General features: G+C 36.1%; 121 protein-coding genes and 1 other annotated feature (1 of these 122 running past the window's edge). Of the genes, 107 read left to right on the plus strand and 14 right to left on the minus strand.

Annotated features, from left to right (window positions below; all coding sequences use genetic code 11):
* The first annotated feature begins 477 nt into the window (after window positions 1-477).
* A complete protein-coding gene (locus BMY85_RS06600; RefSeq protein WP_092477485.1) occupies window positions 478-2991 on the plus strand; it encodes an RICIN domain-containing protein in 2514 nt (837 codons plus the stop codon).
* 57 nt (window positions 2992-3048) lie between these two features.
* On the opposite strand, the gene BMY85_RS06605 is transcribed toward BMY85_RS06600, so the two are convergent.
* The 4 genes from BMY85_RS06605 to BMY85_RS06620 all read right to left on the minus strand — a co-directional run bounded on the left by BMY85_RS06605 (window position 3049) and on the right by BMY85_RS06620 (window position 7228).
* The gene (locus BMY85_RS06605) at window positions 3049-3552 is read right to left on the minus strand and encodes a hypothetical protein (protein WP_092477609.1); all 504 of its coding nucleotides are present in this window, start codon (window positions 3550-3552) and stop codon (window positions 3049-3051) included.
* Between the two features lie 82 nt (window positions 3553-3634).
* Window positions 3635-4375: a lysophospholipid acyltransferase family protein gene (locus BMY85_RS06610; protein WP_092477486.1), complete on the minus strand. Its 741-nt coding sequence runs from the start codon at window positions 4373-4375 to the stop codon at window positions 3635-3637.
* Between the two features lie 53 nt (window positions 4376-4428).
* Window positions 4429-5604, minus strand: coding sequence for a M15 family metallopeptidase (locus tag BMY85_RS06615; RefSeq protein WP_177180671.1), 1176 nt, complete (start codon window positions 5602-5604; stop codon window positions 4429-4431).
* 169 nt (window positions 5605-5773) lie between these two features.
* Window positions 5774-7228: a nicotinate phosphoribosyltransferase gene (locus BMY85_RS06620; protein WP_330387228.1), complete on the minus strand. Its 1455-nt coding sequence runs from the start codon at window positions 7226-7228 to the stop codon at window positions 5774-5776.
* A gap of 188 nt (window positions 7229-7416) precedes the next feature.
* Here BMY85_RS06620 and BMY85_RS06625 point away from each other — a divergent pair, with 188 nt between their 5' ends.
* The 4 genes from BMY85_RS06625 to BMY85_RS06640 all read left to right on the plus strand — a co-directional run bounded on the left by BMY85_RS06625 (window position 7417) and on the right by BMY85_RS06640 (window position 10520).
* Window positions 7417-9324: a S8 family serine peptidase gene (locus BMY85_RS06625; protein WP_092477488.1), complete on the plus strand. Its 1908-nt coding sequence runs from the start codon at window positions 7417-7419 to the stop codon at window positions 9322-9324.
* A gap of 173 nt (window positions 9325-9497) precedes the next feature.
* Complete coding sequence (locus BMY85_RS06630) at window positions 9498-9977, plus strand: transcriptional repressor (protein WP_242939688.1); 480 nt, start codon at window positions 9498-9500, stop codon at window positions 9975-9977.
* On the plus strand, window positions 9970-10125 hold the full coding sequence (locus BMY85_RS06635; protein WP_278280381.1) for a FeoB-associated Cys-rich membrane protein: 156 nt from the start codon (window positions 9970-9972) through the stop codon (window positions 10123-10125). Before BMY85_RS06630 ends, BMY85_RS06635 begins: the two co-directional genes overlap by 8 nt.
* Window positions 10126-10151: 26 nt before the next feature.
* Entirely contained in the window at window positions 10152-10520 is a 369-nt protein-coding gene (locus BMY85_RS06640; protein WP_092477489.1) for a metal-dependent transcriptional regulator, read from the plus strand.
* A 52-nt stretch (window positions 10521-10572) separates the two neighbouring features.
* Here the strand turns inward: BMY85_RS06640 and BMY85_RS06645 are convergent, their stop codons facing one another.
* The gene (locus tag BMY85_RS06645; RefSeq protein WP_092477490.1) at window positions 10573-11922 is read right to left on the minus strand and encodes an MATE family efflux transporter; all 1350 of its coding nucleotides are present in this window, start codon (window positions 11920-11922) and stop codon (window positions 10573-10575) included.
* Between the two features lie 96 nt (window positions 11923-12018).
* Between BMY85_RS06645 and BMY85_RS06650 the strand changes: the two genes are divergently transcribed.
* The 10 genes from BMY85_RS06650 to BMY85_RS06695 all read left to right on the plus strand — a co-directional run bounded on the left by BMY85_RS06650 (window position 12019) and on the right by BMY85_RS06695 (window position 28490).
* A complete protein-coding gene (locus BMY85_RS06650; protein ID WP_092477491.1) occupies window positions 12019-13638 on the plus strand; it encodes a hypothetical protein in 1620 nt (539 codons plus the stop codon).
* A 26-nt stretch (window positions 13639-13664) separates the two neighbouring features.
* Window positions 13665-14684: a hypothetical protein gene (locus BMY85_RS06655; protein ID WP_092477492.1), complete on the plus strand. Its 1020-nt coding sequence runs from the start codon at window positions 13665-13667 to the stop codon at window positions 14682-14684.
* A 576-nt stretch (window positions 14685-15260) separates the two neighbouring features.
* Window positions 15261-18476 (plus strand): isoleucine--tRNA ligase, encoded by a 3216-nt coding sequence (ileS, locus tag BMY85_RS06660; protein WP_092477493.1) that lies wholly within the window; start codon window positions 15261-15263, stop codon window positions 18474-18476.
* A gap of 234 nt (window positions 18477-18710) precedes the next feature.
* Window positions 18711-21164, plus strand: a complete 2454-nt coding sequence (locus tag BMY85_RS06665) for a glycogen/starch/alpha-glucan phosphorylase (protein WP_092477494.1) — start codon at window positions 18711-18713, stop codon at window positions 21162-21164.
* 365 nt (window positions 21165-21529) lie between these two features.
* Window positions 21530-22318 (plus strand): M23 family metallopeptidase, encoded by a 789-nt coding sequence (locus tag BMY85_RS06670; RefSeq protein ID WP_092477495.1) that lies wholly within the window; start codon window positions 21530-21532, stop codon window positions 22316-22318.
* A 402-nt stretch (window positions 22319-22720) separates the two neighbouring features.
* On the plus strand, window positions 22721-24022 hold the full coding sequence (locus BMY85_RS06675; RefSeq protein ID WP_092477496.1) for a hypothetical protein: 1302 nt from the start codon (window positions 22721-22723) through the stop codon (window positions 24020-24022).
* 291 nt (window positions 24023-24313) lie between these two features.
* The gene (locus BMY85_RS06680; RefSeq protein ID WP_177180672.1) at window positions 24314-25408 is read left to right on the plus strand and encodes a transglutaminase-like domain-containing protein; all 1095 of its coding nucleotides are present in this window, start codon (window positions 24314-24316) and stop codon (window positions 25406-25408) included.
* A 16-nt stretch (window positions 25409-25424) separates the two neighbouring features.
* Entirely contained in the window at window positions 25425-25931 is a 507-nt protein-coding gene (locus BMY85_RS06685) for a DUF4358 domain-containing protein (protein WP_092477498.1), read from the plus strand.
* An 18-nt stretch (window positions 25932-25949) separates the two neighbouring features.
* Complete coding sequence (locus BMY85_RS06690; RefSeq protein WP_092477499.1) at window positions 25950-27350, plus strand: MBOAT family O-acyltransferase; 1401 nt, start codon at window positions 25950-25952, stop codon at window positions 27348-27350.
* Window positions 27351-27371: 21 nt separating this feature from the next.
* Window positions 27372-28490: a DHHW family protein gene (locus tag BMY85_RS06695; RefSeq protein ID WP_092477500.1), complete on the plus strand. Its 1119-nt coding sequence runs from the start codon at window positions 27372-27374 to the stop codon at window positions 28488-28490.
* A 116-nt stretch (window positions 28491-28606) separates the two neighbouring features.
* On the opposite strand, the gene BMY85_RS06700 is transcribed toward BMY85_RS06695, so the two are convergent.
* Window positions 28607-29038, minus strand: coding sequence for a helix-turn-helix domain-containing protein (locus BMY85_RS06700; RefSeq protein ID WP_177180673.1), 432 nt, complete (start codon window positions 29036-29038; stop codon window positions 28607-28609).
* 216 nt (window positions 29039-29254) lie between these two features.
* Here BMY85_RS06700 and BMY85_RS06705 point away from each other — a divergent pair, with 216 nt between their 5' ends.
* The 4 genes from BMY85_RS06705 (at window position 29255) to BMY85_RS06720 (ending at window position 31953) form a co-directional block, all read left to right on the plus strand.
* The gene (locus BMY85_RS06705) at window positions 29255-30544 is read left to right on the plus strand and encodes a sensor histidine kinase (protein WP_092477502.1); all 1290 of its coding nucleotides are present in this window, start codon (window positions 29255-29257) and stop codon (window positions 30542-30544) included.
* Window positions 30545-30565: 21 nt separating this feature from the next.
* Complete coding sequence (locus BMY85_RS06710; protein WP_092477503.1) at window positions 30566-31300, plus strand: LytR/AlgR family response regulator transcription factor; 735 nt, start codon at window positions 30566-30568, stop codon at window positions 31298-31300.
* A 4-nt stretch (window positions 31301-31304) separates the two neighbouring features.
* On the plus strand, window positions 31305-31448 hold the full coding sequence (locus BMY85_RS06715; protein WP_177180674.1) for a cyclic lactone autoinducer peptide: 144 nt from the start codon (window positions 31305-31307) through the stop codon (window positions 31446-31448).
* Window positions 31449-31764: 316 nt separating this feature from the next.
* Window positions 31765-31953, plus strand: coding sequence for a helix-turn-helix domain-containing protein (locus tag BMY85_RS06720; RefSeq protein WP_092477505.1), 189 nt, complete (start codon window positions 31765-31767; stop codon window positions 31951-31953).
* A 5-nt stretch (window positions 31954-31958) separates the two neighbouring features.
* Here BMY85_RS06720 and trhA read toward each other — a convergent pair whose 3' ends face one another.
* Window positions 31959-32627, minus strand: coding sequence for a PAQR family membrane homeostasis protein TrhA (gene trhA, locus BMY85_RS06725; protein WP_092477506.1), 669 nt, complete (start codon window positions 32625-32627; stop codon window positions 31959-31961).
* Window positions 32628-33203: 576 nt separating this feature from the next.
* Between trhA and BMY85_RS06730 the strand changes: the two genes are divergently transcribed.
* From BMY85_RS06730 to BMY85_RS06790, 13 genes are all read left to right on the plus strand, one after another.
* Window positions 33204-33389 carry a DUF951 domain-containing protein gene (locus tag BMY85_RS06730; RefSeq protein ID WP_092477507.1) on the plus strand — a complete coding sequence of 62 codons (186 nt, stop codon included), beginning with the start codon at window positions 33204-33206 and terminating at the stop codon, window positions 33387-33389.
* A gap of 170 nt (window positions 33390-33559) precedes the next feature.
* Window positions 33560-33847, plus strand: coding sequence for a 30S ribosomal protein S6 (gene rpsF / locus BMY85_RS06735; protein WP_092477508.1), 288 nt, complete (start codon window positions 33560-33562; stop codon window positions 33845-33847).
* A 19-nt stretch (window positions 33848-33866) separates the two neighbouring features.
* Entirely contained in the window at window positions 33867-34313 is a 447-nt protein-coding gene (locus BMY85_RS06740) for a single-stranded DNA-binding protein (RefSeq protein ID WP_092477509.1), read from the plus strand.
* A gap of 55 nt (window positions 34314-34368) precedes the next feature.
* Window positions 34369-34635 carry a 30S ribosomal protein S18 gene (gene rpsR, locus BMY85_RS06745; protein WP_092477510.1) on the plus strand — a complete coding sequence of 89 codons (267 nt, stop codon included), beginning with the start codon at window positions 34369-34371 and terminating at the stop codon, window positions 34633-34635.
* Between the two features lie 182 nt (window positions 34636-34817).
* Entirely contained in the window at window positions 34818-36869 is a 2052-nt protein-coding gene (locus tag BMY85_RS06750; RefSeq protein ID WP_092477511.1) for a DHH family phosphoesterase, read from the plus strand.
* Window positions 36869-37315: a 50S ribosomal protein L9 gene (rplI, locus tag BMY85_RS06755; protein ID WP_092477512.1), complete on the plus strand. Its 447-nt coding sequence runs from the start codon at window positions 36869-36871 to the stop codon at window positions 37313-37315. The genes BMY85_RS06750 and rplI overlap by 1 nt, the downstream gene beginning before the upstream one ends.
* An 18-nt stretch (window positions 37316-37333) precedes the next feature.
* Complete coding sequence (gene dnaB / locus BMY85_RS06760; protein WP_092477513.1) at window positions 37334-38671, plus strand: replicative DNA helicase; 1338 nt, start codon at window positions 37334-37336, stop codon at window positions 38669-38671.
* Window positions 38672-38938: 267 nt separating this feature from the next.
* The gene (locus BMY85_RS16335) at window positions 38939-39346 is read left to right on the plus strand and encodes a CPBP family intramembrane glutamic endopeptidase (protein WP_092477514.1); all 408 of its coding nucleotides are present in this window, start codon (window positions 38939-38941) and stop codon (window positions 39344-39346) included.
* Between the two features lie 247 nt (window positions 39347-39593).
* Window positions 39594-39893 carry a hypothetical protein gene (locus BMY85_RS06770; RefSeq protein ID WP_092477515.1) on the plus strand — a complete coding sequence of 100 codons (300 nt, stop codon included), beginning with the start codon at window positions 39594-39596 and terminating at the stop codon, window positions 39891-39893.
* Between the two features lie 40 nt (window positions 39894-39933).
* Complete coding sequence (locus tag BMY85_RS06775; RefSeq protein WP_143066337.1) at window positions 39934-40377, plus strand: hypothetical protein; 444 nt, start codon at window positions 39934-39936, stop codon at window positions 40375-40377.
* A 282-nt stretch (window positions 40378-40659) separates the two neighbouring features.
* Window positions 40660-40962, plus strand: coding sequence for a DUF2089 family protein (locus BMY85_RS06780; RefSeq protein ID WP_092477517.1), 303 nt, complete (start codon window positions 40660-40662; stop codon window positions 40960-40962).
* Window positions 40963-41391 carry a hypothetical protein gene (locus BMY85_RS06785; protein ID WP_092477518.1) on the plus strand — a complete coding sequence of 143 codons (429 nt, stop codon included), beginning with the start codon at window positions 40963-40965 and terminating at the stop codon, window positions 41389-41391. It begins immediately after the preceding gene.
* A gap of 272 nt (window positions 41392-41663) precedes the next feature.
* On the plus strand, window positions 41664-42368 hold the full coding sequence (locus BMY85_RS06790) for a MerR family transcriptional regulator (protein WP_092477519.1): 705 nt from the start codon (window positions 41664-41666) through the stop codon (window positions 42366-42368).
* A gap of 64 nt (window positions 42369-42432) precedes the next feature.
* On the opposite strand, the gene BMY85_RS06795 is transcribed toward BMY85_RS06790, so the two are convergent.
* The gene (locus tag BMY85_RS06795) at window positions 42433-42633 is read right to left on the minus strand and encodes a DUF1858 domain-containing protein (protein WP_092477520.1); all 201 of its coding nucleotides are present in this window, start codon (window positions 42631-42633) and stop codon (window positions 42433-42435) included.
* Window positions 42634-42796: 163 nt separating this feature from the next.
* Between BMY85_RS06795 and BMY85_RS06800 the strand changes: the two genes are divergently transcribed.
* Window positions 42797-42967: a DUF362 domain-containing protein gene (locus tag BMY85_RS06800; protein ID WP_092477521.1), complete on the plus strand. Its 171-nt coding sequence runs from the start codon at window positions 42797-42799 to the stop codon at window positions 42965-42967.
* A 118-nt stretch (window positions 42968-43085) separates the two neighbouring features.
* Here BMY85_RS06800 and BMY85_RS06805 read toward each other — a convergent pair whose 3' ends face one another.
* Window positions 43086-43862 carry an adaptor protein MecA gene (locus BMY85_RS06805; RefSeq protein WP_092477522.1) on the minus strand — a complete coding sequence of 259 codons (777 nt, stop codon included), beginning with the start codon at window positions 43860-43862 and terminating at the stop codon, window positions 43086-43088.
* A 271-nt stretch (window positions 43863-44133) separates the two neighbouring features.
* Between BMY85_RS06805 and BMY85_RS06810 the strand changes: the two genes are divergently transcribed.
* The 23 genes from BMY85_RS06810 (at window position 44134) to BMY85_RS06920 (ending at window position 62556) form a co-directional block, all read left to right on the plus strand.
* Window positions 44134-45498, plus strand: a complete 1365-nt coding sequence (locus tag BMY85_RS06810) for a serine/threonine-protein kinase (protein ID WP_278280384.1) — start codon at window positions 44134-44136, stop codon at window positions 45496-45498.
* Window positions 45499-45707: 209 nt separating this feature from the next.
* A complete protein-coding gene (locus tag BMY85_RS06815; RefSeq protein WP_143066338.1) occupies window positions 45708-46100 on the plus strand; it encodes a hypothetical protein in 393 nt (130 codons plus the stop codon).
* A gap of 14 nt (window positions 46101-46114) precedes the next feature.
* Window positions 46115-46927 carry a hypothetical protein gene (locus BMY85_RS06820; protein WP_092477525.1) on the plus strand — a complete coding sequence of 271 codons (813 nt, stop codon included), beginning with the start codon at window positions 46115-46117 and terminating at the stop codon, window positions 46925-46927.
* A gap of 122 nt (window positions 46928-47049) precedes the next feature.
* Window positions 47050-47259, plus strand: coding sequence for a hypothetical protein (locus BMY85_RS06825; RefSeq protein WP_092477526.1), 210 nt, complete (start codon window positions 47050-47052; stop codon window positions 47257-47259).
* Between the two features lie 199 nt (window positions 47260-47458).
* Window positions 47459-48091: a hypothetical protein gene (locus tag BMY85_RS06830; RefSeq protein ID WP_092477527.1), complete on the plus strand. Its 633-nt coding sequence runs from the start codon at window positions 47459-47461 to the stop codon at window positions 48089-48091.
* Window positions 48069-49769, plus strand: a complete 1701-nt coding sequence (locus tag BMY85_RS06835) for a glycosyl hydrolase family 18 protein (RefSeq protein WP_092477528.1) — start codon at window positions 48069-48071, stop codon at window positions 49767-49769. Before BMY85_RS06830 ends, BMY85_RS06835 begins: the two co-directional genes overlap by 23 nt.
* A 65-nt stretch (window positions 49770-49834) precedes the next feature.
* On the plus strand, window positions 49835-50545 hold the full coding sequence (locus tag BMY85_RS06840) for an N-acetylmuramoyl-L-alanine amidase (RefSeq protein WP_092477529.1): 711 nt from the start codon (window positions 49835-49837) through the stop codon (window positions 50543-50545).
* Window positions 50546-50559: 14 nt separating this feature from the next.
* Window positions 50560-51648, plus strand: a complete 1089-nt coding sequence (locus BMY85_RS06845) for an L-threonylcarbamoyladenylate synthase (RefSeq protein ID WP_092477530.1) — start codon at window positions 50560-50562, stop codon at window positions 51646-51648.
* Window positions 51638-52093, plus strand: coding sequence for an arsenate reductase/protein-tyrosine-phosphatase family protein (locus BMY85_RS06850; protein WP_177180675.1), 456 nt, complete (start codon window positions 51638-51640; stop codon window positions 52091-52093). Before BMY85_RS06845 ends, BMY85_RS06850 begins: the two co-directional genes overlap by 11 nt.
* The gene (rpiB, locus tag BMY85_RS06855; RefSeq protein ID WP_092477532.1) at window positions 52090-52518 is read left to right on the plus strand and encodes a ribose 5-phosphate isomerase B; all 429 of its coding nucleotides are present in this window, start codon (window positions 52090-52092) and stop codon (window positions 52516-52518) included. The genes BMY85_RS06850 and rpiB overlap by 4 nt, the downstream gene beginning before the upstream one ends.
* Window positions 52519-52764: 246 nt before the next feature.
* Window positions 52765-53085 (plus strand): AtpZ/AtpI family protein, encoded by a 321-nt coding sequence (locus BMY85_RS06860; RefSeq protein WP_092477533.1) that lies wholly within the window; start codon window positions 52765-52767, stop codon window positions 53083-53085.
* Between the two features lie 4 nt (window positions 53086-53089).
* Window positions 53090-53509: an ATP synthase subunit I gene (locus BMY85_RS06865; protein ID WP_092477534.1), complete on the plus strand. Its 420-nt coding sequence runs from the start codon at window positions 53090-53092 to the stop codon at window positions 53507-53509.
* A 16-nt stretch (window positions 53510-53525) separates the two neighbouring features.
* Complete coding sequence (gene atpB, locus BMY85_RS06870; protein ID WP_092477613.1) at window positions 53526-54281, plus strand: F0F1 ATP synthase subunit A; 756 nt, start codon at window positions 53526-53528, stop codon at window positions 54279-54281.
* A 33-nt stretch (window positions 54282-54314) separates the two neighbouring features.
* On the plus strand, window positions 54315-54578 hold the full coding sequence (atpE, locus tag BMY85_RS06875; RefSeq protein ID WP_092477535.1) for an ATP synthase F0 subunit C: 264 nt from the start codon (window positions 54315-54317) through the stop codon (window positions 54576-54578).
* Window positions 54579-54620: 42 nt separating this feature from the next.
* Entirely contained in the window at window positions 54621-55169 is a 549-nt protein-coding gene (atpF, locus tag BMY85_RS06880) for a F0F1 ATP synthase subunit B (RefSeq protein WP_242939690.1), read from the plus strand.
* On the plus strand, window positions 55157-55705 hold the full coding sequence (atpH, locus tag BMY85_RS06885) for an ATP synthase F1 subunit delta (protein WP_092477536.1): 549 nt from the start codon (window positions 55157-55159) through the stop codon (window positions 55703-55705). Before atpF ends, atpH begins: the two co-directional genes overlap by 13 nt.
* A gap of 33 nt (window positions 55706-55738) precedes the next feature.
* Window positions 55739-57244, plus strand: a complete 1506-nt coding sequence (gene atpA, locus BMY85_RS06890) for a F0F1 ATP synthase subunit alpha (RefSeq protein ID WP_092477537.1) — start codon at window positions 55739-55741, stop codon at window positions 57242-57244.
* 14 nt (window positions 57245-57258) lie between these two features.
* On the plus strand, window positions 57259-58137 hold the full coding sequence (gene atpG / locus BMY85_RS06895) for an ATP synthase F1 subunit gamma (protein WP_092477538.1): 879 nt from the start codon (window positions 57259-57261) through the stop codon (window positions 58135-58137).
* 21 nt (window positions 58138-58158) lie between these two features.
* Window positions 58159-59547, plus strand: coding sequence for a F0F1 ATP synthase subunit beta (atpD, locus tag BMY85_RS06900; RefSeq protein ID WP_092477539.1), 1389 nt, complete (start codon window positions 58159-58161; stop codon window positions 59545-59547).
* Between the two features lie 15 nt (window positions 59548-59562).
* Window positions 59563-59979: an ATP synthase F1 subunit epsilon gene (gene atpC / locus BMY85_RS06905; protein WP_092477540.1), complete on the plus strand. Its 417-nt coding sequence runs from the start codon at window positions 59563-59565 to the stop codon at window positions 59977-59979.
* Between the two features lie 74 nt (window positions 59980-60053).
* Window positions 60054-60812: a YwmB family TATA-box binding protein gene (locus BMY85_RS06910; protein ID WP_092477541.1), complete on the plus strand. Its 759-nt coding sequence runs from the start codon at window positions 60054-60056 to the stop codon at window positions 60810-60812.
* Between the two features lie 157 nt (window positions 60813-60969).
* Window positions 60970-62145 carry an AAA family ATPase gene (locus BMY85_RS06915; protein ID WP_092477542.1) on the plus strand — a complete coding sequence of 392 codons (1176 nt, stop codon included), beginning with the start codon at window positions 60970-60972 and terminating at the stop codon, window positions 62143-62145.
* A 198-nt stretch (window positions 62146-62343) separates the two neighbouring features.
* Entirely contained in the window at window positions 62344-62556 is a 213-nt protein-coding gene (locus BMY85_RS06920) for a hypothetical protein (protein WP_143066340.1), read from the plus strand.
* Between the two features lie 54 nt (window positions 62557-62610).
* On the opposite strand, the gene BMY85_RS06925 is transcribed toward BMY85_RS06920, so the two are convergent.
* On the minus strand, window positions 62611-63267 hold the full coding sequence (locus BMY85_RS06925) for a hypothetical protein (RefSeq protein WP_092477544.1): 657 nt from the start codon (window positions 63265-63267) through the stop codon (window positions 62611-62613).
* Between the two features lie 120 nt (window positions 63268-63387).
* Here BMY85_RS06925 and BMY85_RS06930 point away from each other — a divergent pair, with 120 nt between their 5' ends.
* From BMY85_RS06930 to BMY85_RS06985, 12 genes are all read left to right on the plus strand, one after another.
* Window positions 63388-64623, plus strand: coding sequence for a class I SAM-dependent methyltransferase (locus tag BMY85_RS06930; RefSeq protein ID WP_177180676.1), 1236 nt, complete (start codon window positions 63388-63390; stop codon window positions 64621-64623).
* Window positions 64607-67147, plus strand: a complete 2541-nt coding sequence (locus tag BMY85_RS06935; RefSeq protein WP_092477545.1) for a hypothetical protein — start codon at window positions 64607-64609, stop codon at window positions 67145-67147. Before BMY85_RS06930 ends, BMY85_RS06935 begins: the two co-directional genes overlap by 17 nt.
* A 28-nt stretch (window positions 67148-67175) precedes the next feature.
* The gene (locus BMY85_RS06940) at window positions 67176-68291 is read left to right on the plus strand and encodes an aminopeptidase (protein ID WP_092477546.1); all 1116 of its coding nucleotides are present in this window, start codon (window positions 67176-67178) and stop codon (window positions 68289-68291) included.
* Between the two features lie 28 nt (window positions 68292-68319).
* Window positions 68320-69504, plus strand: a complete 1185-nt coding sequence (locus BMY85_RS06945; protein WP_092477547.1) for a phosphopentomutase — start codon at window positions 68320-68322, stop codon at window positions 69502-69504.
* 18 nt (window positions 69505-69522) lie between these two features.
* Window positions 69523-70224 (plus strand): purine-nucleoside phosphorylase, encoded by a 702-nt coding sequence (gene deoD, locus BMY85_RS06950; protein ID WP_092477548.1) that lies wholly within the window; start codon window positions 69523-69525, stop codon window positions 70222-70224.
* A gap of 185 nt (window positions 70225-70409) precedes the next feature.
* The gene (locus BMY85_RS06955) at window positions 70410-71477 is read left to right on the plus strand and encodes a BMP family lipoprotein (protein WP_092477549.1); all 1068 of its coding nucleotides are present in this window, start codon (window positions 70410-70412) and stop codon (window positions 71475-71477) included.
* A 283-nt stretch (window positions 71478-71760) separates the two neighbouring features.
* Window positions 71761-73272 (plus strand): ABC transporter ATP-binding protein, encoded by a 1512-nt coding sequence (locus BMY85_RS06960; protein WP_177180682.1) that lies wholly within the window; start codon window positions 71761-71763, stop codon window positions 73270-73272.
* Window positions 73256-74377, plus strand: coding sequence for an ABC transporter permease (locus BMY85_RS06965; protein WP_092477551.1), 1122 nt, complete (start codon window positions 73256-73258; stop codon window positions 74375-74377). The genes BMY85_RS06960 and BMY85_RS06965 overlap by 17 nt, the downstream gene beginning before the upstream one ends.
* The gene (locus BMY85_RS06970; protein ID WP_092477552.1) at window positions 74370-75287 is read left to right on the plus strand and encodes an ABC transporter permease; all 918 of its coding nucleotides are present in this window, start codon (window positions 74370-74372) and stop codon (window positions 75285-75287) included. Before BMY85_RS06965 ends, BMY85_RS06970 begins: the two co-directional genes overlap by 8 nt.
* A gap of 23 nt (window positions 75288-75310) precedes the next feature.
* Entirely contained in the window at window positions 75311-75976 is a 666-nt protein-coding gene (gene deoC, locus BMY85_RS06975; protein ID WP_092477553.1) for a deoxyribose-phosphate aldolase, read from the plus strand.
* Window positions 75977-75990: 14 nt separating this feature from the next.
* The gene (locus BMY85_RS06980) at window positions 75991-76410 is read left to right on the plus strand and encodes a cytidine deaminase (RefSeq protein WP_092477554.1); all 420 of its coding nucleotides are present in this window, start codon (window positions 75991-75993) and stop codon (window positions 76408-76410) included.
* Between the two features lie 33 nt (window positions 76411-76443).
* Window positions 76444-77769, plus strand: coding sequence for a pyrimidine-nucleoside phosphorylase (locus BMY85_RS06985; protein WP_092477555.1), 1326 nt, complete (start codon window positions 76444-76446; stop codon window positions 77767-77769).
* Window positions 77770-78065: 296 nt separating this feature from the next.
* Here the strand turns inward: BMY85_RS06985 and BMY85_RS06990 are convergent, their stop codons facing one another.
* Window positions 78066-78794 carry a LytR/AlgR family response regulator transcription factor gene (locus BMY85_RS06990; protein ID WP_092477556.1) on the minus strand — a complete coding sequence of 243 codons (729 nt, stop codon included), beginning with the start codon at window positions 78792-78794 and terminating at the stop codon, window positions 78066-78068.
* 266 nt (window positions 78795-79060) lie between these two features.
* On the opposite strand from BMY85_RS06990, the gene BMY85_RS06995 reads away from it, so the two are divergent.
* The 6 genes from BMY85_RS06995 (at window position 79061) to tig (ending at window position 83384) form a co-directional block, all read left to right on the plus strand.
* Entirely contained in the window at window positions 79061-80077 is a 1017-nt protein-coding gene (locus BMY85_RS06995; RefSeq protein WP_092477557.1) for a glycosyltransferase family 2 protein, read from the plus strand.
* A 1044-nt stretch (window positions 80078-81121) separates the two neighbouring features.
* Entirely contained in the window at window positions 81122-81583 is a 462-nt protein-coding gene (locus BMY85_RS07005) for an Lrp/AsnC family transcriptional regulator (protein ID WP_092477559.1), read from the plus strand.
* A 74-nt stretch (window positions 81584-81657) separates the two neighbouring features.
* Window positions 81658-81795, plus strand: a complete 138-nt coding sequence (locus BMY85_RS15560) for a hypothetical protein (RefSeq protein ID WP_177180677.1) — start codon at window positions 81658-81660, stop codon at window positions 81793-81795.
* A gap of 21 nt (window positions 81796-81816) precedes the next feature.
* Complete coding sequence (locus BMY85_RS07010) at window positions 81817-82053, plus strand: hypothetical protein (protein ID WP_143066341.1); 237 nt, start codon at window positions 81817-81819, stop codon at window positions 82051-82053.
* On the plus strand, window positions 82022-82261 hold the full coding sequence (locus tag BMY85_RS07015; protein ID WP_092477561.1) for a diguanylate cyclase domain-containing protein: 240 nt from the start codon (window positions 82022-82024) through the stop codon (window positions 82259-82261). Before BMY85_RS07010 ends, BMY85_RS07015 begins: the two co-directional genes overlap by 32 nt.
* Before the next feature lie 7 nt (window positions 82262-82268).
* The gene (gene tig, locus BMY85_RS07020) at window positions 82269-83384 is read left to right on the plus strand and encodes a trigger factor (RefSeq protein WP_092477562.1); all 1116 of its coding nucleotides are present in this window, start codon (window positions 82269-82271) and stop codon (window positions 83382-83384) included.
* A gap of 74 nt (window positions 83385-83458) precedes the next feature.
* Here the strand turns inward: tig and BMY85_RS07025 are convergent, their stop codons facing one another.
* Window positions 83459-84097, minus strand: a complete 639-nt coding sequence (locus tag BMY85_RS07025; protein ID WP_242939691.1) for a superoxide dismutase — start codon at window positions 84095-84097, stop codon at window positions 83459-83461.
* 133 nt (window positions 84098-84230) lie between these two features.
* Between BMY85_RS07025 and BMY85_RS07030 the strand changes: the two genes are divergently transcribed.
* The 8 genes from BMY85_RS07030 (at window position 84231) to BMY85_RS07065 (ending at window position 90157) form a co-directional block, all read left to right on the plus strand.
* Window positions 84231-84410, plus strand: coding sequence for a hypothetical protein (locus BMY85_RS07030; RefSeq protein WP_092477563.1), 180 nt, complete (start codon window positions 84231-84233; stop codon window positions 84408-84410).
* Window positions 84411-84582: 172 nt separating this feature from the next.
* Window positions 84583-84855, plus strand: a complete 273-nt coding sequence (spoIIID, locus tag BMY85_RS07035) for a sporulation transcriptional regulator SpoIIID (RefSeq protein WP_092477564.1) — start codon at window positions 84583-84585, stop codon at window positions 84853-84855.
* A 185-nt stretch (window positions 84856-85040) separates the two neighbouring features.
* The gene (gene rsxC / locus BMY85_RS07040; RefSeq protein WP_092477565.1) at window positions 85041-86363 is read left to right on the plus strand and encodes an electron transport complex subunit RsxC; all 1323 of its coding nucleotides are present in this window, start codon (window positions 85041-85043) and stop codon (window positions 86361-86363) included.
* Between the two features lie 27 nt (window positions 86364-86390).
* On the plus strand, window positions 86391-87365 hold the full coding sequence (locus tag BMY85_RS07045) for an RnfABCDGE type electron transport complex subunit D (protein WP_092477566.1): 975 nt from the start codon (window positions 86391-86393) through the stop codon (window positions 87363-87365).
* The gene (locus tag BMY85_RS07050; RefSeq protein WP_092477567.1) at window positions 87355-87975 is read left to right on the plus strand and encodes an RnfABCDGE type electron transport complex subunit G; all 621 of its coding nucleotides are present in this window, start codon (window positions 87355-87357) and stop codon (window positions 87973-87975) included. The genes BMY85_RS07045 and BMY85_RS07050 overlap by 11 nt, the downstream gene beginning before the upstream one ends.
* A 19-nt stretch (window positions 87976-87994) precedes the next feature.
* Entirely contained in the window at window positions 87995-88774 is a 780-nt protein-coding gene (gene rsxE, locus BMY85_RS07055; RefSeq protein WP_092477568.1) for an electron transport complex subunit RsxE, read from the plus strand.
* Entirely contained in the window at window positions 88775-89350 is a 576-nt protein-coding gene (rsxA, locus tag BMY85_RS07060) for an electron transport complex subunit RsxA (RefSeq protein WP_092477569.1), read from the plus strand.
* 15 nt (window positions 89351-89365) lie between these two features.
* Window positions 89366-90157 carry an RnfABCDGE type electron transport complex subunit B gene (locus BMY85_RS07065; RefSeq protein WP_092477570.1) on the plus strand — a complete coding sequence of 264 codons (792 nt, stop codon included), beginning with the start codon at window positions 89366-89368 and terminating at the stop codon, window positions 90155-90157.
* Window positions 90158-90260: 103 nt separating this feature from the next.
* Here BMY85_RS07065 and BMY85_RS07070 read toward each other — a convergent pair whose 3' ends face one another.
* The gene (locus BMY85_RS07070) at window positions 90261-91283 is read right to left on the minus strand and encodes an FAD:protein FMN transferase (RefSeq protein ID WP_092477571.1); all 1023 of its coding nucleotides are present in this window, start codon (window positions 91281-91283) and stop codon (window positions 90261-90263) included.
* Window positions 91284-91428: 145 nt separating this feature from the next.
* On the opposite strand from BMY85_RS07070, the gene BMY85_RS07075 reads away from it, so the two are divergent.
* From BMY85_RS07075 to BMY85_RS07105, 7 genes are all read left to right on the plus strand, one after another.
* The gene (locus BMY85_RS07075; RefSeq protein WP_092477572.1) at window positions 91429-91794 is read left to right on the plus strand and encodes a NusG domain II-containing protein; all 366 of its coding nucleotides are present in this window, start codon (window positions 91429-91431) and stop codon (window positions 91792-91794) included.
* Window positions 91784-92272: a Gx transporter family protein gene (locus BMY85_RS07080; protein WP_092477573.1), complete on the plus strand. Its 489-nt coding sequence runs from the start codon at window positions 91784-91786 to the stop codon at window positions 92270-92272. The genes BMY85_RS07075 and BMY85_RS07080 overlap by 11 nt, the downstream gene beginning before the upstream one ends.
* Before the next feature lie 238 nt (window positions 92273-92510).
* Entirely contained in the window at window positions 92511-93521 is a 1011-nt protein-coding gene (locus tag BMY85_RS07085; protein ID WP_092477574.1) for a LacI family DNA-binding transcriptional regulator, read from the plus strand.
* A 69-nt stretch (window positions 93522-93590) separates the two neighbouring features.
* A complete protein-coding gene (locus tag BMY85_RS07090; RefSeq protein WP_092477575.1) occupies window positions 93591-94955 on the plus strand; it encodes an ABC transporter substrate-binding protein in 1365 nt (454 codons plus the stop codon).
* A gap of 214 nt (window positions 94956-95169) precedes the next feature.
* Window positions 95170-96180, plus strand: a complete 1011-nt coding sequence (locus BMY85_RS07095) for a carbohydrate ABC transporter permease (protein WP_092477576.1) — start codon at window positions 95170-95172, stop codon at window positions 96178-96180.
* Entirely contained in the window at window positions 96177-97058 is an 882-nt protein-coding gene (locus BMY85_RS07100; RefSeq protein ID WP_207646534.1) for a carbohydrate ABC transporter permease, read from the plus strand. Before BMY85_RS07095 ends, BMY85_RS07100 begins: the two co-directional genes overlap by 4 nt.
* Before the next feature lie 263 nt (window positions 97059-97321).
* The gene (locus BMY85_RS07105; protein ID WP_092477577.1) at window positions 97322-98908 is read left to right on the plus strand and encodes a response regulator transcription factor; all 1587 of its coding nucleotides are present in this window, start codon (window positions 97322-97324) and stop codon (window positions 98906-98908) included.
* Here BMY85_RS07105 and BMY85_RS07110 read toward each other — a convergent pair.
* A complete protein-coding gene (locus tag BMY85_RS07110; RefSeq protein ID WP_092477578.1) occupies window positions 98895-100136 on the minus strand; it encodes a hypothetical protein in 1242 nt (413 codons plus the stop codon). The genes BMY85_RS07105 and BMY85_RS07110 overlap by 14 nt on opposite strands.
* Window positions 100137-100417: 281 nt before the next feature.
* On the opposite strand from BMY85_RS07110, the gene rpmG reads away from it, so the two are divergent.
* From rpmG to BMY85_RS07205, 18 genes are all read left to right on the plus strand, one after another.
* Window positions 100418-100567, plus strand: coding sequence for a 50S ribosomal protein L33 (gene rpmG, locus BMY85_RS07120; RefSeq protein ID WP_143066342.1), 150 nt, complete (start codon window positions 100418-100420; stop codon window positions 100565-100567).
* Between the two features lie 104 nt (window positions 100568-100671).
* Window positions 100672-100890 (plus strand): preprotein translocase subunit SecE, encoded by a 219-nt coding sequence (gene secE / locus BMY85_RS07125; RefSeq protein WP_092477581.1) that lies wholly within the window; start codon window positions 100672-100674, stop codon window positions 100888-100890.
* 8 nt (window positions 100891-100898) lie between these two features.
* Window positions 100899-101417 (plus strand): transcription termination/antitermination protein NusG, encoded by a 519-nt coding sequence (gene nusG / locus BMY85_RS07130; protein ID WP_092477582.1) that lies wholly within the window; start codon window positions 100899-100901, stop codon window positions 101415-101417.
* Between the two features lie 95 nt (window positions 101418-101512).
* On the plus strand, window positions 101513-101938 hold the full coding sequence (gene rplK / locus BMY85_RS07135) for a 50S ribosomal protein L11 (protein ID WP_092477583.1): 426 nt from the start codon (window positions 101513-101515) through the stop codon (window positions 101936-101938).
* A gap of 140 nt (window positions 101939-102078) precedes the next feature.
* Window positions 102079-102771 carry a 50S ribosomal protein L1 gene (gene rplA / locus BMY85_RS07140; protein WP_092477584.1) on the plus strand — a complete coding sequence of 231 codons (693 nt, stop codon included), beginning with the start codon at window positions 102079-102081 and terminating at the stop codon, window positions 102769-102771.
* Between the two features lie 91 nt (window positions 102772-102862).
* Window positions 102863-103348 (plus strand): hypothetical protein, encoded by a 486-nt coding sequence (locus BMY85_RS07145; RefSeq protein WP_092477585.1) that lies wholly within the window; start codon window positions 102863-102865, stop codon window positions 103346-103348.
* Between the two features lie 183 nt (window positions 103349-103531).
* On the plus strand, window positions 103532-103987 hold the full coding sequence (locus BMY85_RS07150) for a hypothetical protein (protein WP_092477586.1): 456 nt from the start codon (window positions 103532-103534) through the stop codon (window positions 103985-103987).
* 9 nt (window positions 103988-103996) lie between these two features.
* A complete protein-coding gene (locus BMY85_RS07155) occupies window positions 103997-104197 on the plus strand; it encodes a hypothetical protein (RefSeq protein WP_092477587.1) in 201 nt (66 codons plus the stop codon).
* A gap of 149 nt (window positions 104198-104346) precedes the next feature.
* Window positions 104347-104479: a sequence feature (ribosomal protein L10 leader region), on the plus strand.
* A 77-nt stretch (window positions 104480-104556) separates the two neighbouring features.
* Window positions 104557-105045, plus strand: a complete 489-nt coding sequence (rplJ, locus tag BMY85_RS07160) for a 50S ribosomal protein L10 (RefSeq protein ID WP_092477588.1) — start codon at window positions 104557-104559, stop codon at window positions 105043-105045.
* An 81-nt stretch (window positions 105046-105126) separates the two neighbouring features.
* Window positions 105127-105492, plus strand: a complete 366-nt coding sequence (gene rplL / locus BMY85_RS07165) for a 50S ribosomal protein L7/L12 (protein WP_092477589.1) — start codon at window positions 105127-105129, stop codon at window positions 105490-105492.
* Between the two features lie 408 nt (window positions 105493-105900).
* Window positions 105901-107502, plus strand: coding sequence for a nitrogenase component 1 (locus BMY85_RS07170; RefSeq protein WP_092477590.1), 1602 nt, complete (start codon window positions 105901-105903; stop codon window positions 107500-107502).
* The gene (locus BMY85_RS07175; protein WP_207646535.1) at window positions 107468-108829 is read left to right on the plus strand and encodes a nitrogenase component 1; all 1362 of its coding nucleotides are present in this window, start codon (window positions 107468-107470) and stop codon (window positions 108827-108829) included. Before BMY85_RS07170 ends, BMY85_RS07175 begins: the two co-directional genes overlap by 35 nt.
* A gap of 145 nt (window positions 108830-108974) precedes the next feature.
* Complete coding sequence (locus BMY85_RS07180) at window positions 108975-109895, plus strand: LysR family transcriptional regulator (protein WP_092477591.1); 921 nt, start codon at window positions 108975-108977, stop codon at window positions 109893-109895.
* Window positions 109896-110120: 225 nt separating this feature from the next.
* Window positions 110121-111473, plus strand: coding sequence for a nitrogenase component 1 (locus BMY85_RS07185; protein ID WP_092477592.1), 1353 nt, complete (start codon window positions 110121-110123; stop codon window positions 111471-111473).
* Complete coding sequence (locus BMY85_RS07190) at window positions 111460-112977, plus strand: nitrogenase component 1 (RefSeq protein WP_242939692.1); 1518 nt, start codon at window positions 111460-111462, stop codon at window positions 112975-112977. The genes BMY85_RS07185 and BMY85_RS07190 overlap by 14 nt, the downstream gene beginning before the upstream one ends.
* 17 nt (window positions 112978-112994) lie before the next feature.
* Window positions 112995-114086 (plus strand): ABC transporter substrate-binding protein, encoded by a 1092-nt coding sequence (locus BMY85_RS07195; protein ID WP_092477593.1) that lies wholly within the window; start codon window positions 112995-112997, stop codon window positions 114084-114086.
* Window positions 114087-114123: 37 nt separating this feature from the next.
* The gene (locus BMY85_RS07200) at window positions 114124-114918 is read left to right on the plus strand and encodes an ABC transporter ATP-binding protein (protein ID WP_092477594.1); all 795 of its coding nucleotides are present in this window, start codon (window positions 114124-114126) and stop codon (window positions 114916-114918) included.
* Window positions 114915-115343: the beginning of an ABC transporter permease gene (locus BMY85_RS07205; RefSeq protein ID WP_092477595.1), read on the plus strand. The gene runs 519 nt beyond the window's last position; 429 of the gene's 948 nt are visible here — the first part of the coding sequence; it begins with the start codon at window positions 114915-114917; its stop codon lies off the right edge, out of view. Before BMY85_RS07200 ends, BMY85_RS07205 begins: the two co-directional genes overlap by 4 nt.

Below are 115343 nucleotides of genomic sequence, written 5' to 3' on the forward strand. Positions count from 1 at the left end.
AATTGCTGGTTTGGAAGTGCAATAGACATCCAGGAGAAGTCAGCACCAACATCAATACCAACAGAGATAAATAATTCATCAAGATTAAAAATAACATTATTTGACATGAGCAAGAGCTCCTTTCTGACAGGAATCCATTTCCAATCTGGCAGGTACACAACCTAGCGCGTTATTCGGGTATTGCCTTTTGGCTCCCAACCAGCTAAAACATAAAACCCTGTCGAATGGACTAATTGACTTAATTGTAGGTATCCGCTGATATTTCAGCATCCCAAGGAGGAAAACATTATTTGTCCTATCCTAAGAGATAATACCTTATGTTTTATCTGGTGTCTATCAGGAACCGTCAGACATGATAATTATTTATGATAACATCTGATGAAGGGAGAACACCTTCTTCCGTTATCAGATTTATAGAAACTTATTAACTAAGTAGTCTTAATTGACTACATCATTATTATACTAGGAGGTATGCATATGATACCAAAAATGAGGGGCAAGGTTAAAAAGGTGGCAGTTTCTTTATTAGCCTGCAGCATGATTGCCACATGGAGTCCAGTGGCATTTACCAAAAGTGCTAATGAAGTAAAGGCAGCAGCAATGAGTACATCCAGAGTTTCGGTACATGATCCGTCAATTGTCAAGGCAAATGGACAATATTATCTATTTGGCTCGCATATGGCCGATGCGGTTTCTTCGAATCTGACTTCCTGGAATACCATTACTACTAACATTAACTATGACTATGCAAATGTGTTCCGAAAGGCAGGAACATGGTCTGCTCACGGAAGCAGTTCCTACAATATCAGCGGAAACCTGTGGGCTCCGGATGTCATTTACAACCGTTCTATGAGAAAATGGTGTATGTACATGAGTGTAAATGGAGACAGACAGTATTCGTCTATTGCCATGGCAACGGCAGACAATGTTACAGGTCCTTATACCTATGCAGGTACAGTTGTATATTCTGGTTTTGTCAATCTGGCTCAGGCAAGAGAAACGGATTATGCAAGAGTAACTGGAACCAATAATGTTGATGGAAGGTATCTTAGAAATGGAGCTTGGAATACTTCATACGGAACAAATGCAATTGATCCATGTGTTACATATGATAAAGACGGTAACCTTTGGATGGCATATGGTTCCTGGTTTGGAGGAATCTTTCTTCTGAAACTGGATGCCAATACTGGATTACGTGATTATTCCTATACTTATCAAACCATTACAAATGAGTCTGACCAGTATTTAGGAAAGCGAATTTCAGGGGGATACGGAACTAGTGGAGAAGGGGCTTATATTGTCTGGGATCCAGCCACACAATATTACTATCTATATGAATCTTACTGTGGTCTTAATGCCACAGACAGTTTCAGTGGATACCATATCCGCTTATTCCGCTCACGAAACATTACAGGCCCTTATACGGACGCAAGTGGCAATAATGCAGTCTGTACCAGTGCTTCTAATGACAAGAGCAGAAAGGGAATCAAGTTATTTGGTAACTATAGTTTTAGTTCTTTTTCATCTGCTGGAGGAAGAGAGTTAAATGAAAGAGGTTACATGTCTGGTGGGCATAACTCTGCGCTGATTGATGACGATGGCCAGAGATACCTGATTTACCATACTAGGTTCAATAGAGGTACAGAGGAACATCAGGTTCGTGTACATCAGCAGTTTATGAATGAAGATGGATGGCCAGTGACAGCAGTATATGAGTATTTAGGAAGCAGAATTTCACAGAGTGGGTATTCCAGCGAGGATATTGTAGGAACTTACGAGGTCGTAAATCACCAGCTTGCAGCAAAAGCAGAATATACAGGAATGCTTCCAACTCAAAAAATTGCATTAAAAGCAGATGGAACTATTGCAGGTTCTTATCAGGGGAACTGGACAGAACGTCAAGGAAGTTATTATTGTACCATGACAATAAGTGGTGTTACCTATAAAGGCGTGTTCTTTAAACAGTACGATGAATCCAGTGCCCACAAAGAAACCATGACATTTACCTTGATTGGAAACGATAATAAAGCAATATGGGGTTCTAAGATATCCAATGATTGCAATGTCTCTAATTCTGACAGTAGTACATCTGCAAAAAAACTAGACGGAGTGTATTATATTAAAAATGGAAGTAGCAAACTGTATTTAGATGTATACAATGGCCAGACTTCAGATGGAACAAACATAAGACAATGGAGTTATAACGGATGTGAAGCACAGAAGTTTAAGTTAGTATCTGATGGTTCAGGAAACTATTATGTTTTAACGGGGGCAAGCGGTTATAAAAGCTGTCTAGATGTAGATAGTGGAAGTAGTTCAGATGGAGCAAATATTATGCAGTGGAACTGCTGGGGTGGAGAAATGCAGAAGTTTAAGGTAGAAGACTTAGGAAATGGAAAGTTTGCATTTTACACAAAGGCGTCAAATTATAGAAGCTGTTTAGATTTGTATGAAGTAAGTCCAAATGCAGGAGCGAATATTTGCCAGTGGAATTATTGGGGTGGAGAAGGACAACAATGGATACTAGAACCTGCTACTTCAGGAGATTCTATTGAAGGAACCTATTTTTTCAAGAACTGTAGTAGCGGTCTGTATTTAGATGTGTACAATGGCCAGACTTCAGATGGAACAAACATAAGACAATGGCATTTTAATGGCTGTGATGCACAAAAATTTAAAATAGTATCAGATGGCAATGGTTATTATTCTATTTTAACTGGAGCTAGTGGTTATAAAAGCTGTCTGGATGTAGACAGTGGAAGTGCGGCAGATGGAGCAAATATTATGCAATGGAACAGCTGGGGTGGAGAAATGCAGAAGTTTAAAATTCATGAGGTGGAGAATGGAAATTATGTATTCTTAACCAAAGCTTCAAATTTAAATGGCTGCCTAGATTTATATGAAGTAAGTCCAAATGCAGGAGCAAATATCTGCCAGTGGAGTTATTGGGGTGGTTTGGGCCAGCAGTGGAAATTAGAAAGAACTTACTAAGAAATAAAAAAGAAGGTAACTTTTTAAGGTTGCCTTCTTTTTGCTACAGGTATGGACTTATTTCTTTTTCTTTTTTCCGTTATTTTCTTGTGCATTTAGTTCATTTACTTTAGACTGTGCTTTTTCAGACATTCTTCTGAAGAAGCCTTTCTTTTTAGCAGGAGCAGAATCTAATCCGCCACGAATACCTTTTACATCCATAATGTAAATACCACTTATAGTAGCCTTTACTTCTTTTTTCACAGGCACTAGATCAAAGATTTTTTCATCACAGATCATAGACATAATCTTTGGGCCGATTTTTACTTTGACAATAGGTAATTTAGAACGGCGTGCAAGTTTTGGAGTCTGTTCCATAACAATCTTTGGTAAACCGGATTCGGCTAGTTTCAGACGTTTTTTATCAATGACAAGCATAGTAACTACTTGTGAGTTTGCTTGCATTTGAGACTGTGCATCTTCTTGGCGTTTTTGTAATTTGGTACCGAAACGGTAAAGTACGACAAGAACGGCAATAACAGCCACTAAAGCGATTAGTAAACCGATACCCCAGCCACTCATCATCATTGCTAACATAGGAAATGTATTATAATACATAAGACTATGTACCTCCTTATTGATATTATACATTCGTATAGTTTATTTATTTTATCATACCAGAATTAATCTTATCAAGATTTTCTTGTATGATTTTTTGAGTGTAAGAACCAACAAACTTCTTATCTTCTTTTGATAGCTGATCTAGGTAAATCGGTTCTCCAAACATAATCGTAACATTTGCCTTACCAACAAAAGGCAAGTGGTTTTCAAAGGCTTTATCCGTATTGGTTAATGCAACAGGGATAATTGGGCAGCCTGTCTTCTGGGCAAATTTAAAACTTCCTTCATGGAAAGGCAATAATTTGTCAGTGTGGTTTCTTGTACCTTCAGGCATGATAAAAATAGAGTAACCTTTTTTTATCTGTTCAATACCAGTCAGGATGGTTTTCATACCTTCTTTGATATTGTCCCGATTTAAGAAAAGACATTTCATACATTGCATCCATTGTCTGATAAATGGTACTTTTTCAATTTCTTTCTTAGAAACAAAACTTGTTAAGTTAGGAACCACTGAATAAGACACGATAATATCGAAAAATCCTCTATGGTTTGCTACATAAAGTACTGGCGTACCAGTAGGAATGTTTTCTAGTCCGACAACAGTTCTTTTTACTCCACTAAGGAAGCAGATTACACCAAAAGCCCATGCAACGTGTGCCTGTGCAATTCTAAAAACCAGCCTGTCATTTTTGGTTATTTTTCCAATAAGCCATATGATAAAGAGGCTAGGAATGCTATAAATAAAATATAATATTAAAAATATTAAAACAAATAAAGTTCTCACATATTCCTCCTAAGTAATAGTATTTCTATAGTATATCTGTAGTTTATATAAAATTATTCACCAGATTCCTCAGAATCGTTACTGGTATCATCATCCTTATCAGGTGCTTGTGAAGGCGATGGAGCTTCTGGACTAGCTGCAGGAACTTCAGGACTTGGAACAGGTGCCTTACTTGGTTTTACTACAGGTTTTTTACTATCCGCAGGTTTTTCTGAAGCCACAGGTTCTTCCGAAGCCACAGGTTCTTTGGATGGTTCCAGGCTAGGCTGTGGTGTAACTGCAGCAGGTTTTTGAGAGGCAGCTACAGGAGCCTTGCTTACGGTTACAGGTTTTGCACTAGGAGCTGCAGCACTAGGAGCGACAGATACAACAGGAGCTATACTGCTTGGCTGGCTCGTGCTTGGCATATAAGGAGTATCATTTATATAATCTGATTCATCAGTAATAAAATCATAACTTGGCTTATAATGATAATACTCGTCCAATGTTAAATTATTCTGATACAGATAAGTAGCCATAGGAATGCCAACAAAGCGAAGATGCCAAGGTTCATAAGCATATCCGGTTATTTTGCATTTATCTTCTGGATAACGTACAATAAAACCATATAAATGAGCATTTTCTGCAACCCAGATGCCTTCAGGTGTTTCTCCAAAGGATTCCTGTAAATCAAAGTTTACTGATTTACAGGAAATATCCATTACAAGACCAGTCTGGTGTTCACTGTAACCAGGTTTTGCGGAATACTGGCTGGTATGAGTTGTTCCGCGTGTTTTCAGGTTCTTTTCATAGATCTCTTTTTGACGTTTATAAGAACGGTATCCGGAAACTGCAACAAGTTCTAAATCATTTTCCTTTGCTGCTTCAAACATCTTTTCTAAAGAAGCACTGGCAGCTTTGCGTAATTGTTTTTTTTCGGACTCATAATCTATACTAAAAGTTACATTTGGTTCAACAAGATCACTAGGTACGTAGTCGGATGGCAATGAATACTCCTTATTTACAAGGCAGTAAATACTATCAGGTGCGGTTATTACTTCATTACGTGAAGGTAATGTATCTCCTTTGGAATCCGTTTTGCCAGCTGCATAGGCATCCTCGTTATTGTAATATTTACCACCACTGGAAGCTTGGGTAGCTTTATGTTGGGAGACTGCCACTTGTCTTGCCCCTAAGCCGCCAGCCAACACAATTAGAACGGCACCTGCAATGATTATCTTTTTTTTCATGTACATAACTTCCTATCTTTATATTCTGCTTAAATAATTAGTCTAAAAATAAAATCTATCTTATTATAGCATATAAAGTAAAAAAATCTAGTTTAAAGTTGTTTTGTTTTTATTATGGCTGCATCGCAAAAACAGAACCGTTTTTTGAAACGGTTCTGCCGGTTAATCGTTATTTTGGGTTTCTTGTATTCATAGAATCCAGAATGGAATACTTTAAATCATATAGTTCCTGGGATAAATCTACATAGACATCATGAGGATTTACAAGACGTCTTGTTTCATCCCATAAAGTATTTAATTCATTTGCACAGTAATCCTTAATTTCACGGACACTTGGTGATTCATACACGCAAGTGCCATTTTTGAAGATAGGAACTAGAAGCTCACGTACTGTATAAGTACCTGGATCCAAATAAGTTTTTTTCCAAGTTGAGATTGGATCAAAAATCATAAGTGTTTCATTTTCATCAAATTTTTCATATTCCAATGCAATGATATCTGCTTTAATTTTACCACTCTCTTTATCATAAATGCGGTAAACGGTTTTGTTTCCAGGATTGGTAATTTTCCATTGGTTTTCAGATAATTTAATCTTAGGAATGAATTTTCCGTCTTTTTCTATTGCAGCGAGCTTGTAAACACCTCCAAATGCTGGACAGTCCTTTGAAGTTATCAGGTTGGTACCAACACCCCAGGAATCAATGGCTGCTTTCTGTGTTTTTAAAGAATCAATTAAGTATTCGTCTAAGTCACTGGAAGCACAGATTCCCGCATCAGGAAAACCAGCATCATCTAGCATCTTACGTGCTTTTTTGGACAAGTAAGCTAAGTCACCACTATCCAGGCGGATACCATATTTAACGGGCATTTTGCCTGCATCTCTTAACTCCTGAAACACCTGGATTGCATGAGGGACACCGGAACGTAAAGTATCATAAGTATCTACTAAAAGTGTAGTGTTATTTGGATAAAGGTCAGCATAAATGCGGAAAGCAGTTAATTCATCAGGGAAACTCATAATCCAGCTGTGGGCATGAGTACCAAGGGCTGGTATATCAAATTTCTGTGCACAAAGCACATTACTGGTTCCGGCACAGCCGCCAATAACAGCAGCACGGGCACCAAGTGTTCCAGCGTCAGGTCCCTGGGCACGGCGAAGGCCAAATTCCATAACCGCATCCCCTTGTGCAGCGTAGCAGACACGAGAAGCTTTTGTAGCAATTAAACTCTGATGATTGATAATATTAAGGAGAGCTGTTTCTACAAGCTGAGCTTCCATAATAGGTGCAATTACTTTTACTAAAGGTTCCATTGGAAATACAACAGTTCCTTCTGGAATCCCATAAATATCTCCAGAGAAATGGAATCCCGCAAGATAATGTAAAAAGTCTTCATCAAATATATTTAAACTACGTAAATAGGAAATATCATCATAATTAAAATTCAGTTCTTTAATATACTGAATGGCCTGTTCAAGACCAGCACATATAGCGTAACCACTGCCAGAAGGATTGGTACGGTAAAAAACATCAAAAATAACACGCTCATTGGTATTGTTCTTGTAGTAGCCCTGCATCATAGTCAATTCATAAAAATCTGTTAATAGTGTTAAGTTTTCGTGCAAGTCGATCACTCCTTTTTTGGGAAATATAAATGTATTATATGTACCTTATCATATTCAATACAAGAAAGCAAGCGACAAAGAAACAAAGAAAATGATATAAAGGGAGCAAAAACAATAAAAGAGTATAATTGCACTGTGGTATGTTATAAGCTATAATAAAACTAGTTTTTTATTAGTGGAGGTGTGGGATGAATAAAAAGAGCTGGAATATGCTTTTATGTATATTGCTTATCATTTCCTGTGTAATGGGACAGATAAATGTTATACAGGCTAAGGAGGAAACTAAACATTCAGGACAGTATGAACTTAGCCAGTTTAGAAACAATGAAATGCTCATTAAGTTTACATCAGACTGTAAAGAAGAATGGAAAGATAAAATGACAGGAAAATGCCATTTAACAATTTTGAAATCTGAAAAGGGCTATGTTTTGGCAAAGGCAGACAATAAGAAAGAGTTACAGGATGCACAAATTTCCTTAAATAAGGATACATATGTGCAATGGGTGCAGCCAAACTTTCAATATGAACTAGCTAGCATAACACATAGTGGAACCTATAAAAATGGCAATATAACATTTTCCAAAAATCAGTGGGGATTAATGAATGATGGAACCCTGCAGTTTACGGAAGAAAGTTCTTATAGGGAGTCTTTGATTCAGGCAAAGCAAGGAATAGACGGAAATGTAATTCCTTTATGGGAAGCGGTAAGTGGCAAGGAAGGTAAAAGTGTGACAGTTGCCGTAGTTGATACAGGAGTAGATATAAAGCACCCTGGCCTGCAGGGAAGGTTATGGAAAAATAAAAAAGAAATTCCTGATGATGGAATTGATAATGACAAGAATGGCTATAAAGATGATTATGATGGATGGAATGCTTATAATCATGATTCAGATGTAACAGATGAGTCTGACCATGGAACACATTGTGCTGGAATTATCGCAGCAAACGGGAATCAGGATGTATGGGGCGTGACAGGAAAAAGCAAGGTAAAGATAATGCCTGTTAAGGTGTTCAGTGATAGTAAAAAGGGAGATCCGGATACTTGTATCGCTACGAGTTATAGCATATTGTGGGGGCTGGAATACGCACAGGCTAATGGGGCAGATATCTGTAACATAAGTTTAGGAATGGAAGACTTGGATACTGGATTAAGGGATTTTATGTTAGAATCTAAAATGCTGTTTGTCTGTGCAGCTGGAAACGACGGAGAAGAAATAGAATATATGCCAAACTATCCAGCTTATTATAACTTCTCAAATATTATTTCAGTAGCAAATATAAGGTGTGATGGAAGGCTTCATAAATCTTCTACTTATAGTAAAAAGAGAGTGGGTGTAGCGGCACCTGGCAGTGAAATTTATAGTACACTTCCGAATAAAGAATATGGCTATTTGACAGGAACCAGTATGGCTGCACCTTATGTAACAGGAGTAGCTGCCCTTCTTTATTCTTATACAAATAGGATGAATGCAGCATCAGCTAAAAAACAGATTATCCAAAATGCGACAAAGCTGGAATCTATTGAAAAAAAAGTTTCAGGTGGTCTGGTCAATGCGTATGCAGCCTATGTAAAAGACGTTTCTGCACCATCTATTCAATATAGGACAAACGTATATAAATCCAAAGGATATGCTACTGTTGATTTAAGTGTAAGAGATTATGGAAATGCAGGAGTAAAAAATGTTCGCTGGTTAAAAGGGGAACGTACAATACGATCCTTTAAAAAAGGAAGAAATGGGACAAGAGTCAGTGACTCAGGAAAAATTAGGGTAAATAAAACAGGAGTATATACTATTTACACCATGGATAAGAGTGGAAATGAAACTGTAAGAAAGGTTACAGTGAAGATACCTGTTCCTGCAAGAGTAGACATAAAAAAGACAACAGTCCTGTTAAAAAGAGGAACTCATTATGTATTGAAGCCAGTGGCAGTTCCAAGTGGCGTATATGCAAAATATACATTTATGTCTTCTGATAAGAGAATTGCAGCAGTAGATGCAAAAGGTAACGTAACTGGAAAAAGGGCTGGTGCGGCTACAATAACAATAAAAACACAAAATGGCAAAAAACGAACTTGTAAAATAAAGGTATTATAAACTTTGCTTTTCATTAAAAAGCCCAGACAGTTTTAAATTGTTTGGGCTTTACATATTAGCAAAGGACTGCTATAATAAATGTAAATGATAATCAATATCACAGGAGAAGACTATATTTTTTTGCATAGGAGTTAGCTTTGGCTAACTATATGCAACACAAGGAGGAATTGCATATGTCTGCAAATGAAAAGGGAGATAGCGAAACATTAATGAAGAAGCAGTTTATTATAGAGGAATTAAAAAAAAGAAAGTGCAGAATGACATCTCAAAGGAGCTTGATTATAGATATTATTTTGCAAAACCAGTGTTCTTGCTGCAAGGAAATTTATTATCAGGCAGTAGAAAAGGATTCTTCTATAGGAATAGCAACTGTTTATCGCATGCTGGCATTGTTAGAAGAAGCAGGTGTTATTGATCGTAAGAATATGTATGCCATTCAGGGAAAAGTCCAGCAGGAACAGGAAGTTTTGCCCAATGCAGAGGAAAAAGTTGTATTTATCGGGGAAAGCAATCAGGTTGAATTGCTAGAAACAAATTGGTACAATGAGGTAAAAGAACATCTGAAGAAAAGAGGAATGATAAAGAATCAGGATATTTCAATTGTAATTCGAGTGAAGAACTCATGTAAGGAAGGGATGGATTGCTGTGACTGATTTTATTGTAATTGGAATCATTGGGATTCTTATGGCATTAATCATTAGAAAACGTGTAAAGGCATGTAAATCAGGAGAAAGCGGCTGTGGATGTGGATGCAGTAACTGTTCAAGTGCAAGGTACTGCAGTGGAGAACACAAGCAGTAGTTTCTCTGGAGAGGTGGAGGTACGGAATGTATGAATCTAGAGAAAATTATCTGGAAACTATTTTAATATTGAGCCAGAAGAATGGTTCTGTCCGTTCTATTGATATTGCGAGAGAATTAAATTTTAGCAAGCCAAGTGTCAGCAGGGCTATGAGGCTTCTAAGGGAGTCAGGGCATATTATTACAGATGAAAACGGAGGAATTGTTCTTACGGAGCTAGGACTAAAGAAGGCAAAGAGCGTGCTGGAAAGACATCAGATTCTTACGGAATTTTTAATGAAAACTACTGGAGTATCAGAAGGAATTGTGGAGAAGGATGCCTGCAGAATGGAGCATATTGTCAGTGAAGAGGTATTTGAAGGAATTAAGAAGTTTGTAAAAAACAAGTCACAATAGCAATAAAAGGAGAGCATCATTGATTTTTAATGAAGCTCTCCTTTGGATAATTTTATAGTTTTATTTTAGAAAGAGTCTTGGAATAATAAGTAAACATTAACAATCCTCCTGCACCAAACCAGGCGATGACATCAGCAAAAAGCACACCTTGTTTTCCAATCAGTATTGGGAGCAAGGAGGCAGCAGCCAGACGGATAAGCAGTTCTGCTATACCTGATACCATAGGAATAAAAGTCTGTCCACTTCCAAGTAGTGCGGCACGGTAGGTGTAAAGCATATATACAACAAACAGGAAAATGCATTGGATAACCAGGTAATAATAAGCTGTATGTATGATTTTGGGATTTAAGGAGGCAGCTTGTCCTTTAGAATTTAAGAAGAGCCTTAGTACAGGCTTTCCAATCAGTATAAACAAGAGACCTGATGTAACAGCAAATAAAATATTCATTTTTAGGCAGACATTTACACCTTGCTTAAGCCGTTGGGTTTTGTTTGCCCCAAGATTCTGGGCAACATATGTTCCAAGTGCAACTGAGAAGGAAACACCTGTCTGCTGAATCAGATTGATTAATTTGCCAGTTAATGAGACAGCAGTAGTAAAAACGTATCCATAAGAATTAATAATACCCTGCATAATAAGCCCGCCAATTGATATTACAATATTCTGAGTTGCCAGAGGAATGCCAACCTTAAACAGTTTCCATGAAGTTTGAAGATGAAATCTCCAGTCTTCCGAGTTTAAGTGAAATATCTCTAATCTCTTTATTTTGGCAAAACATATAATGCAGGAGATTATCTGGGAAATCAAAGTAGCTGCTGCAACACCAGCAACACCCAAGTTAAGCTTAACTACAAATATAGCATCTAATACAATGTTAAAAACAGATGAGATAATTAACGCTATAAAAGAGGTTGTAGTATCTCCAATGGCTCTCAAAAAGGAAGAAAGCAGGTTGTAAAGCATGGTAATAAAAACACCAGAAGTAACGATATACAGATATAAGGCGGACATGCTGATTACATTATCCGGTGTTCTTAAAAGAACCAGAAGTTTTTTTATGCATAGTAGGGCTGCCGTAGTAATGATAACGGTTAATAAAATAGATAAGACACTGGACATTGCAATGCTTTTTTTCATTTTTTTATTTTCTCCTGCACCGTACTGCTGAGATATAATGATGGAAAAGCCTTGTGTAAATCCTGTAAAAATGTTAATAATAAGCCAGTAAATCCAGCTAGTACAGCTGACAGCAGTCAGAGCTTCCGTATTTACAAATTTGCCCAATACAAAGGAATCAACAAGTGTATATGCCTGTTGAACCAGGCTTCCTGCAAGAATTGGCAGGGCAAAAGCAGTCAGCAGTTTTGCAGGAGTGCCCTGTGTCATGTTATTTGTTTGCATTTTTGGTTAATCACCTCTAGAAAAAAATATATTTAATTATATAATAATATATGTAGAGATGTTTGAGAAGCATTTTTGAAGGATGGAGGAAAAAAGATGGAGTATGTTGCGAAGTATGACGGGATTGACAAGTACTGGAGAGATGATTATTTTTTTTGTGAAGACAAAATATTAGCAAATGTTGCAGAAATGTTTGGATGCAGGTATAATCTTATGTTTGCAGGAGCCTTTAATTTTGGGTATAACAAAGGAAGAAATCCAGGAGTTGGAAAAAATATTGTTGTCAGGTATTTTGAACAGGATAAGTTATTGGAAAAGTACTATGGAATACAATTAAAAAAGTATGATAAGGCTTATGGAGCTGAAAACTTTTTAGAACGCTGCAAGGAAGAATTACGGAAGGGAAAGCCAGCGTCAGTTGGATTAACAAAAGAAGGCATATGGGAGGAAAAACCTGGAGAAGGTGTACTGGAGCATTTAGCATTTTTTTTGATCCAGATAAGTGATGATGTTATTACGGTAATTGATCCACATGAACTTGGAATCCGAAGGAAAATTTCTAAAGAAACATTTGTCAACAGCTATTTATGGGGAGTAACATTTGAATATGACCAGACGAAGACGGTTCAGGAGATTGATATAAAAGAATTTGTTGCGTATGTGCTGGATAACTATCATAATGCAGTATTATCAGAAGCGGGGTGCGTGGATGAAGGAATTGTTTTCCCGGCACTTGGAAGCGGAATAGATTTTTTTGCTCATCGCAGAGTAGAGAGCCCATATGAAGAACTGCTTCAATTGGCAGAAGAAGTCAAATCAATGGATTTGCAAAAAGAAGTAGAGGGACTGGAAAGCGTGCTGTTTGTTCCTTTTTACTATGGTCTGCTTTACACTTATCGATCACGTCTTGTATTTACCAAGGCACTTCGGGAAGTTCAGGAAATTATGGATACAGAAATTTTTGAATCCGTGATTCAGCGGTTAATTGTGGTGTCATCCAAATGGAATTATTTAAGGATGGTGTTTACTAGTGCTTATCATAATGAGCAAATGACGCAACAGGTAAAGGACAATGTAAGCTCCGTTATTAAAGAAATTGCAGAACATGAAAAAAAAGTGCTGGAAGAGTTTCAATACATATATGATACATGGAATGAACAAAAGAAAGAGGCAGGACTTGAACCATATTTTAATACCTATTTATTTGAATATGAAAATGCAAAAAAAGAAAGCAATGCTGTTTACGAATGGTACTATTATAAACAGAAAACAGAAGAAAAAATGCTTCCAAAGGGAAACTTTACTTTGCCAAAACCTAATGAAAAAGGGGATAGTATTGTTTGTTTAGGGCAGGTAATTCAGTTTGAAGATGAGATAGCAGAAACAGGTTATAAAGAGTTTTGCATTTATGGAACCGTTTTGTATAATGAAATGGTGTATGACTATATGGATATTTTGTATACAGATGGAAGCAAAGAAACCGTATTAATTGGATTCGATGGATTAATTAAAAATGAATATAGTTTGTGTTCACCAGGAAGGACTGTGTGGAAAGGAAATGTAGTAAAACGGAATGGAGAAGAAGATCCGGATACCAGAAAGAAAGCAGTTATTTATGAAAAACGATATCTGGTTCATGAAGGAAAAAAAGTTCAGGGATTTAAGTTGCCTAATAATCCATTTATTAATATAGTAAAGGTCTTATTTGCCAAATAGGAAATACATGGAAGGAGAAGAGGCTTATGAAGAAGGGAATTTGTACAATTGTATCATTAAATTATTTTGCACAGGCAATAAGTCTGATGAAAAATGTAAGGAAGTATCATGAAGAAGCACAGCTGCATGTTTTGTTAGTGGATAAGGTACAGAATGGCCAGGTCGCAGACAAGATAAAGGAATATGAAGATGTGGCTGACTTTCATTATGTAGAAGAGATAGGCATTAAAGATATTAAAAGCATGGCATTTAAGTATGATGTTGTGGAATTAAATACTGCTGTTAAGCCATATTTTATGGAGTTTTTGTTAGAAAAGTTTGAATATGATAATCTTATGTATATTGATGCGGACATTTTGCTGTTCCACAGACTAGATCGTGTTTATGAAGAACTGGAACAGCACTCAGTAATTCTGACTCCTCATTTGTTATCTGTGGAGGAAGATAGGGATACTTGTATTTCAAAAACACAGGATTTCTTAAGATATGGAATTTATAATCTTGGATTTATTGCAGTTCGCAATAATGAGGCAGGAAGAGAGGCAATCCGATGGTGGAAACAGAAGCTTCATGATAAGTGTTATTTAAGTGAAAAGGAATTTTTAGCATGGGATCAGAAGTGGATGGATTTTGCACCAGCATTATTAGATGATGTATACATATTAAGGGATCCAGGACATAATGTGGCATTCTGGAATATACAGGGACGATTTATATCCCGAAAAAATGAAGAATATTATGTAAATGAAAAATTCCCTCTGGTATTTTATCACTTTAGTCATTATCGTTTATCCAGAAAGGACACAATAGTGGATTTAGAGCCAAAAACCCGTAAGATGCCATTGACGGAAAGAGAGGATTTAAAGCAGCTATTTGAAATTTATTATCAGAGTGTAATGGAAAATGATTATGAATTTTTTAGTAAAATTTCTTACGGATATGGGTATTATGAGGATGGTAATGCAATTAGTAAGGAAGATCGAGATGTATATAAGGAGATGCTGGAAAGAGGGAAAGTGGAGAAAGAAAATCCATTTTCCATATAGATGTGAAGTCTTTTGGAAACAGCGTTGACAATCCTGCTAATTTATACTATCATAAACCTATTGAACAAAACAAAAAACGAAGACGGAGACAGTAAGGACTTATCCAAAGCCAAAGCGAGCCAGAGCCAGTGAGAGTCTGGTGCAAGTAGTCAGTTCTGAATATCACTCCCAAGTTGCAAGCTGAACGGCAAAAGCCTATTAAGTGATGCCGGTGTCCACCGTTATAGGGAAAGCATATGATTGTATGTAAATAGGTGGTTGAAATGACGGTTATGCCCTCATCCTGTTTCGGATGAGGTTTTTTTTATTTGATAGGAAAGTCCTCTGCAAGTCCTTCCCTATCAAATAAAAAGTGCCCTAAAAAAGAAGGGCACAGGATGCACACAGATGGGTAAGGAAGATAATCGCTAAAAAACAGCGACAGCTAAAAAACAGCGACACCCATCCATCTGGCACGGCAAAATCTGAGTTCCTGCGAGTACACTCCAGTCGCGAGAGTATGAGGAACTCAGACTTTGTTCCAACGATAAGCCTAAAGCATACTAGATAAAACATTTAAAATTTAGGAGGGAAATCATGTACGAAAAAGTATCAACTAGTCTGAATTTCGTAGAACGTGAGAAAAAAGTAGAAAGCTTTTGGAAAGAAAATAACATTTTTGAAAAAAGTATTGATTCCAGAAAAAAAGGAGAAACGTATACCTTTTATGATGGACCACCAACAGCCAATGGAAAACCACATATTGGACATGTATTGACTCGTGTTATTAAAGATATGATTCCAAGATATAAAACAATGAAAGGCTATAAAGTACCTCGTAAAGCAGGCTGGGATACACATGGTCTTCCAGTTGAGCTAGAAGTAGAAAAATTATTAGGCTTAGATGGAAAAGAACAAATCGAAGAATATGGGTTAGAGCCATTTATCCATAAATGTAAAGAATCTGTATGGAAATACAAAGGCATGTGGGAAGATTTTTCCGCAACAGTTGGTTTCTGGGCGGATATGGATGATCCATATGTAACCTATGACAACAACTTTATTGAGTCCGAGTGGTGGGCATTAAAACAGATCTGGGACAAGAAGTTATTATACAAAGGTTATAAAATCGTACCTTACTGCCCTCGTTGTGGAACTCCACTTTCTTCACACGAAGTAGCACAGGGATATAAAGATGTAAAAGAAAAATCCGCAATCGCAAAATTCCAGGTAGCAGGTGCAGAAAAGGAATACATCCTTGCCTGGACCACAACCCCTTGGACTTTGCCATCCAACGTTGCTCTTTGCGTAAACCCAGATGAAACTTATGTAAAAGTAAAAGTTCAGGTAAATGAGAAAAACGATGTAGTGAAAGAAGGGGAAGAAGATACAGCAGTAGCAACAGAATACTACATTTTAGCAGAAGCTTTACTTAGTGTAATCGACGGTGTTTATGAAATCGTAGAAAAATACGTTGGAAAAGATTTAGAATATAAACAATATATCCCTTTGTTTGATTATGCATTTAACAAAGCAGACGGAACAGTTGGCGATCCGGGCGACAGAACTTCAGTAAATGGGAAGAAAGCATTTTACGTAACATGTGATAATTACGTTACCTTAACAGACGGTACTGGTGTCGTTCATATCGCTCCTGCATTTGGTGAAGACGATGCCAAAGTCGGCAGAAACTATGACCTTCCATTTGTACAGCTAGTAGATGAAAAAGGACAGATGAAACCAGAAGTAACAGATTTTGCAGGCATGTTCTGCAAAAAAGCAGACGAAGGCGTATTAAAAGCTCTTGGTGCTAAGAAATTATTATTCAAAGCATTAAAATTCGAGCATAGCTATCCATTCTGCTGGAGATGTGATACACCACTTCTTTACTATGCAAGAGAATCTTGGTTCATTAAAATGACAGCAGTGAAAGAAGATTTAATCCGCAATAACAATACTATTAACTGGATTCCTAAGACAATTGGGAAAGGGCGTTTTGGTGACTGGTTAGAAAACGTTCAGGACTGGGGCGTAAGCCGTAACCGTTACTGGGGAACTCCACTTAACGTATGGGAATGTTCTTGTGGACATCAGCATGCAATTGGAAGCATTGAAGAATTAAAATCCATGTCTGATAACTGCCCAGATGATATTGAATTACACCGTCCATTTATTGATGCGGTAACAATCAAGTGTCCAGAATGTGGAAAACAGATGCATAGAGTTCCAGAAGTGATTGACTGCTGGTTTGACTCAGGTTCCATGCCATTTGCACAGCACCACTACCCATTTGAAAATGAAGACTTATTTAAAGAGCAGTTCCCTGCAAACTTCATTTCCGAAGCCGTTGACCAAACAAGAGGATGGTTCTACTCTTTGCTTGCTATTTCAACACTTATTTTTAACGAAGCACCTTATAAAAATGTTATCGTGTTAGGCCATGTACAAGATGAAAATGGACAGAAGATGTCCAAATCCAAAGGAAATGCAGTAGATCCATTTGATGCATTAGAACAATACGGTGCAGATGCTATCCGCTGGTATTTCTATATCAACAGTGCTCCTTGGCTGCCAAACCGTTTCCACGGAAAAGCCGTTCAGGAAGGTCAGCGTAAATTCATGGGTACGTTATGGAACACCTATGCGTTCTTTGTATTATACGCAAATATTGATGAATTTGATGCAACCAAATACACATTAGATTATGACAAGCTTGGCGTAATGGATAAATGGCTATTGTCCCGTTTGAATACGGTAATCAAAACCGTTGATGAAAATCTTGCCGCTTATAAGATTCCGGAAACAGCAAAAGCATTACAGCAGTTTGTAGATGAAATGAGTAACTGGTATGTAAGACGTGGACGGGAACGTTTCTGGGCTAAGGGAATGGAACAGGATAAGATTAATGCTTACATGACACTTCATACAGCATTAGTTACCCTTTGTAAGATTGCAGCACCAATGATTCCATTTATGACAGAAGATATTTATCAGAATTTAGTAAGAAGCATTGATAAGACTGCTCCGGAAAGCATTCATTTATGTGACTTCCCAGCTGCCAATGAAGCTTATATCAATGCTCAGTTAGAAAAAGATATGGAAGAAGTTCTGGATATCGTGGTACTTGGCCGTGCCTGCCGTAATACAGCTAATATTAAGAATAGACAGCCAATCGGAACCATGTATGTAAAAGCAGAAACTGTTTTATCCGATTACTACAAAGAAATTATTGCAGATGAGTTAAATGTAAAAGAAGTGAAATTCACAGATGATGTAAGAGACTTTACATCTTACACCTTTAAACCACAGCTTCGCACCTTAGGACGTCGTTTTGGCAAACAGATCAATGCATTCAAAGAGTTCTTGACAACGCTTGATGGAAATGCAGCTATGGACGAATTAAACGAAAAAGGTACTTTAACGGTTACATTTGATGGTAAGGAAGAAGTAATTGAAAAAGACGACTTGTTAATTGAAGCGGCTCAGAAGGAAGGCTATGTATCCGATTCTGATTATGGGATTACAACGGTACTGGATACAAACTTATCCGAAGAATTAATCGAAGAAGGCTTTGTATTAGAAGTTATCAGTAAGATCCAGACTATGCGTAAAGATGCTGGTTTTGAAGTAACAGACAGGATTAACGTATATGTTAAGGGAAATGACAAGATTGCGGGTATCATGGATAGAAATAAAGAAATAATCCAGGGCAAGGTACTTGCAGACAGCATTGTTTCAGGTGATGTGAAAGGATTCGAGAAAGAATGGAACATCAATGGGGAAGATGTTGTGATGGCAGTTGAAAAGAGATAAGCGTAATAGAAAATAACGAAAAAGGCATGTGGAAATTTTAAAGAGTTTTTGCATGCCTTTTTTGTGATATTGCAAAAGAAGTAAAAAAGAGGATGTTTCATTATAGTCAGTATGATCAGCCCAAGATATTTATTATCAAATATTTCACAATCCATCTATCACATATTTAAAATTTGTAGTATAATGTTTTCTAGCTAGACTTGGATTGCAGAATATTTAATAAGGAGGAAGTTTATGGACAAAATAACCAAATCGGAATTCAAAGAAAATGTTACGGATTATCTGAAAGTTTTGTACCGCAGGGAAGTATCAGAAGCTACACAGCAGCAGTTATTTCAGGCAGTATCTTACGCTGTAAAAGATATTGTAGTTGACCAGTGGATGGCTACACATAAAGCTTATGAAAAACAAGATGTTAAGACTGTGTATTATTTGTCAATGGAATTCTTAATGGGCAGGGCATTAGGAAATATGATTATCAACTTAAGTGCAAACAAAATGATAAAAGAAGCAATTGCTGAATTAGGACTTGATTTAAACAGCATTGAAGATCAGGAACCAGATCCTGCTCTTGGCAATGGTGGTCTTGGCAGGTTAGCAGCTTGTTTCTTAGACTCTCTTTCTACATTGGGGTATCCAGCTTATGGCTGCGGAATCCGCTACAAATATGGTATGTTCAAACAGAGAATTAAAGATGGTTATCAGTTAGAAGTGCCAGATGACTGGTTAAAAGACGGATATCCATTTGAAATCAAACGTTCCGAATATGCTGTAGAAGTTAAGTTTGGGGGGTATGTTGCAATCCGTAAAGATGCCAACGGCAAAGACCGTTTCATTCAGGAAAACTACCAGTCAGTAATGGCAGTTCCTTATGATTTGCCAATTGTAGGATATAATAACAACATTGTCAATACCTTGCGTATCTGGGATGCCGAAGCTATTGATACCTTTAACTTGGATTCCTTTGATAAGGGAGATTACCAGAAAGCAGTTGAACAGCAGAATCTGGCACGTACTATTTGTGAAGTGCTTTATCCAAATGATAATCACTATGCAGGAAAGGAACTGCGTTTGAAACAGCAGTATTTCTTTGTATCTGCAAGTGTGCAGCGTGCTGTATCCAAGTATATGGAAAAACATAATGATATTCGCAAACTGCATGAGAAAGTAGCATTCCAGTTAAATGACACTCATCCAACAGTTGCAGTTGCAGAATTAATGAGAATCCTAATGGATTGTTATGATTTAGAATGGAATGAAGCATGGGAAGTTACAACAAAGACTTGTGCATATACAAACCACACAATCATGTCCGAGGCACTTGAAAAATGGCCAATTGAGTTATTTTCAAGACTATTACCAAGAATTTATCAAATCATTGAAGAAATTAACCGCCGTTTCATTATAGAAATTCAAAACACATATCCAGGCGATTATCACAAAATTGAAAAGATGGCAATTATTTATGACGGACAGGTAAAAATGGCACACTTAGCAATTGTAGGTGGCTATTCCGTAAATGGTGTTGCTAGGTTACATACAGAAATCTTAAAGAAACAGGAGTTAAAAGACTTCTATCAGCACTTCCCAACTAAGTTTAACAACAAGACAAATGGTATTACACAAAGACGTTTCTTATTACATGGCAATCCTTTATTAGCTGATTGGGTTACAAGCAAGATTGGAAATGAGTGGATTACAGATTTATCTCATATTAATGAACTTGCTATTTATGCAGATGATGAGAAGTGCCAGAAAGAATTTATGAACATTAAGTATCAGAATAAAGTGCGTCTGGCACAGTACATTCAGGAACATAATGGCGTAACCATTAATCCTAGATCTATTTTTGATGTACAGGTAAAACGTTTGCATGAATATAAGAGACAGTTATTAAATATTTTACATGTTATGCATCTGTATAATCAGTTAAAACGCAATCCAGGAATGGAGTTCTATCCAAGGACTTTCATATTTGGTGCAAAGGCATCTGCAGGATACCGCCGTGCAAAAGCCATTATTAAGTTAATTAATAGTGTAGCAAATGTGATTAACAATGATACATCTATCCAGAATAAAATTAAGGTTGTATTTATTGAAGATTACAAAGTATCTAATGCAGAACTTATTTTCTCTGCAGCAGATGTATCTGAACAGATTTCAACTGCTAGTAAGGAAGCATCTGGTACAGGTAACATGAAGTTTATGTTAAACGGTGCATTAACAATTGGTACAATGGATGGTGCCAATGTGGAAATCGTGGAGGAAGTTGGAGAAGAGAATGCGTTCATATTTGGTTTATCTTCTGATGAAGTAATCCAGTTTGAGCAAAATGGCGGATATAATCCAAAAGAGATTTTTAATATTGATCAGGATATACGTGCCGTATTGACTCAGCTTATTAATGGTTTCTATTCACCAGAAAATCCAGAATTATTCCGTGAGCTGTATAACTCTTTATTAGAAAATAATGGAGGAGAACGTGCAGATCAGTACTTTATCTTAAAAGATTTCCGTTCCTATGAAGAAGCACAGAAGAAGGTTGGTGCTTATTATCAGGATGAAAAAGCTTGGGCAAAATCAGCAATTCTGAATACGGCTAAGTCAGGTAAATTTAGTTCTGACAGAACGATTGAAGAATATGCTACTGAACTTTGGAATTTAAATAAGGTTAAGGTTGAGCTGTAATCTAAATTAAGAAAAGCATCTTGTCAGAAAGTAAAAATATACTTTCTGTCAGGATGTTTTTTTATTTGATAGAAAAGTCCTCTGCGAGTCCTTCCCTATCAAATAAAAAGTGCCCTAAAAAAGAAGGGCACAGGATGCGCACAGATGGGTAAGGAAGATAATCGCTAAAAAACAGCGACAGCTAAAAGACAGCGACACCCATCTGGCGCGGCAAAGTCTGAGTTCCTTCGAGTACATTCCAGTCGCGAGAGTCTGAGGAACTCAGACTTTGTTATTTTCTTTCCTAATAAAGAAAATATTTTATAAAACACTATTTTTGTGTATAACGTCATCTTTATTGGTAAGAATATCAACAGAGGTGATAAATGGTGAAAGGACAAAATGAAAAAACAACGAATAAATCCTTCTACATCTGGATGCTTGCTGGTGCATTGGCGATTATATGCATATGTGCAGTCTGTTTAAACATAAGAAATCTCAATGATAAGGAAAAGGATAAGAGTATTCATAATTCCATAGCAGAACACGAAGTTGAGACCCCAGCCCCTGCAAAAGATGTTGCAAGTATTGGAGATGCACAGATTTCAAGCAGAAAAGTTACAGACGAAGTAAATCTTCTGGAAAACGACATTGTGGATGATGGAGCAAAAAATACTGTGAAAGAGACTGCAAAACCAAGTAAGAAACCAGAAGCAGTATCCGTTATGAGTAATGGAAATGCAGTACTAAACAGTTTAAAATTCGATGAAGAAGCTGGTTTAGCTTGGCCTGTAAGTGGTAATGTGATACTGAATTACAGTGATTCAAATACCATTTACTTCCCAACTTTAGCATGTTACAAATGTAACCCAGCTATTATAATTTCTGCAGATGAGGGAGCAAAAGTTAAGAGTGCTGCTAAAGGTGTTGTGACAAATATCTTTGAAAATGAAGAGACAGGCAAAACAATTCAGATGTCCATCGGTGGAGATTATACATTAACCTATGGACAGCTTAAGGATTTAACTGTTAAAAAAGGTGATGCTGTAAAGGAAGGCCAAGTGATTGCTTCTATCGCAAAACCATCCAAATACTATGTAGAAGAAGGAGATAATTTATACTTCAAAGTTGAGCAGAAAGACAAGACTGTCAATCCTATGTATTTATTAAAGTAAGAGAAAACCTTTAGGTCTACCTGTTAGGCTTAAAGGTTTTTATAATAGTAAACATTTTTAGCCAGATGCGTATAATAAAGTATAAAATCGTTATTCAGAGAGGCAATATTACATAAGAAAATCAGCAGCCGAAATTTTCACCAGTCTCTCTCTCGATTTTGAATAATGTACCTGCTAATCGGTTGCTTTATATAGATAACGTGGTGTAAGGTTTTGGTTTACTTTATGCCACGTTTTTTGTGTTCTTTTTTCTGTACTCGGCAAAATTTGCTGACATATACAAAAAATAATTGATTTATTGTGTTGTGAATTATCAATATTACAGTTAGTTCGATGAAAATATGATGTTGTGCTGTTCTTGCCAAAGTGCTAAAATAGTTAGGCATAGAGGAGGAAAATAAAATGGATTTGAAAAAAAAGATAATAGCAGCAGTTTTAAGTTTGTCATTATTAGCTACACCATTTACAAATGTACAGGCTAAAGGAGCTGATACAGCGAAAGAAAATCAGGTAACAGTCCAGAAAACTGTAAAAGCAGAAGCGATTCAGGCTGCAGAAAAATGCAAAACGGTTATAACACTTGATTTTGATGTACAGCCATCACCAGTGCCATCACCATCACAAAAGCCAGTGGAAGAACAGAAAGTGGTATTAGTTTCAGAAAAAGGAAAGACTGTAGATTATGTAACACCATATACATATACTAAGAAATCACAGATAGCCGAGGAGAAGTATAGTGTTAATTTTGCTACTATACCATCAGGGTATAATAAAGATGTAATCATTCCAATTAAAGTGAGCGCCAAGGGCGCACTAGTTGTTGCAGCAGCTAGCAGTGAAGGAAAAGAAGCAGATATATATTCTGTATATCAAGATAAGGCTTGTCAAAAAGGTATTTCCATTGGTACGGACAAATTTGCTTATGTACCCAAAGCAGGAACTTATTATATGAGAATTAGAAAAAATGATTTTGAGAAAAATAGTGAAAATGTTTACGCTATTGTATCTGCATTTATAAGTGGAAATAATGCGGAACTTAAAAATAATTCTAACGTAGTAAGTGCTTCTATGGGAACTGCTAGTCCGATATACTATAAGATGGCAGTGTCAAAAACATCCAAGCTTACCATTAAATTAAGTTCAGACTGGAGTTTCTACGCAACACTATGTAACAGCAGAAAGTCTGCTATCACTCATGAAGAGTATATTTATTCTGGAGTAGGAAAAGTTGTTTATGTTGTACCAAAGGGAACATATTATCTAAAAATAAAGGCACAGAAAGAAACATTCTATGCTTCTGCAGTCTTTACACCAGTAAGCAATGCTGGAATGACAAGTAAGTCCAAGGCTGGAACTTTAAAAATAAACGGCAGTACAAGAAATGTCCTTGTATGTCCTGGGGATTCAACTTCCAGGGGATATTATATGAAGTTTACCAATCCTAAGAGACAAAAGGTTGCCATTCAGATTACAACAAGTTATACATCTGGAAAAATGCAGTTTGATTTTTATGATTCGGGTAAAGACAGCTGGGGTAAGAGAACCTTGAATTCAGGTTTAAATAAGAAATATGAGTATCATGTTTATTCAACAACATATAACTCTAATTCTAAGACATTGCCAAAAGGAACTTATTACTTGAGATTTAGGAAGTTAGATAAGAAGACATCTGGTATCATTGGGGTAAGTATAAAACGAAAATAAAAGTTAATTAAAATATTTTACACAAAGTTGTGAAGAAGTCTGAGTTTTCATCATAGAATTCCTTGTGGGAAAGATGAAAACTTGGGCTTTTTTCTATTTTTAAATGAAATGTAACTAAGATTTAAATAAATATTAAAAAGATTGTACTAGTTTTTTAATAACTATTAGTTATAATACTGGCATTGAGTCTGAGAGGAGGAGTAAAAGTGCGAAAAAAGTGATATAATAGGGAAAAATATGAAATGTGATTATGAAAAGAAAGAAAATTATAAGCAAGGGATGGGAAAAAAGATGAAAAAAGTGATAAAGGGTATTTTAGCGGTAGTGCTATCAGGATGTTTAATAGGCAGTTTGAGTATTAATATGTTATCATTTCGTGATAATCAGACTCAAAATGATAAAGTGAATCGCTACATAAGTGATCAGCTTGCAAAACAGGCCGAAGAGGCTAAAAAAGAGAAAACCTATGAGGAAGATGGATTTAAAGTTGGCGATGAATACGAAATTCGAAGTACAAAAGCAATATCCGATGCCTATATTAATAATGATGAATCAAAGCTGACTGATGAAGAAAAAAAGACACTTAATATGGCAAAAGCAATCATGAAAAAAGTCTTAAAAGATAATATGACGGTATATCAGAAGGAAGAAGCTATCTATAACTGGATGTTTAAAAATATTAAATGTGGTTCTGGTTCTGTTGTTTCCATGCCTAGTTCTTTAGGCAACAACTATACACCATTTGGAGTTTTAACAGGCAAAAATGCGGTATGTGTTGGTTATGCAACTACATTCCGTATGTTTATGCACATGTTAGGGTTAGAATGCCACGTAGTTCACAATGAATATCATTCATGGGACTTAGTAAAACTTGATGATGGTGAGTGGTATCATACTGACATTTATACAGACGTTTCAAGTAATAGCCAGTATCGTAACTTTAATATGACAGATGCTATGGCAAGAGATGGCCATGAATGGGATGCTTCTTGCCTGCCAGTAGCAGAGGGCTTAAATTATAGCTATCCGGTTCAACATAATGAAAAGCTAAAAACCGTTTATGACGTACCTCAAAAGATTAAGAAAATGCTGGATAAGAAAAAGAAAAGCGGATACTATTCCTTTAAGAGTTTAACGAAGAAAGAATTACAGGCTGCAGATATTATTGTAAGGCAGGTGAAACAGGCATTAGAAATGCTTGGTGGTTTTGATTCTTATGATGTTAGTGGAAGCTGGTATGATGGTAAAGATGGTACGTATATCTTAGGAATTTATATTTCTAACTATGATGAGGAAGAAGAAACGAATTTCGATCCAAAGATGAATAAGAAGGTAACAGAAGAAATCAATAAGGCATTTGATGTAAAACTGGATCCATTAAATTAAGAAAAGGTGAAATATTATGAAGAAAAATAGAATAAAAAGAGTTGCGTTATTATGTTGTACACTGTTTTTGCTTGGTGGCTGTGGAAATACCTCACAGCCAGCTAGTAGTGGAAAGGCAAGAGATTTAAAAACAATGGAAAAAGAAATGCTAGAGGCGGATAAGACATTGCCTGAGATGGAAGTGGTCCGTGGAAGTGATAAAGACGCAGAAGATAATTTTACAGTTCTTTCGGATTTTGATTATGACAGAGTAGAAGATTATTTTTATGCATATTCGAAAACAGGAACTGCAGAAGAAATAGCGGTAATCCGCCTGAAGGATAAAGATGATGTTGCCCCTATGATGGATGCGATTCATGCCCATTTAGAAGACAGAAAAGGAACAATGGAGGAGTATTCGCCAGAACAGGTAGATCGAGTGGATAAGGCGGTTGTTACTTATGAAGGAAATGATGTGGCAATGATCGTAAGCGAAAAGAATGGACTGGTACAAGAGAAATTTAAACTAGGTAAAGAAAAATAAAAGAATAGGAGAAAAACAATGGTTTTTAGCAGTACGATTTTCCTGTGTGGATTTCTCCCTCTTGTTGTATTTCTGTATTATGGAATTCCAGCAAAATTCCGGAACGGATTTCTTCTCCTTGCAAGCTTATTTTTCTATGGCTGGGGAGAGCCTGTTTATCTTTCTATCATGGCATTCTCAACGGTGTTTGACTATGTAAATGGACGGTTAATTGAACATTATAAAGAAAAGCAAAGAAGAGGTGCTGCGAAAGGAATTCTTGTTCTGTCAATAGTGGGAAACATAGGTATCCTATGCTTTTTCAAATACACAGATTTCTTAATAGCTTCTATTAACAGGTTTACGGGGGGAGATGTTTCCCTCCTTAATCTTGCTTTGCCCATTGGAATATCTTTTTATACATTTCAAACTATGTCTTATACCATTGATGTTTATCGTGGAAATGTAAAAGCACAGCATAATATCATTTCTTTTGGAATGTACGTAACGTTATTCCCACAATTAATTGCTGGACCAATTGTGCGTTATACACAAATAAGCAAGGAAGTAGAGAAAAGGGGTACCTCTTTTGACATATGTGCCCAAGGGATACAGCGTTTTATTATTGGCCTTGCCAAAAAGGTACTTCTTGCTAATCAGATTGGTGTGTTATGGGCACAGATACAAACAGTACAGGAAAATGAAATGTCAGTAGCATTAGCCTGGCTAGGAGCAGCTTCTTATACCTTGCAGATTTATTTTGACTTTTCAGGGTATTCAGATATGGCCATTGGATTGGGGAAGATTTTTGGATTTCACTTTCCTGAAAACTTTTCTTATCCTTATGAATCTCAGAGTATTACTGAGTTTTGGAGAAGATGGCATATGACGTTAGGAACCTGGTTTCGTGAATACCTGTATATTCCTTTGGGTGGGAATAGAAAAGGAAGAGTGCGGCATATTATAAATTTATTTGTGGTTTGGTTTTTGACAGGACTTTGGCATGGAGCGGGGTGGAATTTTATCCTCTGGGGACTGTATTATTTTATTTTCTTAGTAGCAGAAAAGCTGTTTTTACTTAAGTTTTTAGATAAAACACATCCAATAGTACGACATGTATATACTATGTTTGTAGTGATTTCAGGCTGGGTTATTTTCTCAAACGAAAAAATGCAGGAAATTTTTAAGTTCTGGAAAGGCATGTTTGGAGCAGGCGTTCCCCTAATAAATGATTTAGCCATCTACGAGCTGTTAAGCTATGGTATATTGCTGGCTGTATTAATAATAGGGACAACAAGTATTCCAAAACGGCTAGGTGAAAAATTGAGAAATCAGTTAGGAGACTGGGTAATTGCAGTATATACAGTAGTTCTGCTGTTATTATGTATGGCATTTTTAATTAGTGGCACATACAACCCATTCTTATATTTTCGGTTTTAACAGACAGGAAGGGATAAGGGAATGAAGAGATTATCAAAAATTTATGTACTTATAGTTTTTGGCATGCTTGCTCTTGGAGGCTGTCTTTGGATTGGGATGCCTCAAAAAAAATTTTCCCAGATGGAAAACAGGTATTTAACCACGTGGCCTTCTTTAAATGTGAAAGATATTATGCAGGGGAATGTGCAAAAACAGATGGCCAATGCTGCCAATGACCAGTTTGTGCTTCGAGATGTCTGGATGCAGTCGGCTACTCAAATACAGAAAGGCCTTGGCATTAAGGACTTAAACGGTGTATATTTTGGAAGAGACGGGGCTTATTATGAAAAAGTCTTAGAATCTGAGGCGACTTGGAAGAGGTACAAAAGAAATATTGGATTTGTTGAGAATTTTGCCAAGAAAACAAAATCAGATGTAGCAGTTATGTTAGTACCTACAGCAGGAACCATTTTAAAAGAGGAATTACCTGACCATGCTGCGTTTTATGATGCGGATAAACGGTATGAAGAAGGTGGGAAAAGACTGAAAAATGCCAGCTGGATACAGATACAGGAACGTTTGAATAAGAAAAAGGTTAAGGAACAGGTTTATTTCCATACAGATCATCACTGGACAACGCAAGGTGCTTATGAAGGCTACTGTGCCTATCTGGGACAAGTAGGAAAGAAAGCATTCCCATACGAGTATTTTAAGCCGGAATGCGTAAGTGAGACCTTTTACGGAACGTTATATTCCAAAGCACCAGTAAATACAGAGCCAGATCAGCTGGTAGTGCCAGTAAATATTCCAGCTTGCCATGTAACTTGGGATGGAAAGCAGAGGGAAGGAATCTACGTAAAATCAAAACTTAAAGAAAAAGATCAGTATGGAGTTTATTTTGGTGGCAATTATGGAATGGTAGAGATTGTGAATGAAGAAAACGTAGAGAATGAAACGTTAGTGATTATTAAAGACTCTTATGCGAATAGCTTAGTGCCTTATCTATTGCCACATTATAAAAAAATAGTAATGCTGGATCTTAGATATTACAATGAGTCTGTTAAGAGTACCGTGGAGCAGTTAGAACCAGAAGAAATTCTGATTCTCTATGAAATGAGCCGGTTTTCACAGGATTCAAACTTAGTAAAATTAATGAGATAATGCAATATAGGATAATAGAGATACCACAGAAATAAGCTCTATAGGTGTTAAGGATAAAACTTAATACTTATAGGGCTTGTTTTATAAATGGTATCTTTTTTTGTAATACAGCATTCTTATAAAAGGTCTTTATACAGTTTGCTGATTTCCTTAGAACAGGATTCCAGGCAGCTTTGCAGTTTTTCTTTTGATTCAGTGCTAAGAGCTTTGCCGTTTACAAGAATGGTTTCGTTATCTTTTAATAAATCTATAGCATACTGTATTATATCAGGAAGGTTCTGCATGGTGTCAGCAGATAAGTTCAAGCTGCTGTTTCTGCCATTCAGTTCAGCAGTTGAGTTATGTGGAGTTCTAGGAACATCATAACCTAACAGCCATTCTGCAGATACCTTAAAATAGGATGCAATTCTTTGGATTTTCTCCATCTTTGGAGTGTAATTTCCCTGTTTCCAGTTTGTTAAAGTAGAGCGGGCCACATTGGTCTCTTTTGCTACTTTGTAAGCTGTTACATGAAATTCTTCTAATAATAGTTCAAATCTCTCGTACATTAACATACCTCTTTCTTGCAATATTCATAAGAAATCTTAACTATCGCTTGACTAATTAAGAAAAGTATGCTAATGTAAAATTAGCTAAGATATCATAACTAGCAGCGATATGTAAGATTGAATTGACAACTATATTCTAACATATTTTAGGCTTAGGTTCAAATATCTTAGCTATATTTTCTAAAATATTTTTCTGTTCTCTAAGGAGTGAATCAGGTGCTACGTTTACATATCTTTCTGTTAATGCTCATTTATGCAATAGAGCCATATCTATGGGTAAAATCTGTGTCCGTATCAGGAACCGGATTTCAAAACAGTTACAATCGATATTGGGGAATGCTTGGGTACTATTTAATATCCTTTTTGAAACAGTATTTAACATTTTTGCATGTACATAATATTTGGATAGTAATTATAAGCCTGTTTTTAATGTGTTATATGTTTGTCTTTACTATTGTTTGTACATCTGGGGAATTGCATATTAAGGTAATGAACTGCAGTGTGTTTTGTCTGCTTACGTGTATTTCGGAAATGGCTACAATATTTTTTTGTGCAATTTATCTGCATACATCAGCAGAGAAGCTTTTAAGATTTGGAAAAATGAATTTGATTTGTACATTAATTGCAAAAGTTTTTTTGTATGGATTATGTAAGGCACTGTTTTTTAGCAGAAAAAATAAGATTATGTCAATTCTATATGAGAAATATGAGTTTCTTGTCTTAATTGTTTTAAATTTCATTTTAGAAATTTTGACTGCTTCTGTTCTGCGAAATAAGGCTATGAAAATAGCTGTTCCAATGGATGTGCTGTTTCTTTCAGTGCAGGTAATGCTTCTTGGCAACTTTATATATATATTATGTATTTTGCATAGAAAGGACAGGAAGCTGGCAGAGGCTAATAAAGAGCTGGAAAGACTAGATCATGTAGTAAGGGTAACAGAAAAATTAAAGGAAGTCCAGCATGATGTAAAGGTACATGCTATTGTGCTTGCAAGTTTACTGGAAGATGAGAACTACTGTGAAGCGAAACGGTATTTATCAAATATAGCCTGGGATCTAAAGCAGGTAAAAAAGGTGTCTAGTGTTTCGGATCTGGCACTTGCATCTGTTTTAAGCCAGTTTGTAGAAGAATCTGAAGGAAAAGGAATTCAGTTTTACCGTCACATACTGGTACAGGATTTTTATATTAGCAGCAGGGATTTATGCCTTATGGTATCCAATATGCTGCAAAATGCAAAAGAGGCAACGGAGAGACTGATTCAGGAAAGACGTTATATTTCATTGGATATTTTTCCGGTAGAAGGTGGGTATCGCATAACATGTATGAACCCGTATGGAGAAAAGAATGTGTGTTACAGGACGACAAAACAGGACCGGAAAAATCATGGATTAGGCTTAAAGATAATCAAGGCGGCAGCAGAACGAAATGGTGGTGCTATGGAAATTATACCAAATCAGATACATTGGTTTGAGATAACTTGTTTTATTCCGGTTCCTAAACTTTAGGTGGAGGGAGATTAGAACTGGATGAAAAGAGAAGCAGTCAGGATCCTTATTTGTGATGATGATGAATTGAATTTGGGAATTAATAAAAGGTGCGTTGAAATTATTAGTAAAAGGGAAGAAAAAGAAGTTGAAATCTATTCGTTTCAAGAACCTGCAGAAGAAATGTGCTTTTTAATAGAAAGTGATCAGATAGAAATCGCAATACTGGATATAGAACTTGAAGGAAATAGTGGAATCGAAATTGCCAGAAAAATTATGCTGAAAAATCCGAAGGTGCCTATTATTTTTGTTACAGCCTATGAAGAATACAAAGGGGATGCTTTTGATGTACTGGCTTTGGGATATATAGAAAAACCTCTTAATCTTGAAAAATTTAATCTCCTATTTACGAGAGCGTTGTGCATAGCAGAAAGTGAAAAACGGAAGAAATTTTTAGAACTGCTAGATGTAGTTGTTAACAAGAAGCATATGCAATTGCGGCTGTCTTCAATTGTAAGTGTAGAGAAAGTGCTTCGTAAGGTAGAACTGCATACCATAAAAGGAAAATATACTGTCAACGGCACATTAAGTGAAATAGAGAGGCGTTTGGGAAGTGGATTTATAAAGATAAGTCAAAGTGTGGTTGTCAACAGAAATAAGATTTTGTCAGTGGATAACACCAGTGTTTATTTAGCAAATGGTGAACAACATACGATTGGCAGAACTTATATAAAGCAAGTAAAAAATGCTTGCAAAAAACATTTACAAGGGAGGTGAAAACATGAGTTCTAAAAAGTTTGGCAAGGTTTTATCAGCAGCTGCAAAAGGTGTTGCAAAAAGAGGCGTAAATGAAGCATGCATACTTTATTTTTACCAGCCTGTAATATCTCAGAGCATGAAGGAAAAGCTAAGGAAAGATAAGTAGAATCAAAAAGGAAGTGTTATTGAAAAATAGGACACTTCCTTTTTGATTTAATAAGAAGATTAAGCGTATTTGTAAATTTTGGATGGAAATTAGCCTGAAATGAAGGTAGATTTGGCAGGAAAACAGAATTTGCTATGCTAGTTTAGCGTTTTTAGTAACATACATCATTTGCGTATCTACATAGACAGGATGTATTGTAATGCAATATTGATAGTTTATAATGGGAATTGTACATAGAAAAAAAGACAGTAGAGGTTCATATGGGGGAATTAAAGCAGAAATAAATGGAGCTTAATGAGAAGAAAGGATTGAGAGTATGGCTAGAAAGCGTGAATTAACCGCTTATGGAAAAAAAGTCAAACATAGACTGATTGAACTTAATATGACGCAGGTGGAACTGGCAGAACAGGTTGGCACATCAAAACAGTATCTGGGGAAAATTCTTTTCGGTGAACGTTCTGGAACCATGTACCTTGAGAAAATTCAGCAGATACTGAATATATAGGATATTTACAATGGCATGCTAGATACGAATTGATACATTAAAATGAAGTGGCATACACTTCCCCCCATTACAAATAAATGAAATATCTCATGCAATCCAAAGTTTTTGTGTTTTAAGTCAAAGGCAGGAAGCTTTATAGCGTATATAATGCCTCCGATAGTGTAGATGATACCACCTGTAATAAGCCAGCCAAGTCCTTGGGCTGTGAGGTTATTTATGATAGGCGTAAAGCAAAGGACACAAGCCCAGCCCATTGCAATATAGATACAGGAGGAAAAACATTTTGGGCAGTTAATCCAGAACATCTTTATAATAATGCCTGACAATGCAAGGCTCCATATTAGAATTAAGAAGCGAAGACCAAGGTTTCCACGGACTACGATTAAACAGATGGGAGTATATGAGCCAGCTATTAATATAAAGATCATAAGATGGTCCATTTTTTTTAAAAGTTTGTTAATACGAGGATTGATATCAAAAGAGTGATAAATGGTACTAGCTGCGTAAAGCAGAATCATGCTTGCAATAAAAATACTCAGGGTCACTATATGAATTCTGTCAGGCTGCCTGCTGGCTTTCATAAGCAGTGGTGTTGCAGCGAAAATTGCCATGAGCATTCCAATGAAATGAGTAATTGCACTACCAGGATCTTTTAACTTTCTTGTTTCTTTCATAATGATTCACCTCTTAAATTATATTTCATAGACAACCAAAACTTATTATGTAGTTTTTGATACTATATTGTAATATATTCATACTACAACTTAAGTTTTTAAAAATCAATAGAAAAATAATAGAATTTACTATTCATGCAAAATATGCTTTATTTGCTGGATTGTTCTATTGCAGAAATTAAAAAAGACATGTTATAATGAAGCTTATGTAAAAACGGAAGTATAAGAGGTGTAGAAAGAGAAGCAACATGTGTATTTTTACCAATATCAATACCTAAATAAAACATGAATATCACCTGAAATCAAAGTATTTTAGATAGATTCCGCTGACTGATAAACGTTACAGCCTTATTGTATATACGAGGTACCCGTATGGGGCAACATCCAACTTATACGTAAACTTGTTTGCCAGACAGAGGCATCACTCTTTCAAGTACGAGGTTACAGCCTCAAGGAGAACTCGATGTCACTCTATCTAATAGAACAATTATACAGGATAAACCTGAATAATTATACAAGTAATAAAGGGTTATAGGTTACCTTTATCAACCTAAATACATTATATAAGGAGAATCTATGGATATCAACCTTGGAGATATTATAAAATTAAAGAAGCCACATCCTTGTGGCAGTCAGGAATGGAAAGTGTTAAGAGTAGGAATGGATTTTCGCCTTCAATGCATGGGGTGTGATCATCAGGTTATGCTTTCGAGAAAACTTGTTGAAAAAAATATCCGGGGTATTCGTCAGAATAGTGAATAGCTTTTATGGAAAAAGGATATTGAAGAAATGCCATTTAGAAATAAAAAAAGTCTTGAAATATAAGATGGGCTATGTTAAAATAATTCACTGTGAAACATTTTATATTAAATTCCTTGTTCTCTAACAGTAACATTTAGAGAGCCAGAGACCAGAAGGAGGTGCACATAGCTATGAACAAATATGAATTAGCTTTAGTTGTAAGTGCAAAAATCGAAGACGATGCTAGAGTAGCAACTGTAGAAAAGGTAAAAGAGGCTATCACTAAATTTGGTGGTACTATTACAAACGTTGATGAATGGGGTAAGAAGAGATTAGCTTACGAAATTCAAAAAATGAAAGACGGATTCTACTATTTCATCTCATTCGAATCTGCTAGCGAAGTTCCAGGCGAATTAGAGCAGTCTGTACGTATTATGGAAAACGTTATCAGATATTTATGCGTTAGACAAGAAGCATAAATAAAGGAGGGATGTCCTCATGAATAAGGTTATTTTAATGGGACGTTTGACAAGAGAACCTGAGATTAGATATTCCCAAGGAGAGAGTTCAAGTGCAGTAGCACGTTATACATTGGCTGTTGACAGAAGATTCAGACGCCAAGGTGATGAACAAACTGCTGATTTTATCGGTTGTGTTTCTTTTGGAAAGACAGCTGAATTTATAGAGAAATATTTACATCAAGGAACAAAGGTTGTTGTTTGTGGAAGAATTCAGACAGGCAGCTATACAAACAAAGACGGCCAAAGAGTCTATACAACAGATGTTGTAGCTGAAGAGGTTGAATTTGCTGAAAGTAAAGCAGCAAGTGCTGAACATTCCGGCGGTGGTTATCAGTCCGTATCCAGACCAGAACCTAGTCAAGCAGTCGGAGACGGCTTTATGAATATTCCAGACGGAATTGATGAAGAGTTACCATTTAATTAGTAGAAATTTTTGAACGGTTTATATAGAATGCCAGTTTAGGTAAGGAGGTCATGTTATGCCAGCTAATAGAAATGAAAAAGGCGATTCTCCAATGAAGAGAAGAGGCGGACGTAGAAGAAAGAAAGTTTGTGTATTCTGCGCAGATAAAGAAAACAAAGGTATTGATTACAAAGATGTGAATAAGTTAAAGAGATATGTATCTGAAAGAGGTAAAATTCTTCCTAGAAGAATTACAGGAAACTGTGCAAAACATCAGAGAGCTCTTACTGTTGCGGTTAAGAGAGCAAGACACATCGCTTTAATGCCATACACAGTAGAATAGTTTGAACGTGAATGAGGGCTTGCTGCTTCCAATGGAGGTGGCAGGCTTTTTTCATTTGATAGGAAATAATGCTGTGCTTTGTTCAATGCTAGTAAATTGGCCCTACATAAAAATAGCTTTCATTATATTGAAAATAATGTTATAATAAAAGTTACTGTTAGATTCAAATAAGGAGTAGGAGAATGAAAACAAAGGGAAAGCTAAGGGGTTCATTGAAGTCGTATCTTAGATTGCCATTAATGTTATCTGTTTTATTGATTATTATGGACCTTAGCATATTTTGTGTAGATAGAGAAGCGGGGTTATTAATGACAGGATATGTAATTGTATATTTAGTAATCTCGGTATCCATATTCTTTTATAAAAATGCAAAGATAAACAGTGATCTGGTTGATTTTGCATTAAGTTATGGACAAGTGCAAAAGCAGCTTGTAAAGGAGATGGCACTTCCATATGCCATCTTAGATAGCGAAGGCCGTTTGCTTTGGGGGAATGATGAATTTATGTCTATTATTGAACATGAATCATCTGCAAGAAGAAATATTGCTAATGTACTTCCAGGGATTCATCAGGAAGCATTTCCAAGAGATGCACAGGATGAGGAAGTGAATATAACCTATCAGGATGCAGACTACCGTGTGATTATGCGCAGAATTATTGTTGGTGATTTTGAGGAAAGTGAAGATTATCTTGTTGATAATATTTCGGAAGGCCAGAATATCCTGATTGCCATGTACATGTTTGACGAGACGGAAAAGAATGCTTATATGAAAGAAAATAAAGACCAGCGAATGATTGCAGGTCTTGTATATATTGATAATTATGAAGAAGCATTGGAAAGTATTGATGAGGTTCGCCGTTCTCTTTTAATTGCTTTAATTGATCGAAAAATTAATAAGTATTTTCAGAATATAGATGCCTTAGTTAAAAAGCTAGAAAAAGACAAATACTTATTGATTTTCAAACAGAAATATTTAAATGAATTGCAGGCTTCCAGGTTTTCGTTACTGGATGAAGTAAAAGCTGTGAATATTGGAAATGATATGGCTGTAACAATAAGCATTGGATTAGGTGTAAATGGTGAGAATTATGCAAGAAGTTATGAATTCGCAAGAGCAGCAATTGATCTGGCGCTAGGCAGAGGCGGAGATCAGGCAGTAGTAAAAGAAGGCGAAAAAATCGTATACTATGGAGGAAAGAGCGTACAGATGCAAAAAACGACTCGTGTAAAAGCAAGGGTTAAGGCACATGCGCTTAAAGAACTTGTGGAAGCCAAGGATAAGGTGGTTATCATGGGGCATAGTATAGGAGACGTAGATTCTTTTGGAGCCGCAATTGGTATTTACCGGATTGCAAAGACATTAGGTAAGAAAGCGAATATTGTTATAAATGATGTTACGAAAACGGTACGTCCCATTCTTAAGAGATTTACAGAGGTTGCGGATTACGAAAGTGACATGTTTGTAAATGGTTTACAGGCAAAAGAAATTGTGGATGCCAATACATTATTAGTTGTAGTGGATGTTAATCGGCCAAGCTATACAGAGTGTCCAGAGCTTTTGGGCTTAACAAAAACAATTGTAGTTTTTGATCATCATAGACAGACTGGAGAAAGCATTGAAAATGCAGTGCTTTCCTATATTGAACCATATGCATCTTCTACATGTGAGATGGTTGCAGAGATGCTTCAGTATATAGGAGACGGTTTGAGACTGCGTTCAATAGAATCGGATGCCTTATATTCCGGCATTATAATAGATACAGATAATTTCCAGACGAAAACAGGAGTAAGAACATTTGAAGCGGCAGCATTTTTAAGAAGAAATGGTGCTGATATCACGAAGATACGTAAATCGTTACGTTCGGATGTGGACGAGTATCAGGTCCGGGCAGCTGCTGTTCGTGATGTTGAAGTTTATCTGGATGTATTTGCTATAACAGGATGTAATGCTCAGAATACGGAGAGCCCAACGGTAGTCGGGGCCCAGGTAGCTAATGAGTTATTGAATATTAATAATATAAAAGCTTCCTTTGTCCTGACGGAGTTTGCAGGAAAAGTCTATATCAGTGCAAGATCTATTGATGAAGTTAATGTCCAGATTATCATGGAACAATTAGGTGGCGGTGGACATATGAGTGTTGCCGGTGCCCAGCTTGTAAATGTATCCGTAGAAGAAGCTAGAGATATTTTAAAAGAGACTTTAGATAAGATGAAAAAGGAAGGAGAATTATAATGCAGGTAATTTTATTGCAAGATGTGAAATCATTAGGGAAAAAAGGGGAAACAGTTAAGGTAAATGACGGATATGCAAGAAACTTTATTCTTCCTAAAAAGCTAGGAGTAGAAGCGAATGCAAAGAATTTGAATGATTTAAAGCTTCAGAAAGCCAATGAAGAAAAGAAAGCTTTGGAAATTTTAGAAGAAGCAAAAGCATTTGCAGAAGCGTTAAAAGATAAAGAAGTAATTGTAAAATTGAAATCAGGAAATGACGGAAAAACTTTCGGTTCCATTTCTACAAAGGAGATTGCACATGCTGCAAAGGAACAGCTAGGTTATGATATTGATAAAAAGAAAATGCATTTAGCAGACCAGATTCGTTCTTTAGGTGTTTACAATGTGCCTATTAAGCTGCATCCAAAAGTAACTGGCGAATTGAAGGTAAAAGTTCAAGAATTATAAGATATAAGGGTGGCGTACATGGAAGAGGCAATTATAAAGCGAATACTACCTCATAGTGTGGAAGCTGAACAGTCTGTTGTGGGTTCTATGATCATGGACAGAGATGCTATCGTTGTTGCTTCGGAAATATTAACCGATGAGGATTTTTATCAAAAACAATATGGTGTTTTATTTGAAACTATGACAGAACTCAATAATGAGGGGAAACCCGTTGATTTGGTTACGTTGCAAGATAAGCTAAAGGAAAAAAATGTTCCGCCGGAACTTTGCAGTATTGAATTTATTGGTGGACTGGTTTCATCAGTACCAACGTCAGCAAATGTGAAACATTATGCTACAATTGTAAAAGAAAAGTCAGTGCTTCGTAATCTGATTCGTGTAACAGAAAGTATAACAAACGACTGTTATTTAGGAAACGAATCTGTTGAGGAACTGCTTGAAATAACGGAAAAGAAAGTATTTGATATTGTGCAGAATCGTGGCTCAACGGATTTTGTCAGCATACAGGATATTGTTATCAACGCCATTGAGAGTATTGAGGCCGCATCGAAGAGTAAGGGAACGGTTACTGGTATTGCCACTGGGTTTTATGATCTGGATTATAAGATGGCAGGGTTACAGCCTTCCGATTTGATTCTGGTTGCTGCCAGGCCATCTATGGGAAAAACAGCGTTTGTATTGAATATTGCGGAGTATGTAGCGGTTAAATCGGGGATTACTACAGCGATATTTAGTCTGGAAATGTCGAAGGAGCAGCTAGTAAAGCGTATTCTTGCTATGAATTCTAAAGTAGATTCTCAGAAAATCCGTAGTGGTGAGCTTCAGGATGATGACTGGGTAAAGCTTGTGGAAAGTGCAAATTTCATTGGCAATTCTAATCTGATTATCGATGATACACCAGGTATCTCTATTAGTGAATTACGTTCTAAGTGCCGTAAATTTAAGCTAGAGAAGAATTTAGGACTTATTATAATTGATTACTTGCAGCTTATGTCAGGTGGTAAGAAAATAGAGTCTAGACAGCAGGAAATTTCAGATATTTCCCGTTCATTAAAGGCACTAGCGAGAGAGATTAATGCTCCAGTTATTGCACTTTCACAGTTGAGCCGTGCTGTTGAGCAAAGACCAGATAAACGGCCGATACTTTCGGATCTTCGTGAATCTGGAGCGATTGAGCAGGATGCGGATGTGGTAATGTTTATTTACCGTGATGAGTATTATAATCATGATTCTGAAGAAGCTGGAATTTCAGAAATTATTATCGGAAAGCAAAGAAATGGTCCAACGGGTACTGTAAAACTTGGCTGGCAATCACAATATACAAAGTTTGTTAATCTGGAGAGAGAACGCTCGTAAAGAGGGTTCTCTTCTTCAAAGTGTAAAAAATGTATTATAATCATAAATAAAAAAGAAAGGAAATGTGATATTTAGCTTATATAAGTATCATACACAAGAATATAATGAATAATAAGTATTTTATATCAATAATGTGTGGATATATCATATATTTTCTGTTTTGTCTTTGTGAATTTTTTAAAGTGAATTATCTATATAATTCAATAAGTAAATTAATAAGTGACGTTGGTACATTTCAATACTTAATTAACGAAGAAAACATAATTAATGGTTGCTATCATAGAAGAATTGTTTTTTCGCAGTTTTATTCTTCAGATAATGTTAAAGTATTATCAAAAGAAAGGCGTTAGGGCAGATATATTAGTTATATTGTTAAATAGTGTTATGTTTGCCTTTATGCATATATTCAATTTATTTTTGCAAATAGAAACAATAGGTTATATAGGGGTATTTCAGAGTTATTTGATAATAAGTTTACTTGGAATTCTACTTGCTGTAAGTTACTATTTATATGATAATGTTATTGTCTGTATATACATACATATGGGGTTTAATATAATATCTTCATTGGCTATAGGTAATAATCCTGTAATATATATTTTGTTATATATGATACTGCTTGCGTTCATTATCTTTTGGCTGAAAATAATGAATGTAAAGAAGATTGAGAATTGAACTAGAATAGGTTCATTATTGTATTATGATAGAAATAGAATCTGAAAACATTGAATTTATTGGTTTGGAAATTCTGAGAGCTTACATAATGAAAAGGAGGGGGTAAGCCTGAAACAAAATGGTCATGATTAATCTGTATACGATTTTTAATATTGTAAATATATATTAAAAATAAAAGGAACAAGACAATTTAAAAGGCAGATAATTTTATTGATGCCTTTCGTAACACAAAGGGAGAATGATAAAAGTGAAGAATAAGTTGTTGAGAAAAGCATTAAGTTTGGGTGTAGTGATGTCCGTTTTTATGATACAAAGTGCTATAGCTATTGCAAGTGAAGATACTTCGAAAGAAATTAATACAATTTCCAAATTAGAAAAATGTCTCGATCAAATTACTAAGGATAACATAGTTACTAGTGCTGAAAGAAATAAACTTAAAAGTCGCTTAGATTTAAATGTAGCAAAAGAATATATAGCACAATATAATGATGAAATTGAAAAAGTTATCAATACTAAGAAAGGGGAAAAAAATTACAGACATATATAATGAAAAAACAGACACATATATAAGTACATACAAGTATGAAGTGACAGATGTTATATCGGTGGAAGCTAAATTTATTGATGAACCAGAAGTAACCAGTTCATTAGGAAAAACAACTATTACTAGTGGTGGTGGACCAAAAGAGCTAGGAGATAGAAAATCAACTGGAAAGTATAAAGAAACTATTTTAGGCATTTCATTGTGCGATTTTAACTTAACATTAGGATATACAATAAATAAGACCAATATGATGACGAGATATTCAAGTACTTCGGGTTCGTCTTCATATGGTTCTCTATCATCTTCATCATATATCACTGATAATGTGGCAGCTAAAGTAGGACATGATATGAATTGTATTGGAGATTATACAGTAGATATATTAGGATATGCAACGACTTCTTTATCACTTGAGTTAAAAGTAAAATGGTATTCGGGTACTGGAAGTGAGTCAAGATACATTGTTTATACATTATCTAAAATATAAAGTTGCTTTATTGTGGTTTTCTTAGTAAAAGAGAACCACTTTTTTATATTCCCAAATATTATTTTGATTTTAGAATCCTAAAACTATTTCTTACAAATAACTAAAAACTTACTTCAGCAATACGTGTAGGAGTTGATGCTTACTTTCTTAAAGCAGTATTCTTTTTTCTTTAATAAAATTAAATCTTATTTATAAATGTTTAATAAAGTTAAAATAATTCTTTAATATTATTGAATTTGTTTGCATTGTGATGTATAGTAAAAAAGAAAGGAGGAATATCTAGTGAGCATTCGTGTTCTTCCAGGGTGGATGGTGAATTTGGAATCTGAGGATATCAACTTTATTAAAAATTTTTTATTAGCATCAGGCTCATTAAAAGAAATTGCAAAACAATACAATGTAACCTATCCAACTGTTAGAAATCGGTTAGATAAGTTAATAAAAAAGATAGAATTAAATAATACATTGGAAGATGATAGCTATATTACATTAATAAAAAACATGGCCCTTAATGAGAGAATTGATTTTGATACAGCTAAAATTTTAATAAGCGAATACAGAAATATTCAGAAAGAAGGTAATTAAATGACGAAGATTGTTTTTATTTTAGCCATAAGAGCAATTTTGATAATTGCGGTTGTCTGTTTTATTCAGTACTTATTAGCTAAAAGAGCTAATAAGCTGCTAGGAACAGTTATTCCCATGATCTTATTTGTATTTTCGTTGATTTTCTGTGCATATACTACAGTAACGAGAAAAGATACATATAAAGTAACGACATCAAATCATACATATGAGTATAAGGATGAGGCAAAGTGTATGGAGAAACAGGAACAACTGCAGAATCAAAATATAGCATATGCTGTTAAGAAATCCTATAATGGATTTTCAACAAAAAATATTATAGGATACTTCTTTGGGATAAATGTTATAGCCGTTATTCTGCTGATGGAATACTTTTTTGTTAAAAAAAGATATGTCCGCAGAATGCATATGGAGATTAGAGATCTTTGATTTATGTTGTATAGAAGGAGTGCAAAGTGTAAATTCTCTCAAGACTGTACCACGAAAGTGTGAGGAATTTACACTTTGCTTTAAAAAGGTCTATTATTAAAAACATGTCTTATAAAAGTGATTTGCCGTCGTATTACATACTTCATTGACAACTTGGGTAAAAAGATGTCTATCATTTCTGTGTATAAAAGGGTAATTTCTATTTGAAATCAAGAAATGCTATGGTATAATGTGTTGTATGGAAATAATTTACATATTCTAGGAGGAGTATCATGAGTCAAGTTAGGTACATTATATCGGATGCATCAAAAAAAATAGATGTGGAACCACATGTATTACGGTACTGGGAGGAAGAACTCGGCGTGAAAGTTCCTCGAAACGAGATGGGACATAGATACTATCGCGAAGAGGATATCGAGTTGTTTAAGAGTATAAAGTTTTTAAAAGAACAAGGATTTCAGTTACGTGCAATAAAGATGGTGCTTTCTGATGTAAGAAAAATTGGACAACTTGATAAAAAGAAAATGAACATGCTTAAAGACGAGCTGAATGCTCAGGTATTATGCATGGATCAGACTGCTAGTGAACATGTAGAGAAAAAAGAAGATTCCATTATGGGACAAGCTTTTGAGGCACAAAAGGAAACAATGGAAAATGAAGTATGTGCTGCCAGTCCTGAACCAGTTGATACCCAAAGTGAGCCTAAAGTTGCGCAGTTCAAAGTTATCATGAATAATATTATCATGGAGGCATTAAGAGAGAATAACTTAGAATTATCGAAAGCAGTTAGTTCCAATGTTTCTGAAAGCGTATTAAAGGAAATGGATTATATGATGCGCATGAAAGAGGAACGGGAGGAAGAACGTTTCAAACGATTAGATGATTCGATTCGATCTAAGCAGAAAGCGCGCAAAGAGATATCTGCAACCAGAGAAAAGAGAAAAAAGAAAAGAATGTTTCATAAGAAAGCAGAATAGGATGTGGATAGCCCAAAACAAAAATAACTCATTAAATAGTTTTAATGAGTTTTTTTGTGTCTTATTAAGCTTCTAATTTTGCGTTTAAAGCAGCTACGACTTCATCGGCATCTAAACCATGAACCATGCAAGCTTCTTCAAGGGATTCTCCTTGAGCAGATGGACAGCCGATACAGTGCATGCCAGCATCTAATAAAACAGGAATTAAATTGGAATCAACTGCAATGATATCATGTATAATCATGTCTTTTGTTATTTTTGCCATTATATTGCCTCCTATAAAATAAATTATGGTTTTATTATATTCGTACAGATTTCACACGTCAAGGTATAGAACTGCATTAATTCTAAAACATATGCTTTAATGCTTGTATTATCTAAAGTATTATATTAAAATGTATATATTACTTATGAAGGAGGATAAGAAAATGGCATTTGTTATTAATGATGGTTGCGTAAGCTGTGGAGCATGCGCTGGTGAATGTCCAGTAGGTGCAATTTCTGAAGGTGATAGCAAGTATGAAATCGATGCCGATGCTTGCATCAGCTGTGGTTCATGTGCTGCTACATGTCCAACAGGATCTATTTCCGAAGAATAATTTTTGGAACATAATAATAGAAAAGCTGCCTGTCAACGGTCCTTTAGGGAGAATCTGGCTGACAGGCAGCTTTTTTCTTTATAAAAACTTTCCGATGTCAAATTCCTGAATTACCATTCTACATATTTGCAAGAATCTGAACCGCATTTGATTTTAATATACATTCGTAGTGTTCTTTAAAGTATTCTAAAGTAGCATAAGTTGTTTTCTCAGCAATTCCATATTCAGATACAATGTTGCATATCTTATTGAATTCTTCTGGAGAATGATTTGTTTTGCTGATGCATAAATAATATACTCCAGTCTGAGGGTTTTTATAAACCTGATTCTCACCAAAATAATAATGAGACAAATGAGAAGATAAATTAATAATTTCATGAAGATTTACAAATGTAAATACCTTTGTCATATTTGCTGTTATAGTTGATTTGCGTTGTAAAGGCATCTGTTCATCCTTGCTTGAAGTTTTTGTTTCTGAAAGATGGTTAAATTCTTCCGCCTTCTCACTCTTTCTTTCATCGAGCAGGTCGTTGATTTGATCGAAACAATTAATAATTTCATCTACATATGCTTCATCTGTGTCTGTACTCTCAGATTCATCGCTCTGATCAGGTGAAAACTTTGAAAATCTTGTATCCAGTTCATCGGGATCTTCGACTTTCGTAATGACTAAAACCAAGCACTCAGAAGAAACAGGGATGGCTTCTATCATAAGAGGAATGTCATCTGCTTCAAAACCAAATTCAGCAGATGCTTGTTGCATCATTTCCCGAAACAGTGCTTTGGCTTTGTCGGTACCGTAAGCTAGTTCGCTGATGCGAAGCTGTCTATCAACCAGGTCTGCTTTGCTTAATGTGCAACGTATTTGATTTTCGTTTATTTTTTCGATTTTCACTTAATCACATCCTTCCGATGCTTTCATTACATAGATAGTGTAAGCTAAAATATATGTTGTATACAAAGTATAATTTAAAAAAATAATAAAGTCAAATTATTTATAGTTTATGTTAAATGTGTACAAAGATAGAAAAAAAGATTGTATATTAATTTTTCTAAAAAATTATTGAACAATTGGTAAAATGTCGCTATAATCTGTTATATGACATAACAAATTAGTAAAAAAAGGAGGTCTGATAATTAAGGTTATATGGTTTTCTAAATACAGAATCGTTGGTGAACTTGGTCGTGGTGGTACGTCTGTTGTTTTTTTGGCAGAACATGTCTTGCTGGGTGTCTATCGGGCAATTAAGAGAATTTCGAAAGAACATCAGGCATATTTGCAGCTCATGAGAGAAGTTCATATATTAAAATCTCTAAAGCATCCAAATGTTCCAATAATATATGATATTGAAGAAGATGAGAAATATTCATACATTATTGAAGAATATCTGCAGGGTGAATCTTTAAAATCATATCGAATGCGTCTTTCGTATCTGAGTGAAAGAAGTATCATTGATTTCACATTTCAAATTTGCGATTTCATCAAATATTTACATACATTTTCAGCTGGAATTTTATACTTAGATCTTAAGCCGGAAAATATTTTAGTGCATCAAGGAAAACTGAAATTTTTAGATTTCGGAGCTGCTGTTTATGAATCAGAGTATGACAAAGTGTCTTATTCTATGGCAACGCCAGGATATGCAGCACCAGAATGGCTGAATTGTAAGGCTGATAAAAGAAGTGATATTTATAGCATTGGCTGTCTTATTTATTTTTTGGTAACAGGAACACTTTATCAGCCGTCTCGTGTTTCTAGAAGATGGTCTTGGATGCTGGTACGGAATCGTAAAATCTATAAAATCATTGAAAAATGTGTAAAGCCATTGCCTGAAAGCCGGTTCCAGTCGGTTGGGGAGCTAGAGAACTGTTTAAAGAGGGCAGTGGAGACAGGGGAGTCTAATAAAGAAAGTGCAGTTATGTCATATTGTATAGCAATTGCAGGAAGTGAAAGAAGGGTAGGTGTAACACATATTGCGTTATCCTTAGCTAATTATGTGGGGAGAATCAATAAGAATTCTATATACATTGAATGGAATGATAGCGGGTTTTTGCAAGAGTTTGTTACATACTGCAAAGGCGTAAAGGAAAAAGGCAAGTACTGGTGCATGAAGCATGTAAAAATGCAGGAAAAAAAAGCTTGGAATCAAAATACCCAAAAGGAAAGGTTTCGGTTTGCAATAAAAGATTATGGTGTATTAACAGAAAAAAACATGGAAGAATTTCTGCAAGAGGAACATAGGATTGTAGTTGCGGGTTCAAAGCCTTGGGAGTGGAAATCTGCTTTGTACTGGATAAAAAAACTCTGTGATGAGGATAGTATTCTATATTTACTAAACGGAACTAACGATGAATGCGGGAAGATAGAAGAAGAAGCGTTATTCTGCAAGCATAGTATTCATGTGCCTTACCTGAAACAGGTATTTTACGATGGACATAAGTCTATAGGTAACTATGTATTTGATAGTGTAATACGTTATGTTGTAAGAAATGAAGGGAAGGATGGTGATAGGGTTTCAGATGTAGAATAGGAAGGAAATGTAAAATAGGAAGGGCCAGTTGTAATCGGGTTTTTGCAGTGGCAGGTTTGTATCACGGAGCTGGGACTACTATATTTTGTATTAACTTTGCTGTGTTTTTATCAAAAAATTTTGCGGGGAAAATACGGATTATTGAATTGAATGAAAGTGGAGATTTTAGAAAACTCTTGAAGGGCCTAGAAGAACAGCGAGACATAAGAATGGAAAAGGGGAGTTTTGAAGTGGGAGTTATTTCTTTTTCCAGTGTATTTTCTGAAAGAGAGCTTGTGTATACACTGGATGAGGAGTATGATTTTGTGATTCTGGATTTAGGCTGTAAATACCTGAAGTACCAGAAAGTTTTTTTAGAAAGTGATCAGAAAATAGTTCTTGGAAGTACATTGCTTTGGAGAAAGCAGGAATATGAACATTTTCTTAGCAGTGTCAGAAAGATAGAGCATTATGACACATGGGAGTATGTTGATATGGCAGGGGGCAAGAGGAAACCGGGCTTTGTTGATGGTGGTAGAATTAAACTGAAAAAGTTTGATTGGATTATAGAAACTTTCAACGTAACAGAACGTGCTGCAAAAGTTTACTGGTCTCTTTTATAGAAAAGGAGGTGCTAATGAAAATTATCAAAGGAAGAAGAAAATACTATCTGCTGTTATTAAAAAAGGTGTTTTTCTTTGTTATGTTGATAATGATAGGGGTTATTAGCGGAATATTTTTTATGAAAATTAAGAATGGCAAATTTGCCAGGGAAAGAAGAATGGAAATCTATGTACTGAAACGAGATGTGGAGGCTGGAGAAGTATTAGAGAAAAGAGATATTTACTGCACCACTGTAATTAACGAGGGGCGTCAGGTAATAAGTACAAATCTTCTGAACTGTGTCGGGAAGCCAGTTAAACAAGCACTTAATAAGGGAACAGTATTAAATGGCCAGATGTTTGAAATGGGAGATGTAGAAAAGGAGATTCGGAAAGTTCCTTACACTTTTATTCATAATTCAGATATGCTGAAAAAAGGTGATTTGGTAGATGTTCGTATATCTTTTCCTAATGGAGCGGATTTTATCATTCTTAGCAAGAAAAAAGTAATTCGTTTGGAAGAAAGAGAATCTTCTGAAGAAAGAGTGCTTTGGTTAGGGGTGAATGAAGAAGAAATACTGCGTATGTCTAGTGGAGTAGTTGATGCGTACTTGTTTGAAAAGGCTTATATATATGCTGTAGTTTACACAAGTGAATTGCAAAGTTCTTCTATTGTAAATTATCCTGTCAATAAGGTGGTGGAGGAATTGATAAAGAAAGATCCGAATATCATACAAATTGCCCAGGATAAGAAGACATATGAATTAAGAAAAAGAATATATGAAAATGCGCCAGACTTTAAAGGAGAAAAGGAAATAATGCAAGGAGGCCTAAAGTATTTTGATTAAAGACTAGCAGCAGTTTAATGTGACGAGAGAACGGATATAAAATGTTTCACAACTGTATTATAAGTTCTCAATTATGTAAATCGTTCATGCACCTTCTGCCATTAAGCTGGGAGATGACAAGGATGAGAAATAAGAATAAGTGGATTATAATGGATATCGAAGAAGCTAATAGAAGAGGGCTAGAGATATGCATTGACGGAAAAGAATATACATATTCAGACATTATGAGAAGAAAAAGATATCTGGTAAAAGAAAATGCGGATTATATGTCAGACTATATTTACGATGAGCATGGCAAAGTTGTTGGGATATATTATGACAAAGTAAAATAGGATACCTCTATACCATTTCCGCAACATATACTTACAAAGAGTTTTGTCTGAATAAGTGTATTTGAAAAATTACTATTAAGGGGGGCGTTTAAAGTCCTCCCTTATTATTTTCTAGCTTTTTCTTGTACAAAATTCTTAGATAGTGATATAATAGGGACGAATGAGGCCAAAAAGAGAATGACTACAGTATAGGAGAGTTATGAAAAGAACTATTAAATCAGACAGAACGATATCTTGCCAGAAGTATTTTCTGGAACTGGCTGGAACGTCAATTTTACTGATAGTGGCAGTTGTGCTCCTTTGTTCCGGAATGGTTTTGAATCCTTTTCGGGTAGCGGAAGTAAAAAGAGAGGAAGATATAAAGAAGGCATATCAGAAACACATAAGTTATGTGAAAATGACCAATCAGACGTTAGTTTTTACACGGTACTATAAAATGGATAGCAAAGGGAAAGCAGCATATAACTGTTACATGACAACAGGATTTGATACAAGATATTTTGTGTTCATACCAGTTGAAGGAACAGCAGATAAGGATGGCAAAACGATAGAGAAAATCAGCAATTGTGATTTAGTAGGGCGGCTTTGCAAGGATAAGCGGCTTATGGATACCGTAGCGTCGGACTATAAGGTTACAACGGAACACTTTATAGAAGAATGCAGCGTATCGCAAATTATAATTGATGAGGCAGGGGCTAAGAGAAAAGAAGTGCTAATTATATGGATTGCACTATTTGGACTGTTATCCTCATATATCTTATATGTTTTAGTAGTTTTATTCGTGAATAGAGGTATGGGAGGAAAACAGAATGAAAAGAGTAAGGAGCAATAAACTTCTTGTGCTTGTATTTGCAGTTGTTGCAACTATAGCAGCAGCTGCAGGCGTGATTGTGGTTCAGAAGCTGATACCAAGTAAAAAAGTTATGGACTTGACACAATACTATCAAGTTGATTCAGATAAAATAAAAGTGATATTAGAAAACAGGATTTCAGAAGAACCGGGACTGTATCTTGAAGGAGTTGCCTATATTGACTATGATACGGCAGCAGAGTACCTGAATCACAGGTTTTACTGGGATGCCCATGAAAATGTGCTTATTTATACAACGCAGGCAGAAGTGGTAAAAACGGAAATCGGTTCTTCTGAGTATTACCAGAATAAAAGCAAATCATCGGTTTCTTACCAGATTGTAAAGACAATTGGGAATAAGGTGTATGTTGCAATTGATTATGTGAAGTTATTTTCTAATATTGAATATACAATCTATGAGAAACCAAACCGTATTGTGATTCATTATGACTGGGGACAGGATTATCTGGTTTCTGATGTAAAGAAAAATACGCAGCTTCGTTATGGTCCAAGTATAAAGAGTGATATACTTGTCCAGCTAAAGGAAAATGAATCATTGACTTATGTGGATGTGGAAGAAGTAAAGGGGTCAAAATTTAAAAAGGTAATAACCACAGATGGTATTATTGGTTATGTAAAGGCGAAACATGTTGCTTCGGCAAAGTATAAGACGTTAGATAATGGCTATAAGGAGAAACCGTACTCTCACATTACTAAAGATTATACAGTTTCATTAGGCTGGCACCAAGTGACTAACCAAAGTGCAAATAACAACTTGCTTGCAGTTCTTGAACAGTCTAAGGGAATTAATACAATATCACCAACTTGGTTTTCCGTTGCAGACAATCAGGGGAATATTACTTCTCTAGCAAGTGAGGCGTATGTAAGCAGAGCCCATAATGCTGGTGTTGAGGTTTGGGCGCTATGTGACGACTTCAACAAAGAAGCTGATATAAATGAATTATTATCCTATACATCAAGGCGAGAAAAACTGGAAAATGAACTGATTGCAAGTGCATTTAAATTTGATCTTGATGGAATCAATATTGACTTTGAAAATATTACTGCCAAATCGGCAAAGCATTATATTCAGTTTTTAAGAGAATTATCTATCAAATGCAGGAACAATGGTATTGTTTTATCAGTAGATAATTATGTACCTGCATCATACAACAGATTTTATGATCTGGAAGAGCAAGGAAAAGTTGTGGATTATGTTGCGATTATGGCATATGATGAACATCATTCAAATTCAGAAGAAAGTGGTTCGGTTTCCTCTATTGGATTTTTCCAAAAAGCTATTGAGGATACCTTGAAAGAAGTGGGGAAGGAAAGAGTCATTGCTGGAATTCCTTTCTACACTAGATTATGGACAGAGAAGGCTGATGGCAGTTTAACCAGTGCAGCCTATGGAATGGGTGCAATCCGCACATTGCTAGAAGAAAATGGGGCAAAAGTGAACTGGGATGAAGAAACAGGACAGAATTATGCCGAATATAAAACGGCAGATGGAGTCAATAAAGTCTGGCTTGAAGATGAAAAATCCATTGAGCGAAGAATGAAAACAGCTTCCGAAGCGGGAGTGGCAGGAATGGCTTATTGGAAGCTGGGTATGGAAAAGGCTAATGTCTGGAATACAATTCAGAAGTTTATCAATTAGAAAGTTAGAATAAGCTGGAAATTTTTTCATAAAATAATAGAAAAGATATTTTCAGGTTGTAAATCATGAAAAAGTTTTGTGGTATTGTTGTAATCATACTGCTAGTGGCTGCACTAGGAATAGGTTTGAAGCAGAGTATTGCTACTTTTGGGACTACAAGCATTGAAACAAGTGATGTGAAGCAAAAGAGTGAAAAACAGAGGATTGTTATTGATCCTGGGCATGGCGGCTTTGATCCTGGGAAAGTGGGGGTAAATAACATTTTAGAAAAGGATATTAATTTAGAGGTATCTCTTTTTCTAAAAGATGAACTTGAAGCGGCAGGATATGATGTAGTTATGACACGAACGGAAGACTGTGGCTTGTATTCAAGCACAGATAGTAACAAAAAGCGTACCGATATGCAGAAGCGTGTAGAGATTATTAATAACAGCAATGCGGTTATTGCGGTGAGCATTCATCAGAACAGTTTTGAACAAGAGAGTTCTAAGGGGGCTCAGGTTTTTTATCATCAGCAGTCTGAGAAGGGAAAGATTTTGGGGGAAATGCTGCAAGAGACCATAAAGGCAGAGATTGCAGATGGAAACCACAGAGTTGCGAAATCCAATGACTCTTATTATCTGTTTCGGAAAACCCAGTGTCCAACTGTTATAGTCGAGTGTGGTTTTCTGACAAATCAAGGAGAGTCAAAGCTTTTGACAGAAGAAGATTACCAAAAGAAGATGGCAGCAGCAATTTGTGACGGTATAAAGAAGTACTTTGAACAGAACGTATAAAAGAGGTCTTATAAATGAAAACAAAGGTGAAACAAGTCAATAGGGATAACTTTAGTCGAAGTGAGTTTGAAGAAGCATCAGAAATTTTGAGAAGTGGCGGATTAGTTGCATTTCCAACAGAGACAGTATATGGATTAGGTGGAGATGGCCTGCTTTCTAGTGCAGCAGAAAAAATATATGCAGCAAAGGGCAGGCCATCAGATAATCCATTGATTATTCATATTTCCAGCATGGATGATTTAACACAATTGACCGATGAGGTTTCCGAGAAGGCTAATAGATTAGCGGATGCTTTTTGGCCAGGGCCATTGACTATGATTTTTCAGAAAAATGATAAAGTGCCTTATGGAACAACTGGAGGGCTGGATACAGTGGCAGTCAGAATGCCTAATCATCCTATTGCGTTAGAGCTGATTCGTACATCCGGTGTACTGATTGCTGCGCCAAGTGCGAATACATCTGGAAGACCTAGTCCTACAAAAGCCGAGCATGTAGTGGAAGATCTGGATGGAAAGATTGATATGATTATTGATGGTGGAGAAGTTGGAATTGGAATTGAATCAACTATTGTAGATTTGACAAGCGAAATTCCAACAATTTTAAGACCTGGATACATTACTAAGGAAATGCTGGAAGAAGTAATTGGAGAAGTGGCAATAGATCAGGCCATTTTGACAAAAGGAGTCAAGGATGGCTTAAAGCCAAAAGCACCAGGTATGAAATATAAGCACTATGCGCCTAAAGGAGATTTAACATTATACAAGGGCTTGCAAAGTGAAGTTGTAGATGAAATTAATAAAGATGCAGCTAAAAAGAGGGCTCAGAATTATAAAGTGGGTGTAATCGCTACTGAAGAAACCAAGGAAATGTATGATGCAGATTATGTAATGTGTATTGGTTCACGAAATGATGAAGAGTCCATTGCAAGACATTTATATGGAATATTAAGAGAGTTTGATCATCTTGAAGTAAAATATATATATGGAGAGTGTTTTTCAAAAAATAATCTGGGACAGGCAATCATGAATAGGCTCTTAAAAGCGGCAGGTTATCATGTGGTGGATGTCTCAGGTAGGGAAAGGTGTGATAAAGATGAAATATAGTAAGGTTGTCTTTGTCTGTACAGGAAACACAAGCAGGAGTCCTATGGCGGAAGCGATTTATCGTGGCATGTCAGAAGATGGAACTATAGAGGCTTGTTCTCGTGGACTTGTTGTATTATTTCCGGAACCATCGAACCAGAAGGCGGATATGGTGGTTGAAAATCATAATCTGTCTTTGGATAATCATGTGTCTGCACCACTGACCAAGGAAGATATAGAAGGAAATGTACTTGTTTTATGTATGACATTTTCTCAAAAAATAAAGGTTGCAGAGGAGTTTGGAATTACAGAAAATTTATTTACCATAAAGGAATATGTGGGGGAAGAGGGAGATGTAATAGACCCTTACGGGGGGACTGTTTTAGAATATGAAGAATGCTTTTCTGAATTATCAAGACTAATTAAGAAATCATTAATAAAACTTAACGAGGAGGCTAAAGAATGATTGGAATAGGATGCGATCATGGCGGCTATGCTTTAAAGCAGGAAATTATTAAGTATTTAGAAGAAAAGAAAGTGCCATATAAGGACTTTGGCTGTGACAGTGAGCAGTCGGTAGATTATCCAGTGTATGCTAAAAAGGTTGCTAATGCAGTTTTAGATGGTACTTGCGAAAAGGGAATCTTAATCTGTGGGACAGGAATAGGTATCTCCATTACAGCAAACAAAATAAAAGGCATTCGCTGTGCACTTTGTCATGACTGCTTTAGTGCGCAAGCAACAAGAGAACATAATGATGCAAATATTTTAGCTATGGGTGGAAGGATAGTAGGACCTGGTTTAGCAGTTAAAATAGTGGATACATTTTTAAATACTGCATTTTCCAATGATGAGAGGCATATAAGAAGAATTAATATGATAGAAGAGTAAAATATGAACAATGTAAAAGACCGTTATGCTTGCAATAAATGTAGTATTAATGGTCTTTTTAATCTGTGGATAAAATTGGATTATACAATATAGTATAACAGGTATACATATTGTTGCATATCAATCCGCTAATAGAATGTTATATCGTAAATTTTTAAATAGGTGGTTAGATTTATAACTAGACAAAGTCTATTAAAATGTATATAATGTCATTATCTAAAAATTATCAAAGGGTTTGTTCATAAAATGAAGAAGGAAAATCGTTCTGTTTTTAAGGCGTGGGTGATGGTAACGCAAGTTGGCATTACATTTTTGACGCCTATAGGTTTATGTGTAATCGCAGGGTATTATTTAGATAAGCATTTTAAAACCAGTTGCTGGTTTATCATTCTTTTTTTCTTAGGGGTTCTAGCAGCCTTTCGAAATGTCTATGTTATGACAAAAAGTTTTTATGAGAAAGACTTGAAAAGGGAAAATGAAGAGCTTGAATATTGGAAGCACTTTACTACAGAAGATAAATCTTCGTGGAAAAATAGTAAGAGTGAAAATGGTACTGATAAGGAGTAATATATTGGAAGATTCAAAACAAACATTAAATAGGCTGCTTTTGGGCATTCTTTTTTATGCAGTTCCTTTTATAGCAGTGGATCTATTTTGGATAAACAAAAAATTTACTTTTCTGTTTGGACTGACCATAGGCTGTTTTTTGTCAGCATTCATTGCAATTCATTTATACAAAAGTCTGGATTACTGTCTTTCACTTGATCCCGAATCGGCAGAAAAAGCAATGAAAAAGAAAACGATGATTCGTTTTTTTGTGATGTTGTTAGCAGTGGGAATCAGTTTTTGTTTCCCTGAAATAATAAATCCATTAGGATTATTCATTGGTATGATGGGGTTAAAAATATCTGTATATTTTCAGCCTTTCATTCATAAATGGTGTACTTCTTGGGGTACACTTGCAATAAAATTTAATAAAAAAGGAAGGTGAGTTTGTGAATGGTTGGATGGCAGCAAAGCCACTCGTTTTAGCCGCTGATGCAGCAAAAGCAGCGGGAACTTCTAAGGAACTGGATCTTGGTATTAATGGTTTTCACCAATATCATCTGTTTGGGCAGGAACTGTATATTACCAATACACATATAGCAATATTTATTGTTATGGTGACTTTAATCATATTTAGCATCATAGCAAATAAAGTTATTAAAAAGGCAGATCCAACAAAAGCTCCTGGGGCATTCTTAAACTTCATCGAACTGATTGTAGAATCAGTTGATAACCTGACAGCTTCCAGTATGGGAGAAAAACATGGACATAAGTTTTCAAACTATATCGGAACACTGTTTGCGTTTATTTTTTTATCAAACATTTCAGGTTTATTTGGTTTAAGACCGCCGACAGCTGACTATGGAACAACTCTAAGTCTGGCACTGATTACTTTTGTATTAATCCACTTCAACGGATTTAAGTATCAGAAAATCGGACACATTACAGCTTTGTTTAAGCCTGTAATTTTAACACCAATTAATATTATAGGTGAAATTGCTACACCAATTTCCTTATCACTACGTTTATTTGGCAACGTAATGTCTGGTACATTGATGATGGCATTAGTTTATGGTTTGCTTCCTAAGTTTTTAACTATGCTAGGATGGCCAGCATTTTTACATGCTTACTTTGATGTATTCTCTGGAGCAATCCAAAGTTATGTATTTTGTATGTTGACAATGGTATTTATTTCTGACACTTTTGGTGAAGAATAAGATGAATAATTTATTATTAAGGAGGAATTCTCAATGAATATAACAAACGAAGGTTTAGTAGCAGCATTTTCCGCTTTAGGCGCAGGTATGGCAGTTATTGCAGGTATCGGACCTGGTATTGGACAAGGTATCGCAGCTGGACATGGTGCAGCAGCAGTAGGACGTAACCCAGGTGCAAGAGGTACTGTTATGTCAACAATGCTTTTAGGTCAGGCGGTTGCCGAAACAACAGGTCTTTACGGTTTGCTAATTGCATTCTTATTATTATATGCAAATCCGCTTCTTGGCAGATTCTAGTTGGAAGAAAAATAAGAAAGCCAATTGAAGGGAGGCAAGAAAGTGAACGTTATTCTGTTAGAGACGGACTGGATGAATAACCGAATCTTCGGATTGGATTTACAATTGCTTGTAGATGCAGGAATTATGGCAATTGCTATGTTAGTACTGTTCTTTTTTATCTCCAGCTTATTGTTTAATCCAGCAAGAGCATTTTTGAAAAAACGCCAGCAGTATATTCAAGAACAGCTTGATAATGCAAAACGTGACGAGAAACAAGCCAAAGAGTTCAAGGCTGAATACGATGGCAAGTTAAAACAGATTGATAAAGAGGCTGATGCCCTTATCAGTGAAGCACGTAAAAAAGCATTAAAACAGGAAACAGTTATTATTAATGAAGCAAAAGAAGAAGCAGTGAAAATGATTGATCGTGCCAATAAAGATATTGAGTTAGAGAAGTCTAAAGTTCAAGATGAGATGAAACAGGAGATTATCAATGTTGCATCTGCTATGGCTGGCAAGATTGTAAAATTTTCTATGGATGAAAAAACGCAAAGTAAATTATTTGATGAAACATTAAGAGAGATGGGTGATGGAACATGGCAAAATTAGTTTCTAAAACATATGGCCAAGCACTATTTGAACTTGCCCTGGAAGAAAATGCATTAGAACAGATTTTGGAGGAAGAGGCTTTTGTAAAAGAAGTTTTTGCCGACTATGGAGACCTTGTTACTTTGTTAAATCATCCGAAAATCAGTAAAGATGAAAAGATTCAAGTGGTGGAAAATATTTTTAAAGGCAAAATTAGCGACACAATGTTAGGATTTCTTGTAATCGTTGTAACAAAGGAGCGCTATGATGAGTTAGAACAGATTTTTCAGTACTTAGAAGAAAAAGTCAAAGAATATAAAAATATTGGAGTTGTAAGTGTAACAACAGCAGTGGAACTGTCTGAGGAGCAAAAAGCACGTTTGACACAAAGACTGTTAGAAGTTACATCTTTCAAACAATTGGAGTTCAGTTATTCAGTTAATCCACAGATTATTGGTGGAATGATTCTTCGTATCGGAGACCGTATTGTGGATAGCAGTATCAGGACTGAAATTGATCAGATGGCTAAGAGCCTTTTAAAAATACAACTCTCTTAATTATTACAAATAGAAAGAAGGTGCATAGGTATCATGAATTTGAGGCCGGAAGAAATCAGTTCTGTAATTAAAGAACAGATTAAGAATTATAGCACACAACTTCAAGTATCTGACGTAGGTACCGTAATCCAGGTAGCGGATGGTATTGCACGTATTCATGGTTTGGAAAATGCCATGTCAGGTGAGCTTTTAGAGTTCCCTAACGAAATCTATGGTATGGTTCTTAACCTTGAGGAAGACAATGTTGGTGCAGTTTTACTTGGTGATGCCAAAAATATAAATGAAGGCGATATAGTAAAAACAACAGGCAGGGTAGTAGAAGTTCCTGTTGGTGACGCTATGTTAGGCCGTGTTGTAAATGCATTAGGACAACCGATTGACGGAAAAGGACCTATTGCATCCACAAAATATAGACAGATTGAAAGAGTAGCATCTGGTGTTATCTCACGTAAATCTGTAGATACACCTTTACAGACAGGTATTAAAGCGATTGACTCCATGGTACCAATTGGACGTGGACAGCGTGAGTTAATTATCGGTGATAGACAGACTGGTAAAACAGCGATTGCTCTTGATACTATTATTAACCAGAAAGGCCAGGGGGTAAAATGTATTTATGTTGCGATTGGACAGAAGGCTTCAACAGTTGCTTCCATCGTAAAAACATTAAGTGAGTACGGTGCAATGGATTATACAACAATTGTTGCAGCTACAGCAAGTGAACTTGCTCCGCTTCAGTATATTGCTCCATATTCTGGATGTGCAATTGGTGAAGAGTGGATGGAAGCAGGTCAGGACGTATTAGTTGTTTATGACGATTTATCCAAACATGCTACTGCTTACCGTACACTTTCCTTGCTTCTTAAGAGACCACCTGGACGTGAAGCTTACCCTGGTGATGTATTCTACTTACATTCCAGATTATTGGAAAGAGCTGCTAGATTATCAGATGATTTAGGCGGTGGTTCTTTAACAGCCCTTCCAATTATCGAAACACAGGCAGGTGACGTTTCCGCATATATTCCAACAAATGTTATTTCTATCACAGATGGACAGATCTACCTTGAAACAGAAATGTTTAACTCTGGTTTTCGGCCAGCTGTTAATGCAGGGCTTTCCGTATCTCGTGTAGGCGGTTCTGCACAGATTAAAGCGATGAAGAAAATTGCGGGACCTATCCGTATCGAATTAGCTCAGTACAGAGAACTTGCAGCATTTTCACAGTTTGGTTCAGACTTAGATGCTGATACAAAAGAAAAGTTAGCACAAGGAGAAAGAATTAAAGAGATTTTAAAACAGCCTCAGTATAACCCAATGCCAGTTGAGTATCAGGTTATCATTATTTATGCTGCTACTAAGAAATATCTTCTTGATATTGAAGTAGATAGAATTTTAGATTTTGAAAAAGGTCTTTTTGAATACATTGATACGAAGTATTCAGATATTCCTGCAAGTGTTCGTGAAAAGAAAGAAATTACAGAAGAAACAGAAAAGAACTTAATTCAAGCTATTACTGAATTCAAAAAAGAGTTTAAATAGAGGAGGTAGAGATTATGGCCTCCATGAGAGATATAAAAAGGCGAAAAGACAGTATTCAGAGTACGGGTCAGATTACCAAAGCCATGAAGCTTGTTGCTACTGTAAAATTACAAAAGGCAAAGTCAAGAGCGGAAGAATCGAAGCCTTACTTTAATTATATGTATGATACGGTAACCTCCATGTTAAAGAAGTCAGGGAATATATCTCATCCGTATCTTCAGGCTGGAGATTCTAAGAAGAAGGGATTTATCGTAATTACTTCTAATCGTGGACTTGCTGGTGGATATAATTCAAATTTAGTAAAACTGATTACAAAGGGCGACTTTAAGAAGGAAGACTGTGTGATTTATGCAGTTGGACGAAAAGGCCGCGAAACTTTGGAACGTTTAGGTTATGAAATAAAAGCGGATTACTCAGAAGTGATAAATGAGCCATTATACAAAGATGCACAGGAAATTGGAAGAACAGTACTGGATGCATTTACTAATAATGAACTTGGAGAAATTTATCTGGTTTATACGGTATTCAAAAACACTGTCTTGCAAGTACCGACTTGTACGAAACTTTTACCTGTCTCTAAGGATGAGATGGGAAAAGAGGGAAACAGCAATGAGAAAATATCCATGGATGATTTGACTCTTATGAACTATGAGCCAGAAGCAGAAGAAGCTTTAAATACGATTATTCCTAAATATGTCAATAGTCTTATTTATGGTGCATTAGTTGAATCGGTAGCAAGTGAAAATGGTGCCAGAATGCAGGCAATGGATTCTGCTACAAATAATGCAGAAGATATGATATCAGATTTATCGCTTAAGTATAATCGTGCTAGACAAGGTGCGATTACACAAGAACTTACAGAAATTATTGCAGGTGCATCTGCAATTGAATAAAAAAGGAGTGAAAAAGCAAGTATGGCTAAATCTAATGTAGGTAAAATCACTCAGATTATTGGTGCGGTACTAGACATTAAATTTACAGAAGGTAATCTTCCTGAAATTTATGATGCCATAGACATCAAAACAAAAAGTGGAGATACTTTAGTTGTTGAGGTAGCGCAGCATCTTGGTGATGATACAGTACGTTGTATTGCCATGGGACCTACAGATGGTCTGGTTCGTGGAATGGAAGCAGTTTCTACAGGTGCTCCTATCTCCGTACCGGTAGGTGAAGAAACATTAGGACGTATGTTTAATGTACTTGGCAATCCTATTGATAACAAACCAGCTCCACAAGTTGCCCATGACCCAATTCATAGAAAGGCACCTGCTTTTGACCAGCAGTCTACAGAGACGGAAATGCTGGAAACAGGTATTAAAGTCGTTGATTTACTTTGCCCTTATCAAAAAGGTGGTAAAATCGGTTTATTTGGAGGTGCTGGAGTAGGCAAAACAGTATTAATTCAGGAGTTAATTACAAACATTGCTACTGAACATGGTGGATATTCTGTATTTACAGGTGTAGGAGAAAGAACTCGTGAAGGTAACGATCTATATTATGAAATGATTGAGTCTGGAGTTATTGATAAAACAACAATGGTGTTTGGCCAGATGAACGAGCCACCTGGTGCCAGAATGCGTGTAGGTCTTACAGGCCTTACAATGGCAGAACATTTTCGTGATAAAGGTGGAAAAGATGTTCTTTTATTCATTGATAATATTTTCCGTTTTACTCAGGCTGGTTCCGAGGTATCTGCCCTTTTAGGACGTATGCCTAGTGCCGTTGGTTATCAGCCAACATTACAGACAGAGATGGGTGCTTTACAGGAACGTATTACATCTACAAAGAGTGGTTCTATTACGTCTGTTCAGGCTGTATATGTACCAGCAGATGACTTAACTGACCCAGCTCCAGCGACAACATTTGCCCACTTGGATGCGACAACAGTACTTTCACGTTCTATTGTTGAGTTAGGTATCTATCCTGCGGTAGATCCATTGGAATCTACATCCCGTATTCTGGATCCCCACGTAGTTGGAGAAGAACATTACCAAGTTGCTCGTGGAGTACAGGAGATTTTACAGAAATATAAAGAATTACAGGATATTATTGCAATTCTTGGTATGGACGAACTTTCTGAAAGTGATAAGCTTTTAGTTGCTCGTGCTAGAAAGGTTCAGAGATTCTTGTCTCAGCCATTTAACGTTGCAGAACAGTTTACTGGTCTGGAAGGGAAGTATGTGCCTATTTCTGAAACAATTCAAGGATTCAAAGAAATCTTAGAAGGTAAGCACGACGATATTCCAGAAAGTTATTTCTTAAATGCTGGTAATATTGACGACGTTCTTGCAAGAGTAAAGTAGGAACGGAGGGAGTCCATGGCGGATAATAAATATTTCAAAGTGAAAGTCATTTCTCCAGACCGTATATTTTTTGAAGGAGAAGCAGATTTTCTCGAATTAAAAACAAGCGAAGGTGATATTGGTATTTTAGCAGGACACATTCCTCTAACAGCTGTTATCGCACCTGGTATCATGAAGATTACTAAGGACAGTGAAGTGAAAGAGGCTTCATTATTGGAAGGTTTTGTTGAAATCCTGCCAGACCGTGTAACTGTTTTAGCAGAAGCATGTGAATGGCCAGATGAAATCGATGTTAACCGTGCCAATGAAGCAAAAATCCGTGCAGAAAGAAGATTAGCTGGAGGTGAAGGTGATATCAATTATCCTAGAGCGGAAATGGCTCTACGTAAAGCCTTAATTCGTATCGAATTAGGTGACCGTAGGGGATTATAATAGAAAACAAAACGAATAAATCTCCAATTATTGGCAATGCTTTAAATAAGCAAGCTGGTAATTGGAGGTTTTTTATGAGCAAGAAAATAAGAACGACAATTTATATAGTAGGTATTCTGTGGATTGTGGTTATGTCACAGTTATTAGTAAATCGTATTTTCAAAAAGGATACAAATATTATGGATGCCTTTATTGATACGGATACGAACATAGAGGAAAGTAAACTAAATCTGGCTGTAGATTATGGAACAGGCAGCATACTTAGCGATCAGAAGGAAGAGGTACTTAGAAGCTTAGCACAGGAAATAAACCTAAGAAATTATAAAATTGTCACTGAAACAGGGAAACATACAATAGATATGAAAATTGAGAAATATACAAAGAAATCTAAAAATGTAATTGAATTCATATCAGTGGAAATGCAAGAAGGCAAAGAGAATGGCTATCATCATTTTGTATTGCTTGAGACTAAAATGACAGATGACTTTTCTGATGTTATGAAAGCCAAGAAGGATATAGAAAAATATGTTTCTTCATGGGGAGCAAAAGACTATCAGTGTGTTGTGAAATTTACAGGAAATTATAAAGGGCAGATGTCAGAAAAAGAAAGGAACCGGCAAGTAGAGAAGTTACTGCGAAGCTTGCAGGCAAAAAGAGTAGACTCCATTCAGGCAGATAACTACTATGCTGTTTACGGATATACAAATATGGTAAAGGATTATATTAAGGCATCTGGAAAACGCATTAATATTAATGTAGTAGTGACTTATAACGAACAGGAAGACAAGACGAAATTGTGTCTGGCAACACCTGTTTTAAATGAGGATTATTAAAAGAGACAAGCCGCAAAACAGTCGGAGAGAGAAGTTTTGTGGCTTGTTTTGAGTATTATATAGGGGAGTATATGGTATTGGAAAAGATATAATGTTTTGATATAATGAATTGAAGTAATGTGTAGCACAAAAGTATTTTATGGGAGGTTAGGCAAAAGTGAAAATACGAAGTGTAGAGTTAAAGAATTTCCGCAGTTTGTCTAGTAAAAAGCTTACTTTTACAGATGTTCAAAATAAAGTGAAGCAGTTTACGGTATTAATTGGAGACAATGGTGCTGGAAAAACATCTTTTTTAGAAGCGATTACGAAAAGTTTTGTGCCAATAATTCGTTCTATAGATAGTAAGGCAGTAAAGAATTGTGATTTAAAAGATAGTGATATAAAATATGAATGCGGATGGACAACGATTTCAACAGAAGCTGAAATAGATGGAAAAAAATACATGTTATTAAATAAGAAGCGTATTACAGCAATTACTGAATATGATGAAACAATAAATTTGAAAGAAGAGAAGCAGCAAAAGACATTATTGAAAGATGCCTTTATAAAAAAAAGAGAACAAAAACATTTACCACTGATATTATATTATGGAACTAACCGCGTATTTAATGAAGTACCTAGAAGGGGACATATAAGAGATTATACGATGGAGGATGCTTTGGAAAGCTGTTTTGATAATACAAATAATTTTCGGGGTTTTTATGAATGGTTTAAGAAGGAAGAGGATATTGAATTAAGGGAATTAAGGCATCAGAAAGATTATAAGAATGTTCCTTTAAATGCAGTTAGAGATGCTATTTCTAGCATGATACCAGGCTATAGGAATCTAAGAATAGAACTTAATCCTTCACGAATGGTAATTACGAATGAGAGTGGAGAGGATCTAAGAATAGAACAGCTTAGTGGAGGATACAAAGCGGTTTTGGCAGTAGTTTCGGACATTGCAAAGCGTTTAGCTATGGCGAATCCTACGAGTATTAATCCGTTAGAAGATGAAGCTGTAATTTTAATTGATGAATTAGACTTACATTTACATCCTAAATGGCAGAAAACAATAGTAGCAGACTTAAAGCGTACATTTCCAAATTGCCAGTTTATTGTATCAACTCATTCACCATTCATCATACAGAGTTTGAAGCAGAGTGAATTATTAGATTTGGAAAATGAAGATGTACCATTAGAAGATGGAACATTTGAAGGATGGAGTATTGAAGAAATCCAAGAAAATAAAATGAACGTAGAGTGTAAAACGGAAAGATATAAAGAAATGATGATTGAATTTTCTGATGCAGTTGATGAGGAAAAAAAGGACAGAAGTGCTAAGGCTTTATAGTGAACTTGTTAAAATGCTTCACCCAGACAGTACGGAAAGGAAAATTATTGATATGGATGTAAGGATGGTGAGGCAAGATGATTAAACTGGAAAGGGGCAAATGTTCACCAGAACTATAGAGTAATTACTCCTAGAGTGCAGATTTGTGAGCATTTAATTGAATTAATAGAAAAATTAGTTGATAAAATGAGTAAAAGTGTGAAAGTGAAAGATAATGATATTGAAGACTTAGAAAAAATTTTAGACCTATGTAGAAGAGATATGGAATATGCAGCAGTGAAAGCTACACGCATACTAAATAATGAGAAGTACATAGCTATAAAAAAGCAATTAAAAGAATCAGGTAAATGGAATATTCGCCTAATACAATTGGAAGAGGAACTAGAAGGTATTAAGTTGGATATAATATAAACACGAGGCTGCCACACCACCAGAATAGAAAGATGATGTGGCAGCTGCTTTAGCTTAAAAATGATGGTTTCGATACCTGCTACGTCGATAATTCATCTCATTAAAAAGCATATTTTCAACTAAGTGCCGCATCCAGTTTGGATTTCCCTTATTATCGTAGTGGGCAAATGGAACAGGAGGACACCATCTTCCGCTGCCACAGCGTCTATTGGCAATAGGGCAAAGAGGGCCAAAGCAAGGTCTAGGAGGAGGTCCCCAAGGTTTAGGAGGTGGAGGAGGTCCCCATGCACCCCATCCTGAAGCCTGTAGTTCCGTTGCTTCTACCATTTCTTCTTCACAATCTAGCATTGCATCATCTGGACAGTAAGAACGAGTGGTAGTGGTTTCAATGTCAAGAGAGGCACTCTTTAGTTCGCCATTATCTTCATTATCATTCTCTGAAGGGGTAAGACGTAACAGAATTTTATCTACAATCATTCCTAAATGCGTTTTATCAGGAAATTCATCAAACATGACGCTTCCACTGTATTCTAACTGATCACACTCATCATCAATCACAATCTGGATGGCTTGTAAAGGCTCTGGAAACTGCCGTTTCATGTATTCAACATCTTTGTTGTAGGCAAGCATGTTTTCTACTTGCTTAAAATTGCTGTCATCCTGAATTATGCTTTCTGCGTGTAATTCATTGTCATAATCTAGATAACCCATAAGTACTCCTTAATGCTGTTTACTATCAGTATATGAAAAAAGATAAGAACTGTGAAATATATTATCGTTGCACTTTCCAATAAAAATAGTTAAAATGAAACAGAAAGGAACGGTAGATAGATGGAAGTGAAGGATGTAGAGAAATTATCAGCATATATAGATGAAAACCTTGTGGATATTATCATTAGTAATGCACAGGGCAGTGGACAGATGAAAAAGGTAAAAGTCCGGGCGGTTCATGTAAAAGAGCAGACAAAGTTTCAGGTGACAAGTTATCAGGGAACAAAAGTGTACCATAAGAATTATAATAGAGAAGATTTTATAAAATTATTAGAGCAGTTTATTACAGGATATGAAATAGAAGAACAAGAAAATGCGGTAGTAAAGTTCAAGCAGGTTGTCATACGTACTACAAAAGAGCAGGTAACTGCATTGTTTAGCAAAAAAGGAAAAATGACCTTGAAAGCTTCCAAGCTGAAACAGGAACTTCCAAAGCCTATTTTTGAACATAACCGTAGAAAACGATATATTTTAGAAGAAGGAACTGCAGTTCCGTTTTTAGTAGATTTAGGTGTAATGACTAAGGAAGGAAAAATTGTACAGTCGAAATACGATAAGTACAGACAGATAAATAGATTTTTAGAATTTGTAGAGGATATAGTAGAGGAACTTCCGCAAGACAGGGAACTTACAATATTGGATTTTGGATGTGGAAAATCTTACTTAACATTTGCCCTTTACTATTATTTTAAGAAGTTAAAAAGGTATGATATTAACATCATAGGACTGGATCTGAAGGATGACGTAATTCGCACCTGTAACCGCCTAGCCAGTAAATATGAATATGATAAACTGAAGTTCTTGCATGGAAATATTTCTGATTACGAAGAACTTGAGAAAGTGGATATGGTCGTAACACTTCATGCATGTGATACAGCTACAGACTTTGCCCTTCAAAAAGCAATTCTATGGGATGCAAAAGTTATTTTATCCGTACCTTGCTGTCAGCATGAGATTAACCAGCAGATAAAATGTGAACAATTAGAGACAGTATTAAAGTATGGCTTGTTAAAAGAACGTATTTCTGCACTGCTTACCGACGGACTGAGGGCAGAATTATTAGAGTGCAATGGTTACAGGACTCAGATACTGGAGTTTATAGATATGGAACATACTCCTAAAAATATTCTGATTCGAGCAGTAAAACAAGAAAGCGGCAAGAAAAAAACGCCACAGGATTATGAAAGACTAGTGGAGTTTCTCCATGTGCAGCCAGCTTTAGGTGCGTTATTAGGTTTAAATCCTGAAAGGAAAGATAAAAAGATTGGAATGAAGTATCATGAAACACGTGTATAGAGGTGTGGTTTTATTTGTTGTTTTTGTTGCATCGACTCTGTTTATGCAGCGTTATATGAAAGATGTAACCATTAATTTTCATACAACAGTAGAAATGGGAAATGCAACATTTCCACTATTATATGTCCAGAATGGAAACAAGATAGTAAATGAAATGCATGGTTACAGAAGCAGTTTAAGTGCTGTAAACGTAAGAGAATCCATGACGTATATGGATGGCTCAAAAGAACTTATATTTCGTTTAGATGATAAACAAAATGTAATTCGAAAAATTAAATATGAAACTAGACTTGTATCCTCTGGTGAAGTGGTTGAAGCGGATTCAACTAGTTCCATAGAGAAAAATGATAAAGGCAGATATGTAAAAGTGGCACTTTTGGAAAGCTATCAGCAGGGAAAAGAGTATGCTATGAAACTTACTGCCATTACAGATAAGGGACGTAAGATTCACTACTATACAAGGCTAAAATTTTATTCAGATGAATCCTATTTTAAAGAAAAAATAGATTTTGTACAAAAATTCCATAAAGCGACTTTTAATAGAAAAGAGATGGAGCAGTACGCATCCTATTTAGAATACGGTGAATCAGATGATTCCACCTTAGCCTATGTAGATATAAAATCAGATGTGAACAACATTGCTTGGGGCAATTTAAAGCCAAAGGCTGTATCAAAAGCAATACCAATGTTCACCGAATATACAAGAGAGACAGCTTCTGTTGTATATGAATATTATGTAAAGGCCAATACAGGAAGAGACGTGGATGATTTATATTACGTTCATGAATATATCAGAATACGTTATGCCAATGGCAGGATGTATCTTCTTGGATTTCAGAGAAAGATGGAAGAAGTATTTAACAGCAGTTTAGCCGAAGTAAAGGAGAAGGTTTTAAAAGTGGGTATTACCAATGATACCAGCATGAAGCTTAATTACACAGAAGATGAAACAAAACTTTGCTTTGTGAGACAAGGGGCGTTATGGTATTACGATACCGTTGAAAATAGAGCCGTTAAGGTGTTCAGTTTCCTTACGAATAAGAAAGATTATGAAAGAAGTGGTTATAGTCATTACGATATAAACATTATCAATATGGATGAAGAAGGAAATATTGACTTTATGGTTTATGGATATTTAAACCGTGGAGACTATGAAGGCAGAGTAGCAGTTCTGCTCTACAAGTTCCATGCTTCAGAAAACCGTATTGAGGAACTTGTTTATATCCCAATGGAGACTACTTATGAAATGCTTAAAGAAGACTTAAACCATTATGGATATTTAAGTTCTAACGGAGTATTTTACTTTGCTGTAAATAACCAGGTGTATTCGTATAATATTGCGTCAAGAAAAATAAAAACCATAGCATCTGATGTTTCTGATGATGACATTATATTATTGGCTAGCAAAGGATTTCTGGCATGGCAGGATTCAGGCAATCCAAAAAAAAGCAAGAAAATTACTATACTGAATATGGAAACAGAAGAAATAAAGACCATCGAGGCAGAAAAGCAAGAAAATGTTTCCCTTTTGGGAAGCAGTGATGGCAATATTATTTTGGGAAAAGTGAAAACCAGTGCTATTAGGACTACTAAGCAGGGAGAACAGATTGTACCATATTATGAGGTGAATATATGTAAGGGAAATGGAGAAATATTAAAAGCATATAAAAGAAATGGCATTTTCGTAAGCAGTGTTACCGTTGATAATAATGTTATTACTTTGAATCGAGTACGCCGCTCTGCAGATTCCGTCCTTGGATATGCACCAGTACAGAGTGACAGTATCATCAACAATATAGAAGTTGGTGAACAAGGTTTTTTACTCACCCATAAGCAGTCCCAAAAGGCAATGAAAGAGTATTTTATTACCCTTCCTTCCAGTGTGGCTATGAAGTCTGTTCCAAAACAGAAAAGTACCAGGAATACTATTATAACAACAAGTACAACATTAGTATTAGAACAGCCAGCATCTAGATTGGAAAAATACTATGTTTTTGGTTATGGTACAATTACAGGTGCTTATACAGATGTTTCTTTGGCAATTCAGAATGCTGACAGCGTAATGGGGGCTGTTATGGATAATAATTATCGAATTGTATGGGAACGAGGTGGTAAGTTCTTAAGTAATACGATTAACACCTATAAAAAGATTCCGTCCACTCAAAGTGTGGATTCAATAGGTGCTTGTATCACAATTACACTGGATTTCAACGGAGTATCCGTTAACGCAGAAAAGATTTCATCAATGAGTGAGTCTATCTACGACATATTACGCAGCAGATTTAAAGGAAGCACTTATAATCTGACAGGGTGTAACTTAGATGAAGCACTTTACTATGTAAGTGCAGGTTTTCCTGTAATTGCAATGAAGTCAAAGACACAGGCAGTACTTTTAGTGGGGTATGATGAGTACTATGTGAAATATTATGATCCAGCAGCCAATGTAGTTCAAACCATGCTTTTAACAAATGCAGATAATATGTTTAAGGAAAATGGTTATATATTTAATGTTTGCATGAATTAATGTAATGTATATTAGGAGGATACAGGAAATGGATGAACGTATTAAAATATTAGCGAAAAACTTAGTAAACTATTCTATGGCTGTAAAATCAGGAGATAAAGTCTACATTCACTATGTGGGCAGTGATACAAAAGATTTAGCCAGGCAGTTAATAAAAGAAATATATGTAGCAGGTGGAGTGCCATTTCCTCATTTTGAGGATCAGACGGTACTTCGGGAAGTTATGTTAAACTGTACAAAAGAACAGATGCAGTTAAGAGCGGAAATTGATGCAAAAGAAATGTCAGCTATGGACTGTTATATTGGAATCCGAGGAAATGAAAATGCAGCAGAATTATCGGATGTTCCTGATGAAAAGAGAAAACTCTATGATAAATATTATATGACACCAGTACACCATGAAGTTCGTCTTAAGACAACAAGATGGGTTGTAATGCGTTATCCGAACTATGCAATGGCACAGTTATCCAACATGAGTTTGGAAGCTTTTGAGGATTATTATTTTAGAGTATGTAATCTGGATTATTCTAAAATGAGTAAAGCAATGGAGAACTTAGTAAACTACATGAACCGCACAGATAAGGTTCGAATTGCAGGAAATGGAACGGATCTTACATTTTCCATTAAAGATATCCCGGCAATTCCTTGTGCAGGCGAAATGAATATTCCAGATGGAGAAGTCTATACAGCTCCAGTAAAAGATTCCGTAAATGGAGTCCTTCACTATACAGCTCCATCTTTATATCAAGGATTTATATTTGAGGACATTACGTTGACCTTTGAAAACGGTAAAATTGTAAATGCAGTTTCAAATGACACAGAAAGAATAAATGCTATTTTTGATACAGATGATGGTGCACGCTACATTGGTGAGTTTGCAATTGGTGTAAATCCTTATATTACAACACCAATGAAAGATATTTTATTTGATGAAAAAATTATGGGTTCTTTTCATTTTACGCCAGGAAATAGTTATGATGATGCACCAAACGGCAATCATTCCGCTATACATTGGGATCTGGTCTGTATTCAGACACCAGAGTTCGGTGGTGGAGAAATCTATTTTGATGATGTACTCATTAGGAAAGATGGACTATTTGTAGTAGATGAATTAAAATGTTTAAACCCAGAGCAATTAATTTAGTGGGTAGTCAGGAGGTATCGTACTTCATATGAAAAGAGTATTTTTAATTGTTTTAGATAGTTTTGGAATTGGTGAAATGCCTGATGCGGATAGCTTTGGTGATGCAGGAAGCAATACCATTAAAGCTTGCTCCACAAGCAGCAGGTTTTATATTCCAAATATGAAGAAGTTAGGACTTTTAAATATAGACGGAGTTGATGTATCGCCTTGCAATGCTGACTGGTGCAAAGAAGACGTTTCATTAAATGGTGCATATGGACGAATGACAGAAGTATCAAAAGGAAAAGATACGACGACTGGTCATTGGGAGATTGCAGGACACATATCCAATCAGCCATTGCCTACCTTTCCAAATGGTTTTCCAAAAGAACTTCTAGACAAGTTTGAAGAGGCTACAGGAAGAAAGGTATTATGTAATAAGCCTTATTCGGGTACTGATGTCATTCGTGACTACGGTGAAGAGCACATGAAGACAGGTGCTTTAATTGTATACACATCAGCAGATAGTGTATTTCAAATTGCTGCCCACGAATCAATTGTGCCAATTGAAGAATTATATCGTTACTGTGAAATCGCAAGGGATTTATGTACAGGACAATATGGGGTAGGCCGTGTAATTGCAAGACCGTTTGTAGGCGAACCAGGGAACTTTACACGTACTCCTAGACGCCATGATTACTCATTAGTTCCTCCAGGAGTAACAATGCTTGATCAGCTTTTAGAAGCAGGTAAAGACGTAATTGCTGTTGGAAAGATTCATGACATTTTTGCTGGCAAGGGTATTGGTTCAATGGTTCGTACTTCTGGAAATGCAGAAGGAATTGAACGCACCATTGAATACACAAAACAGGATTTTGAAGGAGTTTGTTTTGTTAATTTAGTGGATTTTGATATGCTTTATGGACATAGAAATGACGTAGAAGGCTATGCCAATGCACTATCCTATTTTGATGAACATTTGCCGGCTATTATGGAAGGGCTAAGAGAAGATGACATTTTGATGATTACAGCAGATCATGGCTGTGATCCAAGTACACCTTCAACAGACCATTCACGTGAGTACACTCCTTTATTAATTTACGGAAGTAAAATTAAAGGAGGAACAAACTTTGGAACAAGAGAATCTTTTGCAGATATTGCTGCAACAATTTTGGATTATTTTGAGATTCCAAGTAAAGTAAAAGGAACATCTATATTATCAGAGATTATGTAAATTCAGGAGGAATGATTTATGTCAACACCACATAACGCTGCAGAAGCAGGAAAAATTGCAAAAACAGTTTTAATGCCAGGAGATCCATTACGTGCGAAGTTTATCGCTGAAACTTATTTAGAAAACCCAGTTTGTTTTAATACTGTCCGTAATATGTTTGGTTATACAGGAACTTACAAAGGAAAAGAAGTTTCTGTTATGGGAGGCGGAATGGGTATTCCTTCTATTGGTATTTATTCTTATGAGTTATACCAGTTTTATGGAGTGGAAAATATCATCCGTATTGGTTCAGCAGGTGGATATTCTGATGATTTAAAACTTGGTGATTTAGTAATTGGCATGGGAGCATCTACAAACTCTAATTTTGCTCATCAGTATCATTTGCCAGGAACGTTTGCTCCTATTGCAGACTTTGATTTGTTACGTAAGGCAGTAGATACAGCAGAGAAATTAAATGTTCCAGTGAAAGTCGGCAATATTTTGTCATCCGATACGTTCTATGATGATGATCAGGATGCTAAACTTACATGGAAGAAGATGGGCGTGTTAGCAGTTGAAATGGAAGCAGCAGGATTATACATGAATGCCGCACGTTTAGGCAAAAAAGCACTTTGCATGCTTACAATTTCCGATCATTTATTTACTGGTGAGGAATTGTCAGCAGAAGAAAGACAAGTTGGATTTAGAAATATGATGGAAGTAGCTTTAGAGTTAGCATAATTGCATAGTATAAGTTATCTGGAGCTAAATTGTTTTTTTGCTGCCTTTGTAATTGGCATCGTGGAATTAAATACCACAATTGTCAGAAAAAAATTTTCATTGCTTAATTCTGCATTTTGTGCTAAATTTGAATGTGTTCTATTAGTAAACTAAAGTTATATTGAAGGTATCAAGGAGGAGCGTACATGAGAAAGAAAATTTTGGCAATTATGATGATGGCAGTAATGGCTGTTTCTATGACTGCATGTGGAAGCAAAGGTGATAATTCAAGCAGTAATGAGAAAAGTGAACCTAAGGTAACAGATACTGCATCCAAGTCTGATTTTAAAGTAAGCATGGTAACAGATACTGGTGGTGTCAATGACCAGTCCTTTAATCAGTCATCATGGGAAGGTTTACAAAATCTGAAGGAAAAAACTGGTGCACAAATTAGTTATCTGGAATCTACTCAGGAAACAGATTATACTTCTAACTTGGACAAGCAGGTAGATGAAGGAAATAAATTAGTTTGGGGAATTGGATTTGCTATGGCTAATGCGATTTTAGAAGCAGCTGAAATGAACGATGAAGTAAATTATGCTATTGTTGATAATGCTTATGAAGAAGTTCCTGAAAACGTTACTTGTGTTACATTTAATGCCCAAGATTCATCTTTCCTAGTTGGATATGTAGCTGGTCTTACAACAAAAACAGATTCTGTTGGATTTGTTGGTGGTATCAGCAGTGCAATTATTGATCAGTTTGAATTCGGATACCGTGCTGGTGTAGCTCATGCTGCAAAAGAACTTGGTAAAGACATTAAAGTTGAAGTTCAGTATGCAGATAGTTTTTCTGACTCTGCAAAGGGGAAAGCTATTGCTAAAAGCATGTACTCAAACGGATGTGACATCGTATTCCATGCTGCTGGCGGTGTAGGAATTGGTGTAATTGAAGCTGCTGAAGAAGAAAAACAGTTTGTTATTGGTGTTGATTCCGATCAATCCGTATTATCTCCAGATTATGTCTTGACATCAGCGTTAAAGAGAGTTGATGTAGCTGTTGAAGATATTTCTGAAAAATGTATGAACGGTGAAGAAATCGGTGGAAAAGTGTTCAATTACGGTTTAACTGACGGAGGTGTCGGAATACCTGCAGAAAACAAAAACATGGATCCAGAGGTTTACAAGAAAACAATGGCACTTCAAGATGAGATAACAGCTGGAAAGATTGTACCACCATATAATAAAGATACATTTGATGCGTTCAATCAATAAATATAAAGAAAAGCTGTTATGCAACTAACCTGGTTAGCTGTATGACAGCTTTTTGTGCCTTATGGGGCATGCGCAAATGACCCCGGTCAGTGTGGGGATATGGCTTAGCTGCTGCGTACAGCTGCTCGGGGTGACTTGCGTGTGGGAAGATGCAGGCACTTTTTGAATATACATCACAGGTTGCGGCATATTAAGAGTAAGACGTGATAAACAATTGTTATGAACAAAGCAGATAGACAGGAGGAACAATAGTGTGAATATAAGTAAAGATTATGCAGTTCAAATGCAGGGAATCGTGAAAAGGTTTGGTAATTTTACTGCCTTAAATAATATGGAACTAAATGTTAAAAAAGGTACAATTCATGCTATTCTAGGAGAAAACGGTGCTGGTAAAAGTACATTAATGAATATTTTATATGGACTATACCAAGCAGATGACGGAAAAATATATATTAATGGCGAAGAAGTGGCAATGAAAAATCCTAATGTTGCAATAAGCAGTGGAATTGGTATGGTGCATCAGCACTTTATGCTTGTAGAAAACTTCACAGTTGCGCAGAATATCATTTTAGGTAACGAAGTTACAAAAGGGCTTGGAGTTCTAGACATGGACAAAGCCAAAGAAAAAATAAATGAAATGGTTGAAAAATATGGGTTAGAGGTTGATCCTGACGCCGTAATTGAAGATATATCAGTAGGAATGCAGCAGAGGGTTGAAATTTTAAAGGCATTATATAGAGGTGCTGATATCCTAATTCTGGATGAACCCACAGCGGTATTAACTCCTCAGGAAATTGAAGATTTAATTCAGATTATGCACAACCTGATAGAAGATGGAAAAACCATTATTATTATCACACATAAATTAAAAGAAATTAAAGAATCTTCGGATGTATGTTCCATCGTAAGACGAGGACAATACATTGATACCGTAAAAGTAGAAGACGTTACAGAAGAAGAACTTGCCAATATGATGGTTGGCCATGCAGTAAAACTTGTGGTAGACAAAAAAGAGGCAAATCCAAAAGATGTAGTGTTTGAAATTAAGGATCTGGTAGTTGAAAATGAAAGAAAGCTTGAGGCTGTTAAAAACCTGTCCTTAAAAGTAAGACGTGGAGAAATTGTTGGTATTGCTGGGATTGATGGAAATGGCCAGAAAGAATTAATAGAGGCAGTTACTTGCCTTACTAAAGTAAAAAAAGGAACTATTAAAATGAATGGGGTAGAAATTCAGAATACTACGCCCAAGAATGTAATTAACCATAAGATTGCAACTATCCATGAAGATAGACAGAAAAGAGGACTGGTTCTTAATTTTACAGTAGCAGAAAATGCAGTTATTGAAAATTATAAGAAAGCAGAGTTCTCAAAACGAGGGTTTTTAAGAAGAGATCAGATACTGAAACACACAAAGAACCTGATTAAAGAGTATGATGTAAGACCAGATAATTGTGAAGAACAGTTAGTTCGTGGTTTATCAGGCGGTAATCAGCAAAAGGTGATTATTGCACGTGAAATTGCCAATCAGCCAGACTTGCTAATCGCCGTACAGCCTACTAGAGGTCTTGATGTTGGTGCGATTGAGTATGTTCATAAGATGCTGGTAAAAGAAAGAGATGCTGGAAAGGCAGTTCTTCTTATATCTTTAGAATTGGATGAAGTTATGAACGTATCCGATAGAATCGCAGTCATCTACGACGGTCATATTGCAGGAGAATTTAAACAAGGTGAAGTAGATGAACAGACAATTGGTTTATTAATGGCTGGAGGGAATGAGAATGGAAAAACTGAATAAGATTTTGAAAAAGCAGATTACAGCAACTGTAATTGCAATTCTGTTAGGGTTTGTAGTTGCAATGTTAATATTAGCTTTTACCGGGTATAATCCTTTTGAAGCCTTTGGCATTTTATTTAAAGGTATTTTTTCGAAGCCGAAGTATATAGCAAATGTAATTATAAAGGCTACACCAATTATTATTACAGGTGTCAGTGTATCCTTTGCATTTAAAGTAGGATTGTTTAATATTGGTGCGGAAGGACAATACGTTATAGGTACAGTTGCAGCAACTATGGCTGGTATTCTTGCAGCAGGACTTCCAGGAGTTATTCTATATCCCTTGGTTATCCTTTCAGGTATGGCTGCTGGTGCTATTTATGGTTCAATTGCAGGTTATTTGAAGGCAAAGTATGAAATTCATGAAGTTATCGTTGGAATTATGCTGAACTGGATTGCATTTTATTTCTGTAACTTTATTGTGAGCACAAATCGTTTTCATCAGCCAAACTCAACGGCAACAAAAGATATCAGCGATAAGGCATTCGATTTTATCTATACATGGAAGAAGTCAGATGCAGGAAAGGCTGTTTTAAAAGAAAATGATACACTGAAAGAACTGATTTATAAAACAGATATGAATATTGGGATTTTATTTGCCATAGCAGTTGCTATTATTGTAGCTGTTATTTTAAAAAGAACTTGTAAAGGGTATGAGTTACGTGCCGTTGGTTTTAATAAACATGCAGCAGAATTTGCAGGAATCAACGTGAGAAAAAACATACTTCACGCCATGTTAATTGCAGGAGCCTTGTCAGGCCTTGCAGGAGCATTAATGGTGACAGGTGTTTCCCATAAAATTTCTACATTAGGCACATTTGAAAACTATGGTTTTAATGGATTATCGGTTGCATTAATTGCTGGAAATTCACCAATTGGCTGTATTTTTGCTGGATTATTATTTGCGGGATTAATCTATGGCGGAGGTTCTATTCAGTCAGAAATCGGAGCACCATCGGAGATTATCAATATTATGATTGGCACCATTGTATTCTTTATTGCCTTATCAAGATTAGTACCTATGATTGCAGACAAATTGACAAAGAGAGGTGAGGGACGTGCTTAATACAATTTTATTAATTATCAGCATTACTTTAATGTATTCTACTCCACTTGTATTTGGAGCTTTGGGAGGCATGATCTCGGAACGCTCTGGAGTTATCAATATTGGTATTGAAGGAATGATGGGAGTAGGTGCAGCCACTGGAGTTGCAGTTGCTTATCATACAGGAAACCCTTGGCTTGGTTTCTTAACGGCAGGTTTAGCAGGCGGATTAATTGCCTTATTACATGCTATTGCGAGTATTGAAGCGTTAGCGGATCAGACAGTATCTGGTATTGCCATTAACTTATTAGGTGCGGGACTTGCTTATTTCATTGCACGTCAGGTATTCGGTGCAATTAATACACCTACAGTTCCTAGAAAACTTCCAAAAATTTTTGGAGGCCACGTTGGTAATAAATATTTAAATTATTTAAATGTAGATGTGACCGTAATTATTGCATTGGTTATTGCTATCTTTTGCTGGTTTATTTTTTCTAAGACAACTTGGGGATTAAGAGTAAAAGCAGTGGGAGAACATCCAGCTGCAGCAGATACATTAGGAATTAGTGTTAAGAAAATACGTTATATCTGTGTAGTTATATCTGGTGTTTTGGCTGGATTTGGAGGTGCATCTGTAACACTTGCGATTATTTCTAACTTTACACCTACTGCAATTAGTGGACAAGGATTTATCGCTTTAGCAGCAGTTATTTTTGGCAAGTGGAAACCTCAGGGGGTTTATGGTGCCTGCTTATTATTTGGTTTTGCTCAGGCAATTGCAATTATCCTTGGAGGAAGCAGCTTTAATATTTCATCACAAATCGTTTCCATGCTTCCATATGTAATAACAATTATTATTTTAATTCTTTTTGTTGGCAAGTCAGTAGCGCCAAAGGCGGATGGAGAACCATATCAGAAAGGTCAAAGATAAAATAAAGGGAGGAAGATGTCCAGATGAAAAATCAAGAAATTTTAAGTATGGTGGATCATACATTACTAACACAGGCTGCAACTTGGGAAGAAATTAAGCAGATATGTGATGATGGCATTAAATATCAATGCGCATCTGTCTGCATTCCTGCTTCCTATGTAAAACGGGCTTCAGAATATGTGAAGGGGCAAATTGCAGTATGTACGGTAATCGGTTTTCCTAATGGTTACAGTACAAAAGAAGTAAAGGTTTTTGAGGCTAAGAATGCACTTGAAAATGGAGCTTCTGAAATTGACATGGTCATAAATATTGGACTTTTAAAAGATAAAAAGTACGATGAAATTGAAAATGAGATCCGTGCATTAAAAGAAGCATGTGGCAATAACATTTTGAAAGTTATCATTGAAACTTGTCTCTTAACAGAAGAAGAAAAAATCAAAATGTGTGAAATTGTTACGAAAGCCGGGGCGGATTTTATTAAAACATCAACTGGATTCTCCACAGCCGGAGCGACATTTGCAGATATTGTTCTTTTCAAAGAGCATGTTGGTCCAAATGTGAAGATTAAGGCAGCAGGTGGAATCTCTTCATTAGAAGATGCAGAAAAATTTATTTCTTTGGGAGCTTCCAGGTTAGGAACTAGCAGAATTGTTAAGATTCTTAAAAATGAGGAAGCTACAGGTTATTAAAAAGGAGATGTTGTATGGATCAAAAGGCATTAATTCAAGCTGCAATAGATACCTTGCCATTTTCTTATTCTCCATACTCTGATTTTAAGGTTGCTGCAGCTTTACTAAGCAAAGAAGGAAAAGTGTATACAGGATGTAACATTGAGTCGGCTTCGTATACACCGAGTAACTGTGCTGAACGTACTGCATTTTTTAAAGCAGTCAGTGAAGGAGTCAGGGAATTTGAGGCAATTGCTATTGTTGGGGGCAGGAAAGGAATACTGGATGATTATTGTCCACCATGTGGCGTATGCCGTCAGGTAATGATGGAATTCTGTAGTCCAAGAGATTTTAAAGTAATTCTAGCCAAAGGGCCAGATGACTATAAGGAATTTACATTAGAAGAAATTTTGCCTCTAGGTTTTGGTCCTGGAAACTTACTTGTTGATAAATAAATAGTTGGATTACCGTAAGGAGTGATAAAGGCCATGAGAATGTATGATTTGATAGAAAAGAAAAAATGTGGATATGAGTTGTCCAAAGAAGAAATTCAGTGGATGATTCAGGAATATGTAGAAGGAAATATTCCAGATTATCAAATGTCAGCATTTCTAATGTCAGTTTATTTTAGAGGAATGACCGACGAAGAACTGAGTGCACTTACCAATGCAATGGCTCATTCGGGGGATATGGTTGATTTATCAGCAATTCAGGGAATTAAGGCAGATAAACATAGTACAGGTGGTGTTGGTGATAAAACAACATTGATTATTGCACCGATTGTTGCAGCTTGTGGAGTGAAGATTGCCAAGATGTCTGGGCGAGGTTTAGGCCATACAGGAGGAACCATTGACAAATTGGAATCTATACCAGGTTTTCGAGTGGCAATTCCTACAGAAGAATTCTTTGATATAGTAAACAAGGCTGGAATAAGTGTTGTTGGACAGTCAGGGAATTTAGCACCGGCAGATAAACTGCTGTATGCTCTTCGTGATGTTACGGCTACGGTAGACAGCATTCCTTTAATTGCAGCTTCCATTATGAGCAAGAAACTTGCCGCAGGAAGCGACTGTATCCTTCTTGATGTGAAAACTGGAAGTGGTGCATTTATGAAATCAATTGAAGATTCCATTACACTTGCTCAGAAAATGGTTCACATAGGAGCAAGTGCAGGAAGAAAGATAGCTGCGCTTATTACCAACATGGATATTCCACTAGGAAATGCTATTGGCAATTCTCTTGAAGTAATAGAAGCAGTAGATGTTTTAAATGGCAATGGACCAGAAGACTTAACACAGGTTTCCTGTGAGCTTGCTGCCAATATGCTTTATCTTGCAGATAAAGGTACTTTGGAAGAGTGCAGAAGTAAGGTAAAAGAGGCTATTAGCAGTAAAGCAGCACTGGAAAAATTAAAAGATATGGTCAAAGCACAGGGTGGCGATGTATCAGTCATTGAAGATACAGGCAAATTTGAAAGAGCAGAATATTTCTATGATGTAATTGCACAAGGTTCAGGAGTAATCTCACATATAAATGCAGAAGAAATCGGCGTGGCATCAGTAGCTTTAGGGGCAGGCAGAGAAACAAAAGAAAGCACAATTGATTACCATGCGGGGATTCTTCTTCGCAAGAAAACAGGAGATTCTGTAAAAGCTGGCGATGTGTTGGGAACCTTGTATTCTTCTTCATTTGAAATGATTGAAACAGGGGAAAAATTATTCCGTGCTGCATATACCATCGACCCAGAGGCAAAACAGGAAAAGGCTGCTTTAATTTTTGCCAGAGTAACAGAAGAAGGAATTGAAAGATTATAATATATAAGAGAAAGCAAAAAGAGGATTATGTGTGTGCGAACATAATCCTCTTTACATTGAAAATTTTAAAAGGGGGCTTAATAAAAAATTAAAAGGGCAATTCTAATTTTTTCCTTATGAAAAGGTTATTATTAAGCTTAATTTTATTTTAATACATATTCCAAAAAAATGCAATGAAAAGAAAGAGAAATATATTAATCCGTGCTTATTTCTTATTTTTATGCCAGAAATGTATTTTTACATTAAGAATTTGGTAGGGATTCTTAAGAATTTGTATGTACTATATTTTTGGATACTTATAAATAAACATAAGGATATTTGGAAAATGTATCTTTCACCTTTTTTATATAGGACCGTCCGATACGAAAATGCTCACCTGTTTTTAAATAAATCTCATTTTGCTCAATAGCTCCAACTTGCAGCAGGTTTACAAGAATACTTTGATTAACCCTTAAAAAAGTGGTTTCCAGACGATTTTGTATTGAAGTTAAAGTCTCGTAGGTTTCATAATGTTTGTGGCTGGTATGGATTCTTGTTTTCTGATTCAGTTTTTCTAGATATAAAATAGAGGACTGCTGAATGGAAACAGATGTTTTATTTACGGTAAAGTCAATATTGCTGCCGAAGCGCCTATTCCTAAAAGACTGTGCCTGTATAATAGAACGGGCAAATAGCTTTTCTAACTGAAGCTGTTTAATTGGTTTTAGAATAAAACCCGTAGCAAGAAGATTAAAGGCTTCTAACATGTGTTCAGTCTTCTCTGTTATGAAAATAATGGAAACCCAAGGATTTTTCTTTTGAATTTCCCTAGCAAGAAATATGCCATCACAATTCTTGAATTTCATATCTAAAAGAGCAATATCAATTGTGTTTTCGCTTATGTACTGGTAAAAGGAATCTTCTATCCGGTCAAAAGATAAGACTTCCGTAGGAACTTTGTACTTCTGACTGAATTCTTCCATATAAGTTATATTAATTTTTAAGCTGATTCGATCTTCATCACAAATAATTATTTTGATTCCCATATGATAATAAGCAATGCTGCCTCCTCTCTTTGTTTGATATAAAAAGCATTCTTGTGTATGATATTAGCATATTGTGTTAAATAGTTCAATCATTTACAAAATTAGAATATATGAAATGTGAAAAAGTGCTTTTCACATTTGGAAAATAAGTTTATAATAGTAGGGATGCATATGTGTTAATAATACCGAGGCAAAAGGATATAATGATAGATAAGTAAATTGCTTATAGATTAGCACAGATGCTTAGGATTAGGGAGGATATGAAAATGAAGTTATTATCAGTAGCAATACCTTGCTATAATTCGGCAGCTTATATGAGCCATGCTATTGAGACATTATTATCAGGTGGAGATGACGTTGAAATAATTATCGTAGATGATGGTTCTAAGGATGGGACTTTAGAAATTGCAAAACAATATGAAGGGAAGTACCCAAATATTATTAAGGCAGTTCATCAGGAAAATGGTGGACATGGAGAAGCTGTCAATACTGGTTTAAAGTATGCAACTGGCCTTTATTTTAAAGTAGTAGATAGTGATGACTGGGTAAACGAGGAAGCGTTAAGTAAGATTCTTTCCGTTTTAAGAGAGATGGTCGTAAATTCAGAGAAGCTAGATATGCTTATCTCGAATTATGTATATGAAAAAGTCAGTTTGAATAAACGGAAAGTGATTGATTATAAGGGAGCGTTGCCTGAAGGACGGTTATTTGGATGGTCTGAAACAAAGCACTTCCGTAATAGCCAGAATATTTTAATGCATTCTGTTATCTATCAGACTAAAATGCTGAAAGATTGTGGATTGTCATTGCCAAAACATACTTTCTATGTGGATAACATATTTGTTTATTATCCATTACCATATGTGAAAAATATTTATTACCTAAATGTAGACTTCTATCGATATTTTATTGGACGAGATGATCAGTCGGTAAATGAAAAAGTAATGATGGGACGTATTGACCAGCAGTTACGAGTAAATAAATTTATGATTGACTGTCATGATTTGACAAAAATTAAAAATAAGAAATTAAGAAACTATATGGTAAAACATCTAGTAATGATGCTTACAGTAAGTACTGTATTCTTAGTGAAGGATGGTTCACAAGAGAGTCTTCAGAAGAAAGAAGAACTTTGGAGATATCTGGAAAAGAAAAACAAACGTTTATATCAGGAAGTAAATAAGTATTTTCTGGGTAAATCCATGCAGATGACAAGCTGGACGGGAAGAAGAATTATCGTTATGGGATATCATATTTCAAGAAAAATATATGGATTCAGCTAAAAGAAAGGCTGCTACATGATTTTAATTTGTGTAGCAGCCTTAAAATTTTATAATCGTGTTATATTAATATACCTGACTAGAAAGGAATAGACACATATGTTGAAAAGATTCATAAGTTACTATAAACCTCATGCTGTTATATGTATGCTTATTTATTTCAGTTTAGAAAAAAGCTTTGTTTTATATATAATAACATACATTATTACAGCAAGTCCTATGCCACAGATAAAGTCAATGAACGAATGCTGTTTGATAAACATGGTTGAAAGACAGATTAATATCATGAGTATAAGAGAGCCATATTGTATAATAGGATGTTTTTTTAAGCTCTTACAGCGCCAGACAGCAATATGTGCTCCAATGGAGTTATATACGTGTATGCTTGGACACACATTTGTAGAGGTGTCAGCTGTATAAAACATTTTAACTAGCCTGGTACATAAGTTGTTTCTTGGAAATGAATCAACCCTTAGAGCCTGTGCATTTGGGCAAACAGTATATATGATAAGACATATAGTCATTCCAGCAAATAAGAAAGCAGTGCATTGATAAAAGTCTTTTATTTCAAATAACAATAAATATCCGACAGCTACACAAATGTAAGCAAACCATAGAATATAAGGTATCACAAAAACTTCCAGAAAAGGGATGTAGTCATCTATTTTGCAATACATCATATTAAATTGCCTGTTATTATGCTGTTCTAATAGTATAAACCAAATAAAGTATACAATTAAATATAGGAATACCTTTGCGTGTGCATAATTTTTTAAGCGAAACCTCATGAATCTCGTTCCTTTCGTGTCAACCTTCAAACCACTGTTTGCCATTATACCATAATTAGTAAGCTGGAAACAAGGAAGAATGGAAAAATTTATAGAAAATTTAATAGAAACTTAATTTTATTAAAAAAAACTCTTGTAAACATTGGAAAGTAATAGTATAATACAAAATATAGTTTGATTGTGCAACGAGGCACTTGGTTTTATTAACCATGTGCCTTTTTTTGATCTTTTTCAGATACATATTCAGGAGGGAAAAATAATGGATGCAATTGATTTAAAATTAATAGGGTTATTACAGAAAAATGCAAGATATTCTTTGAAACAGCTAGCAGAACAGGTTTTCTTATCTTCACCAGCAGTATCCTCTCGTATAGAACGATTAGAAAGGGAAGGATATGTAAAAGGCTACCAGGCGGAAATAGATGAAGAAAAGCTGGGATTCCACATTATTGCTTTTATTAATCTGGAGATGACACCAAAACAAAAGGCTACTTTTTATCCATTTGTCAGTTCGTGCCCAAATGTGTTAGAATGCTACTGTGTAACAGGACAGTATTCTATGCTTTTAAAAGTGGCATTTCCAAGTACACAGGAGCTGGATAGTTTTATTGGAAGGCTGGCTCAGTTCGGAAATACACAGACACAGATTGTGTTCTCATCAGCAGTCAGACCAAGAGGAGTGCAGATAGGCGAAATAGAGGAACTTGAGATGGTACAGTAAAAGCTGCATTTCGCTCGAAAATAGCTTTTTTTATTGCTTGATAATTTTATTTGTATTATACTAGGTGGAGAGGTATGTCTGTCATGTTTTTCTGTTCGTTTGTATATGTGGAGGGGCAACGGATTCTGTCGTTAGGTGGAGCTGCTGCAGGTATTGCATATAAGTGCAATAGGATGGATTCTGTACTATTGGGAGCCTGTCTGCCTATTTAGTGATTCCTTATAGAGTTCATTGTGATGCTCATGAACTCAGCTGCTTGTATATTTGCCATGATGGTAATTGCGTTTATTGCTTGTCAGGGAGCAGATCGAAGCTGGAATGAATTAGAAGAGAAGAACAAGGAACTTACCTTTTTATCATGTCATAATCCTTTAACAAAGCTGCTGGATCGGAAAAGTATGGGAGAAAACCATAGATTGCATTGGGACAGAGGAATGTTTGGCAGAAAAAGATGCCATAGGGCTTGCTGATATTGATGATTTTAAAATGTTCAATAATCAGTATGGCAATGGATGCACAGATTCAGTATTAGTTAAAGCTGCAGATGCCATCATTGGTGATTTAGGCTTGGAAGCAAAAAGTGCAAGGAAAGAAAAACGGAAAAACTGCATTATATTAAGGCAGACAGTTTTAGATGATGGACTATGCAAAGACAAAAGAATGAAGAAAGAGGTTTAGGTTAGTTATGAAGAAGAAATTATTATGCTTGCTTACATGCATGTCTGTGATACTTGTTGCCTGTTCAGGAACAAGAGAAAATGTAAAGAAAGAAACAAAAACTGAAAGTAAGACAACGGATCTTGTGAAGTACGCAAAATGCGTAACACTCGGTGAATACAAGGGAATGGAATTGACTAAGGAAACAGGGCAGGTTGAAGATAAAGATATGCAGGACAGAATTAATCAGATTTTACAAGAACATGCTACTGTAAATCAGATTAAAGAAGGAACTGTAAAAGACGGAGATACTGTTAACATTGATTATGTTGGAAAAGTGGATGGTGTTCCATTTGACAATGGTTCAGCAAAAGGCCAGTCATTAACAATTGGTTCTCATAGTTATATTGATGGTTTTGAAAGTGGTTTAATTGGTGCGAAAGTTGGAACAACGGTTACAATTAATGTAACATTCCCAGAAGATTACGGTGCTGATGAATTAAAAGGAAAAGATGCTACATTTGATGTAACAATTAATTATATTTCAGGAGAAAAGAAAGTGCCAAAATGGACAGATGAGTTTGTACGTTCTATTACAGAATATGATACAACGAAAGAATATGAAGCACAGATTCGTGTTGAATTAGAACAGAGATTAAAAGATGTGGAAGAAAGATCGCTTCAGGCAGATATTTTAACAAAACTTGTAGAAACGTCTGAATTTAAAGAGCTTCCAAAGGATCTTGTTCAGGCACGTTCAGATTCTATGATTAATTATTATAAAGATTATGCAAAACAGAATAATATCAAGTTTGAAGATTTGATTACCAATACATTTAAAGTAACAGAAGAACAGTTCAACCAGCAGGTGAAAGAGACTTCTGAAAATTCTGTAAAACAGACAGTAGTTGCTTATGCCGTAGCAGTAAAAGAAAATCTGATTCCAACAGGAGATGAAAAAGCCAAAAAGGAATTAGAGATTGCAAAACAGTATGGTGCGAAATCAGTTGAAGAATTTGCAAAAACATATGGTGATGATTACGCATTACAGCTTGTAATTCGAGATGCAGTAGTGAAGTTTGTAGAGGATAATGCAAATATTACAGAAAAAAAGGTAACATCAGGAACAAAACAGAATCAGTAAAAAAGCAAAGGCTTACAGGGGTGACCTGTAGGCCTTTTTAGGTTTTACAACTTGTACGGCATATTTTATTTCTTTTATTTTCTAAGGGAATGGTTTAAATGCAAATATCTTTGATAGACATTTTCCCAGTTAATCAAATGAAACCAGCTTGTGGCGTACTGCCTTTTTTTGTTCAGGTAATCAAATAAATAAGCATGTTCCCACATATCCAGAGTCAGGATAGGATGCAGTCCACAAGAGAGAGGGTTATCCTGGTTCTTGGTTGTTAATATAGCCAAATCACCTTTTGGATTTAGAACAAGCCAGATATACGTGGAGCCAAATGATTTTACTGCGGCTTCTATGTAGAGTTTTTGAAAGCGTTGTACAGATCCGAACTGCTTTTTTAAAATGACAGACAACTCGGTGTTCATTTGTGATTTGCATGCTGTGGTCATGGAATCAAAATATAAGTAGTGATTGTAAACTCCTCCAGCGTTATTTTTAATGGATTCCTGTGCAGCAGATGGAAGCAGACTGCAGTTATAAATCAGCTGTTCTAAAGTCCAGGACTGGAGTTCTGGATATTGTTCTAACTCGGCGTTAAGTTTGTCCACATATGCTTTTAAGTAAAGGGAAAAATGCACGTTGATCGTCTGGGCACTTAAATATGGTTCTAATGCATTATAAGGATAATTAAGTGGTTCCAGAACAAAAGGATAAGTATTGTTCATAGTAATCTCCATTCATTTAAAATATATAACTAGTATATTAGCAGAATAGGAAAATAGTATTGTTTCTAAAAAAATATAGGACAATGTATAAACTTCTCCTATTTAAGTAAAAATATAACTGAATGAATATGAGATGAAAGGACTGACAGATATGATAGATGGCATTCAGAAGCTCTTTTCTAAGAAAGGGAAAGTCAAACAGTTTGGATATAAAAGAGAATATGGCGATGTGGAACAAGTAGAGCCAGAGGATTTATTTATGGATGAAGAATACACGAATCATTACGAATATGAAGATGAATATTTTGATTAATGCTTGTTTGCTATGAAGGGTGTCATTTCTGTGTATAAGATTTCTTAGAACGAAACGGCACCTTTTACAAAATAAAATCAGACAACTTTTTTAAGTTCATAAAACAACTTAGCCGTTCATACAATTAAACAACAAGTATTTGAGGGGGTTTTCCGAGCCTTCGGAGCAGCATATGAAAGGATATATTGAGGAACGGGCGGTGGATATTGCCAAATATATTATTGAATATAACGCTACTGTGAGGCAGACTGCGAAGCAATTTGGAATTTCAAAATCTACAGTACATAAAGATGTGACAGAACGGCTGGTTCAGATTAATCCGTCACTAGCAAGTCAGGCTAGAGTTGTGCTGGATTTAAACAAGTCAGAACGGCATATTCGTGGTGGTCTTGCAACAAAAGAAAAATATCTTCAGAAACAACAGCATTGTCAAGTAAAGTATTAATGTAAAGTGCTAGCTGTTATGAGATTGTTCATGGCAGCTGGCATTTTTTTAGTTTAAGAAGTTAAAAAGAGGACATATAGACTGTGTACTAAATTGAGTACACAAACATTAATTGTAATTTTATCGTTAATATGTATTGCGTAATGTGCTATAATGTTTCAGAAAGGTTAAAAAGGAGGTATAACATGAAAGCTTTAACATTTCGTGGAGGGATTCATCCTTTTGAAGGAAAAGATTTATCCAAGGATTTGAAGATTAAAGAAGTATTACCTAAAGGGCTTTTAGTGTACCCAATGTCCCAGCATATTGGTGCACCGGCAACTCCTATAGTTGCCAAAGGTGACCGGGTTTTAGTTGGTCAAAGAATTGGTGAAGCTTCTGGATTTGTCTCAGCCCATGTGTATTCTTCAGTTTCAGGTACGGTAAAAGCGGTGGAACCTAGATTGACAGTTTCAGGTGCAAAAGTGCTGTCGGTAGTAATCGAAAATGATAATACATATGAAAAGGCCGAAGGCGTAGGACAAAAGAGAAATTACGAAGAATTATCGAAAGAAGACATCAGAAACTTAATTAAAGAAGCTGGTATCGTAGGTATGGGAGGTGCTGGTTTTCCAACTCATATTAAGTTAACTCCTAAAGAAGATTCCAAAATTGAGTATGTAATTGTAAATGGTGCGGAATGCGAACCATATCTAACATCTGACTATCGTGTAATGCTTGAAGAACCAGAAAATGTAGTACAAGGACTTAAGGTTATTTTAAAGCTATTCGAACATGCACAAGGTATTATCGCTATTGAAGATAATAAACCTGAAGCTATCAAAATCATGAGCCAGCTGGTTCAGAATGAATCTAAAATCCAGGTCAAAGTTTTAAAGACAAAATATCCACAGGGGGCGGAACGCCAGCTTATATATGCAACAACAAAAAGAAAGATTAATTCTGCTATGCTGCCAGCAGATGCAGGATGCGTTGTAGATAACGTAGATACTGTAGTTGCAGTAAAAAATGCAGTGTGCGATTCTACGCCGCTTATTCGCAGAATCGTTACGGTAACTGGTGATGCAATTAAAAAACCTCAGAACTTTAAAGTTCCAACAGGTTTAAACTATGCAGAATTAGTAGAAGAAGCAGGCGGATTTGTTTCACAGCCTGAAAAGGTTGTATCAGGTGGACCTATGATGGGTATGGCGCTGTTTGATTTAAATGTTCCAGTTATGAAAACATCATCAGCACTTCTTTGCATGACAAAGGACGAAGTTGCGGCCAACGAGCCTTCTGCATGTATCCGTTGTGGACGATGTGTAGAGGCATGTCCAAGCAAACTGATACCACAGAAAATGCTGGAATGTTCCGAGCGCTTTGATGATGAAGGATTTGTGGCCTTAAATGGTATGGAATGTTATGAATGTGGCAGCTGTACGTATGTCTGTCCAGCCAAACGCCGATTAACACAATCCTTTAAACAGACAAGAAGAAGTATACTTGATAGTAGAAGGAAAAAATAACGCAAAGAAAAGAAAGAGGTGTTATCTTTGAGTGAATTATTAAATGTGTCTGCATCACCTCACGTCCGTAGTAAAGATTCCACAAAGACGATCATGAGAGATGTAGCAATTGCGTTAGTGCCAGCAGCTGGATTTGGTGTTTACAATTTTGGCATGAAAGCACTGCTTGTTCTAGTGCTGTCCATAGTAAGCTGTATGCTAACGGAATATATATATGAAAAACTAATGCACAAAAAGATTACGGTTTGTGATTATAGTGCTTTGGTAACAGGTTTGTTATTAGGTATGAACCTGCCGGCGTCAGTGCCATTCTGGATGCCAGTTCTAGGTGGCGTATTCGCTATTTTAATTGTAAAGATGTTATTCGGCGGGTTAGGCCAGAATTTTATGAACCCAGCGCTTGCCGCCAGATGTTTCTTGATGATTTCATTTGCAAAACGTATGACAACATTTACATATGATGGAGTAACAGGTGCAACTCCGTTATATTTAATTAAGTCAGGAGAAAAAGCATCTTCTGTGTCTGATATTTTATCTCAGAATGGAACCAGTGTTTTTGATATGTTTACTGGAACCATTGCAGGTACTATCGGAGAAACTAGTGTAATTGCGTTATTAATTGGTGCAGCATACCTTTTGATTAAAAAAGTAATTACATGGAAGATTCCAGTTATTTATATTGCAACATTTGCCGTATTTGCCATGATTTTTGGTGGACGCGGTTTTGATATAAATTATCTTGCAGCAGAAATCTGCGGAGGTGGTTTGGTTTTAGGTGCGTTCTTTATGGCAACTGATTATGTAACAAGCCCAATAACACCTATGGGACAGATTGTGTTTGCTGTATTATTGGGTCTGCTTACTGGCATATTCCGTATTTTTGGAGGAACTGCAGAAGGCGTATCCTATGCCATTATTTTCTGTAACTTACTAGTTCCATTAATTGAGCGTGTAACTATGCCAGTTCCTTTTGGAAAGGAGGGGGTTAAGAATGAAAAATAAAAGCACTTTACTAAAAGATGCTATCATCTTATTCATAATCACCCTAATCGCTGGATGTGCATTAGGATTTGGGCAGGAGATTACCAAGGAACCTATTGCAAAAGCAGAAAAAGAGGAAAAACAGGTGGCCTATCAGAAAGTATTCAAAAATGCAGATAAATTTGAAGAAGATAGTGCTATTAAGGAAAAGGTAGATAAATCTGAAACATTTTTGAAGGAAAATGATCTTTCTGGAGCGAAAATTGAAGAAGTTACGGTAGCTCAGGATGCCAGCGGCCAGCCAGTTGGCTACGTTATCTCATTTTTGGCAACAGAAGGTTACGGCGGTGATATTTCCTTGGTTATGGGAATGACCAATGAAGGTGAAATCACAGGATTCGAGGTTTTAAAAGCAAGTGAGACACCTGGTCTTGGTATGAGATGTGAAGAACCTGAATTTAAGAATCAGTTTGCTGGTAAAAAAGCAGATAGTCTTGTGTACACAAAAGATGGTGCCAAAGCAGATAATGAAATTGATGCATTAAGTGGTGCTACTATTACGACAAAGGCTGTTACAAAAGGTGTAAATACTGCAATTGCGTTCTTAAAACAGGATATTATGCAAGGTTAAGGAAAAGGAGGAGCTGAGAATGAATAAGTATTTTGAACGTATCTTTAATGGTATCGTGAAAGAGAATCCAACTTTTGTCTTAATGCTTGGTATGTGTCCTACCTTAGCAGTAACTTCATCAGCTAAGAATGGTATGGGCATGGGTTTGGCAACGACAGTTGTTTTGATTATGTCCAACATGATTATTTCAGCGTTGAGAAAAGTGATTCCAGATAAAGTAAGAATTCCAGCATTTATTGTAATTGTTGCTTCTTTAGTAACAATAGTTGAAATGCTGATGCATGCATATGTAAAAGATTTATACGCAACATTAGGTATTTATATTCCGCTTATTGTTGTAAACTGTATCATTTTAGGAAGAGCAGAGTCCTATGCATCTAAGAATGGTGTACTGTTATCTGCATGTGATGGTATTGGCATGGGACTTGGATTTACAGTTGGTTTGACATGTATTGGTTTAGTAAGGGAATTTCTTGGAAATGGTTCGGCATTTGATGCAAAAATCCTGCCATCTTCTTACGAACCAATATCCATTTTTATTATGGCACCTGGTGCATTCTTCGTTCTTGCATGTTTAACCGCATTGCAGAACAAGTTTAAAGCACCATCTGCGACAAATGTTCCTCATGGCAGTGCTATCAGCTGTGGTGGTAACTGTGCAAGCTGTACGGGAACAGCATGTGTTGAAAATCACAAAATTCTTGCAGAAGAAAGACGCAAAAAAGAAGAAGCAGAAAAGCAGAGAAAGCTGGAAGCTGCAAAACGTAAAAAAGAAGAAACAGAAAAGGGGGAGAAGTAAATGAAAGAGCTGATTATTATCTTAATTGGTGCTGCCCTCGTAAATAATGTTGTCTTAAGCCAGTTCCTTGGATTATGTCCTTTCTTAGGCGTATCCAAGAAGGTAGATACTGCAGCTGGCATGGGTGGAGCAGTTATTTTCGTTATTACGCTGGCATCCTTGCTTACGAGTGTTGTATATAAATTTATTCTTGCACCATATGATCTTGATTATCTGAAAACAATTGTATTTATTCTTTTAATTGCTGCTCTGGTACAGTTTGTAGAAATGTTTTTAAAGAAATCCATGCCAGCCTTATATAGTTCTTTAGGTGTGTATCTTCCTTTAATTACAACAAACTGTGCAGTTCTTGGTGTTGCTTTGATTAATGTACAGAAAGAATATACAATTTTAAAAAGTGTTGTAAATGGATTTGGAACGGCATTAGGATTCACTATCTCTATTGTGATTTTAGCAGGTATTCGAGAGCGCTGCGAACATAATGATGTGCCAGAATCCTTTAAAGGTTCTCCAATTGTATTATTAACAGCAGGTCTTATGGCAATCGCATTTTGCGGTTTTGCTGGGTTATTGTAAGAGGGAGGAGATAAGATGAACGGAGTGGAAATCATTACAGCAGCAGCCGTAATTGGTATCATCGGTTTGCTTGTTGGTCTTCTTCTTGGTGTAGCTGCGAAAGCCTTCGCAGTTGAAGTAGACGAAAAAGAAATTCTTGTTAGAGAACAGCTTCCAGGAAATAATTGCGGTGGCTGTGGTTATGCAGGCTGTGATGCACTTGCAAAAGCAATTGCACAGGGAGAGGCTTCTGTAGATGCATGTCCAGTTGGTGGCGATCCAGTAGGAAAGGCTATTGCTAAAATTATGGGTGTAACTGCTGGAGACAAAGAACGTGAAGTAGCATTTGTAAAATGTGCTGGTACTTGTGACAAAGCGGAAACAAAGTATAACTATTATGGTATCTATGACTGTAAAAAGCTTGCTTTGATTCCTGGTAATGGAGATAAGGCTTGTTCTTATGGCTGTATGGGATATGGAAGCTGCGTGCGTGCCTGTCCATTTGATGCAATTCATGTAATCAATGGAATTGCAAAGGTTGATAAAGAAAAATGCAAAGCTTGCGGCAAGTGTATTGCAGAGTGTCCAAAACACCTGATTGAGCTGGTGCCTTACAAGGCAAAACATGTAGTGCAATGTAGTTCACAGGATAAAGGGAAAGCAGTAAAAGATGTATGTTCAACAGGCTGTATCGGCTGTGGTCTATGTGTGAAACAGTGCGAATTTGACGCAATTTCTGTAGAAAACAATATCGCTCATATTGATCAAAGTAAATGTACAGGATGCGGAAAATGTGCAGAGAAGTGTCCATCACATGTAATTGTGTAAAAGATATTTAAAAAAGGATAAAAATAGAATCCCTGCGGCTATCAAGAAGAGTATTGCTGGCTAAGGGATTCTTTTTTCTTGAAAATGGATGTACACTTTGTTCTTATTCATATCTTTCAGAAAAATGTTTAGAATAGTGCATGGTTCCTTTGGAATCAACGAAAATAGCATCTATAGTTTCAAGTCTGTTTATATAGTCCAGCCCGTCTTCGAGTCCAAGTGCGAAACAGGTTGTGCTTAATGCATCCCCGATCACAGATTCGTCAGAGATGATAGTAACCGAGCTAAGGTTATTATCATAGGGATAACCTGTTTTGGGATTTAAAATGTGGTGGTAGAGTTTGCCGTTTTCAGTAAAACAGCGTTCGTAGATACCCGATGTAACTATGGACTTGTCACGTATTTTAAGGGTAGCAAGTGAGACATTTCTATCTTTAAAAGGGGCTTGGATACCAATTTTAAAAGGAGCCCCCTCTTTATCACCTGTACATAATATATTACCGCCTAAATTAATAATTGCACTGTGTACATTTTGTCTAATAAGATACTGTTTAATCCGGTCCGCTATATAGCCTTTTGCAATAGCACCTACATCCAGCTGGTTTTCTTGCTTTTTTCTTATTAAGGTGTTATCTTTAATAGAAAAGTTCTGATATCCCACATATGGAAGCTGTTTTTGGATAGCTAGACTGGAAGGCACAGCAGGGGTTTCTGCTGTAAAATCCCATAATTGGCTGACAGGTGCAATGGAAATATCAAACGCCCCTTTTGATAAGGAACTATAGGAAAGACCAGTTTTGATTAAAGAGGCAAGATCCTCGGAAATGGAGAGTTTTCTTTTGTCCGAATGATTTACTCTATATAATTCGCTAGCCGTTAGTGTACGGCTGAAGATAGTTTCGTACTTATTACATAGCTGGAATGCTTCTTCTAAAATGTTCTTATCTGTACAGTCATATAGTGTGATGGTGACAACTGTATTTAAGGCAAAACGGGTATCGGTTATAGGCTGTAGTACATTTCTTTTTTCACGGCCTGAATATATGTAGATACCTTTGGCAGTTAAAAATATAATCAATACAAGAAGTAATAAAGCATGTATTTTTTTTGGTGCTGTTTTTTTCATAAAAACTCCTTTATAAATTAATATATAGATAGTAAGTTACGAGTTTATTATAAGAAGTTGAGATTTTAGTGTCAAGAATAGGAAATTAAAGTTAGGTTTAAGCGTTTTAAAGTGAATGAGACGCTAGTTGAGAAAGGAGGCTGTTATGAAAAAAGGAGATTTGATTCTTATAGGGGTGTTTCTGCTGTTAGGGGGCATAATCCTTGTAACTCAATTCGCTGGAAAAGAGGCTGGGGAACAAGTTGTTATTACTCTAGAAGGAAAAACATATAAGGTATTAGACCTGAAAGACAACCAGGAACTTAAGGTAAAGGGGAAAGAAGGACATTATAATGTGGTAGTCATCAAAAATGGCCAGGTTACCATAAAAGAAGCGGATTGCAAAAATCAGGTTTGTGTTAATACGGCACCTATAGATAGTATCGGAGAGAGTATAGCTTGTCTGCCTCATAAATTGATCGTAAAGATCGTTGCCAAAGACGAGAATCTGGAGGGAGAAAATGAGAAATAGAAAAATAGCACTAATGGGGCTTCTGGTTTCTCTAGCCTTTCTGCTGAGTTACTTAGAAAGCATGTTGCCGATCCAGATTGGAATACCTGGTGTAAAATTGGGACTGGCCAATATTGTAATCTTGTTTGCAGTTGTGCAACTTGGTACAAAAGATGCTTTTTTTGTTATGGCTGCCCGTACGGTTTTAGCAGCTTTTACATTTGGAAATCTGTATAGTCTGGCATATAGCTTGTCTGGAGGGATTTTAAGTACAATAATTATGTGTTTTATGAATAAAACGAAAAAGACTGGCATAATAGGTATTAGTGCTGCTGGTGGGGTAGCTCATAATATAGGACAGCTGATTATTGCATCTTATGTTCTTAAGTCCCTAGATTTAAAATATTATGCTGGGTTCCTGATATTATGTGGTGTTTTTACAGGAGTGTTAACAGGGATAGTATGTCGTAATGTGAATGAGAAAATAAGGCTTGTTTAGGAGTATAACGAAAAGATTTAGGCAAAAGTCTTTGTTTTTGGCAAAGAATAACGATTAATGTTGGTGAATATCCCAGTAAATGTGTATTTGTAATATGGACATGTAAAGCGTTTTGATAATAAATGTATTAAAAAAGTATTATTATTGCTTGATTTATTGGTTAATATGCCGTATAATAAATGTACGAAAACGATATCGTAAAGACACAGAAGTTAGTAAGGTTTGGTGGTGAACAGTAGTGGCAACGATTAAAGACTTGTCAATGAAATGCGGGGTTTCAGTATCTACTGTTAGTAAGGCGTTGAATGGGTATCATGACATCAGTGAGCAGACCAGAGCTTTAGTTTTACGCCATGCCAGTGAGATGGGATATTTTCCAGACGCCAATGCAAGAGCATTAAAAATGAAGAAAACTTGCAATATTGGTGTCTTATATATGGATTCTTCAAGGCAAAGCTTACGAAATGAGTACTTTGCACATATTTTGGCGTCGTTTAAAGAAAAAGTTTCAAGACGGGGATATGACATCACTTTTATAGAACATAACATCGGGAATAGAAAGATGTCTTACTTGGAACATTGCAAACAAAGAAACTTTGATGGGATATGTATTGCGTGTGTAACGGAATTCAATGATCCTGAGATTTTGGAATTAGTAAATAGTGATATACCAGTAGTAGTGATTGACCACGTATTTAATGGTGCAATTTCTATTTTATCTGACAATATAAATGGCATGAGGGAACTTATTCAGTACATAATTAATCAGGGACATAAAGATATAGCTTACATTCATGGGACGAAATCATCCGTTACTCATAATAGGCTGGTTAGCTTTTATAATATTATGAATGAGAATGGATTAGAAGTAAATGAAGATTTTATCCTGGAAGGTGAATATCGCAATGTGTCAAAAACAGAGGAGATAACCGATAAGCTTTTAAACCTGTCTAAAAAACCAACTTGTATTATTGCACCTGATGATTATTCAGCATTAGGTGTTATGAATGTAGCTGGCAGGAGGGGGATTAAGATACCTCAGGAACTTTCTGTGGCTGGTTTTGATGGGATTCTCTTTACAAAGGTTTTAGAACCTAATTTAACAACTGTTAGGCAGGATGTGGATGCTATTGGAGCAGAGGCAGCAAAGCAGCTGATTAATTTGATTGAAAGTCCAATGACAACCTCTCTTGAAAGCATTTGTTTACAAACGCAGTTAATTGAAGGAGGTACAGTGAAAAAGCTGTAATTCTTTTAATTATATAAACTTATATAAACATTTCATTTTACATTTCATTTATTTAAGGAGGAGAAAGAAATGAGAAAGAGTAAAAGAGCGTTAGCACTTATTATGGCGTTGACGATGTCTACAGCATTATTTGCGTGTGGTAAAACCGATGATGAAAATACTTCAACAGAGCCAAAAACAACAGATGATGGCGGAACAGAAAAAGCTGAAAACACGGGAAAATTCTATATCTATTCTTGGAATACAGAGGTTCAGGACAGATTAAATTACTTCAAAGAAGCTTATCCAGATGATTTTGCTAGAGTTGAATATGTAAATATTGGTGACAGTACCATTTACCAGGAAAAAATTGATGGCTTATTACAACAGCAGGATGCTGAAGAATATCCAGATATGTTTGCAGCAGAAGCTGATTATATTAAAAAATATGTAAATAGCGACAACACAATTGCCGTTAAGGATCTAGGCATTACAGATGATGATTTGTCTAATATGTATGAATATACGCTGACAATCCCAACTGATCAGCGTAACAATACTGTTAAAGGCCTTTCATGGCAGGCTTGCCCAGGTTCTATGATGTATAGAACAGATTTAGCTAAAGAGTTTTTAGGCGTTGACTCTCCAGAAGCAATGCAGGAAAAGGTTAAAGACTGGGATTCTTTTATTGCAGCTGCTAAAGAAGTAAAGGAAAAATCAGGCGGCAAAACAAAAATGTTATCTGGTCCAGACGATATCCAGAGAGTATTCTTAGGAACTAAGTCATCAGCTTGGGTTGATGAAAACCAGAACTTTGTTATTGATCCAAAAGTAGAAGAATACATGGACACATATAAAATACTTGTAACAGAAGATTTAACAAATGGTACAGAACAATGGACAGAACAATGGAATTCCAACTGTTCTAACGATTCTACTTTGGCTTATTTTGGATGTACATGGTTCTTACACTGGACAATCAAAGCAAACTGCGGCGGTGAAAAAGAAGGCGAAGGAACATATGGAAAATGGGCAATGTGCCAAGGTCCTTCCACATATTACTGGGGTGGTACATGGTTATGTGCAACAGCAAACTGCAGCGATAAAGAGTTAGCTGGAAAGATCATGAAGACTCTTTGCTGTGATACAGATATAATGACAAATATTGCTGCTGATACATTAGATTATGTAAATAACAAGGCTGCTGTTCAGAACTTAATCAAAGACAAAAAAGGTGCTTATGATTTCTTAGGCGGTCAGGACTTCCTTGCAGTATTCTCTCCTCTTGCTGAAAAGGTAGATGTATCTTGGATGTCTGCTTATGATCAGAAGATCAACGATGCTTTAAATAACCAGAATAAAGCATATGCTTCAGGCAAAAAAGATAAAGATAAGGCAATTGCAGACTTAAAGAAAGCAGTTAAAAATGATTATCCAGCAGTAAATGTTGATTAATTAAAAAATAATTTTAATTTATAGTGCCGGCGGCGAAAGCCGCTGGTGCATTAATGCTAGAACTTTTGTATTAATTTATAAAGAGTAGTCTATCCATCAAGTGGGTATTTTTTAAGTTTTTCATGGAGTGCAGGGAAGGTTTAAAAAATACCCATAAACATGAGGAGTATGGCTATCTGGCATGTTCAAATAATAAGAAGGATGTGAGAAAATAGTGGCAGGATCGAATAAGTCTAATAAGAGAAAGACCGTGGAGTATGGAAGATATGGCTATTTCTTTATTGCACCATTTTTTATTGTGTATGCTGCTTTTCAGTTATGGCCGTTACTTTATACAATCGGATTAAGTTTTTGTGAACTGTTTACAGATCCAATGTGGAATCAGACAGTAGGCCCTAATTTTAATGGTATAGCAAATTATAAGGAAGTACTCTTTAGTGATGAAGGCAAGTTTTTGGATACGTATACGATTAATGCTTTGTGGAATACAATTTTAATGTGGTTTATTAACTTTATTCCTCAGATTGTATTAGCCTTGATTTTAGCTGCATGGTTTACTGACACAAAAGTTAAATTAAAAGGACAAGGTGCTTATAAGGTTATGGTATTTATGCCTAATATTATTACAGCAGCTACAATTTCGGTATTGTTTTATTCTTTATTTAACTTTCCAAAGGGACCAGTTAATATTTCCTTACAGGAATTGGGTGTGTTAAAAGAGCCATTTAACTTCTTGAATTCAAAGTGGGCTGCAAGGTTAATTATTGCGTTTATTAACTTCTGGATGTGGTACGGAAATACGATGATCGTATTAATTGCTGGTATTCTAGGCATTAGTCCTTCTTTATTCGAGGCAGCTCGAGTAGATGGTGCCAATGCAATGCAGATCTTCTTTAAGATTACATTGCCATTGTTAAGACCAATTTTGCTTTACACATTGGTTCAGTCTGCAGTTGGTGGTTTACAGATGTACGATATTCCAAAACTGCTGACACAGAGTGGAAACGGAGATCCTGATTACACTACAAGAACAATTACAATGTATATCCAGTCTATGTCACAGACAGGATCCAAGCAGATTGGTAAAGCAGCTGCATCCTCAATGGTACTGTTTGCTGTTACCTTAATTATCAGTTTGGTTATGTTCTATGTAATGCGTGATAAAGATGCTATAAAAGAAAAGAAAATGATTAAAGAAGCGCAAAGGAGGGCAAAACAAGCATGAGTAAACAAGAAAAATCTGTTAGTATGACAGAAAGTATGTCTTTCGGAGTTACAATGCATAAGGTATTACGTCATATTATTTGTATTTTCCTTTGCTGTTTAAGCTTATTTCCTTTCATTGTAATGATTGTAAATGCGACACGTTCAAGTGTTGCTATTCAGAATAAGTTTACATTAATTCCTAGTACTTATTTCTTTAGCAACTTTACGAAGTTATTGGCACAATGTGCGAAGACAGTACCTATCTGGCGTTATATGTTAAATAGTGCAATTATTGCAGGTTTAGCTACTGCATTGAGTGTATATTTTTCAACTTTAACAGCTTATGGTGTTACAGTTTATAACTTCAAACTTAAAAAAATTGCTTGGGCATTTATTATGGCAATTTTGATGATTCCTACTCAGGTATCAATTGTAGGTTTTTTTAAATTTATGTATCAGTTAGGTTTTGGTAACAGTTATGTGCCTTTGATTGTACCTGCTATTGCTGCTCCTTCCGTTGTATTCTTTATGAAACAGTATATGGAAAGTGCACTTCCGTTAGAAATCATTGATGCTGCTCGTATTGATGGTTCAGGTGAATTTAAGACATTTAACCATATTGCATTGCCATTGATGAAACCAGCTGTTGCTACACAGGCAATTTTTGCATTCATTTTATCATGGAACAATTTATTTACACCTTCTATGTTATTGACAAGCCAGAGAAAATATACATTGCCAATGTTTATTCAACAGATGAGAGGTGAGCGTTTTAGAACAGATTATGGTATTATTTATGTAGGACTTGTAATTACAATTTTACCTATTTTCATAGTTTACTTTACATTATCCCGTTACATCATTGCTGGTGTAGCTCTTGGTGGTGTAAAAGAATAATATAGTACGAGAAAAAAGATCTGCATGTAAATGTGCAGGTCTTTTTTGTTATTTAGGAATTTGGTTAAACTCTATTTACATCAACTTAAAGTATGTTACAGTGCAGGCAGGGATACCTTTGAATGAGTAAGGAGCTGGTTTTTAAGACAGCCGTATTTGGTTTTTGCTTGAAAAAGCTTGTTTCAGAAAAGCAGGTATGATACAATATGTAAAAATAAGGAATGTAACGATTGGATTTAAAGCAAAAGTAAAGAGGTAGTGTAATGTACAAAATGCTAATTGCAGAACAAGATATAGAACAAGTAGAGTTGATAAGAGAGTATACACAAAATAAGTTTAAAGAAATAGAAATTGTCGGTGTAGAAGATACAGGAGTATCCGTATTAGAATTTGTCGAAAAGAATAAATTGGATATTATGGTGGTTGCTGTCCAGCTAAAAGGGGCCTCAGGATTAGAAGTCGTGCGAAGAATAAAAGAACGGCATAAAGAGTTACAAATAATAATAATATCAGGATTTGATTATTCTGATTTTGTAATGGATGCAATGAGCTATGGTGTAACTGACTATATGTTAAAACCATTAAATATGGTGGAATATACGAATGTATTAGCAAAAATAGTGGAGAAACTGGACGGGGACAGGAGGAACCGCGTAAATAGGAATTTGCAAGAAAGAAAAAAAGATCAAATAAATGTATTTGTTGATTATTGCTTTATTTATTCGTTTGTTTGGAATGATAAAAGCACATATCAGATTCGCAAATATCAAGAACTGTTAGGTTTAGATGAATATGGGTATGTACTGAATATAGAGTTTGGCAAAATCGGAAAAGAATGTGTTGTAGACTTGGATAAAGATTTTATCTTGATTAGCCATGGAATCAAAGATATTCTGTCAGAATCTGTTACTTGCTTAGTAGGTCCAAAGCTGGGAAAACGGATGATTGTGTATGTAAATCAGGATAAAGAAGAAATGAAGCTAGGAAGTGGAAAAACAAAAGCGATTGCATTGGCCAATAAGCTTCGGCTTGAAATGGTTCGATGTTTTGGCATAGAGGTACGAGTTGGTATCGGAAGCAAAAAAAAGATTTTGGAAATTCATGATTCTTATGAAGAATCAATTAAGGCACTCCGCTATAAGGAGCATAGTGATGTAATCCATATCGAAGAACTTGTTGAAAATACAGTTTCCCATAAAGATTATATTGAGGCTGAAACCTTATTCCTGCAAAATGCCAAATTAGGAAAAGAGGAGTGTATAACTCAGTTTGCACAGTTATGGGAAATGCTGCAGCAATTAAACATACACGATGCAAAAAATAAGGTGCTTGAAATTATTGTGATTCTGTGTCATGAAATTCGTGTTCAGATTGAGAATGAAGTTAATAATCTGGACTATAATGGTTTTATGGAGCAAATGAATGATATGGGGTGGAGAGAACTGAAGGATTGGGCATATTCTAAAGTGGAGTATATACTGAAATCTGTCAGAACAAACAGAAGTACTGTAAAATCAGCTGCGGTAACAGAAGCTTTGGCTTATATCAATGAACATTATAATGAGGAACTTACATTAGGACATATGGCGAAGTATGTAAATATGACACCACAGCACTTTAGCAAAATTTTTAAGGAAGGTACAAAGATGACATATGTGGAGTACCTTAGAAATATGAGAATCAAACGTGCGCAGGAGTATCTTCTTCAGGGAATCTTAACTATAAGTCAAATAAGTGATGCGGTAGGGTTTAAGGATGCAAATTATTTCAGCAGAATTTTTAAAAGGGTGACTGGAAAATCGCCTACTCAATTTGCTAATCCGGATACGGATGAAATTAACAGCAATTAGTAAATAAAAAGCCGGAATACATGGATGTTTCATATGGATTTGGAAAGTTAGGCCTGGTGAAGTCTTTGTAGGATACAATTTTATTTGGAACATATTCCATAGGATTAATAATAATATTCTGTGTATGCATAAGGAACTGCTGGGAAAAGGCTTCGTCCTGTGAAAGCAGTTTTTGTAAGAAATTAACTTTTAAAGAACGGGCTTCGTCCGGAATGCTGGAAAGATGCACTTGGCTATCCTGAAACTGGAGGCCGGCTTTTTCTAATTCTGTGTGGTGAGAAGTAAAAAAAACCAGCAGCTCTCGATATAATTTGGTGTTGGAGCATGTCTTGGACAGTTCTAACAACTGGTTCACCGTTTCGGAAAATCTGGCAGCTTCTGAAAGGATGCTGGCACTGTCTAGCTCATAAGAAACTATTATAGTGTCCGGACTCGGAGCTAATAACGTAAGTTCAAATAAATCGTCAATGTTGAAAGCGGTTCCATAAGATGTAAAATGCTTGCCATCAACAGAAAAGTCGGACTGCTTAGGGGACTCAGTTACTGAATTCAATTCATAAAAAGCCAAAATGCCGTTAGATGACTTTTCTCGTAAAGAAAACTGTGCAGGGACATTTTTCCGATAAGCTTTTGCTTCCAGTACAAGAGCAATTCTTGATTTATCTTCCAGTATGGATGCTTCCAAAGTGTCAACAGTCTGGTTGATTAACTTTTGGATACTAAGCAAGATGCTTTCATTTGTCGCATGGTTATGAACTGGAAGTTCAAAGTCGTAAATCTCGTCATTTGTCTGAACGGAAAAAGAATATGTTTGAGTAGTGAAAGGACATGTTTTTTTTGAAACATACTTACTCTGGTTTCGTTGTCCCGAAGCTACAGTATTAATCTGCACATGATAACTTTTAGGCTCTGCGGGATAGCCTATCGGCTTTGCAAGGAGATGTTTTGTGGAGCCAGACACAAGCTTAATCTGTCGAAGCGGGTTTTCCTGGCTGGTTTCCAGATAGCTTTCAAGCATGTGGCTTAACTGTAGAGATAAAACTTTGATTCTGGTTGCAAAGGTCTGTAACTGCTCAGATGGATATATTAAATAAACGGGTGCATCTTTGCTTATGCGTTTAATCTGCTGGTAAACAGCACTAAAAACAGTTGCATAATCAGAGCTGGCCTGGATTTTGCAGTTGTGGATTAATTTAAGGGCGTATTTGCTGCAATTGGAATCTATCATTGAAAAACCTCCTTGAAATGTCTAAACCTTTTCAGCTTCCTAGCGTAAAAGAAAAAACATACTATTATAATTATAGTATAGAAATTGGAAAAAGTCGATTATTTTTCGGGAAAATGTTTACAAGAAAAAGGTTCGGGAATACTAGTAATTGGCAGACAGAAGCTAGAAAAATGTATTGACTGAAATTGCAAAATGTGATATATTATTGTAGCGATGGAATAGGTCTTTTTTTTATGCCTAAAAATATTGTAAGAAAAAACGAACAATCGGAGGTGGCAGTTGTGCGCGTTAAAATTACTCTAGCTTGTACAGAATGCAAGCAACGTAACTATAATATGACTAAGGAAAAGAAATTACATCCAGATAGAATGGAAACTAAAAAATATTGTAAGTTTTGTCAGAAACACACGTTACACAAGGAAACCAAATAATTAATCCGATAATAATGGACCTTTATAAGCACGTTAAAAAATTTGTCCCTATGGTTCATTGGAACAGTCGGCATCTCGCTGGCTGGTGAAAGGAATGTGAAGATATGGAAGAAAAAGCTAAAGCAAAAGAAGGAAATGCAAAAAAGAATAGTTTCTTTACTGGTTTAAAGGCTGAGTTTCATAAGGTTATCTGGCCTTCCAAAGATACTGTTATTAAGCAATCCACAGCGGTAGTTGTTGTATCTATTATTTTGGGAATCGTTATATCGTTGCTTGATTCGGCGTTAAGTTTGGTGATGAAAAATATTCTTAACATAGGATAGGTGGTTGTATGTCAGAAGCAAATTGGTACGTTGTTCACACTTACTCCGGATATGAAAATAAGGTTAAGGCAAACATTGAAAAAACCGTTGAGAACAGAAATTTGCAGGATCAGATCCTAGAAGTTTCTATTCCGCTTCAAAATGTTGTGGAAATGAAAAATGGTGTGAAAAAGCAAGTTGCTAAGAAGATGTTTCCAGCTTATGTTCTTATCAATATGGTAATGAATGACGACACATGGTATGTAGTACGTAATACGAGAGGTGTTACAGGTTTCGTAGGTCCTGGTTCCAAACCAGTTCCATTAACTGAAGAAGAAATGAAAAGTATGGGACTTGCTGATTTACAGAGTGTACAGGTTGATTTGGAAGTGGGAGAGACAGTAGTGATTACTTCTGGTGTTTGGAAAGATACTGCCGGAGTGATAAAACAGATAAATCACCATAAGCAAAGTGTAACGATCAACGTTGATTTGTTTGGTCGTGAAACACCTGTAGAAATAAGTTTCGCAGATATTAAAAAGTTATAATTTATACAAGTGGGAGAGAACCATTTGCAGTTTAAATGGAGTGTATGAAATATACGGCTCTCGATAAAACCACAAAAATCAGGAGGTATGCTATCATGGCAAAAAAAGTAGAAGGTTATATTAAATTACAGATTCCTGCTGGAAAGGCTACACCAGCTCCACCTGTTGGTCCTGCTCTTGGACAGCATGGTGTAAATATCGTTCAGTTTACAAAGGATTTCAATGCTAGAACTGCAAATCAGGATGGCATGATTATTCCAGTTGTAATCACTGTATATCAGGATAAGAGTTTCAGCTTCGTATGCAAAACTCCTCCAGCAGCAGTTTTGTTAAAGAAAGCATGTAATATTCAGTCTGGTTCAGGTGTTCCTAACAAGACTAAAGTTGCTACAATTTCTAAAGATAAGGTTAAAGAAATTGCAGAATTAAAAATGCCTGACTTAAATGCAGCAAACCTTGAAGCAGCAATGAGCATGATTGCTGGTACTGCAAGAAGCATGGGTATTGTAGTAGAAGATTAATTTTAAAATATGAAGAACAGATAGAATTTAAATATTTTAGGTTAAAAGAAAAAGAATATTCCGCAGATCGTTATACGTGGGAGGGAATGGCACAATCGTGTAGTCAATCGTCCCCGATACTACCACAGGAGGTTAATAGAATGAAAAGAGGAAAAAAGTATATAGAAGCTGCTAAACTTATTGACAGAGGAACTTTCTATGATGCTGAAGAAGCAGTGAGTTTAGTGAAAAAAGCAGCTGTTGCAAAATTCGATGAAACAGTTGAAGCTCATATCAGGCTTGGTGTTGATGGACGTCACGCTGACCAGCAGGTACGTGGAGCTGTAGTATTGCCACATGGTACAGGTAAAACAGTTAAAGTCCTTGTATTTGCGAAAGGCGATAAAGTTGCAGAAGCAGAAGCAGCAGGAGCAGATTTCGTTGGTGGAGATGAGTTAATTCCAAAGATCCAGAACGATGGCTGGTTAGATTTTGACGTTGTAGTAGCAACTCCAGATATGATGGGTGTTGTTGGTCGTCTTGGCCGTGTACTTGGACCAAAAGGTTTAATGCCTAACCCTAAAGCAGGAACTGTAACAATGGATGTTACAAAAGCTGTTAATGACATTAAAGCAGGTAAGATCGAGTATAGATTGGATAAGACAAACATTATCCATGTACCAGTTGGCAAAGCTTCCTTTACAGAAGAACAGTTAAATGAAAACTTTGCTACATTGATGGGTGCAATTATTAAAGCAAAACCAGCTTCTGCAAAAGGACAGTATTTAAGAAGTGTAACAATTGCTTCCACAATGGGACCTGGTGTAAAAGTTAATACAGCAAAATTAGGTTAATCCTGATTTTTAAGAGCCTCAATGCTGGAAAAGATATTGAGGCTCTTATATTGTGATGGCAAGATGGGAAATAATGCAAGGGAGTTAAAAGGTGAAAAAATATAAAATTATCGTATTTGCATTAATAGGGAGTATAGGTTTTGGCAGTATAAGGAATGTGGAAGCAAAAAACCAAAATGCAGATTTATTTGAAGTGATAGAAAAGGATCAGACATTAATTGATGGTATTTTAACAATTAGTGACAGCGAGTTTGTTTCAAAGCATAATATTTTAAAAGAAAGATCCAAAAGCAAATTGCAGAAATGCTTAAAAAAAGGAAATGTCATAGCACTATATCATAAACAGAAAAAAGATTGTAGTATGGCAGAGGTTTTAGAATTTCCGATAGATGTTTCTGACAAAAGCTGTTTAGGAGAAAATGAATCATATTGCACATTATACTATTTAGATGAAAATGGCGTGCCAACTATTCATGACATTGATATTGAGCAAGAAAAGAAAGCCAAAAAGAAAAATGCTGATGATATTGTCCAAGGAGTCGAACGAGATGTTTTAAAGAAAAATAGAAATAGATGAAATTTTGCCACTACATTAAGCACGAAGTACACGACAAAATATATTGGAAAATATGAACGTACATATAGAAATTCAGATGTAGCTTTATTAGAGCTGACTTATAAGTGCTATACATTGCAAAATTATGAAGGACAAGATTTTTATACAATTCTGGGTTCAATTCATGCTAATCCAGGAAGGGCGATGTATGATGCGGGAGACACCAGTTTTGATAGAGATGTACAAGGAGACGGTTTAGATGTGGGGATAGCAGCTTCGTCTTCAGCGACAAAACGTGTTGAATATGGACCAGTTAGGACAGTAGGCAGCCATAGCTATTCTGTATCATTAGGTGGAAACTGGGAAAGAGGAGCAGTGAGTGTTTCACCGAGTTTTTCATATTCAAAAAATATTGACGATACAAGCATTGGTGTGAACTCCTTACCGAATAACACAATATGGAAAGTTAGCCTTAGTAGGGCTGCACAAAAGCAAACCTGTTCCTTTTTTCCGGGAATTACATATTCCACATCGTCAAAATCGGAATCTGCTTATTTTTATGTAGATACAACATTTAGGACAGATGCATGGAATGAACTTCCTACATCGACGCATATAGATAAGAGTATATGTTGTTACCCAAGTAAAATAGGTTTGTAGGTGATAATAATGAAAAATATGAAAAGTGTTTTTTATGGAATAGTTGTTTCTTTTATAGGAATTTTATTCGTTAAATTTATGGATAGTACATTTGTTGGAAATGTGCTGTATTTTAATGATGAAGCAGCAGGGATTATTGTGTTTGCTGTTATATATCTAGCAGGTGTTATTGCAGCTTGTACAGTACGTATGCTTAGTGAAAAAAGGTAGCCTGTAAAGGAACTTATTATAGAGCTGTAAGAAAAGCTAGGTTGGCATTCGCTTTAAAGTACTGTTCATTAATAGGCTTTAAAAAGTTATTGAAATTGTGAAAAACTATTTGACAATTAAATCAGGACGTGTTATGCTAATAAAGGTTTTGATTAAAACCAATATCGCCGAAGACAGTAGGTGCCGCAAGGCATAAGGAGAAAACGCCTACCGAGGAATTTGTTAGCAGGATTTGACTATTCAAGCTCTCTGTCTTTGACTGGGAGCTTTTTTCAGGCTTTTATCAAGTTTGTTTTAAATGTCGTGTTTAGCGAGATTCAGTTTTGCGGCGTTATCATTCTATAAGGAGGTAAAGCAAAATGGCAAAGGTAGAATTAAAACAGCCTATTGTAGACGAGATCAGAGGACATGTAGAGAAAGCTTCTTCTGCAGTGTTAGTTGATTACCGTGGTTTAACTGTGGAACAGGATACACAGCTTCGTAAAGCGTTAAGAGAAGCTGGTGTTGTATACAAAGTATACAAAAACACTTTAATGAAACGTGCATTTGAAGGAACAGACTTTTCTCAGTTAGATGATCAGTTAGACGGACCAAGTGCAATTGCTTTCGGTATGGAAGATGCAACTGCTCCAGCAAGAGTTCTTAATAAGTTCATGAAAGATGCTCCAGCACTTGAATTTAAAGGTGCAGTAGTAGAAGGTACTTTCTATGATGTAGAAGGATGTAAAGTTCTTGCTAACATTCCAGGAAGAGATGAACTTATTTCCAAATTACTTGGAAGCTTACAATCCCCTATTACAAACCTTGCTCGTGTTCTTAATCAGATTGCAGAACAGAAAGAGGCTTAATGGGCAGGATTAGCAATATTGCAATGATATGTTAGAAAAACGAAAATATAAATTTTAAAATTAATATGGAGGTATGTGAAAATGACAACTCAAGAATTTATCGATGTAATCAAAGGTATGACTGTTTTAGAATTAAACGATTTAGTAAAAGCATGTGAAGAAGAATTTGGTGTTTCTGCAGCAGCAGGCGTTGTAGTTGCAGCAGCAGGCGGTGCAGGTGATGCAGCTGAAGAAAAAACAGAATTCGACGTAGAATTAACAGAAGTTGGTCCTAACAAAGTTAAAGTTATCAAAGTAGTTCGTGAAGCTACAGGCTTAGGCTTAAAAGAAGCAAAAGAAGTAGTTGATGGAGCTCCTAAAGTTCTTAAAGAAGCTGCTAGCAAAGAAGAAGCAGAAGAAATCAAAACAAAACTTGAAGCAGAAGGTGCTAAAGTTACTCTTAAATAATTTGAGTTTAGTTAAATTTATAAATGAGTACGGTACAAAACCCAGGAGAAAAACTTCTGGGTTTTTTTGATGTGCATTTGCTGTAAAGGAAATGTGATATCCATGATGAATAGGATAACGGTATGTGGATTTGAAGCAGATTTGATAGCTGGTAAAGCGATAGGTTTAACGAATCACTAGTTATAGGAAAAAATTCTGACAGGATCTGCTCTTTGCGATTGACAAAGAATTTCAATGGGTATATCATTTTTATTATTCATACAAATCCTATAAGAAAAATAAGAAATGGAGAACTTAATGTGATAAGGGAGAATAGAATGGAGATGTTAAAGTATTATTAGTTTAGATGCCGCATTTGAAGTTGAGAAATAAAACAGGTCCTGATAGGACAGTAAGGAGAGAAAAAAAGTGGGTTCAAGAAGAGTAAACCTGAATCTTCCATCTGTGGAGAACAGAGAGTTTCGTCTGGGAACGATTATATCCTGGGATGGAAATGCGAAGGATTTAGTAGAAGAATCAAATTATGAAGGAAGGAGTGAAAAGAGAGGAGGATGCCAGTCTGGAAAGGAAGGAGGCTGTAAGCTATGTGAGCTTAATATGCCTTTTTCGCAGCAGGCTATGTGCTGTCATGCAATTATTGAGACACAGGCAGCCAATATTACAGACTGTGTACTTGTGGAACATTCTCCAATCGGATGTTCTGCAAGACTTCCAAGAATTAATCTTACCTATAAAGGTGGTCTTAGCAGAAGAGGAAAAGAACTTCAGAATATTAAAGTTGTCAGTACAAACCTTCAGGAAAAAGATATGGTATTCGGTGCTGCATTAAAATTAAAGAAGACGATTCGAGATGCTTATGAACGTTACAATCCAAAGGCAATTTTTGTTGCATTAGCCTGTTCAACTGCTATTATTGGAGAAGATATTTGCAGTACATCCGAAGAGATGGAAGCAGAGATTGGAATACCAGTGATTCCATTAGAGTGTGAAGGATTTAGGAGTAAACACTGGAGTACAGGATTTGATATTGCACAGCATGCAGTATTAAGAAGAATTGTAAAGCGTAATCCGCAGAAACAAAGTGACTTGATTAATATTGTTGCCTTATGGGGAAGTGATTATTTTAGTGAAATTCTTAAGCCGTTAGGATTAAGGGTAAATTATCTGATTGATATGGCAAGTTTTGATGAATTAGCACAAGCATCAGAGGCAGTGGCGACGACAACGTTCTGTCATACACTTGGTTCCTACTTTGGTTCAGCACTAGAGACGGAATTTGGAGTACCACAGATTCATGCACCAATGCCATATGGATTTGCAGGGACGGATGCATGGATTCGTGAGATTGCCAAGGTAACTGGAAAAGAAGATATTGTGGAAGCTTACATTGAGAGCGAACATAAGCGAGTGCTTCCTAAGATTAAAGAACTTCGCGAAAAACTAAAGGGAGTGAAAGGATTCGTTGCGACAGGTTCTGCGTATGCGCATGCTATTATTGAGGTTATCAAAGAACTTGGCGTTCAGGTGGATGGTTCTGTTGTGTTTCATCATGATCCTGTATATGACAGTGGAAATGAACATGAGAATTCACTAAAATTCCTAACGGACAATTATGGAGATATTGAATATTTTTCTGTTAGTAAGACACAGCAGTTCCAGCTCTACGGATTGCTAAAACGCGTAGCACCAGACTTCATTATCATACGACATAATGGTATTGCCCCACTTGCATTAAAGATGGGAGTTCCAGCAATGCCAATGGGAGATGAACATATGGCTGTCGGGTATGACGGAATGATTCGTGTAGGAGAAGCATTAGTGGAGATTTTATCACGAAAGAAATTTGGCAAGCTGCTACAGGAAAATATTAAATTGCCGTATACAGACTGGTGGCTGAATCAAGAAGATCCATTCTTGATAGGAAAGCATCCAGAGATACTGGAGACCTGTGTGGACCGGTTCCAGGCGGAAAATAATGAAGAGAAAGGAAATGTGGAAAATGGCAGATAAAAAAAAGAGCGGAAGTATTACACATTCTAGGTATGCATGTGCAATTGGAGCTGTTCATACCGTTTCTGCGATTAAGCGAGCAATTCCTATTGCCAATTGTGGACCGGGATGTACAGATAAACAATTTATTATGATGTCGTTCAGCAATGGGTTTCAAGGAGCTGATTACTGCGGTGGAGGCGCAACACCAAGTGTAAATGTTGGTGAGAATGAGATTATCTTTGGTGGGCAGAAGAAGTTAAAACAGGTTCTAAATGCATCGTTTAAGATTATGGAAGGAGACTTATTCGTTGTTCTGACAGGATGTGTTGGTGAACTGATCGGAGACGATGTTGGTGCGATTGTGAAGGAGTACCAGAAAAAAGGATATCCAGTTGTATATGCAGATGCAGCAGGATTTAAGGGCAACAACTTAATCGGTCATGAAGCAGTGGTAAAAGCGATTATTGATCAGTACGTTGGAGACTATGACGGAGAGAAAAAGAAAGGGCTTATTAATCTATGGAGTGAAGTTCCATACTTTGATACGAACTGGAAAGGTGATTATAGTGAACTGAAACGAATTCTGGAGGGAGCAGGATTTGAAGTCAATGTATTGTTCGGAATTGAGTCAAAAGGGGTAGAAAGCTGGAAGAAGATACCAGAAGCACAGTTTAACTTGCTGGTGTCCCCATGGGTAGGACTAAAGACCGTAGAACATTTGCAGAAGAAATACGATCAGCCATTTTTACATATTCCAGTTATCCCAATTGGAGAGAAAGAGACCTCTGCGTTCATTCGTAAGGTTGTTGATTATGCAGGAATTGATTCTGCACGATCTGAGGTCTTTATAAAAGAAGAATCAGAACGTTATTACTATTATGTGGAACATTTTTCAGAGTTTTTGTCTGAATACTGGTTTGGTTTGCCTGCAAGGTATTCAATTGCAGCAGATGCTTCAAACAATCTTGCAATTACGAAGTTCTTAACGGATCAGATTGGTTTGATTCCAGTAAAAGCAATTATTACGGATAATACTCCAGACAGATACAAGGAACTGATTCAAAAGGAGTATGAGAATATATCAGAAGATGTAAGTGTGGAAGTACAGTTCATAGAAGATGGCTATCAAGTGGAACAGGAGATTGAGAATGCAGATTATGGTCTTGGAAGACCACTTATCTTTGGTTCGAGCTGGGATATTGATGTGGCGAAGAAGAAAAAGGCACTATTTGTCGAAGTGAGTACACCAAATAATTCAGAAGTTGTACTTAACCGTTCCTATATAGGATATCGTGGAGCATTGACACTGCTTGAAAAGATATATTCGGAGGTTGTTCGAGAATAAATTGAGTGAAAATATTGAGAAAAAGAGGTTCTGTTAGCTGCTTTAACAGAACCTCTTTTTGATAGGAGTACTTGCTGATTTGCTATCAAAAAAGTGTCCTAGAGGACAGGGTAAGTGATACACAAAATAAGAAAGGGATGATTCTATGAATTTAAATCAATTAAAATATGCAGTAGAAGTTGCACAATGTAAGTCAATCAATGCAACGGCACATGCCTTATTTATATCACAATCCACAGTTTCCACTACAATCAAAGACTTGGAAGAAGAATTGGGAATTGTGATTTTTAATCGAAGCAATAAAGGAATTACTCTCACAAAAGAAGGAGAAACATTTATCCACTATGCCAATAATATAATGCAACAATACTACCTGCTAGAAGAAAAGTATGGGGAAAAGAAAAAACAGAAAGAGCATTTTTCTATTTCAATGCATCATTCCACCTTTGCAACAAAAGTATTTGCCAGAATCGTAAAAGAGTTTGGCTTAAAAGAGTATGAGTATTCCATTTATGAGACAAAGACAAAGGAGGTGCTAGAACAAGTTGGAAATGGGAAAAGTGAACTGGGAATCTTATATATCAGCAGCTTTAATCAAGCTTACTATGAAAAGGTATTTAAGAACTTAAATTTAGAATTTCAGATGATTACGGAGTATGATGTGTATGCTTATGTCAGAGAGGAGCATCCGTTGGCAGGGCATGACATAATTAAATTAGAACAGTTAGAAGAGTATCCATGTCTTATCTTTGATCAGGATGAAAATAGTAGTTTTTATTTTTATGAAGAGATTATTAGTGCGTATGAGTACAAAAACATTATACGGACAAGCGACAGAGCAACAACCATTGATTTGCTGCATGCACTGGATGGATATTCAATCGGTATCGGCATGGTGCAAGAAGAAAAATCGGTAAATGGCATCATAGCAATTAAAATCGATACAGATGAAAAAATTAATGTTGGCTATCTGATGCGAAAGGGACATCCATTCTCGCCTATTGCCAGCCGTTTCCTGCAAGAGTTTCAAAAGAGCAATCTGCCATTTGAACAAGAAGAGTGCTAGAGTATTGAGTATGAAAAAATACGATAACAAACAATCTGTTATCCCTATAACTGGGAATATTGACTTTCAAAGGGGGAGAATCTATAATAAATGTCAGAAAAACATATTAATCATATAAGAATTATAGGAAAGAAGGAGAAGATGATATATAAGTTTATTTGGCAAAGCATAAAAAACAGGAAGTAAAAAAGAGATGGAATATATACGGTAAAGGAGACTAAATAAATGGCAGTGATAGAAAGACCACGTTTTTCCTGTATGTTAGGAGGAGCATTAGCGACACTTTCCTTTTTGCCAGGCGTTGTTCCCATTATTCATGGTGCACAAGGCTGTGGAGGAGGTCTGTTTGGAGCTTATACACTAGGGGGAAGGCTAGGAACAGGATACTGTGGGGGAACAGGGATTCCTAGTTCCAATATAGGTGAAAAAGAAATTATTTTTGGAGGAGCCGAAAGGTTAAAAACTCAGATTGAAAACACATTGGATGTCATGAAGGGAAAATTGTATGTCGTTGTGAGTGCCTGTATGGCAGATATTATTGGTGAAGACATTGAGGGAGTCATAAATCAGATTGAGAATAAAGAAAAGGCATCCATTATTTATATTGATACAGGGGGATTTCAAGGAAAAGCCTATGATGGATACGATATTGTATTTCAAGAGCTGTTTCGCCAATACATACCAAAGAGGGAGAAAAAGAAAAACCTAGTAAATCTATTTGGAGAAGTACCAGGATATGATCCGTATTTTCGAGGAAATTTAGAAGAAATAAAAAGAATCTTAGGGGAAATTGGACTAGAGGTAAATCAGTTTTTAACACCTGGGGAAACACATGAGAACCTGCTGTCAGCAGGAAGTGCTGCATTAAATATCGTTTTATCGCCAGTTCATGGTATAAAAATAGTCCAAACAGCGAAGAAGACACATGATATTGATTATCTTGTGGAACCCCTTCCTGTTGGAGCAATTGCAACTGAACGATTTATAAGAAAAGTAGCAGAAAGATTAGAGCTAGATTCAGAGAAAGTTGAGAAGGTAGTAAAGAATGAGAAAAAGAAATATTATACCTATTTCGAGCAAGTGACAGATTATATTACCGATACAGATGTGCAAAGCTATGGAATCGTAATTGCCAATAGTACGGATGCCTTATCTTATGCAGAATATCTAGAGAATGAAATAGGTTTTATTCCGAAATATATCTTTATCACAGACTTCCTTTCGGAGAGTGAGAAAGCGCAGGTAGAAGAGGCTTATTTTAAACTTGCTTTCGGAGAACCGCCAGAACTTGTGTTTGAGATGGAGACAAAGGCAATTGAACGATATGTGACACAACGGCATCATTTTGGAGAGGCAGATGAATATGTAGAGACATTATATCCGTTAATCATTTTGGGAAGTTCGATTGATACTCAACTTGCAAACAAATTAGAAGGAGACCTGTTGCCAATTAGTTATCCATGTTATCCAGCAGTTTTGAATAAGGGGTATGCTGGTTTTCGTGGAGGCAATACGTTATTTGAAGATATCTTGAATCTGCAGCAGAAGAGAGAGGTGAAAGTCATTGTCCAAGAGTGATACAGAAGAACGCAATGTAATATCGGTTCATAAATTTTTACATAATTATGAGGCGAAAGAACCGAAAGGGAGAGAAGTAACAAGAGATACCACAAATGCATATGGTGGAGATTTGGAACATATGATGCAAGGTGCATGTAGTGGCTGCTTGAAACGTTGCAACCGAGATTTCACACAATCTATTTATTGCCAAAACTCAGTATCTACACTGATGTCTAGTTCTTTACAAGGCTCTGTACTAATTATGCATGGACCAGTTGGCTGTGGCTCACAGAATCATGGCTTGCATGGACGCGTCGGATTGGCATCGAAACATCGTGGGGTGCCAAAAGAGGAAGTGATCTGGCTTAGTTCCAATATGACAGAAGACTCTGTCATACGAGGAGGAGTGTCTAATTTAAGAGAAGCTATTTTAAAGGCAGAGAAAGAATATCATCCATCCTCCATTTTTGTATTGAATTCCTGTGCTCCTGGGGTAATTGGAGATGATATAGAAAGTGTAATTGATGATTTGAGAGATCAGGTAAATGCGATACTAGTTCCACTGCATTGTCCAGGATTTGCAGCGAAAGTATTTACCTCAGCATATGATGTTGTATATCATGGAGTTTTGAAGAATTTTGAATTTGATCAGGGCATGTCTCTAGCGAAGACGGATAAGAAAGAAAAAATAGTGAATTTATTTGTTGCATCCTCCATTTCTGCATATGACGAGAAGGAAATAATTGATTTATTAGGGAAGATCGGGATTCAGGCAAGAACATTTATTGAGTACCGCTCTCCAGAAGAGTTAAAGCGCATTACAGAAGCAGATTTAAATGTTTGCCTTTGCCATGTCCATGATATTTATTTTGTTAATTTTCTAAAAGAGAAGTATGGAATGCCATATATTACGCCATCCATTCCCATTGGCATAAGTGCAACAAATCAATTTATAACAGAGATTGCAGAATTCTTTGGGTTGGAAGAAGAAGCGAAGGAGCTGACAGAAAAGGAGACACAGAAAGTTCAAAAAGCAGTAGCGCCGATAAAGGCTAGAATACAAGGAAAAACAGCGGTGATTAGTGGAGGATATCTTCGAATCGGTACGACCGCATTACTTCTAGATGACATTGGAATTAAAGTGCTTGGACTTCGCCATTTTAATTATGATGAATTTGGCAACCCGCTATTTGAAGAAGTCAAGGAGCGGATTGGCAATATCACAAATAGTGTTTCCACGCAAGCATCAGAACTTGTAAATTTGTTGAGAAAGCTAAAACCAGACTTTGCGATTACACATCCAGGAGCAGGAGTGTGGGTTGAGAAAACAGGAGTTCCAACATTAGTTTTGTTTTCTGAAAATTTTTCCTATTTTGGATATCGTGGTGTATTTGAATTAGCAAGACGTATTGATAGGAAGATTCGTAATTATAGCTTTACAACCCATTTAAGTGAAAATGTGGAACTTCCATTTTTAGAACAATGGTATGAGAAAGATCCTTATTATTATATAAACGATTAAAAGAGAGAAGGGAAAAAATGAAAAAGCGAAAACAAAAGATAATGGCATTACTATTGGCCATGGTTTTGGTTTTTAACTTGAGTGGCTGTGCAAAAAACAAAGGAACAAGTGGTAATGCCAGTGCAGATCGGGATTCTGGATCTAAGTCAGTACTTCGTATTGCCAATCTGCCTGCATCCTTTAAAGCATGTTTGACATTAATTGCAGATGCAAAAGGATATCTGACAGAAGAGGGGTTGAATTATGAATTGATTAGTTTGCAGAATTCGTCTGATGCATTGATAGCTTTGGAAGAAAATAAAATTGATGTGAATCCATCTGGTATAAGTAACATTTTAGCTGGAATTCAAGATGGAGAAGATTTATACGTAATAGGTGGTTCGGCACAAGCCGGAGGGGTAATTATTGCAAAGCCTAAAAATGCAGAGAAATATAGTGACTTAGCAAATTGGGCTAAAAGTACATTTGCTTCTGGACGTTCCTACACGGGTGATTTTGTGGTTAGACATTACTTGGGTACCATTGGTATCGACTCGAACAAAGATATGAAATCAGTGGATCTAGGCGATGATCTTTCTATCATCCAGGCTGTACAAAAAGGACAAGCTGATGTGGGATATATTACGGCAAACAGTACACTAAAAGCAGTAAACTGTGGATTAACGCTTGTTACGAATGTAAACGATTATGAAGATGCTTATCCATGTTGCCGTATCAGTACAAATGGAAAGGCAATCAAAGAGAAATATAATGAACTGGTTCTATTCTTAAAAGGGATTATCCGAGCTTATGATTTCATTCTAGAAAATAAAGACGAAACAATAAAAATTATGATGGATCTGACGGATCAGGATAAAGATTATGTAACGGAAGTTATGTATGGTGATTATGCGTCAAAATATATACCAGATCCTGCCAGACAGAAGGTGCTTAATTTTGCAGAGTATTTAAAGGAAGCAGATGCAATCGGCAATACGGATTTAATAGAAGACGCCATAAATGTTGAAATATATAAAAAAGCATTGGATGCCATAGTTGAGGAGTACCCAGATAATGAAAATTATCAGACGTTACTTTCTTCATATGAAACATTTGATTTAAAAAAATAAGGAATAACTTGAAATATATCAGGAGGTGAACATAGGAATGATAAAATTTGACGGTGTATCAATGGAATATAATAGAAATGGAAATGTACAGCGTGTATTGAATAACATTAACCTAGAGATTGAGGATGGTGAGTTTATTTGTCTGATTGGGCCATCGGGATGCGGAAAAAGTACACTCTTGTCTCTGGTTTCTGGATTGAATCATCCAACAGAGGGAGAGGTGAGAATTGATGATAACGTAGTTACAGGTCCAGGGGTAGACCGTGGCGTAGTTTTTCAGCATTATTCCTTGTTCCCTTGGATGACAGCAGAGAAAAATGTTGTGTTTGGAATTAAGCAGGCTAAGATTGAAAAATCGGATAAAGCAATCAAGAAGAGAGCACATGAATTTTTAGATAAAGTGGCATTATCCGACAGCAAAACCAAGTATCCATTTGAACTATCAGGAGGAATGCAGCAGCGTGTAGCATTGGCAAGAACATTGGCAATGGATACGAATATTTTATTGATGGACGAGCCGTTTGGAGCAATTGACCCGCGAGTACGATTTGAATTACAGGAACTGACTCTTGATTTATGTAAAAGTGGAAAGAAAACAACATTATTTGTGACACATGATATAGATGAAGCACTATTTTTAGCAGACAGGATTTTATTTATGTGCCCAGGAAATGTACATAAAATAATTGATGTAAAAAGCGTATTTCCAGAGAAAAAGGATAGAACTGAAATGCTGAAATCAAAAGAATATAAAAACCTGCACAATGAACTTGTGATGCTCTTTTATCAGGACATCGGCAATAAGATAGGTGGGGAAGAGGTGGTTATATGAGTAACATTAATAAAACGAAGGACAGGTCTATAGGCTTTCAGTTTCTAGTTTCATTCCCAACATTGTTATTTCTGGTAAATCTGTTTCTTACCGTTTTTGTGAGGGGTACATACCAGCCTAAAAATAGAACCATATATATTCTCGTATTAGTGCTTATCTGGATAGGACTACTCCTGGCCACAATTCGGGGAAAAGGAAAAGAAAGGTCACCATATGACATCTGTTCGGCTATATACTTATTTTTATTAGTGTGGGAGATATTTGCAAGAATAACATTGTCATGGAACCAGACACTTTTCCCGTGTATAGAAGATGTATGTGCTGTATTTATTACAGACTGGAGCGATATGCTAGAAGGAGTTTTTAGTTCCATGAAGATACTTCTGATCGGGTACGGAATTGCATTAGGGTTCGGGAATTTCTTA

This window comes from [Clostridium] polysaccharolyticum (assembly GCF_900111595.1).
Lineage (GTDB): Bacteria > Bacillota > Clostridia > Lachnospirales > Lachnospiraceae > Clostridium_AI > Clostridium_AI polysaccharolyticum.

What these genes read in the sequence shown, in the direction of transcription:
- secE (WP_092477581.1), top strand. Translation starts at nt 100,672, where the DNA reads ATGGAAGAAAAAGCTAAAGCAAAAGAAGGAAATGCAAAAAAGAATAGT.
- BMY85_RS06695 (WP_092477500.1), top strand. Translation starts at nt 27,372, where the DNA reads ATGAAGAGATTATCAAAAATTTATGTACTTATAGTTTTTGGCATGCTT.
- BMY85_RS06820 (WP_092477525.1), top strand. Translation starts at nt 46,115, where the DNA reads ATGAAAATTATCAAAGGAAGAAGAAAATACTATCTGCTGTTATTAAAA.
- rplA (WP_092477584.1), top strand. Translation starts at nt 102,079, where the DNA reads ATGAAAAGAGGAAAAAAGTATATAGAAGCTGCTAAACTTATTGACAGA.
- BMY85_RS06860 (WP_092477533.1), top strand. Translation starts at nt 52,765, where the DNA reads ATGAAGAAGGAAAATCGTTCTGTTTTTAAGGCGTGGGTGATGGTAACG.
- rplJ (WP_092477588.1), top strand. Translation starts at nt 104,557, where the DNA reads ATGGCAAAGGTAGAATTAAAACAGCCTATTGTAGACGAGATCAGAGGA.
- BMY85_RS06940 (WP_092477546.1), top strand. Translation starts at nt 67,176, where the DNA reads ATGGATGAACGTATTAAAATATTAGCGAAAAACTTAGTAAACTATTCT.
- rsxE (WP_092477568.1), top strand. Translation starts at nt 87,995, where the DNA reads ATGAATAAGTATTTTGAACGTATCTTTAATGGTATCGTGAAAGAGAAT.
- BMY85_RS07025 (WP_242939691.1), bottom strand. Translation starts at nt 84,097, where the DNA reads ATGAACAATACTTATCCTTTTGTTCTGGAACCACTTAATTATCCTTAT.
- BMY85_RS06910 (WP_092477541.1), top strand. Translation starts at nt 60,054, where the DNA reads ATGAGCAAGAAAATAAGAACGACAATTTATATAGTAGGTATTCTGTGG.
- atpH (WP_092477536.1), top strand. Translation starts at nt 55,157, where the DNA reads ATGGCAAAATTAGTTTCTAAAACATATGGCCAAGCACTATTTGAACTT.
- BMY85_RS15560 (WP_177180677.1), top strand. Translation starts at nt 81,658, where the DNA reads ATGTCTGTCATGTTTTTCTGTTCGTTTGTATATGTGGAGGGGCAACGG.
- BMY85_RS06845 (WP_092477530.1), top strand. Translation starts at nt 50,560, where the DNA reads ATGAAAACAAAGGTGAAACAAGTCAATAGGGATAACTTTAGTCGAAGT.
- BMY85_RS16335 (WP_092477514.1), top strand. Translation starts at nt 38,939, where the DNA reads ATGGTTGCTATCATAGAAGAATTGTTTTTTCGCAGTTTTATTCTTCAG.
- BMY85_RS06965 (WP_092477551.1), top strand. Translation starts at nt 73,256, where the DNA reads ATGGAAAAACTGAATAAGATTTTGAAAAAGCAGATTACAGCAACTGTA.
- BMY85_RS07185 (WP_092477592.1), top strand. Translation starts at nt 110,121, where the DNA reads ATGGCAGTGATAGAAAGACCACGTTTTTCCTGTATGTTAGGAGGAGCA.
- atpB (WP_092477613.1), top strand. Translation starts at nt 53,526, where the DNA reads ATGGCAGCAAAGCCACTCGTTTTAGCCGCTGATGCAGCAAAAGCAGCG.
- atpC (WP_092477540.1), top strand. Translation starts at nt 59,563, where the DNA reads ATGGCGGATAATAAATATTTCAAAGTGAAAGTCATTTCTCCAGACCGT.
- BMY85_RS06720 (WP_092477505.1), top strand. Translation starts at nt 31,765, where the DNA reads ATGGCTAGAAAGCGTGAATTAACCGCTTATGGAAAAAAAGTCAAACAT.
- BMY85_RS06605 (WP_092477609.1), bottom strand. Translation starts at nt 3,552, where the DNA reads ATGAGTGGCTGGGGTATCGGTTTACTAATCGCTTTAGTGGCTGTTATT.
- BMY85_RS06680 (WP_177180672.1), top strand. Translation starts at nt 24,314, where the DNA reads ATGAAAAAAGTGATAAAGGGTATTTTAGCGGTAGTGCTATCAGGATGT.
- nusG (WP_092477582.1), top strand. Translation starts at nt 100,899, where the DNA reads ATGTCAGAAGCAAATTGGTACGTTGTTCACACTTACTCCGGATATGAA.
- BMY85_RS06715 (WP_177180674.1), top strand. Translation starts at nt 31,305, where the DNA reads ATGAGTTCTAAAAAGTTTGGCAAGGTTTTATCAGCAGCTGCAAAAGGT.
- BMY85_RS06925 (WP_092477544.1), bottom strand. Translation starts at nt 63,267, where the DNA reads ATGGGTTATCTAGATTATGACAATGAATTACACGCAGAAAGCATAATT.
- deoD (WP_092477548.1), top strand. Translation starts at nt 69,523, where the DNA reads ATGTCAACACCACATAACGCTGCAGAAGCAGGAAAAATTGCAAAAACA.
- BMY85_RS07075 (WP_092477572.1), top strand. Translation starts at nt 91,429, where the DNA reads ATGAAAAAAGGAGATTTGATTCTTATAGGGGTGTTTCTGCTGTTAGGG.
- atpD (WP_092477539.1), top strand. Translation starts at nt 58,159, where the DNA reads ATGGCTAAATCTAATGTAGGTAAAATCACTCAGATTATTGGTGCGGTA.
- rsxC (WP_092477565.1), top strand. Translation starts at nt 85,041, where the DNA reads ATGAAAGCTTTAACATTTCGTGGAGGGATTCATCCTTTTGAAGGAAAA.
- BMY85_RS06800 (WP_092477521.1), top strand. Translation starts at nt 42,797, where the DNA reads ATGGCATTTGTTATTAATGATGGTTGCGTAAGCTGTGGAGCATGCGCT.
- BMY85_RS06850 (WP_177180675.1), top strand. Translation starts at nt 51,638, where the DNA reads ATGAAATATAGTAAGGTTGTCTTTGTCTGTACAGGAAACACAAGCAGG.
- BMY85_RS06650 (WP_092477491.1), top strand. Translation starts at nt 12,019, where the DNA reads ATGGAGTATGTTGCGAAGTATGACGGGATTGACAAGTACTGGAGAGAT.
- BMY85_RS06930 (WP_177180676.1), top strand. Translation starts at nt 63,388, where the DNA reads ATGGAAGTGAAGGATGTAGAGAAATTATCAGCATATATAGATGAAAAC.
- BMY85_RS07175 (WP_207646535.1), top strand. Translation starts at nt 107,468, where the DNA reads ATGAAGAGAAAGGAAATGTGGAAAATGGCAGATAAAAAAAAGAGCGGA.
- BMY85_RS06815 (WP_143066338.1), top strand. Translation starts at nt 45,708, where the DNA reads ATGGAAAAGGGGAGTTTTGAAGTGGGAGTTATTTCTTTTTCCAGTGTA.
- rsxA (WP_092477569.1), top strand. Translation starts at nt 88,775, where the DNA reads ATGAAAGAGCTGATTATTATCTTAATTGGTGCTGCCCTCGTAAATAAT.
- BMY85_RS06630 (WP_242939688.1), top strand. Translation starts at nt 9,498, where the DNA reads ATGTCTGCAAATGAAAAGGGAGATAGCGAAACATTAATGAAGAAGCAG.
- BMY85_RS07050 (WP_092477567.1), top strand. Translation starts at nt 87,355, where the DNA reads ATGAAAAATAAAAGCACTTTACTAAAAGATGCTATCATCTTATTCATA.
- trhA (WP_092477506.1), bottom strand. Translation starts at nt 32,627, where the DNA reads ATGAAAGAAACAAGAAAGTTAAAAGATCCTGGTAGTGCAATTACTCAT.
- atpA (WP_092477537.1), top strand. Translation starts at nt 55,739, where the DNA reads ATGAATTTGAGGCCGGAAGAAATCAGTTCTGTAATTAAAGAACAGATT.
- BMY85_RS07080 (WP_092477573.1), top strand. Translation starts at nt 91,784, where the DNA reads ATGAGAAATAGAAAAATAGCACTAATGGGGCTTCTGGTTTCTCTAGCC.
- tig (WP_092477562.1), top strand. Translation starts at nt 82,269, where the DNA reads ATGAAGAAGAAATTATTATGCTTGCTTACATGCATGTCTGTGATACTT.
- BMY85_RS06945 (WP_092477547.1), top strand. Translation starts at nt 68,320, where the DNA reads ATGAAAAGAGTATTTTTAATTGTTTTAGATAGTTTTGGAATTGGTGAA.
- BMY85_RS06625 (WP_092477488.1), top strand. Translation starts at nt 7,417, where the DNA reads ATGAATAAAAAGAGCTGGAATATGCTTTTATGTATATTGCTTATCATT.
- BMY85_RS06655 (WP_092477492.1), top strand. Translation starts at nt 13,665, where the DNA reads ATGAAGAAGGGAATTTGTACAATTGTATCATTAAATTATTTTGCACAG.
- BMY85_RS06740 (WP_092477509.1), top strand. Translation starts at nt 33,867, where the DNA reads ATGAATAAGGTTATTTTAATGGGACGTTTGACAAGAGAACCTGAGATT.
- BMY85_RS06825 (WP_092477526.1), top strand. Translation starts at nt 47,050, where the DNA reads ATGAGAAATAAGAATAAGTGGATTATAATGGATATCGAAGAAGCTAAT.
- rpsF (WP_092477508.1), top strand. Translation starts at nt 33,560, where the DNA reads ATGAACAAATATGAATTAGCTTTAGTTGTAAGTGCAAAAATCGAAGAC.
- BMY85_RS06675 (WP_092477496.1), top strand. Translation starts at nt 22,721, where the DNA reads ATGGATTTGAAAAAAAAGATAATAGCAGCAGTTTTAAGTTTGTCATTA.
- BMY85_RS06985 (WP_092477555.1), top strand. Translation starts at nt 76,444, where the DNA reads ATGAGAATGTATGATTTGATAGAAAAGAAAAAATGTGGATATGAGTTG.
- BMY85_RS07065 (WP_092477570.1), top strand. Translation starts at nt 89,366, where the DNA reads ATGAACGGAGTGGAAATCATTACAGCAGCAGCCGTAATTGGTATCATC.
- BMY85_RS07155 (WP_092477587.1), top strand. Translation starts at nt 103,997, where the DNA reads ATGAAAAATATGAAAAGTGTTTTTTATGGAATAGTTGTTTCTTTTATA.
- rplL (WP_092477589.1), top strand. Translation starts at nt 105,127, where the DNA reads ATGACAACTCAAGAATTTATCGATGTAATCAAAGGTATGACTGTTTTA.
- BMY85_RS06790 (WP_092477519.1), top strand. Translation starts at nt 41,664, where the DNA reads ATGAGTCAAGTTAGGTACATTATATCGGATGCATCAAAAAAAATAGAT.
- BMY85_RS06830 (WP_092477527.1), top strand. Translation starts at nt 47,459, where the DNA reads ATGAAAAGAACTATTAAATCAGACAGAACGATATCTTGCCAGAAGTAT.
- BMY85_RS06935 (WP_092477545.1), top strand. Translation starts at nt 64,607, where the DNA reads ATGAAACACGTGTATAGAGGTGTGGTTTTATTTGTTGTTTTTGTTGCA.
- BMY85_RS07150 (WP_092477586.1), top strand. Translation starts at nt 103,532, where the DNA reads ATGTATGATGCGGGAGACACCAGTTTTGATAGAGATGTACAAGGAGAC.
- BMY85_RS07180 (WP_092477591.1), top strand. Translation starts at nt 108,975, where the DNA reads ATGAATTTAAATCAATTAAAATATGCAGTAGAAGTTGCACAATGTAAG.
- BMY85_RS07090 (WP_092477575.1), top strand. Translation starts at nt 93,591, where the DNA reads ATGAGAAAGAGTAAAAGAGCGTTAGCACTTATTATGGCGTTGACGATG.
- BMY85_RS06995 (WP_092477557.1), top strand. Translation starts at nt 79,061, where the DNA reads ATGAAGTTATTATCAGTAGCAATACCTTGCTATAATTCGGCAGCTTAT.
- BMY85_RS07195 (WP_092477593.1), top strand. Translation starts at nt 112,995, where the DNA reads ATGAAAAAGCGAAAACAAAAGATAATGGCATTACTATTGGCCATGGTT.
- BMY85_RS07070 (WP_092477571.1), bottom strand. Translation starts at nt 91,283, where the DNA reads ATGAAAAAAACAGCACCAAAAAAAATACATGCTTTATTACTTCTTGTA.
- spoIIID (WP_092477564.1), top strand. Translation starts at nt 84,583, where the DNA reads ATGAAAGGATATATTGAGGAACGGGCGGTGGATATTGCCAAATATATT.
- rpiB (WP_092477532.1), top strand. Translation starts at nt 52,090, where the DNA reads ATGATTGGAATAGGATGCGATCATGGCGGCTATGCTTTAAAGCAGGAA.
- BMY85_RS06685 (WP_092477498.1), top strand. Translation starts at nt 25,425, where the DNA reads ATGAAGAAAAATAGAATAAAAAGAGTTGCGTTATTATGTTGTACACTG.
- BMY85_RS06955 (WP_092477549.1), top strand. Translation starts at nt 70,410, where the DNA reads ATGAGAAAGAAAATTTTGGCAATTATGATGATGGCAGTAATGGCTGTT.
- rplK (WP_092477583.1), top strand. Translation starts at nt 101,513, where the DNA reads ATGGCAAAAAAAGTAGAAGGTTATATTAAATTACAGATTCCTGCTGGA.
- deoC (WP_092477553.1), top strand. Translation starts at nt 75,311, where the DNA reads ATGAAAAATCAAGAAATTTTAAGTATGGTGGATCATACATTACTAACA.
- atpG (WP_092477538.1), top strand. Translation starts at nt 57,259, where the DNA reads ATGGCCTCCATGAGAGATATAAAAAGGCGAAAAGACAGTATTCAGAGT.
- BMY85_RS06600 (WP_092477485.1), top strand. Translation starts at nt 478, where the DNA reads ATGATACCAAAAATGAGGGGCAAGGTTAAAAAGGTGGCAGTTTCTTTA.
- rplI (WP_092477512.1), top strand. Translation starts at nt 36,869, where the DNA reads ATGCAGGTAATTTTATTGCAAGATGTGAAATCATTAGGGAAAAAAGGG.
- BMY85_RS06730 (WP_092477507.1), top strand. Translation starts at nt 33,204, where the DNA reads ATGGATATCAACCTTGGAGATATTATAAAATTAAAGAAGCCACATCCT.
- BMY85_RS06750 (WP_092477511.1), top strand. Translation starts at nt 34,818, where the DNA reads ATGAAAACAAAGGGAAAGCTAAGGGGTTCATTGAAGTCGTATCTTAGA.
- BMY85_RS06670 (WP_092477495.1), top strand. Translation starts at nt 21,530, where the DNA reads ATGGTGAAAGGACAAAATGAAAAAACAACGAATAAATCCTTCTACATC.
- BMY85_RS07005 (WP_092477559.1), top strand. Translation starts at nt 81,122, where the DNA reads ATGGATGCAATTGATTTAAAATTAATAGGGTTATTACAGAAAAATGCA.
- BMY85_RS06615 (WP_177180671.1), bottom strand. Translation starts at nt 5,604, where the DNA reads ATGAAAAAAAAGATAATCATTGCAGGTGCCGTTCTAATTGTGTTGGCT.
- rpsR (WP_092477510.1), top strand. Translation starts at nt 34,369, where the DNA reads ATGCCAGCTAATAGAAATGAAAAAGGCGATTCTCCAATGAAGAGAAGA.
- BMY85_RS06690 (WP_092477499.1), top strand. Translation starts at nt 25,950, where the DNA reads ATGGTTTTTAGCAGTACGATTTTCCTGTGTGGATTTCTCCCTCTTGTT.
- BMY85_RS06835 (WP_092477528.1), top strand. Translation starts at nt 48,069, where the DNA reads ATGAAAAGAGTAAGGAGCAATAAACTTCTTGTGCTTGTATTTGCAGTT.
- BMY85_RS06640 (WP_092477489.1), top strand. Translation starts at nt 10,152, where the DNA reads ATGTATGAATCTAGAGAAAATTATCTGGAAACTATTTTAATATTGAGC.
- dnaB (WP_092477513.1), top strand. Translation starts at nt 37,334, where the DNA reads ATGGAAGAGGCAATTATAAAGCGAATACTACCTCATAGTGTGGAAGCT.
- ileS (WP_092477493.1), top strand. Translation starts at nt 15,261, where the DNA reads ATGTACGAAAAAGTATCAACTAGTCTGAATTTCGTAGAACGTGAGAAA.
- BMY85_RS07200 (WP_092477594.1), top strand. Translation starts at nt 114,124, where the DNA reads ATGATAAAATTTGACGGTGTATCAATGGAATATAATAGAAATGGAAAT.
- BMY85_RS06785 (WP_092477518.1), top strand. Translation starts at nt 40,963, where the DNA reads ATGACGAAGATTGTTTTTATTTTAGCCATAAGAGCAATTTTGATAATT.
- BMY85_RS06795 (WP_092477520.1), bottom strand. Translation starts at nt 42,633, where the DNA reads ATGGCAAAAATAACAAAAGACATGATTATACATGATATCATTGCAGTT.
- BMY85_RS07030 (WP_092477563.1), top strand. Translation starts at nt 84,231, where the DNA reads ATGAAAGGACTGACAGATATGATAGATGGCATTCAGAAGCTCTTTTCT.
- BMY85_RS06990 (WP_092477556.1), bottom strand. Translation starts at nt 78,794, where the DNA reads ATGGGAATCAAAATAATTATTTGTGATGAAGATCGAATCAGCTTAAAA.
- BMY85_RS06980 (WP_092477554.1), top strand. Translation starts at nt 75,991, where the DNA reads ATGGATCAAAAGGCATTAATTCAAGCTGCAATAGATACCTTGCCATTT.
- BMY85_RS06700 (WP_177180673.1), bottom strand. Translation starts at nt 29,038, where the DNA reads ATGTACGAGAGATTTGAACTATTATTAGAAGAATTTCATGTAACAGCT.
- BMY85_RS07110 (WP_092477578.1), bottom strand. Translation starts at nt 100,136, where the DNA reads ATGATAGATTCCAATTGCAGCAAATACGCCCTTAAATTAATCCACAAC.
- BMY85_RS07100 (WP_207646534.1), top strand. Translation starts at nt 96,177, where the DNA reads ATGAGTAAACAAGAAAAATCTGTTAGTATGACAGAAAGTATGTCTTTC.
- BMY85_RS06710 (WP_092477503.1), top strand. Translation starts at nt 30,566, where the DNA reads ATGAAAAGAGAAGCAGTCAGGATCCTTATTTGTGATGATGATGAATTG.
- BMY85_RS06960 (WP_177180682.1), top strand. Translation starts at nt 71,761, where the DNA reads ATGCAGGGAATCGTGAAAAGGTTTGGTAATTTTACTGCCTTAAATAAT.
- BMY85_RS06645 (WP_092477490.1), bottom strand. Translation starts at nt 11,922, where the DNA reads ATGCAAACAAATAACATGACACAGGGCACTCCTGCAAAACTGCTGACT.
- atpE (WP_092477535.1), top strand. Translation starts at nt 54,315, where the DNA reads ATGAATATAACAAACGAAGGTTTAGTAGCAGCATTTTCCGCTTTAGGC.
- BMY85_RS06840 (WP_092477529.1), top strand. Translation starts at nt 49,835, where the DNA reads ATGAAAAAGTTTTGTGGTATTGTTGTAATCATACTGCTAGTGGCTGCA.
- BMY85_RS06665 (WP_092477494.1), top strand. Translation starts at nt 18,711, where the DNA reads ATGGACAAAATAACCAAATCGGAATTCAAAGAAAATGTTACGGATTAT.
- BMY85_RS07105 (WP_092477577.1), top strand. Translation starts at nt 97,322, where the DNA reads ATGTACAAAATGCTAATTGCAGAACAAGATATAGAACAAGTAGAGTTG.